The sequence below is a fragment of the Nonlabens sp. genome (assembly GCF_965660805.1).
GTDB lineage: Bacteria > Bacteroidota > Bacteroidia > Flavobacteriales > Flavobacteriaceae > Nonlabens.
In genome coordinates this window covers 57,672-173,014 of record NZ_CBFIBE010000001.1, presented here as the reverse complement: position 1 = coordinate 173,014, position 115,343 = coordinate 57,672, and the positions used below count along the sequence as shown (strand labels likewise).

The window sequence follows — 115,343 nt, the reverse complement described above, 5'->3', positions numbered from 1 at the left end:
TTCTTCTACGTATTCATTACGCTTAACGGTTTTAAGTGAATAAAACTGGTAATATGAATCAAAGGTAGATTTAAGGTATGGCTGGTTCTCCTGGATGAGCATTCTATCAGTCTCACAGAAATAATCTTGAAAAGCTACTGGATAACTTTTACTGTTGAGTTTATAATCATAAATATTATGAGTAAAAAACAACGATGCCCTATTTATGGTTTCTATATCTTGTTCAAATCGTTCATCATTATAAGTTGTGTCTATATATATTTTAAGTCCTGCTTGATAAGAATAATAAAAACTAATAGAGGCAAAAATTATAATAAGATAAGCCCCAAATTGCTTCATTAAACCTAAAACTGTAGTAGGGTAAAAACTCTTAAATGCATTATTCTTAAACATCATAATAAGCCAAAAAACGATCAGTAAAATGGATAAAATGAAAGAAATAAGAATCCCACCATTCTCAAAAAATATTTCTGAAACGTTATAGTCCTGTAGGGATTGTGGATTAGATAATGTCAAGTAGCCCATAACAAAAAACAAAAAATGTATAACAGCTGCGATTAAGAGCAGCCACACAATTTTTGTATTCCATATAATAGGATAACGCTCGAGTAAATATTGATTAGTTTTATTTATAAAATTATTCATGAGAACCTTATTATGAGATGAAGAAACGTCTTGTAGAGTTAGAGATATTACGCAGGTAAGTAACAGGAACTTGATGACTACCTAGTGCAGTCATCACACTGTAAAAAGCTACAGTAGGTTTAAAATAAACCATAAACACACCACCATTATAAATCAGTTTTTCTAAATCCATAGGTTTAAAAACAGCCAGTAATTCTTCTCTAGTTGCTGTAGTGTCTATTTCTATAATTAATTGATGATTCACAGCAACCTCACTATCACTATTATCAGTGTACTGACCGTTCTTTAAGAAAATTACCTTATCAGACACTTTTTCAACTTCATAAAGTTGTTGTGAACTTAATATTAACGCAATAGGGTTATTAATAGAATTACATATAGACTTTAAATCCTCAAGAATAACTTGTTGAGCGTTTACATCTAGGTTTGCTAGAGGTTCATCCAGTAATAGCAACTCTGGCTGTCTCAATAGGGTTCTTGCGAGTTCAAATCTCATTTTATAACCAGAAGAGAGCTCACTCCACTTTAAGTGCTTGTAATTCCATAATCCCAGTCGAGCTATCATCATTAAAACACGCGTCTCATTTTCATCTGCTGGAACACCATAACTGGAAAGGACAAATTTTAAATTGTCTTTTAAACTGCCATACCAGGTCGCTGTGCGTTGCGGTATATACACCAGTTGCGTGCGTAGTTTAAAATCACCTTTCACTTGATTATCCAGTCTATAAGTCATGCTACCGCTAGATGGTTCTAATTCTTTAGCGAGTATTCTTAATAACGTAGTTTTTCCATTTCCATTCTCACCTACGAGTCCATATACATTTCCTTTTTTAATAGAAAGAGAAACTGGCCCTAGTTTAAAACCGTTATTATTATAGGTTTTTGTGATTTCAGTTGCCTCAATAACCGCATCTTGCGAGCTATTTTCTTGAACACTTATACGTTTAAGGTTTTCAATAATGGATTGTGCTTTTTCCACGAGTCCATCCACATCTTCAGGATGGTTTTCTTTCCAGTCCGTCAGGTGAATCATTTGATTATAAATAGCCATGTCCTGAGTATCCATAGCACAATCCATGAGTTTCCTGTAACCTAAAACGATATCCTTATTGCTCAAAAAACTTTGAACCTCTTTTATTCTAGCTTGAAATAATGACATATAATGGTGGTAAGTGTAGTTTTAGTATTGATTCAATACGCTTTTGCAAAAGCGTATTACTACACCTTCACTGTTCTAACTCAAGCCCATTTGAGTTTAACGTTAAATCAATTTATAATAGTTCCTGAGACCGGTATGAAACAATAATGGTTCAAACACAACCTAACAGGCAGGCACTACCTAACGATAAAGATTAGAAAATATTACTGTGATAATACCCAAAAAAATTACTTAAAACTTTATGTAGATAGATGTTTAGTTATTCAAATCGTGCCTGTACTATTTGCATGAAGCGCTCCTCATAAGCCTCTTTCCCTGCCCAGTTATTATAGTCTGGTTTTACCATAGAAATGATAAAATTTTGAGCAGCGTTTTTATCTTCCATAGTATTAAGTTGAGATAGCACGCGATTGTAATCCTGATCACTACCATTAAAAAGATGCTTGATAAAACCTATACGATCATTCATACCTATTTTTAATCCAGCCTTCATACGGTCGTTTAAGGATTTTGGTTTTTCAGCCTGGTTATTTACTTTACGCTCAAATTCAGGAAGGTTGCCATATCCAGCAGTAAGATCTTCCATGTCATTTTTCTCATAAGTAGGTTTAGGAAAATCTATTTCTATTTCCTCTTCTGGAAACTCATCTACCATTTTATGAATAGTAGAGATTCCAGGCAGGTCCATTTCCTCGCGCATATCCTCATCTACTGGGACAAATAAATCACTAAGATCTGGATTAGAAAAGGCTTCTTGGGCATTTGATTTTGCGTGTTCCATAGCTTGCTCCACCTCTTGAGTTATATGTTCTACATCTTCATGTGCCGCGCTATATGCTTCTTCTATTTTTTCCTGTACTTCTGCAACTCCTGCAGTAGGCTGTATATCGCTAAAATGTTTCTCTGTAAAGGAGAGAATGGTTAATTTTTCATAGACTTCCTTTGCCACAGACTGTAATTCATGGATATCTTCTTTATTCTTCATTTGTAGAATACGGTGTGCTAGACTAGTAAGATCTGCTGCTATTTTCTTTTTCATAATGATTTAATATGCCGCTTGTTTTATTGTATTTTTGATACCGATTTTAAAAAATCAGTAACTGAACTTTAAACGCTGTAAATTACAAAATGTTTCTAGAAAACACGGTAAATCATGAAGAGCAATTCGGCTGGATCGAAGTGATCTGTGGCTCCATGTTCTCAGGGAAGACAGAAGAGTTAATCAGGCGCTTAAAAAGAGCACAGTTTGCACAGCAAAAAGTAGAGATATTTAAACCTGCTATAGACGTGCGTTATGATGAAGAAATGGTGGTTTCTCATGATTCAAATGAGATTCAAAGCACGCCAGTTCCCGCTGCTGCAAACATTCCATTACTCGCTGCAGACTGTCAGGTAGTAGGAATAGATGAGGCACAATTCTTTGATGATGAGATCGTAACCGTGTGTAACGACCTTGCAAATCGCGGCATAAGAGTTATCGTCGCAGGACTAGACATGGATTTTAAAGGAAACCCCTTTGGACCCATGCCAGCACTTATGGCAACCGCTGAGTATGTGACTAAAGTACATGCCGTGTGCACTAGAACAGGAAATCTAGCACAGTTCAGTTATCGCAAGAATAAAAATGATAATGTGGTCATGCTAGGCGAGCAACAAGAGTACGAACCACTAAGCCGCGGTGCATACTTTAAAGCCATGCAGCTTCATAAAATGAAGACGGAAAATGTTGAAAAAACAGAACAGCCGTCTCCTAAAAAAGAATCCTAATGTCTTTACAAGGAACACGACTAGAAGTAAACCTTGATGCGCTAGAACATAATTTTCATTACCTGAAAAGCAAACTCGAGCCGGAGGTAAAGTTCATGGCTGTAGTTAAAGCAAATGCTTATGGACATGGTGCTGTTCCCGTAGCGCAAAAATTACAAGAATTAAACGTGGACTATTTTGCCGTAGCTTATGTGGCCGAGGCTGTAGAACTACGGGACCATGGCATCCTTAAACCCATTTTAGTACTTCATGCTCAGTCGTTTATGCTAGAAACTTGTATAGATCGCTGTATAGAGCCTGTGATTTATAGTATGGAGATGCTGGATACATTTATCGCTTTCGCGAAAGCGAAACAACAACAATCCTACCCTATTCATTTAGAATTTAATACCGGTTTAAACCGTATAGGTATAGATATAACAGATCTTGAAGAAGTTATTGAAAAAGTACTATCAAATCCATGTATCCAAGTGCGTGGTTTACAATCGCATCTAGCCGCTAGTGAAGATCTAACCGAAAAGGACTTTACAGCGTCACAAATACAATCTTTTAAGAAAGTAAACCAGCGGTTAGAAGAAGTGCTGCCGTATCCTTTTTTAAAACATGAATCTAATACCAGCGGTATTCTTAATTATAAAAACGCACATTTCTCTATGGTGCGCTCTGGAATAGGTCTATATGGCTATGGTAATGATGTAGCGTTTGATAAGGAATTAAAACCTATCGCCACTTTAAAATCAGTTATTTCACAAACCCGATGGATCGATGCTGGAGAAAGCGTGAGTTACAACCGTAAATTTGTGGCCCAACATAAGACCAGGTATGCTGTTATAGCCTTAGGTCACGGTGACGGTATTAACCGTATTTATGGTTATGGAAAAGCAAGTGTATTAATCCATGGTGAGCACGCTCCTACTTTAGGTATTATATGTATGGATATGTTTATGGTAGATATCACTCACATAGATTGTAAAGCTGGCGATGAAGTCATTATTTTTAATCCACAACATACTGCCGGACACATGGCCGAAAAAGCCGGGACCATTTCCTATGAAATCCTTACTGGTATTCAAAAACGAGTACCGCGTATGTATGTTTAATACCTGTTTGAGTTTATAATGTCTTATGAATACCAAAAGGGATAATAGATTCTTTCTCACTTATTTTCCAGTTAAAATCATTTGGGATAGTTTAATAAACTTCAATTACTATTATTAACTTGCAATTAATTAACCATAAATATTTTTATAATGTTAAAAGAATTTAGAAACTTTATAATGACGGGAAACGTCATAGATCTAGCAGTAGCAGTAATACTCGCAGGAGCTGTAGGAGCCGTAGTAAAAGGGTTTGTAACCTTAGTGATGATGCCTATTATAGGTGAGTTTACAGGTGGTGTAAACTTTGCAGATTTAAAATACGTGCTTTCTGAAGCCGTAGTTGGAGCAGATGGTGTCGTTACTAAACCAGAAAATGCTATCATGTATGGAGCATGGATAAATACTATTATTTCTTTAGTAATGATAGGTTTTGTTCTTTTCATAATTGTAAAAGCTTACAATAAAACTAAAAAACCGGTTGAAGAAGCTCCAGCGGCACCAGCAGGTCCTACTCAAGAAGAACTTCTTGCAGAGATACGTGATGCTATTAAAGCTCAAAAGTAAATAGAACCCTTTTTAATAATTAATGAAACCGCTCTGTAAAAAGAGCGGTTTTTTTGTGCCTCACTTTTTGAAATATTTAATACTCAAATCATTTTTAGAGCCTACTTTTGAGACTTAATAGTTTATGATCATGAAAATAGCAGTAGTAGGCGTTACCGGTATGGTAGGTCAGGTTATGTTACAAGTTCTAGAAGAACGCAACCTTAATGTTTCCACTCTTATTCCAGTAGCTTCAGAGAAATCTGTGGGAACTGAAATCACTTTTAAAGGTAAACCATATAAGGTGGTAAGCATAAAACAGGCTATAGAAATGAAACCAGACATCGCATTATTCTCTGCTGGTGGTTCTGTGAGTCTAGAATTTGCACCACAATTTGCTGCTGTAGGAACTACAGTCATAGATAATTCAAGCGCCTTCCGTATGGATCCCCATAAGAAACTGGTGGTTCCAGAAATTAATGCTAGCTCCTTAACTAAAGAAGATAAAATCATCGCAAACCCTAACTGTTCTACCATTCAAATGGTATTAGCCCTAGCACCGCTGCATGATAAATATCGCATTAAAAGATTAATAGTTTCTACTTACCAGTCTATTACAGGTACTGGTGTAAAAGCAGTAGAACAATTAGAAAATGAATTTGAAGGTAAAAAAGGCCCTATGGCTTATCCTTATCAAATCCATAAAAATGCTATTCCACACTGTGACGTTTTTGAAGAAAATGGATATACTAAAGAAGAGCTCAAACTTATAAGAGAAACTCAAAAGATTCTAGACGATCGCACCATTGCCGTAACGGCAACAGCAGTGCGTATTCCTGTAGTAGGTGGCCACTCAGAGTCTGTTAACCTAGAGTTTGAAAAAGAGTTTGATGAAACTGAGGTGCGCCAGTTACTCGCAAACACAGATGGTGTTACCGTTCAAGATAATATAGACGTAAATTTATATCCCATGCCGCTTATGGCTCACGGAAAAGATGACGTTTTTGTAGGTCGCATAAGACGTGATCACTCTAGGGAAAATGCTTTAAATATGTGGATTGTGTCTGATAATTTAAGAAAAGGTGCTGCGACAAATGCGGTACAAATCGCAGATTATTTGATCAAAAACAACCTCATAAACTCTTAAAAAGAATTGAAGCAAACACTACTGATCCTAAAACACTTATAACTATTATTTTAAAAGGTAATTCCCATTTAAGTACCTTTACGATTAGATATATATCATTTTGTGTTTGATAATACTAATTTGTGTTTCTAATGTCGTTAAAATAAATTGAATTGGGTATTAGATTACCCTAAATAATTAAAAAGTATCATTATGAAAAAAATCATTCTTGCAGCCGCTGCCCTTGCGGCACTGGCCTCTTGCCAAGATAAAAAACAGGCAACCCAACAAATGACTATAACATATCCTACCACAGCAACTGTAGATCATATAGATACCTATCACGGCACAGATGTTCCAGATCCATACCGCTGGCTGGAAGACGATCGTAGTGAAGAAACTGGAGAATGGGTAAAAGCTCAAAATAAAGTTACTAACGGGTATTTGGGTCAAATACGCTTTCGCGAAAGCGTAAAAAACCGCCTTACCGAATTATGGAATTATGAGAAGGTAGGAGCACCATTCATAGAAGGTGATTACACTTATTTCTATAAAAATGATGGACTGCAAAATCAATATGTGATCTATCGTTTTCCTAATGATGGTAACATGGAAGATGCTACTGTCTTTCTAGACCCTAATTCCTTTTCTAAAGATGGAACGACCTCTCTAGGTGGAACTTCTTTTACTAAAGATGGTTCTTTATTTGCTTATGCCATATCAGAAGGTGGAAGCGACTGGAGAAAAATAATAGTCTTAGATACCAAAGATCTATCTCAAGTAGGTGACACCATTAAAGATGTAAAATTCTCTGGAATGTCCTGGAAAGGAAATGATGGTTTTTACTATTCCAGTTATGATAAGCCTGATGGTAGTGAGCTCAGTGCTATGACTGATCGACACAAGTTGTACTACCACAAATTAGGAACGCCGCAAAGTGAGGATCGCGTCATATTTGGTGAAACGCCAGAACAAAAATACCGTTACGTAGGTGGTGGCGTGACAGATGATCAAAAATACTTAGTCATAAGCGCCAGTACTTCTACAAATGGTGGTAAGATGTTTATGAAAGAACTTGACAATCCTAATGCGCAGCTGGTAACGGTTCTAGATAACTTTGACACTAATAGTTACTTATTGCATAATGAAGGTTCTAAATTATGGATCGTTACAGACTATAACGCACCTAATCAACGTATAGTGGTTACTGATTTTTCTAATCCTACACAGGAAAATTGGGTGGATGTGATTCCAGAAACAGAAAATGTACTCTCGCCATCTACTGGTGGTGGATATATCTTTGCAGAATATATGGTAGATGCTGTTTCTCAAGTAAAGCAATACCATTATGACGGTACACTAGTGCGTGAGGTGGAGCTGCCAGGAATAGGAAACGTAGGCGGTTTTGGAGCTAAAAAAGAAGATAAAACGCTCTACTACAGTTTCACAAATTACACAACTCCAGGAAGTACCTACTTATATGATATTGAAAAAGGTACTTCTCAATTATACCGCAAACCAGAGATTAAATTCAATAGCGATGAGTATGAGTCTACACAAGTGTTTTACACTTCTAAAGATGGTACCAAAATACCTATGATTATCTCGCATAAAAAGGGATTGCCACTAGATGGTAAAAACCCGACGATACTTTATGGTTATGGTGGTTTTAATATCTCTTTAAATCCTAGTTTTTCTGTTTCTCGCGCAGCGTGGATGGAAATGGGTGGTATTTATGCCGTCGCAAACCTGCGTGGTGGTGGTGAGTATGGTAAAAAATGGCACGACGCTGGTACTAAACTAGATAAACAAAATGTATTTGACGATTTTATCGCTGCTGGTGAGTGGTTAAAAGATAATAACTATACCTCAACACAATATCTAGCTATTCAAGGTGGTTCTAATGGTGGATTATTAGTAGGTGCCACCATGACTCAGCGTCCAGATCTTGCTAGTGTAGCTTTCCCTGCCGTAGGAGTTCTAGATATGCTGCGTTATAATAAGTTTACTGCTGGTGCTGGATGGGCTTATGATTATGGAACAGCAGAGGACAGTCCAGAAATGTTTAAATACTTAAAAGGCTATTCCCCATTACATAATATTAAAGAAGGTGTTTCTTATCCAGCGACTATGGTAACTACTGGTGATCATGATGATCGTGTGGTGCCAGCACACTCGTTCAAGTTTGCAGCAGAGTTGCAGTCTAAACAAGCTGGTGACGCTCCTACCCTAATACGCATCGAGACAGATGCTGGTCACGGCGCAGGAAAATCTACAGCACAAGTGATTCAAGAACAAACTGATATTTACAGTTTTGCCTTGTTCAACATAGGTTTTGAAGAACTTCCTGAAGTTAGTGAGCGTGTGAAGATGTAGTTTTTTGCTTCCGCGAAAAGTTGATACTTAAAACCTATGCCACTCGCATGGGTTTTTTAAGTTCTAGGCTATTACCTTTGTGACATGCTCCAGTTAAAAGACATCCAGTTTTCTTATGATCAAGGTAAAGCCTTGCATGACATCAACCTCAATATTCCTCAAGGTACTCCTGTAGCACTTATAGGAGAAAGTGGTTGTGGTAAAAGCACCTTACTCAATTTGATTTACGGTCTTTTACAAGAAGATAGCGGTACGATTTCTTTTAATAACCTCATCTTAGATGGCGCAGATCATCATCTCGTTCCAGGTCATCCTATGATGAAATATGTTCCACAGGAATTTGACTTAATGCCATTTACTACTGTTTTTGAAAACGTAGGAGAACATCTCTCTATTCAAATGGATAACCGTGCGGATCGCATTATAGAATTACTCGCTGTAGTAGATATGAGCGACTTTAAAGATCGTAAGGTAAAAACACTCAGTGGCGGACAAAAACAACGCGTTGCCATCGCAAAATCACTGGCACAGCAACCTAATGTATTATTACTCGATGAGCCCTTTTCTAATATTGATAATTTTAGAAAAAATGACTTGAGACGCAGTTTATTCTCCTACCTTAAAAAGAAAAACATCACCTGTCTCATTGCCACTCACGATAAAGATGACGTACTGCCTTTCACTGAGGAGACCATTATCATGCGTGGTGGCAAGATTATAGACCACAGAAAAACGGTAGACTGTTATAAAAAGCCGCTAGAAGTGTATAGCGCCTCTCTTTTTAATGAAGTAAATGTAATTCGTGCTGGATGGTTTGATAATAAAGAAGAACTCTTATGCTATCCTGAACAACTTCAAATCTCTAAAAAAGGTATAGAGGTAACCATTACCAACTGCTATTTTAAAGGAACTGACTACTTAATAGAAGTTACTTTTCAAGAGCAAACCTTATTTTTTAGTTCTCTTCAATCTCTTGAAATAGGAAAGAACGTACTACTAGGATTGATAAAAAAGTAAACGGCACCAACCACTTTATACCAAAAGAAATAACTAAATAGGCAGCCCTAAAAAAGACTGCCTACTGTAAACTTAATGGCTGAAGACTAAAAAATTATTCTTCCAGTTGCCACTTATTATTTTCTTTATCCACATCGGCCATTTGATTATTAGGATCTATTTCTACAGATCTTATGGAGCGCATGTTAATTCCTTCTAACTCTAACTCATAAGTAGGATATGCCCAAGCCCAATCTTTTAATGTGGTCCAGTTATTAGGTACTGCTTTTTCTCCACGCATTTCTTCTAGCGGAATGTAAAACCATTTCTCAGACCCATCATTCATAGTGACTTTTATGTCTAGAGGCATAGGCATGAGGCCTTTTCGCGAAAGCGATATCATCGTTCTACCGTCTAAACTACTCATATCCTCAACTGCATAGTCGATCACATTTGTAGTCATGGTCCAGTCACGTAAATACCACTCTAAGTCAAAACCGCTTACGCGTTCAGCAACTCGTTTAAAATCGTTAGGTTCAGGATGCTTAAATTTCCAAGTGTTATAGTACTCTTTAATGACTTCATCACGTTTCTCTTCTCCTATCACATAACCTAATTGTGCGATAAAAGTGGCTCCTTTATTATAAGCACTTGCGCCATAAGCACCGTTATATTCATAACGATCTGCATGTGTGGATTGTGGTTGTTCTTTTCCAGATGCGGCTAGTCCTAAATAACCTCTATAAGAATTATTATTTGCCGTGGACTCGTCTTTCCCTGCGATGTAAGCCATAAATTTATTAGAGATAAAAGTGGTAAAACCTTCATCCATCCACTCATGTTTAGCCTCATTTGTAGCGAGAACATGGTTGAACCATGAATGGGCAAATTCATGTGCTGTCACGCCCATTAAACTACCGAAGTTGCGCTCTCCAGTAATTAACGTACACATCGCATATTCCATACCGCCGTCACCACCTTGAATCACACTGTACTGCTTATATGGATACTCGCCTATGTGCTTGTTAAAATACTTCAACATCTCATTAGTCTTAGGCTGTAAATTTTTCCAATTTTCTTTTATAGCAGCGTTATCCTTATAGAGAAAGTGTAAGTCTACTCCATTTTCACCTTTATAGATATCATGGATAAAATCTGGATCTGCGCCCCATGCAAAATCGTGAACCATAGGTGCGTTAAAGTGCCAGGTTAGTTTTCCATCTTTTCCTTTTGCAGGACCAGAGTTAGGCTTATCATAGCCGTGACCTATTTCTTTAGGGTTTTGTAAATATCCCGTTCCGCCTACGGTGTAATCTTTATCTAAGGTCAACTTTACATCAAAGTTACCCCATACACCATGAAACTCACGACCTATGTATGGACTGGTATTCCATCCTGTAATGTCAAATTCAGCCATTTTAGGAAACCATTGTGTCATAGAAAGTGCCACACCTTCTTTATTATTGCGACCACTTCTACGTACTTGAACCGGAACCTGACCGTTAAAATCTAATTTTAAAGTGGTGGACTGTCCTGGAGCAAGAGCCTGAGCTAGTTTTACAACTAGCACGGTTCCTTCTTCTTGTGGTTGAAGAGCTGTTCCATCTTGTGTCATGTTAGACACGTGTAAATATCCTATTTCATTAGGCTCTAGTGCTGCGATGCGAGAACCTACACGAGGATCAGGATCTGCAATGGTGCGGGAACGTACATCCATTTCACTACCTGGCTGAAAAGCATTAAAGAATAAATGGTAGTACACTCGATCTAGAGTTTCTGGAGAATTATTTGTGTAAACTAAGGTCTGTTTTCCCGTGTACTGGTAGCGGTCCACATCCATATCTACATCCATTTTATAATCTACGGCTTGTTGCCAGTATCCAGTTGCACTGGTGTTTTGAGTTGCAACAGCATCTTTAGTAGATCCACAACTTGCTATAATGACTGCTGTGGTAAGTAATAAGATGATTTTTTTCATTTTTAATAGGTATTGAGTAATTAGGTGTTAAATATACCGCTTTCGCGAAAGCGAATTATTAAATCCACCCTAAAAAGAAAAGCCTGCTCTAGAAAGAACAGGCTTTAAAAATACTATTTAAATAAGGCTTACATCTTTGAAGCCATGATTAATGCATTGTACAAATTAGCCATTTTTCCAGAAGTAGTAATTTCTTGAAATGGTTTAGTAACTGCATTTTCTCCACGACCTAAATTTACTCTTGCTTGCGTAGTTAAACCGCTATCCATAATGATTTGTTTCACCTGTCCAGCTTTTAATTTAGGGAATTGTGAACGTATCACAGCTGCTACACCAGCTACTGCTGGAGACGCCATAGAAGTTCCACTTGCATTGCGGTATTCATTTAATGGTGCTGTGGAGTAAATCTGTGCTCCTGGACCGAAAACGTCTACCGTTGCTTTACCATAGTTAGAGAAACTTGCTGGCAGGTCTGCTCCATAAGAAGAAGTTAATGCACCTACCGTAAGGAAGTTATCAGAGATCTCTGCACCAGCAAGAACTTGATCTTGTGGATATACTTGAATAAAATCTGTATCGATTCCTTCATTACCTGCTGCGTTTACAAAAAGTACATCTTTACTTGCTGCATATTTAAGAGCGTCCCATACAAATTCTGGGTTTGAAGAATGGTATTTCCCGAAGCTACCGTTGATCACTTTTGCTCCATTATCTGCAGCATAACGTATCGCAGCAGCGATGTCTTTATCATACTCGTCACCCATACTTACGGCTCTTAGAACCATGATTTTTGCATTATTTGCAACACCATTTACACCTAAACCATTATCACGCTCTGCAGCGATGATTCCTGCTACGTGAGTTCCGTGAAAAGCATCGGCTTTTTCTGGATCTGGACCGCTGTATTGATTATCTCCCCAAACATCTCCTACCGTATAGCTGTAAGGACTGTTTCCAGGCATAGCGTCTTCACGGTAGTTAGTTTTTAATTTATCTCCATTTAAAAGGTTTGCAGCATTTGTAATCAAGCCTGTAATAGTTTCTTTTGCCTCTTTAGTGCTCGGTAAACCTCTTACAAAGAAAAAGTTTAAATCAGATTGTGCTTTTAAAACAGCCTCATCTTCAGATTTTATAGCGGCTACTTCCTCAGCAGTGTAGTCTGATTTTCCTAAATGAGCAGTTATAACCTTATCTGCACTTACGATTTGTTGCAACAGTTCTTCATAGCGTTGCTTAGCTTGAGTAGCTTGAGCAAGTTCACCATCATATTCTTTTTGAGCCTTTGCAACGATATCTGCTGGTAACATAGCTTTATCACGCAGGATGCGCTCATACTCTAGGTTCTCATCTACGATGTTACCCATAAAGTTCCATCCGTGGATGTCATCTATGTATCCATTTTTATCATCATCAATTCCATTTCCTGGGATTTCATCTTCATTAGTCCAGATCACACCATCTAGATCTTCATGTTCTATATCTATTCCAGAATCTATAACGGCTACCACAACAGTTTCTCCCATGCGACCTTTAAGAATCTCATTATAAGCCTTATTCACACTCATTCCTGGGATAGTGTCTGTTAGCATGTCCAGATCTTTCCAGTTCTTTGCTTCTTCTTCAGAGAGCTCAGTGGTTTTAATAGGTGTGGAGTCTATATTTTCAATAGGTGGAGACACAATGGTGAAACCACTACCACAGCTAGCAAGCATACCTGCCGCAGCTACTGTTAAAAATGTGTTTTTAATAAAAGTGTACTTCATGATTTTTAATTAAATAAGTCGTTAAATTTAAGGGATTTATCGAGACGCACACCTTTTTCTGTGTGTTTCACGGTGATTATTTCATTATTTGGGTCGTGTTCTAGGATGAGGTAATAACCTTTAGTGGCTGCTAGATCTAAAAATTTTGCTTTTTCATCCAGTGTTAAAAGTGGTCTGGTATCATATCCCATAACATAAGGAATAGGAATATGTCCAGCGGTAGGTAACAGATCTGCCATGTAAACAAATGTTTTGTCTCCTATGGTGATATGTGGAATCATCATTTTTTCTGTGTGCCCATCTACAAAAAGAATGTCAAAATCCATCTCGTTTTTAGTTTCAAAAGAGCTGGACTGATTTATAAAGTTCAACTGGCCACTTTCTTCTATAGGCTTTATATTTTCAGTAAGGAAAGAAGCTTTTTCTCTGGCATTAGGTTCTACGGCCCATTTCCAGTGATTAGAATTAGTCCAGAATTTTGCTTTTGCAAAAGCAGGTTCATAAATATCCTTCTTACTTTTTTCAATCACGCCACCGCAATGATCAAAGTGTAAGTGCGTTAAAAACACATCAGTAATATCATCACGTGAGAAGCCAGCTTTTTTAAGTGAGCTGTCTAGATTGTGTACATGATCCATAAAATAATAGCCAAAGAACTTCTCTGACTGCTTATTCCCCATTCCTGTATCTATTAAGGTCAATCGATCACCGTTTTCAACCAGTAAACAACGAGCCGCCATATCGATCATGTTATTAGAGTCGGCTGGATTAGTGCGTTGCCAGAGTGACTTAGGAACGACACCAAACATGGCGCCACCATCTAACTTAAAATTTCCAGCTTCTATAGGATGTATTTTCATAAATCAAATCTGTTCAATAAGTAGTGCAATTTAAAATAATGTTATTTGTTTTTTCTAGAAATTGAGTTAAACCGTTTAAGGCATTTACTTGAAATGTTGATAATGAGTGGTTTTAAAAGGTTTTTTTAAATTTTACTACTTAAATTCTTGCTTAAATACGCTTTCGCGAAAGCGTAAACTAGGACATCATTTAATAAAAGGTTGTAATTTTCATCCAAAATTGAAAAAATGCTAGAACTAGCCGGAATTATAATTTTAGGAATACTTGCACAATGGGTAGCGTGGAAATTTAAAATACCTGCAATTTTACCGTTAATTTTAATCGGACTTTTAGTAGGACCGATTGCCGCAGAGTTTCTAAGTGAAGATGGAACAAAATGGATAGAACCTATATGGAATGGTGAGAAAGGTCTGTTTCCTGGAGAAGGGCTGTATTACTTTGTCTCACTAGCGATTAGTATCATACTTTTTGAAGGTGGATTAACCTTGAAACGTGCCGAAATTAAAAATGTAGGGCCTGTTATCACTAAATTAATAACAATAGGGTCTGCGGTTACGTTTTTCGGTGCTGGAATCGTAGCTCATTTTACGTTTGAGTTGAGCTGGGAACTTTCTTTTCTTTTTGCTGGATTAATCATAGTTACTGGACCTACCGTGATTACTCCTATTTTAAGAAATATACCGTTGAAGAAAGACGTCTCTGCGGTTTTAAAATGGGAAGGGATCTTAATAGATCCTATTGGGGCACTGGTAGCTGTATTAGTTTTTGAATTTATAAGTGTAGGTGGAGAAGGTGGTTTTACTAAAACTGCTTTAATGGAGTTTGGTAAAATTATACTTTTTGGGACTACGTTTGGGTTCACATTTGCTCATGCGCTGGCTTTTGCTATTAATCGCAAATTAATTCCTCACTATTTGTTAAACGTGGTCTCTCTTTCCACAGTGTTACTTGTTTTTGTGGAGTCTGAACTATTTGCACACGAGTCTGGATTACTGGCTGTGGTTGTGATGGGAATGGTCCTAGGTAATGGGAAACTTAAAAACTTAAAAGAGTTGCTTTATTTTAAAGAATCGCTGAGCGTACTTTTAATTTCTATTCTTTTTATTCTTCTTGCTGCAAATATAAATATGGATGATTTATTACTGCTTTATAACTGGCAAACGGCGATTCTTTTTGCGATTGTAGTTTTTGTAATAAGACCACTTGCGGTATTTATCAGTACTAGTGGATCAAAATTAAAACTCAATGAAAAACTATTCATTTCTTGGGTAGGGCCACGTGGTATAGTAGCGGCTGGTATTGCTTCTCTTTTTGGTTCTAAACTGGTGTATTTATATGAGCAAAAAATTGAAGAGCATCAATTACTAGAGGTTTCTACCAGTGAATTACAGAACTATCTATTAACCCTTGAGCATTATCAAAACATGCTAGAAGGATCAAAACTTATAACGCCTTTAGTATTTATGATTGTACTAGGAACGGTTCTTTTTAATGCTACTACAGCACGTTTATTTGCAAAAATAGTAGGAGTGTTCTTGAAACAGTCAGACGGTATTATGATCGTAGGAGCTTCTAAGTTCTCAAGACTTATAGCTGGTTATCTCAAAAAGCATGGCCGCAGTGTTGTACTTGTAGACACGAATTCAAACAATATTAAAATAGCTAAAGAAAAAGGACTTGATGCCGTAAGTGCCGATATTTATAGTGATGAAATAACTGACGACATAGAGTTTAATAATATAGGTTTTTTAATGGCTCTTACAGGTAATTCACAAATAAACGATTATGCTTTGGAACGTTTTGGAGATCGTTTTGGTGAACATGGAGCTTATCGATTAGTCCATTCGAGAGAAATAAAAAATCCTAACCAGAATCCACCTAAAGGTCTTTTCTCTTCTACAGACGATTATGTAAACATGATGGAAGTAGCAAGATATTATGGAGAGATACACGAGATAGGTATTAAGTCTCAAGAACATTATGAAGAGCTGATTGAAATTACTAAGACTGATGAAAATATTATTCCTCTATTTATAAGGAAAAAAGGTGAAATAGATATTATTCCATCTACTTCTCTAGAAGTGAATGTAGAAGAACACAGCCAGCTGGCTTACCTAGGTAAAAAGATCACAGAGCGCTTAAGTGGCGAGGTGGTGATGGACTAGGTGAGTGAAAGGGTTAGAGTTTAAATATGTAAAAGTGGTTTATGTATGGATGGAAGTTTTTAAATAGATCATACCAATTCATCATTTAAATACCGTATTTATAACCAAAAATAACAATTAAACAGTCCAATATTTCTGTTTAAACTCCAGATTGCTTCGTTAAAAATAATTCAATTTATGAACCTTAGCAGCGACTCAAACGACATGCGAATAAACTTAAGAAGTTATTCCAAAAAAAAAGAGGTCTTTAGTAAAGACCTCTTTTTTATTTAATCATTTAGCTTTAAAACTGCCATAAATGCCTGTTGAGGAATCTCTACGTTTCCTACCTGGCGCATGCGCTTTTTACCTTTCTTTTGTTTTTCAAGAAGTTTACGTTTACGAGAGATATCACCACCATAACATTTTGCTGTCACGTCTTTACGTAAGGCTTTAATAGTTTCTCGAGCGATTATTTTTGCACCTATCGCCGCTTGTACTGGGATATCAAACTGCTGTCTAGGGATCAACTCACGTAATTTTTCCACCATCTTTTTACCTATGGTGTAAGCGTTATCAAAGTGAATTAAAGCACTTAACGCATCTACCGTTTGAGCATTAAGAAGTACATCTAAACGTACTAATTTTGAAACTCGCATTCCTATAGGTGCGTAGTCAAATGATGCATAACCTTTAGAAACGGTTTTTAATCTATCGTAGAAATCAAAAACGATCTCTGCCAGTGGCATATCAAAGGTTAACTCTACGCGCTCAGTAGTTAAATAGGTTTGATTAGTAACGATACCTCGTTTCTCTATACATAGCGACATTACATTACCTACAAATTCAGATTTTGTGATAATAGTTGCTTTAATATAAGGTTCTTCAACACGATTAAGCGTGGAAGGTTCTGGTAAATCACTAGGGTTATTTACAATAATGCGCTCGTCTGGCTCCTTATTTGTATAAGCATAATATGAAACGTTAGGAACGGTAGTAATCACAGTCATGTCAAACTCGCGCTCGAGACGTTCCTGAATAATTTCTAAGTGCAACATTCCTAAGAATCCACAACGGAATCCAAAACCAAGTGCCGCACTACTTTCTGCCTGAAAAACTAGAGATGCGTCGTTCAACTGGAGCTTTTCCATACTAGCACGTAGATCTTCATAGTCTTCAGTATCTACTGGATAAATACCAGCAAATACCATAGGTTTTACGTCCTCAAATCCACCTATTGGGTTGGTCGTAGGGTTTGCGTAATCTGTTATGGTATCACCTACTTTAACCTCTTTAGCCTCCTTAATACCTGTGATAAGGTAACCTACATCACCTGCTTTTATTTCTTTTTTAGGAACCTGGTTCAGTTTAAGAGTTCCTATCTCATCTGCATAATAACTTTCACCAGTAGCGACAAATTTGATATGCTGCCCTTTTTTAATGGAACCATTAATGACTCTAAATATAGTCTCCACACCCCGGAACTGGTTATAATGTGAGTCAAAAACAAGTGCTTGTAATGGCTCATCTACATTACCTTTAGGAGCAGGAACGCGTTCTACAATAGCATCTAGTATTTCTTGAATTCCTAGACCCGTTTTTGCACTAGCAGGAATTACTTCACTAGGGTCACAACCTAGAAGATCCACGATATCATCTGTTACTTCTTCTGGGTTTGCGCTAGGTAAATCTACTTTATTCAAAACAGGAATGATTTCTAAATCATTTTCTAAGGCTAGGTATAAATTAGAAATAGTCTGTGCTTGTATACTTTGTGCTGCATCTACGATGAGAAGTGCTCCTTCACAAGCAGCAATAGAACGAGAAACCTCATAAGAGAAATCTACGTGACCAGGAGTATCTATTAAGTTTAAAATATATTGCTCACCATCTGGAGCAGTGTAATCCATTTGAATCGCATGAGACTTTATAGTGATTCCACGCTCGCGCTCCAGATCCATATTATCTAGTAACTGAGCTTGAGATTCACGTTTAGTAACCGTGTGTGTAGCGTCTAACAGCCTGTCTGCCAGCGTGCTTTTTCCATGGTCTATGTGTGCGATGATACAAAAATTACGTATGTTCTTCATAGTTTTTTAATACTGCTGCAAATATAATCTAATTCCTTTCCCAATTTTTGAGAGAGCTTTCCTAAATTGATAAGACACTTACTATCATTAAGTAGGCCAGCACCCGTTATTCTTACAGCATACTTGTATATTAGGGTATTCCCAGTTTTCTTTACTATGGGGTTATTTTTTTGCTGTAAGAGTCACTATCAAACCTTCTGATATAGCAACATTGTTTTATATAAGAGATTGCATAATCAAAAAGCCATAATAACAAGGTAATATTATGGTATCCATTTGAATGTATACCTTAATAAATCGTTTGTTTTTTACATAAACTTATTAATGAAGTTACTATGGTAATACAATAAACTTTAACCTCAACTCAGTAAAAAATAATTCAATTTGTTATGGCGACATTACAAACATAAAATAGCATAAATAAGGAAAAGACTTTTAATATTTTGCGGTTCTACATTTTGAAAATATAATATACCTTATTTTTGTCCCATGCCTAAAATAGGAGATATACAATTACCTGATTTCCCACTACTACTCGCACCCATGGAAGATGTGAGTGATCCACCATTCCGAGCACTGTGCAAAGAAAATGGTGCCGATGTAGTTTATACTGAATTCATTTCTAGTGAAGGGCTCATACGTGATGCAGCAAAAAGCACCATGAAACTTGATATTTATGAGGCTGAGCGCCCTGTGGGAATACAAATATTTGGGGCAAACTTAGATTCCATGCTACAATCTGTAGAAATCGTGGAACGCACTAAACCTGATATTATAGATATCAACTTTGGTTGTCCCGTAAAAAAAGTTGTTTCTCGTGGTGCTGGTGCTGGAATATTGAAAGATATAGACCTCATGGTGTCCCTTACCGAAGCAATGGTTAAACACACAAACTTGCCTATTACAGTAAAAACCAGACTGGGCTGGGATGATGATTCTATAAAAATAGTAGAAGTAGCAGAGCGCTTACAAGATGTAGGAATTAAAGCGATTTCTATACACGGCCGTACACGTGCTCAAATGTATAAAGGTAACGCAGACTGGAAACCTATTGCAGCGGTTAAAAATAATCCACGCATGCACATTCCTGTTTTCGGTAATGGAGATGTAAACACACCAGAACGCGCTCTAGAAATGCGTGATGAATATGGACTAGATGGTGCGATGATAGGTCGTGCCAGTATAGGATACCCATGGTTTTTTAGAGAAGTGAAACACTTTTTTGAAACAGGTAAACACATGGCAAAACCCACCATGCAAGAACGTGTAGAAGTAGCGAGACGCCATTTAGAAATGTCTATCGCCTGGAAAGGAGAAACACTAGGTGTTTTTGAAACCAGACGCCATTATACTAACTATTTCAAAGGTATTCCTAACTTTAAAGAATACCGCATGAAAATGGTAACTAGTGATGAAGCGCAAGGAGTTTTTGACGCCTTTGATGAAGTGCTCGATAAATTTGGTGATTATAACTTTGCCTGAGAAAGCAAATCCTCATTAATACGTCTAGAGGCAACGTAACTCGCCAGTGTCCCTAAAGCTCCTATAGTTCCTACAGCTAGAAATACATTCTTAATATCCATAGCAAAAGGATAAGCTAGTCCTTCTTGTATATAAATAAGTTTAAATTCTATTTGAGCATATACAAATACAACTCCTATAAACAGACCTATAAATCCACCAGCTGTAGTCATTAAACTTCCTTGAATAAAGAAAATTTTACGTAGCGATGGTAAACTAGCGCCTAAATCTTTTAAAGTTTTAAGGTTTTGCTTCTTATCTAATATCATCATCATAATAGAACCTACAACATTAAATAGAGCAATGATGAGCACTAATGTAAAAATCAGGTAGACCGCTAGATTCTCTGAATTCAGCATTTTATAAAGGCCATCATTCATTTGAAGTCTATTTTTAATAACCACAGGAACATCAAAAAGGGATTGTATTTCTTCTCGTAACCGATCCTCATCAGCACCTGCGTTAAGTTTAATCTCTACACTGCTGGCCATATCTACACTATAATCAAGTAGCTTGCGTGCAGCGGTAATAGTGGTAAAAATATATTTACTATCTAGGTTTTCATTAACACTAAAAATACCTGTGGCCACGACATCTAGCTGGCTAAAGGAATCGTGATAATTCATAGTGTTTATGGCATTTTTCCCAGGTTTAGGAACCATAATCTGTAAAAACCTTCCATAATTATCTACTTGTAAGGACATTTCATCAGATATGGCTGCACCTGCAACTACCTGCATGTCACTATTTCCTAACCAGCTTCCATATAATAATATAGTATCTGTTTTTATGACCTGTTCATAGCTAGGTTCCACACCTTTGATATAAGCGATATCGTTTTTACCATCGTAATGTAAAAAGGCTTTTTCTTCTATAGTAGCGCTTATGACCTCTATGCCTGAGAGGTTTTCTAGATCACGCTTTCGCGAAAGCGGAATCTCTAATACTTTACCGTTTAAAGGAGTTACTTTAAGATCAGGATCAAAATAACTGCTAAACTCTGTACTGAAGTCCTTTAATCCTGAAAAACCAGATAATACTATAAATAGGGCTGCTGTTCCTACTACGGTAATAATAAAACTAAGAATATTAATGATGTTAATGGCGTTTTTACCATTTTTAGAAACTAGATACCGCTTTGCGATGTAAAACGAAAAATTCACTACGATTTTTTTCTACGTGGTAGGATATCTGGATTTTCAATAGGGTTATTAAACCCTTTTAATTCTCGATCAATTTGATCCATATATTCCAAAGAATCATCATTAAAGAATTGCAACTCTGGCATGCGGCGCAATTGATGGCGCACTTTTGCAGCAACTTGATGTCTTAATTGAGGACCTACCTCTACTATTTCTTTTACCACAGCCACAGCTTTATCTGCTGGAAAAACAGATAGGTAAGCTTTAGCATAACCTAAATCTGGTGTAACCGTAACCTTAGTGACTGATATCAATAAATTTTTAACGGTATTCTTTCTTAAATAATCCTGTATAACAGATGAGATATCCTCTTGAAGGATACCGCTTATTTTTTTCTGTCTATTACTTTCTTCCATAGTACAAAGGTAAGCAAATGGATTTGTGATATTTTTGAAAATTAAATTAAAGAATTATGTTAGGTAAGATTGAGCATCTAGGAATCGCAGTAAAAGATTTAGAAAAGGCAAATGAGACTTATGAAAAACTATTAGGTAGAAAACCTTATAAAAATGAAGAAGTAGCAAGCGAGCACGTTATAACCTCTTTTTTTAAAAGTGGAGAAAATAAAATAGAACTACTAGCGGCCACTCATAAGGATAGTGCTATCGCAAAATATATAGAAAAGCGAGGTGAAGGAATCCATCATGTAGCTTTTCAAGTAGATAATATTAAAGAAGAACTCAATAGATTAGAAAAAGAAGGTTTTTCTATTCTGAATAAAGAACCTAAAAAAGGTGCTGATAATAAGCTGGTTGCCTTTATTCATCCTAAAACTACTAATGGTGTTCTGGTAGAGTTATGTCAGGAAATTGAAGAATAGTTTGTACAAGCGGAATTATAGTTTAAATTTGCACACTTTTTAAGACTTCTTTTTCTTAGAAATAGACGTCGGGCCTATAACTCAGTTGGTTAGAGTATCTGACTCATAATCAGAAAGTCCCTGGTTCGAGCCCAGGTGGGCCCACAAAAGCTTCAGTTAACGCTGGAGCTTTTTTTATTTAGTGTTTTTTAAAACTATTTAGCTTTACCAGATTTCCGAGAAGTATTTGCTGTTTTTGACACGGTAAGCTTCATTTATGAATGTCACTTTTTTATGGGGTTCTTGTAAAAGTTATGAATCGGCTTTTAAAGCCAGTATAAGAAATACGTTTTTGCGAGTTGCATTTATTAGTTGTTAACCAGGCATCAACAACAAAACAGTTGAAAAAGCTGTTTTTATCGATGTAAAGCAATGTGATGAGAATTCACTACAACTTTACTTTACTTTTTTGTAACAATTCATTTAAAGTTCTACCTTTGCAGCCGCTATTTTAAACTATGATTAACATTCTTTCACTTTCCCTAACAGTGTTAGTAGCTCAAACTCCGCCTCCGCCTCCGCCGCCTCCAGTAGGTGATGTCGTGCCGTTAGATAGTGATTTATGGATATTACTAGCTACTGCCTTGATTATAGGAGCGATAGTAGTTTACAAGAGGTTTAAAACATCTTTATAGCCTCATTAATCTTTTTACATATTTACCTATAACATCAAATTCTAGGTTTATTTGATCTCCCTTTTGCATGGTTTTAAACCCAGTATGCTCATAAGTATATGGTATAATCGCTACTGAAAACCTATTTTCTTTTGAGTTTACAACCGTAAGACTCACGCCATTAACACAAATACTTCCTTTTTCAATAGTCACGTTTTGTAAAGTGGTATCATATTCAAAAGTGAATACCCATGAACCATCCTTATTAATGACATCTATACAGGTGGCTGTTTGATCTACATGTCCTTGTACAATATGCCCATCTAGACGAGCATTCATCATCATAGCACGTTCTATGTTTACGATATCATTAATTTTAAGTTGACCTATATTTGTTTTTTGCAAGGTCTCCTCTATTGCTGTAACCACATATTCACTTCCCTCAATAGCAACCACGGTTAAGCACACTCCATTATGTGCTACACTTTGATCTATTTTAAGCTCATTAGTAATACTACTCTCCAGAGTTATGTGAAGATTTGTATTCTCTTTTTTGAGTTCAATAACTCTTGCGGCAGACTCTATAATTCCTGTAAACATAAGTGACGAAAAACCTTTACTTTTATATTTTCAAAAATACGGCTAAAAACATAGCACCGCATGAACAAAAAGCAAAACATTAAAGTAGGAATATCATTAGGTGACCCTAACGGTATAGGAGGAGAGATTATATTAAAAGCGTTTGAAGATAACCAGATGCTGGAGCTTTACACACCTGTCATTTTTGCAAGCACTAAACTCTTATCTTATTATATAAAAACCTTTAATCTCAATATTAAAATACATGGAATCAATTCTTTAGATGATATTGTTGACGGTAAAATAAATGTAGTTAGATTAATTAAAGAACCTTTTATAGTAAACTGGGGAACTGTAGATGCTGAGGCTGGAGAACTTGCTATAAAAAGTTTGAAGGCCGCAACCGCTGCGTTAAAAGAAAACCAAATAGACGTTCTAGTTACAGCACCTATTCATAAGGAATCCATACAGTCAGAAGATTTTAAATTCCCAGGACATACAGATTACTTGAATCAAGAACTAGAAGGCGAGAGCCTAATGTTTATGGTTTCTGAAGATATTAGGGTAGGTTTACTTACTGACCATGTTCCTATTAAAGAAGTTGCAAATCAAATTACTGAAAAATTAATTAAAACTAAAATAGGTACGATTAAAGAATCTTTGAAAAAAGACTTTGGTATTATAAAGCCTAAAATAGCTGTTTTAGGAATCAATCCCCATGTGGGAGATAATGGCGTTATAGGTACAGAAGATCAAGAAAAACTTATTCCAGCACTAGAAGAATTAAGAAAAGATGGCACTTTAATTTTTGGTCCTTATCCAGCAGACAGCTTTTTTGGAAATAAAAAACACTTACAATTTGACGCCATACTTGCCTCATATCATGATCAAGGTCTTGTACCATTTAAAACCATAGCTTTTGGGGCTGGCGTTAATTATACCGCAGGATTAAGTCATGTACGCACTAGTCCAGATCACGGTACAGGCTTTGACATAGCTGGTAAAGGAGAGGCAAGTCCATCTTCATTTATAGCAGCTATACATACGGCTTGTGCAGTTTTTAAACATAGAAACATGTTTGAAGAGTTAACCGTAAACCCATTAAAAAATCTTTCTAAAAAACGTAGATAATATTAACAATGTATTTTTAATAACTTTTATTATCTTTGCCCGCTCGTTTAACGAGGAAGATTATGGAACTCAAAGCTTATAACATATCCTTTGTAGGATTAAAGCAAGGGAAACACAAGTTTCAATATGAGGTCGATAATGCGTTTTTTGAAAATTATGGTTTTGAGGATTTCAATAGTTCTCAATTAAAAGTAGAAGCCACGCTAGATAAAAAGTCCACAATCATGGAATTGCAACTAGAAGCTTCAGGTTCTGTAAACGTTAACTGTGACCTTACTAATGAACCTTTTGATTTACCTATTGAAACTAAAATGGATATCATTATTAAATTTGGTCAAGAATTTAATAATGATAACGAAGAATTGCTCATACTACCGCATGGATCTTATGAATTTAACATAGGTCAGTTCATGTATGAGATGATCGTTTTAAGTATTCCATTAAAAAGGGTTCACCCAGGTGTAGAAGACGGATCATTAGATTCTGAAATACTTGAAAAACTAGAAGAACTCAGTCCTAAGAACCTAGATATAATAAAAGATAATAAAGAAAGTACCGATCCCAGATGGGACGCATTAAAAAAATTAAAAACGGATAATAATAAATAGCCATGGCGCATCCTAAGAGAAAAATCTCCAAAACAAGAAGAGATAAAAGAAGAACTCACTACAAAGCTAGTGTCCCACAAATTGCTACAGATAGCACAACTGGTGAAGCACACCTTTACCACAGAGCTCACTGGCATGAAGGTAAATTATATTACCGTGGTAATGTATTAATAGATAAAACCGAAGAAGTAGAAGCTTAATTCACTGAATTATCAAATCAGTAGAAAACAAAGTTTTTCTTCGCAGAAATAAATAAAAATGACACGTTTTAATTAAAAGCGTGTCATTTTTATTTATTTCTGCGAGTTTTTCAGTAGCTTTCACAACTCTAATAATTACAAGAATCACCTGTATGAGTAACATCAAAGCGGCGATTACTGCAGTAGGCGGCTACGTGCCAGACTATAAGCTTACTAACGCTATCCTAGCAACCATGGTTGACACTAACGATGAGTGGATTTCCACTCGTACTGGTATCAAAGAACGTAGGTTATTAAAGGATAAAGATAAAGGAACCTCTTACCTAGCTATTGAGGCAGCAAAAGACCTAATCGCAAAAAAGGACTTAGACCCACAAACTATAGATTTAGTCATAGTAGGAACTGTTACACCAGATATGCCTGTAGCATCTACCGCAGCATATGTAGCCAGTGAAATAGGAGCTATTAACGCCTTTTCTTATGACTTACAGGCAGCATGCTCTAGCTTTTTATATGGAATGAGCACCGCGAGTAGCTATATAGAATCTGGAAGATATAAAAAAGTACTTCTCATAGGTGCTGATAAGATGTCTAGTATCATAGATTATAAAGACCGCACTACCTGTATCATCTTTGGAGATGGTGCCGGCGCAGCTCTATTTGAACCTACTACAGATCCTGAAGTAGGCTATGAAGATGAAATACTACGATCAGACGGTATAGGTAGAAACTTCTTAAAAGTAGAAGCTGGTGGCTCATTATTACCACCATCACGTGAAACGGTAGATAATAACCAGCACTACGTTTTTCAAGACGGTAAAAACGTTTTCAAATATGCTGTTTCTAATATGGCAGATGTGGCTGAAAAAATTGTTAAACGTAACAACTTAACAAATGAAGATGTGGACTGGCTAGTACCACATCAAGCAAATAAACGCATTATAGATGCAACAGCGCGCAGGGTAGATTTACCAGAAGAAAAAGTAATGATGAATATAGATCGTTATGGAAACACTACCAGCGCAACATTACCACTATTATTAAATGAATACGAATCTCAATTAAAAAAGGGTGACAAGTTAGTCTTTGCAGCATTTGGCGGCGGATTTACTTGGGGCTCCATATTATTAACATGGGCTTATAATAGCTAATCATAACCACCTAAATTATGGATATAAAAGAAATTCAAAACTTAATTAAGTTTGTAGCAAAATCTGGAGCTAGCGAGGTAAAGCTAGAAATGGATGACGTAAAAATCACTATTAGAACTGGATCAGATTCTAATGAAGTAACTTATGTACAACAGGCTATGCCTATGCAAGCAGCACCAGCACCGCAAGTTGCAGCTGCTCCTGCACCAGCCGCAGTCGCACCAGCACCAGCAGAGGCTGCTGCACCAGCACCAGCTGTAGAAGATAACAGTAAATACGTAACTGTAAAATCACCTATAATAGGTACATTCTATAGAAAACCAGCTCCAGATAAACCATTATTCTGTGAGGTAGGAGACAGCATTAAAGAAGGTGACACACTTTGTATTATTGAAGCTATGAAATTGTTCAACGAGATTGAAAGTGAAGTTTCTGGTACTATTGTAAAAGTATTAGTGGACGACTCTTCTCCAGTTGAATTTGATCAACCATTATTTTTAGTAGATCCTTCTTAATAATTAATAAGAGGGATTTTTTGTGGACACGCTTTCGCGAAAGCGGAATTACCACAACCATAACTAACTAAAAAAACATATCATGTTTAAAAAAATATTGATAGCAAATCGCGGTGAAATCGCTCTGAGAGTGATTAGAACCTGTAAAGAAATGGGAATCAAGACTGTAGCCGTTTACTCTACAGCTGATGCTGATAGCCTACACGTAAAATTTGCTGATGAGGCAGTTTGTATAGGGCCAGCACCTAGTAACCTGTCTTACTTAAAAGTCTCAAACATCATTAGCGCCGCAGAAATAACAAATGCTGATGCTATTCATCCAGGATATGGATTCCTTTCTGAAAATGCAGATTTTTCTCGTATTTGTGGTGAGCACGACATTAAATTTATAGGGGCAAGTCCAGAAATGATTGCTAAAATGGGAGATAAGGCTACAGCCAAAGAAACCATGAAAGCTGCTGGTGTACCTTGTGTTCCAGGATCTGACGGAATTATAGCAGATTTTGATCAGTGTAAAAATATCGCAAAGGAAACTGGATATCCTGTAATGCTTAAAGCTACTGCCGGTGGTGGTGGTAAAGGTATGCGCGCCGTTTGGAAAGAAGAAGATTTACTAGCGGCATGGGAAAGTGCCCGTCAAGAAAGTAAAGCAGCCTTTGGAAATGATGACATGTACATGGAAAAACTCATCGAAGAGCCACGTCACATAGAAATCCAGATTGTAGGTGATTCATATGGAAAAGCATGTCACTTAAGTGAACGTGATTGCTCTGTACAGCGCCGTCACCAAAAGCTTACTGAAGAGGTTCCTTCTCCTTTCATGACTAAGAAATTACGTAAGGACATGGGTGAGGCTGCCGTAAAAGCCGCTGAATATATCAAGTATGAAGGCGCAGGAACGGTAGAGTTTTTAGTAGATAAACACCGTAATTTCTACTTTATGGAAATGAATACTCGTATCCAGGTAGAGCACCCTATTACTGAACAAGTAATTGATTTTGACCTTATTAGAGAGCAAATTCTTGTAGCTGCTGGTGTGAAAATATCAGGTAAAAACTATGAGCCTACACTACATTCTATTGAATGTCGTATTAATGCAGAGGATCCTTATCACGATTTCCGCCCGTCACCAGGTAAAATCACGGTACTACATGCGCCAGGTGGTCATGGAGTGCGCTTAGATACTCATGTATATGCAGGATACTCGATACCGCCTAACTATGACTCTATGATTGCTAAATTAATTACTACTGCGCGCACAAGGCAGGAAGCCATTGATAAAATGAAACGCGCTCTAGATGAATTTGTGATTGAAGGAATTAAAACTACCATACCTTTCCATAGAGAATTAATGGATGATCCAGATTATGTTGCTGGTAATTACACTACAGCCTTCATGAATGATTTTGAAATGAAGCCTTTAAAATAAAAAGGACCATAAACCACTTAAAAATCCCTTATTACTCATTGTAATAAGGGATTTTTTAACAGATACCTATTTGTGTCTAGTTGAAGCTAAAAACTCATTGCATAGCCGTAGCTACGGAAATAATTTTAAGACTTTATAAATTCCATTTGGTATGAAGATAGCTAAACATTAGTAATTAAAACTACCAACTTAATAATTTAAGTACTCGCATACTAATCCTATCTTTGCTACATGCGGTTTACGTTAGGAAAGGATACAAAGCTTAAAAGCAAAAAAGCTATAGAGCAATTATTTACCGATGGGAAATCCATCCGTAAAGGGCCTGTGCGTTGTGTTTTTAACCTAGTAGAAGGCGACACAGCTCATAAAATAGGTGTCAGTGTTTCTAAACGTTTTTTTAAAAAAGCTCCAGACCGCAATCGTATAAAAAGACTTTTACGGGAAGCTTATAGACTCAACCAGCACCATTTAATAATAGATAAAGAAGGGAAACATCTAGAAATAATGTTTCTTTTTCAATCTCCTAAAATGCCTGAATACGCATTTGTAGAAAACCAGGTAAAAAAGCTCATTTCAGACCTTAATAAACACTATCAAAAATCTTTAGATTAAAGGCTTTTGAATGGTAATTCACCATGAATAGGTACTGATTTAATAAGAAATAGTCCTATTTATCGTTTTTATCATATATTTAATCATAACTTGTAGTAACAGAAATCACAAATGAAAGGAGCTATCCATATTAAAAGGCAAATTTTACTTCCTATTCTAGGCGCCACTATTTTCTTCACTACCGCCAGCTTTCAAAACGACTTTTTTGAAATCGCTAAGCAAATTGAGATTTTTACAGAGATGTATAAACAGCTCAATATGAATTATGTAGATGAGACTAACCCGGCAGACTTGATGGACAAGGCTATAGACGGTATGCTATCTGAATTAGATCCTTACACTAAATACTGGACCGAGCAAGAAGTAGAAAAGTCTAGGATTAATAGACGTGGAGCATACACAGGAATAGGCGCAGTGGTAAGTAGCCGTGGAGATAAAGTTATCATTATAGAACCATGGAAAGATTACCCAGCAGATAAGGCTGGCCTTAAGGCTGGTGATGAAATCATAGAAATAGACGGTATTAATATAGCCGATTATGAAGAAAACGCTGGCGAGTTATTGAGCGGTAGTGCCGGTTCAAACCTAAACGTAGTTTATAAGAGACAAGGGAAAGAAAATACCGCAACCATTACTCGTATGGCTGTTAAAGTAAATGCAGTGCCATTCTATGCAATGGCAACTCCAGAAATAGGATACATAGTGCTTTCTAAATTTAATGAAAAAGCATCAAGAGAAACTAAAGCAGCGATTGTGGCACTTAAAGAAAAAGGTGCTCAAAAAATTATCTTAGACCTAAGAGGAAACCCTGGTGGGCTTTTAAGAGAAGCCGTTGCTGTGTCCAATCTTTTTATAGAAAAAGGGAAGCTAATTACCAGCACAAAATCAGTAGTTGAGCAGTATAATAAAACCTACTTAACTAAAAGACCTGCCTACGATCCTGATATACCTGTGGCGGTCCTAATTAACGGTCGCAGTGCGAGTGCAAGCGAAATTGTAAGTGGTAGTATTCAAGACTATGATCGTGGAGTGGTTATAGGAGCACGTAGTTTTGGTAAAGGACTTGTACAAAGACCTAAACCACTATCTTATGGAACTCAAGTAAAGATTACCATTTCTAGATATTACACACCTAGCGGTCGTTGCATACAGGCCCTTGATTACTGGAATAGGGATGAAGCTGGAAATGCTGTAAGAACTAAAAAAGAAGATTATAAGGCTTTTAAAACCGTTAATAGCGGTCGTACCGTTTATGATGGCGGCGGCGTGCAGCCAGATATAGAACTAGCAAGCGCAGCGTTTTCTCCTATCACCACGGCGCTACTTAAAGAAAATGCAATTTTTGATTATGCTACAGAGTATTACTATAATCATCAAGTAACAGATATGGATGGTTTTAGATTTACAGATAGTGATTTTAACGACTTTGTAAGTTGGATTGAAAAAAAAGGATTTGATTTTAATACTAAAACTGAAGTTGCCTTTAAAGAAGCTTTTAAAACAGCCGAAAAAGAAGATCTTGACGATGATATAAAAGCTAGTTTTAAAGCCATGCAAGAGGATATTAATAAAGCTAAGAAGAAGGATGTTCTTGATAAAAAAGTAGAAATTACTAGCTTATTAACAGACGAAATCGTGAAGAGGTATTTCTATCGTGATGGTTTATATCATTACCAGCTTAAATATAATCCAGAAATTCTAGAAGCAATTCATATTTTAGAAGACACTAAGAAATACAATAGAATCCTTAAATAAATCATGAAACAACTGCTATACATAAGTGCTTTTTTACTCACTATTTGCTCAAGCGCGCAAATTACCGTCACACACTCTGTATACTTTGATTTAGATCAAGATAAATTCTCTTTTAGTGAAGGAAAACAATTGAATTCATTCTTTGATGACCTTATTTATAAACCTATTTTAACAGTAAAAATTTTAGGTTACTGCGATGATAGAGGTAGCATAGATTACAACCTCGATTTATCAAACAGACGTGTAGAAACAGTTGCAGAGTGGTTAGGAAAACACGATATAGAATTAGAAAATATTTCAAAAAAAATAGAAGGATTAGGTGAAGTAGCGCTAGAGCAAGAATTAGACGAAAAAGAAACCGAAGAAATAAGGGCCCAAAACAGACGAGTTGATATAGAATTTACTCTAAGTTCAGAAAAAGTAAATCGCATAGCAATTAAAAAACTACGCAAAAAAGATCTTACTGAAAAAGAAGCAGTAGAAATATCCCATTACGAAAAGAAAGTAATCGCAGCCATTCAAGGAAAACCAAAGAGCAAAGAAATCATCGCTACCACTACAACCATTGAAGAAAAAAAAGAAACTCTTGAAGAAGAAGATGAATTCTTAGACATTCCTACTCAACTGGATCCACCTATAGATAATACTCAAGAACCTTTTAAATCTTTACTCAGTAAAAAACTAAAAAAAGGACAAGTAATTAGGTTAGAAAATATACTTTTCTATAAAGGTAGATCAACCGTTTTAGAAGAATCACAATCACTACTTGACCGTGTAGCAGAAATTCTAGTAGCCCGCAAGGATATTCATTTTGAAATACATGGTCACGTTTGTTGTATCAATCCAGCATATCCTGATGCTTATAATCGAGATACTAAAAAATCAAACCTCTCACACGATAGAGCTAAGTCAATTTATAAAATCCTACGTAGTCGCGGTGTGAAATATACACGCATGAGATTTAAAGGATACGGTAGAACAAGACCTCTAGGTGGTCACGATAAACTAGACCGTAGAGTAGAGCTATATATTACTAAAATAGATCCTCCTAAGAATTAATACTCCGTTGAATGTATAAGACCTTGATAAGCCGTTTCTTTTTTACTTAAAATAAGTCCCGTAGTATAAGGCTATGTATAGATTTTTTAACTTGAACTAAGTAAAAAAATAATTCCATTTATTTGATTGAGACTACAAGTACAAAAATGAAATAACATCCAAAGTTCTTTTTTTAAAAAACAATTCATCGTAATATTGCGATGAACATGGGAACTACTAAAACAGATATCTATACCGACCAGCAAAACCTTATGGCTCAAATGGCCAAAGCGCTAGGTCATCCAGCACGCATAGCAATTATTCAGTATCTACTGGAACAAGACTCCTGTTTTTGTGGAGACCTAGTACTAGAAATAGGACTGGCACAACCTACCATCTCACAGCACTTAAAAGCACTTAAAACCGCCGGCTTAATTAAAGGTAATGTAGAAGGTACAAGTGTTTGTTATTGTATAGATTTTGAAAAATGGGACCTTATGAAAAACCTGCTTTCTCCTTTATTAAATCGCACAACAACCCAATTAAAAAATTGCTGTTAATTATGAAACTATCAGAATTTAAAAGTCAGTTAGCGCAGCTAGAAACTATAGCTTTTCAATTACCAGATGGCACTTTAGTTCCGTCACATTTTCACGTTACAGAGGTAGGAAAAGTGGTTAAGCACTTTATAGATTGTGGTGGTACAGAGCGTTTAGAAACCGTAGTGAATTTTCAACTTTGGGAAGCAACCGACTATGATCACCGCTTGCATCCAGAAAAATTACTAAAAATCATTGAGCTTTCTCAACATAAATTAGGGCTACCTGATGTTGAAATTGAGGTAGAATATCAATCGGCTACCATAGGAAAATATGGTATCGATTTTAACGGCACACATTTCTTATTAACCTCAAAGATGACCGACTGTCTTGCCAAGGATAATTGTGGTATTCCACAAGAAAAACCACAAGTGAAATTATCTCAAATTAAAAATTCATGCGTTCCAGGTTCTGGTTGCTGTTAGAATAATACTTATGTTTTCAATTATTAAAAACCTTATAGATCATCTAGATGTTGAAGGTATTCCGCTTTCGCGAAAGCGAGATCTCAACAACCTCACAGATTATATCAATCACAGTCTTGCAACCTATAAAAAAGCGCAACTCAATTTTATTTGTACGCACAATTCCAGGCGTAGTCATTTATGCCAAATCTGGGCGCAAACCATGGCAAATTATTATAAACTCCCAAATGTGACGAGTTTTTCTGGAGGAACTGAGACTACTGCCTTATTCCCTAAAATAGCCCAAACCATAGAAAAACAAGGGTTTCAAGTCGCAATTATAGACCAGAGTGAAAACCCATTATATGCGATCCAGTTTGATGAAGAAAGTGATCCTATTTTATGTTTTTCAAAGGTTTATGACCATTATGAAAACCCAAAAGAAAATTTTGCGGCCATAATGACTTGTGATCACGCCTCTGAGAATTGCCCTGTAGTTCTAGGTGCAGACCAGCGTATCGCGATTACATATAAAGATCCTAAATCTAGTGATGGAACACCTGAGCAAGAACAGGTTTATCTAGAACGCAGCATTCAAATTGCTACAGAAATGAAATACGTGTTTTCACAGATAACAACCGCATGAAAAAATTAAGCTTCTTAAACCAGTATTTAACGTTGTGGATATTCCTAGCCATGGCTATAGGTGTAGGATTAGGGTATTTCATTCCAGAAATCGCTGTACAAATCAATGAATTAAATAGTGGAACCACTAATATTCCCATAGCCATAGGACTGATTTTAATGATGTATCCACCACTGGCCAAAGCTGATTATAAACTACTACCTGTAGTTTTTAAAAACACAAAAATCTTAAGTATATCGCTATTGCTTAACTGGATTATAGGGCCGGTTCTCATGTTTGTACTAGCGTTATTGTTTCTACAAGATCATCCAGAATATATGGTTGGTTTAATTCTAATAGGCCTAGCACGTTGTATTGCTATGGTACTGGTCTGGAATGACCTGGCCGATGGTTCTCCAGAATATGGCGCAGGATTAGTAGCGCTGAACAGCATTTTTCAAGTATTTGCTTATTCGTTTTACGCTTGGTTATTTATTACGGTGCTTCCGCCCTATTTTGGTTTTGAAGGCGCAATTGTAGATATATCCATTACTATCATTGCGCAAAGTGTTGCTATTTATTTAGGAATTCCATTTTTACTAGGAATTTTAAGTCGCTATATTCTCGTAAAAACCAAAGGCAAAGAATGGTATGAACAGGTTTTTATTCCTGCCATTTCTCCCATGACCTTGATCGCTTTGTTACTGACGATCGTGCTGATGTTTTCGCTAAAAGGAGAACTGATTGTAGCCATTCCCTTTGATGTACTATTAATCGCTGTTCCATTGTTGATCTACTTTATCGTCATGTTTCTAATAGGATTTTTTATCAGTAAATATCGCGGTGCAACCTACAGCGAGAATGCGGCAATCGCTTTTACGGCCGCTGGTAATAATTTTGAACTTGCTATCGCCGTTGCGATAGCGGTTTTTGGACTGAATTCTGGACAAGCGTTTACTGGAGTTATTGGTCCTTTAGTGGAAGTTCCAGTATTAATTTTATTGGTACGCGTGAGTTTTTGGTTGAAGAAGAAGTATTATTAGCTCTATTCATAGGTGCGAACTTAAGTCCGCACCTATGAATAAATTGCGTGTTTAAAAATTAATGATTAATTAAATGCAGAGAATAAGTCTTCTATTCACCGCAAATTTGCGGTGAATAGTTCATATCTATTGCTTTTTAATTGAGTAAGGCGATATTTGCACCACAAAACAGATGCAATGATCCAATGACCCAAATCTCAAAAAACATCTCAAAAGCAGTCGCGCTTCTTAATGAAGAGCAGAATGTTGCTATTCCTACAGAGACTGTTTATGGGCTGGCAGGAAATATCTATAGTGAAAAAGCGATTCATGGGATTTTTGAAATGAAAAAACGCCCGTTAGTGAATCCGCTGATTGTGCATATTCATGATATAGCACACGTAGCTGATTTAACAACAACCTTTCCAGAAAAGGCACAACAACTAGCAGCGGCGTTTTGGCCAGGTTCATTAACCTTAGTGTTACCTAAAAGTGATCAAGTTCCTAACCTAATCACCGCAGGAAAAGATACGGTAGGAATACGCATTCCTAATCATTCGTTGACAATAGAATTGTTACGCCAACTAGATTTTCCTATTGCGGCGCCTAGTGCAAATCCATTCACTAAAATCAGTCCTACCACTGCACAACACGTAGCTGATTATTTTAAAAACGAACTCCATTTAGTACTAGATGGTGGCGCCTGTAAAAACGGTATAGAATCCACGATTGTAGGTTTTGAAGATGAAAAACCTGTGGTATATCGCTTAGGCTCAATTTCTATGGAGGCGATCGAAAAAGTGATAGGTACGGTTACCTTAAAAAACAAAAAAGAAACCGCACCACAAGCACCTGGAATGATGGCACGTCATTATGCACCACGTACTCAACTTATTCTTGTGGATGATATTCACAATGCTATTGCACAGCATCCTGATAAGAATATTGGCTTGTTACTTCATGAAGAATTGGAAACTATTCCTGAGGTAAAACACATTACATATTTATCTAAAAACACCAACTTTAAAGAAGCTGCATCACGACTCTATGATGCCATGCATTCCCTAGATCAACTAGACTTAAACCTCATCATTGCACAACGTTTCCCAGACCATGATTTGGGCACATCGATCAATGACCGTTTGACTAGAGCAACACAATAATATGAAACACTTAGACTTACTTTTAATCGTATTTGTGGTTGTGAATTCCGCTTTCGCGAAAGCGCAATCAACCTCAACCTCTCAAGACATTACCATCACCATCGTTTCTGAAAAAAATCAGGAATTATTACTAGGTGCAACCGCATATATCAAAGCGCTCGAACTAGGCGCCATGGCAGATGTGAACGGAAAAGCGGTCTTAAAAAATGTACCTACTGGAACGCACCAAGTGTCGATTAGCTTTTTAGGATATGCTAGTGAGACGCTAGAAATCACCGTTCCTGGTGCATCAACATATACCATAGCCTTAAAACAAGATAGCAGTAAACTCAAAGAAATCGTGATCCAGTCCACACGATCCACACGTAGTTTTAAACGCATGCCTACACGCATCGAATTTATAGGTGGCGAGGAACTCGTAGAGAAAAACGCAATGAACAGTACTAATATTTCTATGGTATTGCGAGAAAGTACGGGAATTCAAATGCAACAAACCTCACAAAGTAGTGCTAACCAAAGCATACGTATTCAAGGTCTGGATGGTCGTTATACACAGCTGTTGAAAGATGGTTTTCCGCTTTATGGTGGTTTTTCTGGTGGACTAAGTATCATGCAAATTCCGCCACTGGATATCAAGCAATTTGAGATCATAAAAGGAAGCTCGTCCACGCTTTATGGTGGTGGCGCTATTGCTGGACTGGTGAATATGCAAACTAAAACACCTGAAGAAGAAAAAGAACTGGACCTCATGCTGGTAGGAACACAAGCGCTAGGAACTACTTTTAATACGTTTTACAGCGGTCGTGGTGAAAAATGGGGAACGACACTATTTGCTAATGCAAATTTCCAGCAAGCCTATGATCCAGATGGTGATGAGTTTTCTAACCTACCAGAAACCACATCAGTAACCGTTAATCCTAGAGTATTTTATTATCCTAGTGAAAAAGCGACGCTTTGGCTAGGTCTTAATGCAACTTATGATGATCGTACTGGTGGTTTTCTAGATGTTATAGATGGCAGCCGCACTGGTTATACAGAAACAAATGAGTCTAGTAGGTTGAACTCGCAATTCAGCTATGACCAGCAACTCACGAGTAATTCTAGCTTACAGGTAAAGAATAGTTTATCCTATTTTAATAGAGATTTAATCTTACCTAATAGCATCTTTTCTGGAGAACAAACCAACTCTTTTACTGAGGTGAATTATAAAACTCAACGAGAGAAAACAGACTGGATTCTAGGAGCTAATTTATATACATCTAGCTTTAATGAAACCTCTGAATTCAATAGAAATCAGGATGATACTACGGTAGGTGTTTTTGCAAATAATATTTATGATATCTCAGATCGCTGGATTCTAGAAACCGGATTGCGTACAGATGTTACCGCAGATTGGGGAACTTTTGTGCTACCTAGAGTATCCTTATTATTCAATGGTTCTGGTGGATTTACCAGCCGTTTAGGTGGTGGATTAGGTTATAAAATCCCAGATCTTTTTACTGAAGAAGCAGAGTTTGTCCGTTTTCAAAACGTTCTAGCTATCGATAAAGATCGCTTAAGTGCCGAAACTTCTTACGGTATGAATCTAGATTTTAATTACGTGACTAGATTAAGTGATGACGTAAAGTTCTCTATCAACCAGCTGTTTTATTTAACGGCGATTGAGAACGGATTGCTGTTGCAAGAAAGTCCACTAGGAAATAGTTCATTAGAATATTTTAATGCTCCAGATATTACTTTGAGTCGTGGAGCTGAGACGAATATGAAATTCTCTTATAAGGATTTTAAATTATTTCTCAACTATGCCTTTATTGATACTCGATTGAACTTTCTAGAGGGAAATCCGCAGAAACCTTTAACAGCACGTCACAATGCTGGTGCGGTATTGATGTATGAGACAGAAGACTGGCGCATAGGTTATGAATCATATTACACTGGTGAGCAACTGCTTTTTAACGGTACAGAAACGACAGATTTTATTACCATGGGATTACTAGTGATGAAAAACTTTGAATGGGGACATTTGTATGCTAATTTTGAGAACTTTACAGACCGCAGACAGAGCCGCTTCTCTCCTACTCTAGCCGTTTATAACGGCGTTCCCACTTTTAATGAAATCTATGCACCTACTGATGGGTTTATCTTGAGTTTAGGAGTGATATGGAAACCTTTTGGTAATCACGAGGAACATCATGATGATGATTAATCCTGCTGCTTAGGATAATAGATCGCTGTGCTGATGGAGTATGGAATTTATACCAACTAGGGTTACAAAAAATCTTTTAAAAGACACCAACCTCACAGGTTTTGCTCAAAGAATGACAGTTGTGATAACATCTAAGAAGGTTATAACAACTAAAACCTTTGAGGTTTGGTTGCCAGTATTTTAAAACTCCAGCACCATCGCCTGATGTGGTATTCCATCTTCTAGATATTTCTCGCCTGTAGAAATAAAACCTAAATCGGTATAAAATTTATCGAGATAACATTGTGCTGATATTTTAATAGTAGTAAAGCCTTGTTCTTTACAATATTTAACGCTGGCTTTCATAATCTCTTGGCCGTAGGCCTCGCCGCGATTTTTAAGACTCACCACTACTCTACCTATGCTCGCCTGATCAAAATAATCTCCTGGTTGAAATATTCTTGTATATGCAACTAAATGATCATTTACATAACCTAAAATATGAATTGCTTTTTGATCTTTTCCATCTAGATCTTGATACACACAATCTTGCTCTACTACAAAAACTTCAGACCGTAACTGCAGCACCTCATAAAGCTCATGGATATCAAACTGATCAAAGGTTTTAATAGAAACTTCCATGATTTAAAAACGTTTAGGAACCACTTTAGGCTGTGGTGGCTTCACGCCTATTCTTATATCAGTAATAATTTTCTCGAGCATATTGCCAAATTCCTCATCACCAGCAGCCATTAATTCCTGACGTCGCGCATCTAGATCATCTAGTGTTTCCTCTTTATCGTGATCACTAAATTCTTCTAGATCACGCCATATTTCTAGCAACTTTTTTTGCGGATGAACTGCGGTGCGTAATTGATGAATAATAATGGATGCTTCTTTTCTCATAGAGTGCCCGGCTTGACTGGGTATCTTTTTGTGGTTACTCTTAAACCTTGTTCTACGCAGGCAGGAATCCCTAAGAATCCATCACCTACATTTAATTAATTACTAAGTTTAAACGATTAGTCAAAAATAACACTAAATCTTACCACGATAGATTAATGAAATACGATTATGCTCCAGTAACAGTTGTTCATCTTTCTGATAACTTTTCAATAAATGAATGGTATAATCCAGCTGGTCCTCACTAATATTTCTATAAGCTGGAGCTGGCACGACATCACTCCATTTTGCAAATAAAGTATTATCAAGTGCGATGCGCCAGTAACAATGGTTATCAAATTTTAGATGATAATACTGATTAGGTAAAGCGTTTCCTAAATCGAGATATTGCTGGCGTTTATTGAGGTTCATTTTTTTCTTTAGAAACTAGATGTTAGAATATAGATTATAGACTTTATGAGAACTGACTATAGATTTATTGTTAACTTGAAAATCTGAATTAATCAGTGCTATTCATTTTATTTCGCTTTCGCGAAAGCGTTAATGAGTAAATCAAAAATCCTTTAATGGTATTTTTATACTTGCATTATGAATTTCTCCATCTATTTCAAACCTAAAGAAAACGGATAATGAATCTGTTTTTATATATTGTTTTTGTGGAGTGAAAGTAGTAATCATAGTTTCATCTTTTGAACCAACAAGTTTAATACCAGATCCAGTGACAGCTGATTTAGACCTATCAATATTTTTCCATTCAATTAAAACAGGAACTGTTTCATCATAGATCAGATAGTTCCTATAATCTGGTAGTTGAAGATTAATTTCCTGAGCTCCATTTTTAAATACTTTATAAGTAAAATCAGTCTGCTTAGAGCAAGAAAGTAAAAGGATAAGAAATAAAAAAAAGGCTAATGATTTAACTAATAACTGCATTATGAACAAGCTATCTTATCCACACGACGTTCATGACGACCACCGGCAAAATCTGTATCTAGAAATGTTTCTACCATTCCTATTGCTTGTTGTAAAGAAGTAAAACGTGCTGGAATACAGATGATATTTGCATTATTATGTTCTCTGGCAAGTCCAGCGATTTCTTTAGACCAGCATACTGCGCCACGCACATTTTGATACTTATTAACCGTCATAGAAACTCCTTGTGCACTACCACAAATAACTACTCCTAGATCTACAGTACTATTTTGAACATCTTGCCCTACCTTGTGAGCAAAATCTGGGTAATCTACACTATCAAAAGTATCTGTACCATGATTAGTAACCTGATGTCCTCTTTTTTCCAGCATTTCAACAATCGCTTGTTTATAGTCTGGTGCAGCGTGATCGTTTCCTATGGAAATCTTCATAATAGTGGGGTTTTATAATACAAATTTAGGGTTAGTTATTCATTATTTAGGGTTATTAACATAGCAGCTTTTACACTATTCATAAACATTAAATAACATGTTAATAGAAAAGGAAACTTTACATTAGGAATTAAAGCTTAAATAGTTCATCTATATTTTTAATTTACATAACCAAAATATAACTAAGCTTTTTAAAAGTGAGTTTTAAGCACTAAAAACCGTTTCATAAACAGTAATTCACCTTTCTATTTATGTACAATTTTATGTAAATAAGGGTTATAAACAAGTGTGGATAACTACGATTCTTATAGACTACCTTTTTACTTTACAATATGTTAGAAATAATATAACATGTGTATAACTGAGTATAAGTTCATAAGTTATTATTATCCTAATTATTCATAGAAAAGATATACCGCTATTCACATTACATCATCACCATCATTTTTATTTAAAATTTTTAAAAAGAAAAAATCATATTGTTTATAATGTGAATAACATTGAAAAAATAAAAATGAGCTTAAAATTTTTAGAAATAGAATGAAGATAGATAGCTTAATTAAAAAAGGTAAGAAGCACTTACTCGATTCTCTATTTTACTATCGGGAATATGTTGATTAAACTGAGTTTCCATAGGATCTATTTCTAGTGCTTTATGAATTAAGAAGGTAACTAGAAGTATACCTGCAATAAAAATTGCTATAAATAGAAAAATAGATTTAAGTGGCCTTTTAGTTTGCATTTGTTCAAGTATAGTTAACCTATAGACGACTAACTTCATACAAAGTTACTGTATTTTCTTAATTTTATGTTAACAAGATGTGATTAAATCATTAATAACCAAACTATAAAGTAGTTATCATCTATCAGAGTTTTAAAAGACTAACTTTGTAGAAGTATAAAACGAATATGAAGAAGAAGAAAAAAAGAAACTCAAAAACTAAGTTTCAGAACCTTACCCAATCCATTCTTAATGTCCTTAAACAGGAACCCAATAAGAATTTTAATTATAAACAAGTTTGTGCAAAACTCTCTATAACTGATGCGAGTACACGCAACCAGGTCATTAAAAAATTACACCAGTTAAAGTCTAAAGGTCAAATAGAAGAACTAGACCGTGGCAAGTTCAAGATTATTAAAGCGATCGATTATTACACAGGAAGAATAGATATCAGTACTCGAGGAACTGGTTATGTGATTACTGAAGAGCTGCAAGAAGATATTATGATTCCACGTCGTTCACTAGGTCAGGCCTTAAACGGTGATCAAGTAGAAGTATATGTCTACCATAGACGCCGTGGACAACAACCTGAAGGTGAAATTACTAAAGTTATAGAACGCAAGAAAACAGAGTTTGTAGGAACTATAGAAGTACTAGAAAAATTTGCTTTTGTAAATGTTACCGATCCTAAAATTCAGACCGATTTCTTTATTCCTGGTCGCGAGATCAATGGTGCAAAAGATGGTCAGGTAGTTCTAGTAGAATTTGTGGAATGGAATGATAAACAAGATTCACCTAATGGTCGTGTAAAAGCGATTCTAGGAGAACCTGGTGAACATGATACAGAGATCCATGCCATACTCGCCCAGTACGGTTTACCTTATGAATTCCCAGCACAGGTAGAAGAGTTTACAGCACAACTAGATAAAACTATATCTACACAAGAGATTAGTAAACGTCGCGATATGCGAGAAACACTTACCTATACCATAGATCCGGCAGATGCTAAGGATTTTGATGATGCACTTTCTTTTGAAAAGCTAGAAAATGGTCATTATGAGATAGGAATTCACATTGCAGATGTTTCACACTATGTAAAAGAAGGAACACCGCTAGATGATGAGGCTTATGAACGTGCCACATCAGTTTATCTTGTGGATCGAGTGGTTCCTATGTTACCAGAGGTCCTTTCAAATGGTGTCTGTTCACTGAACCCGCATGAGGATAAATTATGTTTCTCTGCTGTTTTTGAAATGGATGATAGCGGTAAAGTTTATAAACAATGGTTCGGTCGTACCGTGATTCACTCAGACCAGCGATTTGCTTATGAAGAGGCGCAACATATCATAGAGACAGGAAAAGGAGAAATACCTGAGGAAATATCGCTTTTGCGAAAGCGTACTACCATAAATCCTGCTATAGTAGAAGCTACCTTAACACTGGACAGCATCGCAAAAAAGATGCGTAATGAACGTATGGTTCAAGGTGCGTTAAGTTTTGATAAAACTGAGGTAAAATTTAACTTAAATGAAAAGGCAGAACCTGTAGGTGTTTATTTTAAAACTTCTAAAGATGCTAATAAACTCATAGAAGAATTCATGTTACTAGCTAATAGGAAAGTAGCTGCATTTATAGGAAAACGTGATCCTAAACAGACCTTTGTCTATCGTACTCATGATGAACCTAATGATGAGAAACTAGGTGCACTAGCAAAGATTGTTACCCGTTTTGGTCACAAACTAGATTTAAGAGATCGCAAACATGTCACGCAATCCTTAAATAAATTATTGAGTGATGTAAAAGGTAATAAAGAACAAAACATGGTAGACACACTAGCGATCAGAACCATGTCTAAGGCTGAGTATTCTACCCATAACATAGGTCATTATGGATTAGCCTTTGATTATTATTCACATTTTACATCACCTATACGTCGTTATCCAGACGTGATGGTACACAGATTATTACAGCACTATCTAGATAAAGGTAAAAGTGTAAGTGAAGAGCTTTATGAAGAAAAGTGCCATCATTCTACAAACATGGAGATTCTAGCGACCAAAGCTGAGCGCGATTCTATCAAGTACATGCAAGTGAAATTCATGAAAGATCATGAAGATGAGCAGTTCCTTGGAGTCATTTCAGGAGTTACAGATTGGGGAATTTATGTAGAAATTATCGCCAATAAATGTGAAGGAATGATACGACTGGGCGATCTAGATGATGATAGTTATGAGTTTGTAGAAGAAGAATTTGCGGTGATAGGTCGCAAGACTAAAAATGCTTATCGTCTAGGTGATGAAGTCTATGTAAAAGTAAAAAATGCAGACCTTGTCAAGAAGCACCTCGATTTCTGGATGGTAGGAAGTAAAGAAGCAGTTGAAAACTAAAATTTGTCATACTTGTAAAAAGGAAGATACGATCATGTATCGAGTACAAATAAAGACTGGTAAGGAATGGATTTTTTGCTGTAAGACTTGTACAGAAAAGCATCAATCTTTACCAGCTTATAAATATGGTGGAACCTGGAAAGGAAAAAGGCATTAAATCTACCATAAATAACTACTTTGAATGTTTTTAGAATTTTAAGTTTATAAATAAACTATGTATTTCACCGATTAATTATATTATTTAGTAGATAAATAGTTAATTATCAAAACCCTTTTAATCAATTTCTTTTCGGTATAAGACTTTTGTTGTTGATTTAGAATTAGCGCAATAAATTTTTGTGTTTACGTTTTTCTCTAGAAAGATGTATTTCATATAGATGTCTCTAATATTTTAAAAAAATATTTTCACATCATGCTAAAAAGTAAGTTTGTTTTGTTTATTTAAAAGGTAGTTAATCGCAAGATGGGCTACCTTTTTTTTATGAACTGTAACATTTTGTAAAAAAAAACATCTTTATAAAAACACATGACATGAAAAATATTTTACTTCTAGTAACTCTTCTATTAACAGGTATAGTAGTTGCTCAAAATCCTCGAGAAATAGAACTAGGACAGTTTAATACTATTAAAGTGTATGATTTAATTACCGTAAATCTGGTAAAATCACATGAGAATAAAGTTATTATTTCTGGAGAAGATGCTAGTGAGGTGGAATATGTTAATAAAAACGGAACTCTTAAATTACGTATGGCTTTTAACAGGCAGTTTGACGGCACAGAAACCTTTATACATGTTCATTATACAGACTTAAAAACTATAGATGGGAATGAAGGTGCTTTTATTACTTCAAACGAGCTTATAGAACAACCACAATTAGAAATTAAAGTACAAGAAGGAGCACGAGTAAAAGCAGGAGTTATAGTGGAATTACTAGAAATTAAAGCCGTTTCTGGTGGAATTACTGAAGTAAGCGGCACTGTAGATCAACAAATTATTTCTGTAAACACCGGCGGAATTGTAGAAAATAGTCAACTTAAAACCAAACGTACTAAAGTAAAAGTAAGAGCAGGCGGCGAGGTAGAAGTACATGCTATGAATGCGGTAGATGTTAATATTCAAGCTGGTGGTGACGTGATCGTTTATGGAAACCCTAAAAAAGTAAATAAAAAAACTTTTGCAGGCGGTCGTGTTAAGATTATGGATTAATAATTTAGAAGATTTTCTGTTTATAACGCTTTCGCGAAAGCGTTTTAATAATCCCATTATATAAATAAAAAAAAGCCGACATTAATTTTTACCTTTGAGCAATAACCATAAATGATTATGCTCGAAGATGTTCTTAGTGCGATTCCGCTAGGATTTTTTATGGCCTTTCTTATAGGGCCAGTGTTTTTTGCATTATTAGAAACCAGTGCTATAAAGGGTTTTAGAGCTGCTCTAGCTTTAGACCTAGGAGTTATTCTGGCTGATATTATTTTTCTTCTTGCCGCTTATTTCATGACCTCATCCATACTTAATAAATTAAAGGATGATCCTGGTTTATACATTTTTGGTGGTTCTATTTTAGCTATTTATGGGATTGTATCATTTGTACAAACTAGGAAAACTTACTTAAAAGAGATAGATCCTAAAGTAATGATCGTTCAAAAAAATAATTATCCAGCACTGTTTATTAAAGGGTTTTTACTAAACTTTATAAATATAGGAGTATTGGGATTTTGGTTAGGTTTAATCGTGGTTTTCAGTCCACAATTAGAAAATGATACTAATAGAATTATAACTTTTTTCAGTACTGTTTTAATCACTTATTTCATTATTGATCTGTGTAAAATAGTTCTCGCAAAAAGCTTGAATCGTTACCTTACACCACATCGCATCTTTCTTTTAAAAAGATGGATTGCCGTTATAATGATTATTTGTGGAGCCGTACTTATTTTTAAAGGTGCTTTTCCAGAAGTTACACATCAGGTAGAAGAACAACTACACATCATGCCAGAACTTAAAGATGTAGATGCTATACCTATTATAGAAGATAGTTTATAAAAAAATCCCCAATCAATTAAGATTGAGGATTCCAGAGGCGTCTAGCGGATTCGAACCGCTGTACTAGATTTTGCAGACCCATGCCTAGCCGCTCGGCCAAGACGCCTTTTGAGCACGCAAAAATAACAAAAAAGTTGACTTCTTTATCTTTTATCTCATAAAAGTCTAAACTCCATTCTCTATATTACATAGTCCATCATCTAGCGGCTTTGCTGCATACAGATTACCACACTAGCCACATCACCACCTATAGGTGGATTAATCTTAGCAACCTTAACCTCAGCAGTTTCTACAAGTGATTCTTCTTTAAAAATTCGGTTGAGAATACGTTGTGCGACTTGTTCCAGTAATTTAGAACGTATAGCCATTTCTTCAACAATGATGCGATTTAAAGAAACGTAATCTACGGTATCATTGAGATTATCAGTTTGAGCACTTTTTGAGAGATCAGCTGTTACTTCTAGGTCTACTCGGTAAGCACTTCCTATAGCAGCTTCTTCATCGAGGCAACCATGGTTAGTATAAACTTTTACGTTTTCAAGTATTATTTTATGCATGAAACAAAGATATGAGTTTTACGTCGTTAGGTCGAGCGTTTTTATAAAGCGTACTGTTCTTATCAAGTAGTCGTAATACTTAAGTAAAATTATATCTGTTAAGTATTACAAATACGCTACTCACTAAAATGCATCTCATATGCGCTCGACATAATAAATATTCGTCATTTATCAGCAAGTAAAAGAGCGCAACGATTTACGAGCCAGTCTAGGGTTAATAAGCAGATTCTTTTATGTTTTCTATTCTCTATAAGCAGTAAAATAAACCCTAAATTTGTGGTTGCTAAAGAGTAAACCATGAGTGAAGAAAAAAGACCCAATAATTTTATAGAAGATATCATTGAAGAAGATCTTAATAATGGACTATCACAAGACTACTTAAGATTTCGTTTTCCACCAGAACCTAATGGTTTTTTACACATAGGACATGCCAGTGCGATATGCTTGAACTTTGGGCTAGGAGAGAAGTACAACAAGCCTGTAAACCTGCGTTTTGATGATACTAATCCTGCTAAGGAAGAAGCAAAATATGTTGCTGCTATACAGAAAGATGTAGAATGGTTAGGTTACAAATGGGATAATCTTTGTTATGCATCTGACTATTTTCAAGAGCTGTACGACTGGGCAGTTCAAATGATTAAAGATGGAAAAGCCTACGTAGATTCTCAATCTAGCGAAGAAATGGCTACTCAAAAAGGAACACCTACACAACCTGGAGTAGATGGACCTTACCGCAATAGAAGTGTAGAAGAAAATCTAGCACTGTTTGAAGGAATGAAAAATGGCGAGTATGGTGAAGGCGAGCATATCCTACGTGCCAAAATAGACATGCAGTCTAATAATATGCTCATGCGTGATCCTATCATGTATCGAGTAGTGAATAAAGCACATCATAGAACAGGTACCGATTGGAAAATCTATCCTATGTATGACTGGACCCATGGTGAAAGTGATTATTTAGAACAGGTTTCTCACTCATTCTGTACACTTGAATTTAAGCCTCATAGAGAACTTTATGACTGGTTCTTAGATCAAGTAGTAGATCCTGCAAAAATACGTCCTAAACAACGTGAGTTTGCCCGTAGAAATGTATCACATACTGTTACAAGTAAACGTAAATTACAAAAACTCGTAGAAGCAGGAATCGTAAATGGGTGGGATGATCCACGCATGACTACTATTTCTGGTTTGAGACGCCGTGGTTATACACCAGAATCGTTAAAGAACTTTGCGGCATCTATAGGAATTGCAAAACGTGACAACCTGGTAGATATGAACCATCTAGAGTTTCACTTAAGAGATCATTTAAATAAAGCTGCAGATCGTGTAATGTGTGTGCTCGATCCTATAAAACTGGTGATTACTAATTATCCAGAAGATCAAGTAGAAATGTTACAGGCAGAAAATAGTCAGGAAGATGAATCTCGTGGATATCGAGAAGTTCCTTTTTCTAGAGAATTATACATAGAACGAGAAGATTACCGAGAAGAGGCAAACAAGAAATTTTTCCGTTTAAAGAACGGTAAAGAAGTACGTCTTAAAAACGGCTACATCATTAAAGGTGAAGGCTGCCTTAAAGACGCCGATGGTAATATTACAGAAATTCACGCCACCTACGATCCAGATTCTAGAAGTGGAAGTGGTACAGAAGCAAGTATGCGTAAAGTAAAAGGAACACTGCACTGGGTAAGTGCTGCACATGCTGTTCCTGTAGAAGTACGTTTGTACGATCGCTTATTTATCGTACCATCACCAGATACTGATAAGGAGAAGGATTTTATGGAATTTGTAAATCCTAATTCGCTAGAAGTGATAACTGCTATGGCTGAGCCAGCTATGAAGAACCTTCAAATAGGTGAGGTAGTGCAGTTCCAGCGCATGGGTTATTTCTGTGTAGATCCAGATACTACAGATGAGAAAATGGTATTTAACCGCACCGTAACTTTACGTGACACATGGGCAAAAGTAGAAGAGTAATCTAATACCAATTTATTATAAATACTTATGATTTTTTAAGGTGATTATTATTGGAGATAATTACGCTTTCGCGAAAGCTACAACCTCATAGTTATACCAATTTATGTTTCTAATGACGTATTCTTAATTTGAAATATAGGCGAAAAAGAAACGAATTATATGCGAGATTAGGAATGTAAATTGGTTTGGTACAAATAACTTCAAAAAGAAAAGCACCGCTCATAAGGCGGTGCTTTTTTGTGATAAGATTTAAAGTGATTAATCTTCATCTTGTAGACCGTCGGCATCATTATTCTTTTTAGCCTCGATTTCTTTATTAGTCTTTTTCATTTGTTCTCCTATCTGAGCACTTGCAGTAAAACTAGCAATCATGTTATTTAACATATCACTACCAGCTTGTGGTGAGTTAGGTAAAAGAATCAAGTTAGATTGCGTAGCTTCTCCTATAGATTGTAAAGTATCATAATGTTGAGTAACTACGATTAAAGCACTTGCCTCTTGAGAATTAATCCCTACGTTATTTAATACATCTACACTTTCTTCTAGACCACGTGCAATTTCACGTCGCTGGTCTGCAATACCTTGACCTTGTAAACGCTTAGATTCAGCTTCAGCACGTGCCTTAGCAACTATTTTAATACGTTCAGCTTCAGCTTCATACTCAGCAGCGGTTTTTTCACGCTCTGATGCGTTGATACGATTCATGGCTGCTTTTACCTGTACATCTGGATCGATGTCTGTTACGAGTGTTTTAATGATATCATAACCATAATCCATCATGGCATCGTTTAATTCACCTTTTACAGCGATGGCGATATTATCTTTTTTCTCAAATACATAATCCAGTTTCATTTTAGGAACTTCGGCACGTACTACGTCAAATACGTAAGCGGTAATCTGATCATGCGGATTTTGTAAACGGTAAAAAGCATCATATACTTTTTCTCTACGTACTTGGAATTGTACTGATATTTTAAGTCTTACAAATACGTCATCTTTAGTCTTCGTCTCAACAATTACATCTAGTTGCTGTATTTTTAGGTTGATACGTCCAGCGATACGGTCTATAACTGGTATTTTTAATTGTAATCCAGAGTGGCGCATGCTGGTGAATTTTCCAAATCGCTCAATGATTGCAGCGGTTTGTTGTTTTACAGTAAAGAAAGTTCCAGTCAGTACAAAGAAGGCTATTATAACCAGTACGACTATAAAAATAATTTGTCCCATAGTTAGTGTTTTTTAGGTTTGTTTAAAGATACACTAGAATTAGTCTATCAAATATCTGGTTTGTTACAATAAGGTTATTTGCAATGTTGTTCATAGAGCTCAGGTAGCATAAAAACTTATTTTTACTTTTAAAGATTTATATAACCATTAATAATACTACCGTCAGTTTTCACAGCTTTTCCTGGATAATACTTTTCAGCTATAGAAATAAACGGGATGAGAAGAAGTAGAATAAGGAGTATATTTTTCACGGTACTTATTTGAAAGAATTTACAGCTAAGTTAAACAATTGTTTAATTTTTATAGAGTCTAGGAGTACTTTTATTATTATGTTTAGGTTTTAATTTATTTATTTATGAGGAATCTATTTTTTATAACTTTCATTTTTATTTTCACTATTACTGTTCATGCTCAAAGATCTCATTCCTATAACAATAGACTAGGAGCAGGAATAGACGCTACTTTTTTTAATCTACAAACAGATGACGTTGCTGTAGAAAGTAGGGTAGGATGGAGTGCAGGTTTAGAAACTAGAGGAGACTGGAGACCTTTTTGGGATATGGTTTTTGGAATTCATTTATTTAATAATAAATTCTCAGTTCAAGAAGCTGTAACACTTGATGATATAGAAATGAATGTTATAGGAGCAGAGGTTAAAGTGCTATGGGCTTACAAGATTAATAATAAGGATTATTTATCATTAGAAATAGGACCAGCTGTTGCTTTAAATGGTGAATTTAAAGTGGCTGACAGGCGTTATGAAGATAGTATTATTACAGGTTCTAGTGCTGTAGCGGTTTCTTCTTTTCAAAAAACCAGCCCTATTAACGTAAATGGAATCATAGGTTTAAGTGGTGGATTAGAGAAAATACGTTTTACAGCTCATTTCCACTATGCTTTTTTAGACGTATTAAACGGTAAAAATGCTAATAGCGAAGAACTCAACGGTAATATGAGTTATATCACCGCTGGAGTACGTTTCTATTTTTAAGATAATTTATTAATCGCGTTTTCAATACGCGCTATCGTTTCATTTTTACCTATCAAACTTGCTATTTCAAAAACATCTGGACCCATAAGACTACCTACTAGGGCTAGTCTTAACGGCATCATTACTTTACCAAAACCCATTTCCTGACTGGTAATCCATCCTTTTATAGCCGTACTTAGTCCAGTAGCGCTATCATCGTCACCGTCTTTGATAACTGTTATTACATCACTCATGATTTCGTTGGTTCCATCTTTCCAGGCTTTTTTAGCGGCCTTTTCATCATAGGAATCTGGTGCGATAAAGAAAAATCCAGCTAGTTCAAATAAATCTTTGGTAAAAACAGCGCGTTCTTTTACGAGACCACAAACTATGTTTACATAATCCTGTGATCCGTACTCGATATCTTTTTCTTGTAACGCTTTTGCGAAAGCGGCACCTATAACAGCATCATCTTGCTCAACGTACCATTGTTGCTGGAACCATTTTGCTTTTTCTGGGTCAAACTTTGCTCCTGAACTGTTCACTTTTTCCAGACTAAATGCCTGAATCAACTCCTTTAAGTTGAATAATTCTTGCTCTGTTCCTGGATTCCAACCTAGAAAAGCGAGCATATTTACCACAGCTTCTGGTAGATAACCATCTTCTTTATAACCAGCAAAAGTTTCATTTTCTTTAGTATCAAACCATTCCATAGGGAAGACTGGAAAACCAAATTTTGCTCCATCGCGCTTGCTTAATTTTCCTTTACCGGTAGGTTTAAGAATTAAGGGTAAGTGAGCAAACTTAGGCCTTTCCCAACCGAAGCTTTCATATAATAATACGTGCAACGCCATGCTAGGTAACCATTCTTCACCACGAATCACATGGGTTATTTTCATTTCGTGATCGTCCACTACGTTAGCAAGGTGATAAGTAGGCATACCATCACTTTTAAATAAAACCTTATCATCTATAAGAGCCGTGTCTATTTCAATCCCTTTACGGATCTCATCAAACATGGAAAGCGTTTTTAATTCTGGTTTGAAACGTATCACATAATCATCGCCACGATTGATTCGTTCCTGTACTTGATTTTCTGGTAAGGTGAGCGAGTTGGTAAACTGGTCACGATTTTTATGGTTATATATAAAAGTTTCTTTTTGAGACTCGGCCTTAGTGCGAGCATCGGCAAGTTCTTGTGAGGTGTCAAAAGCATAATATGCAGCACCTTTTTCTATGAGTTCAAGGGCAAATTGTTTATACATTTTTTTGCGCTCGCTCTGGCGGTAAGGTCCACATTTACCTTCTTTTCCTGGTCCTTCATCATATGGAATGTTGCACCAGTTCAGTGCATTAATAATATAATCTTCGGCACCTTCTACGTATCTATTCTGATCTGTATCTTCTATACGTAATATAAAATCGCCTCCATGTTTTTTAGCAAATAGATAGTTAAATAAAGCGGTTCTCACGCCACCTATATGTAATGGTCCGGTAGGACTAGGTGCAAATCTTACTCTTACTGCAGTACTCATTATAGCCTTTTTTTAAGGCTGCAAAGATAATATTTCTAGCCTGTAGAAGTAGAATTGAAAAACTAAACCTCACAGGTTTCAAAAATCTGTGAGGTTTTCATAATCATTTAAGAAGCTGCTAGCTCTACCATTTCCCGTGGAACATGTTTATTAACTAAAGAAAACCATAATGGTGGGATCGTAGCAATTACCATCATCGTGGGATATCCGTAAGGTAATTGTGGGCTGTTCTCGTGATAGTCTAGTACTTGATATTTTTTACTAGCTCTGTAATGGTGATCGCTATGTCTTGTGAGTTCATAGAGTAGTATTCTACCTAGTATATGATTAGAATTTCAGCTGTGTATTTCTCGTACTGTTTCATAACGACCCGATTTTTTTTGAGCACGTCTTAAACCATAGTGTTCTAAATAGTTTATAATTTCTAGTAAACTAAACCCTACCATGGCTATAGCTACAGCAACTGCAGCAGTGATCCAGGAAAAAAATAATCCTATAGTAATTAAATAAGTAAGCTGAATAAGGGAATACCATAACATATCATTTTTTACAGAAAAAAAAGAGTGATCGTTTACCTTTAATAGGTGTCTTTGAATTTTCCAGGCACTTGAATATTGGGTACGCACAGATCGCCACCAGAATGCATATAAATTTTCATTATATCGAGCGCTTGCGGGATCTTCAGGAGTAGCGGCTTTTAAGTGATGCCCGTAATTATGTTCTATATAGAAGTGCATGTACATACTCGGTAACAATAATGATTTACCTAAAAATCGTTCCCAACTGTCTTGTCTATGACCTAGCTCGTGTGCCACATTAATTCCATTACTACCAGCCACTATACCTAATGAAAATATCATGCCTATAACCTCATAAGTTTCAAATGAACTTACAGAATAGCGGTATAACCCGTAAAAAAGAACACTAAAAATTATAGGTACATTTAACCATAGTAATATATCAAAAAAGCGATTTTTCAGTTTACTTTCCTTAATTTTTTCATCAAGATTTGTGGTTATAGATGGCATCGCTAGTTCCATTAACGGTACAACTATAAAAATCATAAATGGTGTTAACCACATCCATTCATTTCTATAAGTTATTCCTATAACACATAACACAGGAACGATATATGCGGTAAGGTATTTTAAGTCTTTCATAAAAATGATTTATCATGAATAAGGAATTAAATATACAGCTTAGTTTATAAATACATAAAATCTCTTTAACACCTTGATATCATAAACATCTTAACCATTACATTATATTTACCCATCATAGATTATAGTAAGGAATGGATAACTTTAAAATCATAGAGCACAAGCTCAAGCGTTTTATAAAGAAATATTATATAAATGAGATCATACGTGGTGTGATTTTGTTTCTGGCTATAGGTTTGTTATATTTTTTATTCACAGCCATCGTAGAGTATTTTTTATGGTTAAGTACTACCGGGAGAACTATTTTATTCGGTTTATTTATGCTAGTGCAGGCCGGTTTATTATTTAAATTTATAGGTATTCCTGTAGCACGATTGTTTAAGTTATTTTCAGGAATAGATTTTAGAGATGCCAGTACTATGATCGGTACACATTTCCCTGAGGTTTCAGATAAATTGATTAATGTGCTACAGCTTCATAAAAATGGAGGTGATGATGAGCTTACTTGGGCTAGTATCAACCAGAAGAGTGAAGAGTTAAAACCTATTCCTTTTTCGCTCGCTATTGATTTTAAGAAGAACACCTCTTATCTAAAATATTTAGCGATTCCTGTAATCATTATGGCAGTATTGTTTTTTACAGGAAACAATGAAATAATTACAGAAAGTACTAAACGAGTAGCAGATTTTAATAATGAGTACATACCGCCGGCTCCATTTACTTTTAAGATTCTAAATAAAGATTTAAACACCTTACAAAATCGTGATTTTAAACTCAATGTAGAAGTAAGTGGTAGAACTATTCCAGAGAGTGCAAGTATTCATTTAGGCGATCAGGTCTATTATCTCACTCAAGAATCAGCAGGTAGATTTAGTTTTGTATTTGTGAAACCATCTGTAGATCTCACGTTCTACCTTCAAGCAAATGAGGTGCGCAGCGATAATTTTCTGTTAGATGTAGATGAGGTACCTACTATAGACCAGTTTGAACTAGCCATGGACTATCCTTCTTATACAGGTAAAAAGGATGAGATTTTAAGGAGTACAGGTAATGCGTTAGTACCACAAGGAACTAAGATTTCATGGAAGTTAAAAACTTCTGCTACAGATCAGGTATCATTTAATACAGCTGGTGCTATGGAGCAGTTTAAGAAAGATGGTAATGAGTTCGCTTTCGCGAAAGCGATCTTAAAACCACTTAAATATTCCATAACAACATCTAATACTTATGCGCAGAATTATGAAGAGCTCAACTTTAAAATAGAAGTAACTAAAGATGAATTTCCAGAGTTATCTATGGAGATGAAAAAGGATAGTCTAGATGATGCAGTCATGCATTTTCAAGGACAAGTAGCTGATGATTATGGGATCAGAAAAATACAAGTGGTTTATTATGAAAGTGACGCTGCTGGTTCTCAGAATATTTATGAAATAGGCTCTAATAGAGGAACTTATGATCAGTTTTTATTCACTTTCCCTGGAAATTTACCACTTGAAGGTGGGAAGAATTATCAATTCTTTTTTAAAGTAGTGGATAATGATGTTGTTAACAATTACAAGAGTGTAAAGAGTGAAGTGTACGGTTTCAGAAAACCTACTAAAGAGGAAGAAAATCAGGAGCAATTACTGGATCAAAAAAAATCTGTAGAGGATCTTGAAAAGTCCCTACAGGAGCAGGAAAAGAGACAGGAAGCACTTAAAGAAATTACACAAGAGCAGTTAGAAAAGAATCAGCGTGGTTTTAATGATAAGAAAAAGTTAGAGCAAGCTTTAAGGAATCAACAAGATCAAGAACAAAAGATGCGCCAGCAGATGCAGAAAATGAAAGCTAATCTCGAAAAGTCTAGTAAGGATCAAGACCCTATGAAAAAGGCACTGGAAGAGCGCATGGAACAAAGCCAGGAAGAAATGCTCAAGAATGAAAAACTTCTTAAAGAATTACAAGAGTACCAAGATAAATTAAGTAAAGAAGAACTTCAAGAGCAGCTTGATAAGGCACAAAAAAATTCTAAGCAACAAAAAAGAAACTTAGAGCAGTTACTTGAACTTACAAAAAGGTACTACGTGACTCAGAAGTATGAGCAAATGGTCGATAAGCTTAAAGATATTGCTAAAAAACAAGAGGAACAATCTAAAAAGAAAGGTGATCTTAATACTAAAGAACAACAGGATCAATTAAACGAGGAATACAAAGAATGGGAAAAAGAACTTCAGGAACTTGAAAAAGAGAATAATGGTTTAAAAAAGCCTATGGATTTAGATTTTGATCCTTTAAACGCACCTGAAATTAAACAAGAGCAAGAAGAATCTAGTGAAGATCTTGAAAAATCAGATACGCCTAGTGCTAGTAAAAAGCAAAAAAGCGCAGCCGATAAAATGAAGCAGCAAGCTCATGCTATGGCTTCCCAATTAAGTTCTCGACAACAAGACACCATGAAAGAAGACGCAGAAATGCTGCGTCAAATTCTGGACAACTTAGTAGTCTTTTCTAAAGAACAGGAGTCCCTACTGGACGGAGTTAAGAATTTAAATAGGAATAGCCCTAATTTAGGTAAGAAATTAAAGGTTCAAAAGGATTTAGAAAGAGCTTTTAAACATGTTGATGATAGTTTATTTGCACTTGCATCTCGTAATCCTAAGGTGAGTATGGATATCAATCGTGAGGTAACAGATGTATATTATTACATAGAAAACGCTTTATCTCAGTTGGCCGATTTTAAAATGAATAAAGCTCAGATTTCCCAACAATTCACTCTAAAAAGTGCCAACACATTAGCTTTAATGCTTAGTCAAACTATGGATGCTATGAATAATACTATGTCTATGCCTGGCTCGGGTTCAGGGAAACCTGGAGAAGGTGGACAAAGTGGAGGCTTTCAATTACCGGATATAATTAAAAAACAGAAGTCCTTAATGAAGGAAGCTGGTAAAGGTGAATCTGGTGAAAATGGTTCTGGAGAAGGTGAAAAGCCTGGAGAAGGTGAAGGTGGAGAATCTGGCGATTCAGGTCAAAGTGGTGAACAAGGACAATCTGGAAATAATGGACAGAAGGGATCATCTGGTGAAGGTGGTGCTGATGGTGAAGGTCAAGGTAATGAGGGATCAGGTGAAGGTGATAGCGGACAAGGCTCGGGCCAGGGAAGTGGTGGAACTGGTTCAGGTTCCGGTAATAAGGATGGTGATCAACAAGGTTATAAAGAATCTGAAGAAGAAAGTAAACGTATTTATCAAATCTATAAACAACAGCAAGAATTACGTAATCAGCTGGAAGATATGATGCAGCGAGAAGGTTTGGAAGGTGTTTTAGAGGATATTACAGATAAAATGAAGGCTGTAGAACGTAAGTTATTAGACCAAGGTTTTAATAGAGAAGTTCAAGATCGTATGATGGATATACAGCATGAATTATTAAAATTAATGGATGCTGGGTTACAACAAGGCAAAGAGGAACAGCGAGAAGCTACGACAAATGGTAAGGATTATAAAAACAACACAAATAATAAAATTCCCGATGCAGCTAGATACTTTAATAACAAGGAAATCTTAAATAGACAAGTATTACCTTTGCAGCCTCAGTATAAAATTAAGGTTAAGGAGTATTTTAAAAGAGATGGTGGAATTTAATTACCAAACCGATTTTGATTTAGGAGAAGAGCAACGGTATGCTGTCTGGTTAGATTCTATAGCCTCTTCTGAATTTAGAACTTTAGGAGATCTTTCCTACGTATTTTGTAGTGATGAGTTTTTATTGGATTTAAATTTAAAGTATCTTAATCACGACACCTTAACTGATATTATCACCTTTGATTATTGTGATGAGGATTTGATACATGGCGAAATTTATATCAGTATCGATCGTGTTAAGGATAATGCTGTAGATTATGGTGTTGATATGTTAACTGAGTTGCATAGGGTCATGAGTCATGGATTGTTGCATTTATGTGGTTATGGGGACAAAAGCACTGAGCAAAAGGCAGTGATGCGATTGAAAGAAGAAGAAAAAATGAAAATGTTTCACGTGAAACAATAGCTATGTTTGATAAGGAATATGACATAATAGTGGTAGGTGCAGGGCATGCTGGAAGCGAAGCTGCTGCTGCTGCTGCAAATATGAAAGCAAAGACATTGCTGGTTACTATGAATTTGCAAACTATAGGACAAATGTCCTGTAATCCAGCGATGGGTGGAATTGCAAAAGGTCAAATAGTGAGAGAGATCGATGCGCTAGGTGGTTTAAGTGGAATAGTTAGTGATAAAAGTGCTATTCAATTTAAAATGTTGAATTTATCTAAGGGTCCTGCTATGTGGTCGCCACGAACCCAAAACGATCGAATGCGTTTTGCTGAGGAATGGCGATTACAATTGGAAAATTTACCTTATCTAGATTTTTATCAGGAAATGGTTTCTGGTTTAATCATTGAAAAGGAACAAGTAGTAGGTGTGAAAACCAGTTTAGGAATAGAGGTTAGAGCTAAGGCTGTAGTCTTAACTAATGGAACCTTTTTAAATGGCTTAATTCATATAGGAGAAAAGCAATTTGGTGGTGGTCGAGCTGGCGAAAGGGCTGCTACTGGTATTACAGGGCAACTTGTAGATTTAGGTTTTGAAGCTGGAAGAATGAAAACCGGAACTCCTCCACGTGTAGATGGTCGTTCTTTGGATTATGCTAAGATGACACCGCAACCTGGTGATGATATTGTTTCTAAATTTAGCTATACGAACCTTACTAAAAAGCTAACAAACCAGCGTGATTGTCATATGACGTATACGAGTCAGTTGGTTCATGATTTGTTACGAGAAGGTTTTGATAGAAGCCCGATGTTTAATGGTAGAATACAAAGTATAGGACCTAGATACTGCCCTTCTATAGAAGATAAGATAGATCGTTTTGCAGATAAGGATAGGCACCAACTTTTTGTGGAACCTGAAGGTTGGGACACCTGCGAGGTTTATGTAAATGGTTTTAGTACTTCACTACCAGAAGATGTTCAGTTTAAAGCTTTGAGATCTGTCGTTGGGTTTGAAAATGTAAAATTCTTTAGACCAGGATATGCGATTGAGTACGATTATTTCCCGCCTACGCAGTTGATGCATACGCTGGAAACAAAGCTGGTAAAAAACTTATTTTTTGCTGGTCAAATTAATGGAACTACAGGATATGAAGAAGCAGCTTCACAAGGCCTTATGGCAGGAATAAATGCAGTTAGGAAAATACGAGAAGAAGAAGCATTTATCTTAAAAAGAGATGAGGCTTATATAGGTGTTCTTATTGATGATTTAATCACAAAAGGAACAGAGGAACCGTATAGAATGTTTACTTCGCGTGCTGAATATCGCACCTTGTTAAGACAGGATAATGCTGATTTAAGATTAACACCTAGAGCTTATGAGTTAGGTCTTGTTACTGATGAAGCAATTAAAAGAGTAGTACGTAAGGCAGAGGAAACTGAAAAGATGGTTCAGTTTTTAAAGAATACTAGTTATGATTTTAACGAAATGAACGTGTTACTGGAAAGTAAAAACTCTGCTGCGGTTAAACAACACGATAAGTATTTTAAAGTTTTTTCAAGACCTCAAATTGATTTAGAAGATATTAGACAGTTTCCTGAGATTAAATCTTATATTGAAGAGAATGATCTAAACGAGGATATACTAGAACAGGTTGAAGTGCAAGTGAAGTACAGCGGCTATATAGAAAAAGAAAAGGGAAATGCAGATAAATTACATCGTTTAGAAAATGTAAAGATTCCTGCAAACTATGATTTTAAATCTATCAAGTCACTTTCTTATGAGGCGCGTGAAAAATTAACGGCTATTCAGCCAGCTACGGTTTCTCAAGCCTCGCGTATTTCAGGAGTATCACCTAGTGATATATCTGTTTTATTAGTCCATATGGGAAGATAGTTTCACGTGAAACAATGAAAGATCACAATCCTTTTTCCATACTATTTTTATCATTGAAAGATTACTTTCTCTCTCAAGAGGAGTTTGATCTTATTCAAGATGAAACTACACAAGTTTTAAAAACAGTTCCTCAACCTAAGGATTTGAACCCTTATTATGAGAGTGAAGATTACTTGTCTCATGATGATTCTCAAACTTCATTTTTTGCACGATGTTATCAGTTTGCAAAGAGCTGGAATCTTAAAAGTAAAAAAGCACTCATTGGGAAATATGCTGTAGATGGTAAAATCTTAGATATAGGAGCTGGAGTAGGAGACGTAGTAGGTGTTTTGAAAAAAGCTGGATATGATGCGATAGGATATGAACCTAGTAATAAAGCTCGATCTTTTGCAGCCCGTAAAGGAATTGATTTATTAGATCAGACAGATACTATTCAACCACATTCTATAAAGGTGATAAGTATGTACCATGTGCTGGAACATGTACCAGATTATCAAAAACAAATAGACCAAATTGAAAACTGGCTAGAAGATGAAGGTTATTTAATTCTGGCTTTACCTAACTATAATTCCTTTGATGCAAAATGGTTTAAAAAGTACTGGGCAGGCTATGATGTTCCCAGACACTTATTCCACTTTAATAAAAACGCGGTACTAAATATCTTCCAAGATAAATTTTACTTAAAAACTACTAAACCTATGTGGTTTGATAGCTTCTATGTATCCATACTTTCTGCTCGATACCAAAAAAGAAAACTAGCTTTTATTTATGGTATAACCATTGGATTATTCTCAAATATAGCGGCCTTATTCACTAAAGAGCCATCTTCACTCGTTTATGTGCTACAAAAACGTAAATAATGCGTTTTAGGAGCTTTTTATCGGTGTTTATACAGTAATGTATTCTAAAGTTCTGAACCCCTTTTAAACCTAAGGATTCAAACCTATTTTTAATAAGTAAAACTGATTTTATTACTTGTTATAAATAGATTATATCGATTGTAACCAGAAAAGCCCAAAAACAGTCAAAAGAAAATAAATTGCCATTTTTCCAGCACCGTTATAATCTTGTAGAATTCTTAATCCTATGAGAAGAATGATAAATAAAATACCAGTGAGGATTAAAACAACCTGGCTTAAGTAAATATCTTGTTCCATCACTAAGGTGTAAATTCCTAAGGTGAATAGAATGGTGATTATAATTTCAAACGCTATGATAAAAAGCAGTGTAAACTTTACGAGAACGGCAGGAAGATGTTTTTCATACATCAGTGTATAATCTTGTAGTGTTTTGTTCCACATAAAAAGCTTTTCAATGGTTGATATGAGGATCGTAACTAAAAGAAATACGAGAATTAATATAGGTCCGGAATATGTAAGCACTATTATTTTTTAACTTATTGTAAAAAGATGTCGTTTTATGAAGACATTTGAGATTTAAATATTCATCAAACTATAGATAAGTCCAGACCCATCATTTAAGCTTTTTTATGAATTAATCGGGTTAGCCCTATAGCTAGATCAGTAAGGATGACTTTACCATTACCGTTACGTTCTATGTGGTAAATAGCTTCTTCAATGGCGTCACTAATAGGTTTAATACGGTGTCCATCTATAAAAGGAGCAAATTTTTCGAGTTTAAAATCTGCGAGATGTGGTGATAAATAAACAGCACTATCTGCTTTGTAATTCAGTAACATAGCTTGTCTAAAGTATTCCTGACAGTAGGATAAAAAACGTTTTTGTGTTTCTCTATTTTTTCCCGCAATCATGTCTGCCCATGCGATTAAATCATTAATAGCGCTTTTGCGGCCGCGAGCAGCAAATGCGGTGCGCACCCAAGTAACAAACCATTTTTCAAAATCGATATCTTCTGTAGCATTGTTAATGGACTGAATAGCTTTATTATAATCACCATTTGCCTGTCTAGCAATTTGTTGCGCTCGGTTAACCTCTACACTATGTTTACTTACTAAAGCCTGAGAAATAGATGCACTATTTAATTTAGGAACTTGTAATAACTGGCATCTTGACCTGATCGTATTTATGATTTGGTCTGCATCTTCAGCAATAAGTAGAAATACGGTTTTTACTGGTGGCTCTTCTATGAGTTTAAGTAACTTATTAGAGGCTTCGGTATTTAACTTATCTGCGCCCCATATAATCAGTACTTTATAACCACCTTCATAAGCTTTGAGACTCAGTTTAGAAACTATTTTTTTTGCCTCATAAACACCTATTTTACTTTGCTTTTTTTCTATTTCTATAGATTTATACCAGTCAGCAAGGCTTCCATAAGGTTGTGTGGTCAGGAAATCGCGCCACTCTGCAATAAAATCATCAGAGACTGCTTTATCTTTTATACGGGCATTATTTGCCACTGGATAAGCAAAATGCAAATCAGGATGAGCAATTTGATCCATTTGAGAATCACAGCGGTCACCAGCATCTTTACATAAAATAGAACGTGCATAAGCTAGTGCTAGTGGTAAAACACCACTTCCTGTAGGCCCTACAAGTAGCTGTGCATGTGCTATGCGCCCATTTGCAACCGTAGTTTGAAGGTGTTTTTTAAGATGTTCTAGACCTATGATATCTGGATATCGCATAGTGCAAATATAAAAGTATACGCACAAGGTTCTAGGATAACTGCTATATTTGTCACTATTCACAATAAATAGCTATGAAAACAATTAACGATATTAATTTTAAAGATAAGAAAGCCTTAATAAGAGTAGATTTTAATGTACCTCTTAACGATGATTTTGAAGTTACTGATGCTACGCGCATTCACGCTGCAAAAGACACCATTATTAAGATACTAGAAGATGAAGGCTCAGTGATTTTAATGTCACATTTAGGACGTCCTAAAGGAAAGCAAGAAGACTTTTCCTTAAAACATATCGTCGCTGCAGCTACTGAAATCCTGGGCGTTCAAGTTAAATTTGTGAACGATTGTATCGGTGAGACTGTGGAGCAAGCAGCCGCAAACCTGCAACCTTGTGAAGTCCTGTTGTTAGAAAACTTGAGATTTTATGGTGAGGAGACTGCTGGTGATCCCGCTTTCGCCAAAGCGTTATCTCAACTAGCAGACGTGTATGTAAACGATGCCTTTGGGACAGCACACAGAGCACATGCTTCTACAGCGATTATTGCGCAGTATTTTGATGAGAAATGTTTCGGTCATTTAATGACTCGTGAGATAGAAAGCTTACATAAAGTTCTAGAAACTCCTGAACATCCTGTAGTAGCTATATTAGGTGGAGCAAAAGTATCTTCAAAAATTACCGTGATTGAAAATATACTTTCTAAAGTAGATGACCTCATACTTGCTGGTGGAATGGCTTATACGTTTATAAAAGCCCAAGGCGGTAATATAGGTGACTCACTTTGTGAAGATGATAAAATGGAACTGGCGCTAGAAATTCTAGAAAAGGCAAAACAACATGATACAAATATTCACTTACCAGTAGATTCCATTACTGCCGATGCGTTTTCAGAACACGCTACAAGAGATATGGCGGCTATAAACGCTATTCCTAATGGATGGATGGGACTGGATATAGGAGAAAAATCAAGAGCACAATTTCATGACGTTTTAATGCAGGCTAAAACTATTCTATGGAACGGTCCAGCAGGAGTTTTTGAGATGGAAGCTTTTTCACATGGAACCATTTCTTTAGGGAAATCAGTAGCACAATCTACAGCTGCTGGAGCATTCTCATTAGTAGGTGGTGGAGACTCTGTTGCTGCGGTTAAACAATTCGGTTTTGAAGATCAAGTAAGCTACGTATCTACTGGTGGTGGCGCCATGCTAGAAATGCTAGAAGGTAAAACACTTCCCGGTATTGCAGCTATACTAGATTCATAATGAAACCGTTTCATGAATAAATTCCTGATATCCTTCATTGTATTTTTTTCTTTTTTACAACTTGTCGCTCAAGTAGAAAAAGATAGTACCATTACTAAAGGAAAAATCCTGACTAGTGAGGAATTTATAAAGCAACAATCCAGTAAGGTCATTGTTAAAAAAGCAGTAGACACTGTAAGAGGAGAAGTTACACCTATTGTAAAGTCTCAACCTACAGTTGTAGAGAAAAACATGGATTCTCTCTCAGCTATCATTCCAGTACAAGTTCTAGATTCCATAGGCCTCAAAGAGTTTCCAGAGGTAGATGAATTTGATGAGAAACTGTTACAGGAATTGTATAATAATGATATGTATGACTATATGTATGATGAAGTTATACAAATGGATTATAGTGACGCTGTCATGAAATCACTGCCTACAGACACTCTTAAAGCGCGTTTAAAACGCATTAACGAGAGCACTCCATTTCAAATAGATTATAATCCAGTACTGGAGCGATTGATCAATAAGAAATTGAGCTATCAGCGCATTTATATGGAGCGGTTAATGACTTTGAGTGATTATTATTTTCCGCTGTTTGAATCCATACTGGATAAATATGATATTCCGCTAGAGATGAAGTATCTAGCTGTTGTTGAGAGCGCACTAGATCCACGAGCAAAAAGTCCAGTAGGCGCTACAGGTTTATGGCAATTTATGTTTGCAACCGGTCGAGATTTTAATCTTGAGGTAAACTCTTATGTAGATGAACGTATGGACCCTATAAAATCTACAGAGGCAGCTTGTAAATTTTTAAGGAGTTTATATCATATTTATGGAGATTGGGACCTAGCTCTTGCAGCTTATAACTCAGGACCAGGAAATGTAAATAAAGCCATAAGACGTAGTGGTGGTTATAAAAACTACTGGAACTTAAGACCGTATTTACCACGTGAAACAGCTGGGTATGTTCCTGCTTTTCAAGCTATGATCTATTTATATACTTATGCGGCAGAGCACGGTTTTCAACCGCAACAAACGGTTTATAAAACTATAGCCACAGACACGATTCAGGTTCAGAAAATGATTTCGCTAGAACACGTCGCCCAGTTTACTGATGAGGATATCGAGACCGTGCAGTTTCATAATCCTAGTTATAAACTAGATATTATACCGGTGGTTTCTGGTAGGAACTATTATCTCAGGTTACCGTTAAGAGCAGCGAGTAAGTTTGTGAGTAATGAAGACTCTATATACGCTTTCGCGAAAGCGGAATTTAACAAAAAAGAAAAGCCATTACCAGAACTCGTTAAAGCAGAATCTCGAGTGGTTTATCGTGTAAAAAATGGTGATTACTTAGGTAAAATAGCCAATAAGTATGGCGTAAAGGTAAGTCAACTTAAACGCTGGAATAGCCTGCGTAGTAATAATTTAAAAATAGGACAGCGACTTTACATTCACTCTAGAACACCTATCACCAGCAGTTCTTATAGTACTAAAAGCATACCGTCGAGATATAAAGTAAAAAGTGGTGATAGTCTATGGAAAATAGCAAACACCTATGGCATAACTATTGCTGAAATAAGAAAATTAAATCCTGGTAAAACAGAAGACCTTCAACCAGGAGACTCTTTAAAACTCAAATAAACCCTTATGAGATCTTTATTATACATTTTTATAGCTGCTATTACATTAACTAGTTGTAAGGACACGCCTATAATTATTAAAGATAGCGCTGGTAGAATGAATGATATCTTACTGGTTATAGATAATGATTTATGGGAAGGTGAAGTGGGCGACACCTTGCGTAATGTGCTCGCTGCACCCGTAGACGGCCTGGTGAGAGAAGAACCTCAATTCACTCTTAATCAGATCAAACCAGAATCTTTTAAAGGTTTAATCAAGAAGAACCGTAATTACCTGAAAGTAGAGTTATCTAATAAAAAAGCTGGAGTTAATATGACTAATTCCCTTTATGCAAACCCACAAACTGGTGTGGTCATTAGAGGAGCGACTAGCGCGGGAATAGTTGAGCAAATTATGGGTAACGCAGCACGTATTAAAGAGCTTTATAACCAGACTGAAGTCGCAGAGAAGCAGCGTTTAATGAGGAATTCTAGACTTAATACTAGTGTGATTAAAGAACGTTTTAATATAGAGATTACCGTACCACGTACTTATAGATATGCAGCACCAGATGATAATGATTTTTTCTGGTTGCGACGTGGGATTAAAGAAGGTACTATGGATATAATGATCTATGAAGTACCTAGAAACGCAATACCACAAGATTCAAATGTCGTGGCAAGTATTACTAAAGTAAGAGACTCTGTAGGGTCTAGAAAGGTAACCGTAGATAAAGGAGCATTTGTTACGGAGCGCGCATATTCACCTTATGTAAATGAGAGTAATGTGAATGGTAAATTTGCTTATGAGACTAAAGGCTTATGGGAAGTGACAGAGCAATTTATGTCTGGACCTTTTTTAAATTATGCTATTTATAATGAGAAAAAAGATAACTGGCTTATCATAGAAGGTTACATTTTTGCCCCTAGTGCTAAGCAACGCAATTACCTTTTTGAATTAGAAGCAATTCTTAAGAGTGTGAATTTTGTGGAAGAAAAGTAAAGTTTAATAGACGCTATACTGAGTGCACCATGTGGAATAGACCATCACAGAGACTCTTCAAATAAAACACAAAAAGCCGTTTCAATTCAATTGAAACGGCTTTTTTAATACGTTATAATCAACTCTATTCTTTAGAGTCTATCTGATCATTATTTTCTTTTACTTCTTTAGTAGCGTCTTTAAATTCTTTAATTCCACCACCTAGACCGCGCATTAATTCTGGGATTTTTTTACCACCAAAAATTAGTAATACAACTATAGCTACAAGAGCTAGCTGCCATGGGCCGAACATTCCTAAAAAAAAGTTTGCTAACATAATATGTATTTAAAACATTGCAAAGATACAAGGAACTCTATGAATCTATGATAATAGAAGTTAAAATTCATGTTTTATACCAAATTGAATTAATTAGAGCGACATTACAAATACAAAATGGTATATATGAGCAGAAGATAAACTTAAATAATTACGAGGCTTGATACTTATTTAACGATGGTAGTGTTATATTATTTTATATTTGGATTCCATTAGCATAGTACATGGCAAAAGAGAGACAAAAAGGTAAATTAAAACAAAAGTGGCTTCACCGATATCGTATGATCGTACTTAACGATGATACTTTTGAGGAGCGTTTTTCATTAAAGTTAACGCGCCTTAATGTGTTTATGGTTACAGCTATATCTGCCATTATTTTAATAGCTCTAACTACTGTTTTAATTGCATTCACACCATTAAGAGAATTTATTCCTGGTTATGCGAGTACAAAACTTACTAAAGACGTCATTCATCTAGAAGCTAAAACTGATTCTTTACTTACATCTATTGCTTTACAACAACAAAAGTATGACCGCATACAAATGGTTTTGAGCGGTAATATTACAGCAGCAGAATATGCTAAAATAGACAGTGTCGCTAGAATAGAAACAGCCATGAATCAAGAGGTTCCAGAGCAAATTAAAGAAGATAGTATATTAAGAGAAGAGGTCGCTAGAGAAGATAAGTACAATGTGATAGAAGGAGCTACTGCAAGGACTAATTTTGTTTTCTTTGTACCTGTAAAAGGAATTATATCTGACCCTTTTAACGCACAGAAAAAACACTATGCGGTAGATATTACCGCTACTATAAATTCACCAGTAAAGGCAGCCGCAGATGGAACAGTGATTTTTGCCGGCTGGAGTTCAGATACTGGGAATACCATTCTTATGGAACATTCTTATGGTGTTCTTACGGTTTATAAACATATGGCGACACTTAATAAATCACAAAATGATCAAGTGCAGGCTGGTGAGGTAATAGGAATAATAGGTAACACGGGAGAATTTACCACGGGACCACATTTACACTTTGAGTTATGGATGGATGGATATCCACAGGACCCTACTAATTTTATCAACTTCGAGTAATGTCTTTAAAATCCATTGCAGCAAAGATTTTTGCATCTATCGTTGACAAACAAACAAGTAAGTGGTCTAGCAAACCAGTTGCTATACAAGAAAAAGTATTTAGGAACCTTATAGAAAAAGCACAGGATACTGTTTTTGGTAAGGATCATGATTTTAGTACGATCACTTCCTATAAAGATTTTCAAGGAAAAGTTCCTGTAAGAGATTATGAAGCCTTGAGACCTTATGTAGATCAGGTAGTTGCAGGAGAATCAAATATTCTGTGGCCTGGAAAACCGTTGTATTATGCTAAAACTTCAGGGACTACTAGTGGCGCAAAATTCATTCCCATTACTAAGGAGTCCATGCCTGAGCACGTGAAAGCTGCTCGTAACGCGATTTTGAGTTACATTCATGAAACAGGTAAAAGCGCCTTTGTAGATTCAAAAATGATATTCCTGCAAGGAAGTCCCGTGATGACTGATAAAAATGGCGTTCAATTAGGTCGATTAAGCGGTATCGTCGCTCATTATGTGCCTAGTTATTTACAAAAAAACCGCATGCCTTCCTGGGAAACTAATTGTATAGAAGACTGGGAAACTAAAGTAGAGGCTATAATTGATGAAACCTTACCAGAGAACATGGGTGTGATTTCAGGAATTCCTAGTTGGGTACAAATGTATTTTGAACGCATTGTACAGCGCACCGGTAAGAAAGTAGGAGACGTGTTTTCTAACTTTAATTTGTTCATTTATGGTGGTGTTAACTTTGAACCTTATCGACCGCGATTTGAACAATTAATAGGTAGAAAGGTAGATAGCATCGAGTTATTTCCTGCTAGTGAAGGCTTTTTTGCCTATCAGGATAAACAGAACGAGAAAGGCATGTTACTGCTTCTAGATGCCGGTATTTTTTATGAGTTCATTCCAGCAGATCGCTTTTATGAAGAAAACCCACCACGATTAACCATAGGTGAGGTAGAAATAGGCGTTAATTATGTGTTGATTATTTCTACCACCGCGGGATTATGGGCTTATAACATAGGTGATACGATTGCCTTTACATCTACAAGTCCATATAAGGTAATTGTGACCGGCCGCATAAAACATTACATCAGTGCTAGTGGTGAACATGTGATAGGAAAAGAAGTGGAGCAAGCCATAAAAGAAGCCGCCCAAGAACACCAGGTTATTATAAATGAATTTACAGTGGCGCCACAATTAGCGCCACCAGATGGTGAGTTACCCTATCATGAATGGTTTATAGAATATGGTGAATCACCAGCAAACATAGAAGCCTTTAAAGCAACACTAGATCTTAAAATGAGAGCACAAAACTCTTATTATGATGATCTAATTACTGGTAAAATATTACAACCGCTAGTCATTACCACAGTTCCAGAAAATGGTTTTAAAGATTACATGAAAACCATAGGAAAACTAGGTGGCCAGAATAAATTACCACGGTTATCTAATGATCGTAAGATAGCTGAGGTTTTAGAGCGTCAAGTTAAAGATTAAATTATTAAATGCATAACCTGCTATCTATGATAAGGGTTATAAAACTAGAATTTTAATGGAGATTTTGCAATTACTTACTCTTTTGATAGTATCTACTATGATAACATCTATGTTTAAAAATAAGCGTGTTAGGTTACTTGTAATTATCTTTTTCACCTTTTTAACTCTAATACAAATTGCAGCTGTCAAATTAACTGGACAAGTAGCTGACTATAAATATTATGAACACCTCACTTTTGAGAATTTGTTTTCAGTGGGTTCCTTCTTTCTATATGATATTTTGATAGGTGTGGTAGTGTTTATATTACTTTTTTTAATCATTTCCTTTGGGTCAAACTTTATCCATAAAAAACTCAGAGTTATTCACATCGGGTTAATAGCTCTTATGGGAATTATTTTTCTAAGTCTTGATGGTATGATTATTAACAATTATGTTTCCACATTATCGTTGAGGTATAGTAGTACCAGCAGTGGTTTTAAAGAGGCTTTAGGAGAACTTCCCTTTGATATAGAAGAGTACACTTTTAAGGAAAGTCTAGAATCAGTAGCTGGAAAAAACCTTGTTTTTATATCACTTGAATCTTTTGAGTTGGGTTTTGTGAAAGATTACCCAGAATTAACACCTCATCTGAATAAGCTCATGGAAAAATACTCTTTCCAAGAAATGAAGCAATCTCCAGGTGGTGAATGGACTAGTGCATCTGTATATATGTCTTTAACGGGAATGCCGGCATATTTTGGGAGAAACGGGAATGAAATATTTCATGGATCACAAGAAATGCAACTAGTTACTATGGGAGATGTTTTATCCCAAGCCAATTACAATATGTCTTATTTATTGGGAAATAAGGAGTTTTCTGGTATGGATGATATGCTTCAGACTATGGGCTTCACTGTGAAATCTGAATTAGATTTTGATGCCGAATACCCTAAAAATAAATGGGGAATACATGACATGGATCTTTTTAAGGAAATTAAAAAAGAAATTTCTTTTTTAGAAAAAAAGAAGGAACCTTATGCTTTATTTGCTTCTACAATTTCTACACATTTTCCTAATGGAGTCTATGATGAAAGAATCAAGGGTGTTGTCCCAGAAAGAGAGTCTAATTTAGAATTTATGATTAGTGCAGTGGATTATTTAATTGGAGACTTAATGGATTTCATGGAGTCTAAAGGTCTTCTTGAAAACACCACTTTTGTTTTAGTGCCAGATCATACATTTATGGGGCCTCATGAAACAGTAAATAGATTTGAAGAAAGAAGTTTGTTTGTGATCTCAAATGGTTCAACTCAGCCTCTTTTATCCCAAGAGCTTTATCAGGTTTCGTTACCTAGATTGATAATTGATTTATTAAATATAGAAACTAATGCAACTTTTATTACTGACTTTGTAGAAGGGAATAAGAACACTTTTATTCATAAACATAAAAATCAATTTAAGAACATAAATGTTTCTTCATTGGACGTTCTTCATCTCGCAAACGGCGGTAGCATTATTTATGAAGAACCTTTCTTAATTATCAAAAACGAAGAAAATAAAGTAATAGAACAAACAGAGGTAAATATATTAAAATCTCCAACTATAGCTTTTAAATTAGATAGTCTCAAACGATTAAGGCAAAAAGAGGTTGTATTAAGAGGTAACTTTTTAGAGAAAGTAAAAAAAACTAATAATCTTGTGATTTATATTGATTCAAGTCAATTTATTACTACTTATTTTACAGATAATGATGGTATAACAACACGTTTGAAAAATAAAAATAAGGTCAAAATAAATCCTAGTTTTTTTGAGACAAAAATCCCTAATTTTCAACAAGGACCATCACCATTGACTGTTGATCAATCTAGTTCTAAGGTATATATAACTAGCTCTAGTTGGGATGCAAAAAAAATAAGTGTTATTTACTGTTTAGACAACTCGGAGCAGTTTGTAAGAGGAATGAACTTGGTAACAATAGAAAAGAATGGAAAGATAAACACTACTAATTTTGACACTCATGGTAACCCTGATATTATTCCTGAAATGCTTCTTAAGTTAGATGATGACCTTAGGAAGTATCAACAAGTTTTTATAGTAGCACATGACTCTCCAGGAGATAGTTTTGGTGATTATAAATCAGAACTTCAAAGCCGTAAGCTTAACAAAATGATTTCCCTAAAAGAAAGAGAAGCATATATAGCAGAGGTAAAGCTCCATACGGTAAAAGAAATTGTACATCCATTAACTGTACAACAGAGCTATGCTATTCCAGAAATTGTGCAGCCTCAAACACAAGCTAAAAACGATTCTTTAAGCATCACGGCATACAGTAAAGATTCAAACAGGTTTATTGCTCACGCAGGAGGGAAAATAGAAGGGAAAATTTATACTAATAGTTTAGAGGCACTGAATAAAAATTACAAAAAAGGATTTAGAATTTTTGAGCTTGATATTATTAAAACTACTGACAATCAATACATAGCAGCCCATGACTGGGAAACATGGAAAAAGCAAGCTAGTTATAATGGAGCTATTCCAGTGGATTTAAAAGCCTTTAAATCTCAAAAGATTTATGATACATTAACTCCTTTAGGGATGAAAGAAATTAACGCATGGTTTGCAGAGCATAAAGACGCTATTCTTGTTACAGATAAAATCAATGAACCGTTAGATTTTGCTAGTAAATTTATCGATACATCAAGGTTAAGAATGGAATTGTTTTCGAAAGGTAGTATTAAACAAGCCATAGAAAACAATATTATACCCATAGTGTCAGAAAATGTTATTGATGAATTAGGAAATCAATTTATCTCCTTTGCAACCAGTCATGATATTAAATTTATAGCAATTTCTAGGAAATCTATTTCCAAAAAAGAAAGTTTACTGAAAGAACTTCAGGAATTAAAAATAAAATGTTTTGTATACCATGTGAATTTTGAAAAAGGTAGAGATGAAAAGTACGTGGTAGAAAATGAGTTAGGCAAGGTATACGGTATGTATGCTGATAGTTGGGATTTTCAAAAAGAATAAACTTGAAAAAAGTAGCTTTTTTAATAAATCCCATATCTGGGAAAAATGGAAATCAGTTAGATATATCAACTGTCTATCAATTCTTATCCCGAGAAGAATATGAGGTCAGTTCATATGTTTCTAAATCAAAAAGCGACTTGCAACAACTCGTAAAGGCATGTATTGATAAGGGTTATCATTATATTATTGCATCAGGTGGTGATGGTACTATTAATACGATTGCATCCTATCTTGTTAACACTTCCTTGATCTTAGGTATAATCCCAAGAGGTTCAGGAAATGGATTAGCAAAGCACTTAGGTATTACAGACTCTTTAGAAGAGTTATGTTCCTCTTTGAAAGCAAAAAAAATTAAACTCATCGATGTAGGAGAAATAAACGGGCTTTATTTTTTTTCAAACTTTGCCTTAGGTTTTCCTGCAGAGGTTATTAAAAAATATGATCAAGATCCTAAAAGAGGTTTTCAAACTTATTTGAAACATAGTATTAAAACTTTTATTAATTATAAATCGAATCAATACTACTTAGATAACTCGGAGCACCCTAATACCAGTGTTTTAATATCAAACACAAAATATCTAGGTTATAATCTATCATTAACTCCTGAAGCCCAAATAGATAATGGTAAGCTGGAACTGATAACTACTAATTCAAAATTTGATTTAATTAAAAAGATGTTATTGGCCTTTCTATTAAAAAAGAGTTATTCTAAATCTATTAAAAAAGCAATTATCAACTATAATGGCAAAGTTACTGGTCAGATTGATGGTGAGCCATGCCCTTTAAATGAACCTATTAAAATCAGTATACATAAAAGATGCCTTAAGGTCTTAATTACATAATACATAGTTATGCTGATCACCGAATACCTACCTTTGTAAAGAAATATATTACTATGCCCATACTTAACGTAGAACCACGCACCAGAGCACAGGAAAGTACAAACGCCATTGAACGCATGTATATTACCATGCGACATTTATTCAATAGAGGTTTTTATAAACCCATGGGTGTGAGTGGAGAATCCCTTAGAGAATCTTTATTAACCTTGCGTCCAGAGATTTATGGTTCCATTGCTGAGGAGAAAATAGAACTCAACGGCTTACTTTATGTAATGGACCGTTTACCAGTAGGGATAGAAGAATGTTCTTATATCAACCTTACTAGTGATGAAGGTTATCAAGGGTCACACTTTAAGGTTATTATACCTAAAAAGAGAAGACGTAATTGCTACCGTATCGATGAGCACCAAATGAATATAGAAGTCACACGTGGTCGCTCAGAGATCTATGATATTCTTACACACCTTACATTTTTGATGATTGAGTCTCATAAAATTATGAAACAAGTTCTTGTAGGAGAAGATGGCGGTACCACTAGAGACTGGAAATGTTTAGAAGCTGTTATAGGTAAAACTAAACTAACTCAGCAAGAGAAAGAAGTAGCCGTTACTCATGTGGCAAATATTCTAGGGCGCACTTTTGATGAGGTCATGACCGTTTATCCAGACTTTGCAACAGATAAGAATCCGCATCAATTTTTAAGCACGATTTATCATTTAGGAAACCTTGCTAAGAAAGAAATTTTAGAAAAAGAGAAACGATTAGTAACCTTCTCACCAGTTCTAAGAGAACGATTAGGTCATCATATTCATGGAGATAAATGGGCTTTACGTATTAAGCAGCATTTAATAGATCATAACTTATTTAACAGGCCATTACATATCATAAGTGCAAACCTGCACAGTGTCATGAATTCACTTTACGGGCCTAAAGCACTGGCGAGTCAATTAAAAAAAATGGACCGCATGAAACTATTTGCTTCACTCAGTAATGATGCCGCAAAAAAGGATCGTGACGCTATTAAAAAACACGCACTTTCTAACGGTATGTCTTATCTTAAAGATGAGAGTGGAACTAATATAGATGTCCAAATATTTGACATGGCTGAGTGCCAGTATATGGATGTAGATTTCTGTTCATTACGCTTTCGCGAAAGCGAGGACAGTACAAAACCAGTGCTTATAGTTATGGATTATGCTTTTGGAGAGCAGGCTTATGAGACTATGGATGAGTTGCTCAAACCATATAAAGATGAGAACGGGAAACAACACCTCATGAATGTAAAGTCCATTAATATTATGGGTAAAGCGGGAATACTAGAAGGTGATAAAGGAGATATTATGGTTCCTGATGCTCACGTTTTTGAAGGAACTGCAGATAACTATCCCTTTAAAAATGACCTATCTAAAAACGATTTGAAAACAGATGGAATAAACGTAGTTACTGGATCTATGGTAACGGTATTAGGAACATCACTCCAGAACAAAGATCTACTAGACTTCTTTTATAAATCTAGCTGGAGAGTGATAGGATTAGAGATGGAAGGAGCTCATTATCAAAAAGCAATACAATCTGCCTCAAAAGTGAGACGTAGTATTCATAAAAAAGTAAAAGTAAGATATGCTTACTATGCTAGTGATAATCCACTTAAAACAGGTCACACACTAGCCAGTGGTGGATTAGGGCTTACAGGAGTAAAACCAGTATATGTGATTACTGAGAAAATTCTAGAACAAATTATGGAAAACAGTACTCAAATAGATTCCACTGTACAAGCATAATTTATTATTCCCAGTGGCGTTAATACTAAGACGTAAACTTCAATTATATTTGAACAAATAAATGTATAGATTTTCATGGAGAACCAACCGCAGAATAATCAAGAACAAGAAGTAGATTTAGTACCTGTTTTTGTATGGATCAGTAATGGATTTAAAAACTTCTTTAATGGAATAGGTAAGTTATTTAAAGGAATAGGGCACTTCTTAGTGTTATTATTAATCTTTATCCAGAAAAACCTGATTATAGTAGGTCTAGCATCTATACTGGGAATTGCTGGAGGATGGTATTTAAGATCACAGTCTAAGAACCAGTTCACAGCTCAGGTTTTAGTAAAACCTAATTTTAAAAGCGCTGGACAGCTTATTTCAAATATCACTTACTATCAATCTTTATTAGAGCAGCAAGATTTTAAGAAGCTTTCAAAAGAATTAGAGATAAATCCAGAGCAGGCTTCAAAAATCTCAGGACTGGATATAAAACCAGAGTTTAATGACACAGAACTCCTGAAGGAGTATGATGAGCTCGCAAGAGAAACAGATACTATGGCTCTAGAGAACTTTACTTTTGAAGGTTTTAAAGAAGCAAAGCGTGTCGCAGACTATCAGCACTATTTAATAGAAGTCTCATCTCAAGATAGGGCTGTGCTAGAAAGTGTAATAGATGACGTTATTAAGGTAGAAGAAAACTCTATTATAAAGGCTCAAAGACTTGCTTTAAAAGAAACAGCGGTATTTGATTTAAAATCGATCAACTATCAGTTAACTGAAATAGACTCTTTAATAGCTGCTTATCAAACAGCTATTAAGTCTAGCGATGTAAAAGGAGGTAATGGTACAAACCTTTATCTAGGTGATCAAAAACCATCTGAGACATTACGCAGTCTGTTTTATCATAAAGGCGCTTTATTAGAGGAGATGTCAGACATAAGAAAGGACAAGTATAGCTATGATAATACGATCAATCTAGTCTCTCAGTTTATCAAAAAAGGAACCGTAGAGAAAAAACATTATACCTTAAAAGGAGCCTTTATAGGCCTTGGTTTTGGTCTTCTTATAGCACTATTTCCTGTGCTATGGAGATTCTTGAAAAACTACGAAAAAGAACATGCATAAAACTCTAGTTACCGGTGGTGCAGGTTTTATAGGCAGTAATCTTATAGAGTATTTATTGCAACATACCAGTGATCACATTTATAATCTTGATAAACTTACTTATGCAGCAGACTTAGATTTTGCTCATGGTTTTAAGCATGACAGGCTCACTTTTATAAAAGGAGATATCTGTGATGCGGCTTTTATCAAAGAGTTATTTGAAAAACATCAGTTTGATAAAGTATATCATCTCGCTGCAGAGTCTCATGTAGATAACAGTATTGAGAATCCGCAGGTGTTTGTGGAGACTAATGTTAATGGAACTTTTAATCTATTGCATGCCGCCTACCAGTTATGGATGGATCAACCACATATTTTAAAACCAAAATATCATACTACCTCACCTAGGTTTCTTCACATTTCTACTGATGAGGTTTATGGAAGTCTTCAAGATGATGGTTTCTTTACAGAAACCACACCTTATGCACCTAGCAGTCCTTACAGCGCCAGTAAAGCGGCTAGTGACCACTTAGTAATGAGTTATGTGCATACTTATGGTTTCCCGGCCGTAATTACTAACTGTAGTAATAATTATGGACCTAGACAGCATGATGAGAAGTTAATTCCAGTGGTGATCAGAAAAGCGCTAAGCGGCGCGTCTATCCCTATTTATGGAGATGGAAAGAATGTGCGAGATTGGTTATACGTTACAGATCATTGTCAAGCCTTATATACCGTTTTAGAAAACGCTGCTATAGGAGAAAACTATAACGTAGGTGGAAAAAACGAAATTAAAAATATAGACATTGCACATCAAATTTGTACCATGCTGGATCAGCTACAACCTCGAGATGATGGGCAACCGTATGCATCGCAAATTACCTATGTAAAAGATCGACCAGGACACGATTACCGGTATGCAATCGACCCTAGTAAAATAGAAGAAGAACTAAACTGGCAACCACAAGAAACCTTTGCCTCTGGAATAAAAAAAACAGTAGCTTGGTATCTTAAAAAATATAATTCATGAAAGGAATAGTACTTGCTGGTGGTAGCGGCACGAGACTGCATCCGCTCACGTTAAGTGTGAGCAAGCAGTTAATGCCCATTTATGATAAACCCATGATTTATTATCCAGTATCTACTCTTATGAGTGCTGGAATACAAGAAATTTTAATCATCTCTACACCACAGGATCAACCACTGTTTAAAAATCTATTAGGTGATGGTTCTCAACTAGGCTGCAGGTTTGAATATGCTGTGCAAGAAAACCCTAATGGTCTTGCTGAGGCTTTTATTATAGGAGCTGATTTTATAGGTAATGATAGTGTAGCCTTAATTTTAGGAGATAATATATTTTATGGTACTGGACTTGAAAAAGCATTACAAGAAAGTATCAACCCAGAAGGCGGAACCATTTTTGCTTATCACGTGAACGATCCAGAACGCTATGGTGTGGTGGATTTTGATGAACACATGCGTGTCACAAGTATAGAAGAAAAACCTCAACAACCACGTTCTAATTATGCCGTACCTGGTATCTATTTTTATGATAATGAAGTGGTTGAGATTGCAAAGTATATACAGCCATCACATCGTGGAGAGCTAGAAATTACTGATGTGAATAATGTCTACCTCAATCGTGGAAGACTCAAGGTAAATGTGCTCGATCATGGAACAGCATGGTTAGACACAGGAACTTTTGAATCCTTAATGCAGGCCAGTCAGTTTGTGCAAGTGATTGAGCAGCGTCAAGGGCTTAAAATAGGCTCTATAGAAGAAGTAGCTTATCGTAAAAAATATATTGAGAAACAACAGCTCAAAAACCTCGCAGAACCGCTTATAAAAAGTGGTTATGGAGATTACCTCATGAGACTCGCAGAAAAATGATTGTAACTCAAACTCCTTTAAAAGACTGTTTTGTGATCGATCCACCTGTTTTTAGTGATGATCGTGGTTATTTTAGTATAGTTCATGATAAGCACGCTTTTGCGAAAGCGTTTCCACAACAGACACCATTTATTTTACAAAATGAATCGTTTTCTACCTATGGAGTGCTACGCGGTTTACATTTACAAAAAGGAGATGCTGCACAAGCAAAATTAGTGCGATGTGTGCAAGGAAGAATACTAGATGTAGCCGTAGATTACAGGCCAGATTCTCCTACTTATTTAAAGCATTTTACCATAGAACTGAGCGGTGATAATCACAAACAACTTTTAGTGCCTAGAGGCTTTTTACACGGTTTCTCTGTGTTATCAAAAACAGCAATAGTGAATTATCAGGTAGATAACACCTACCAGCCAGAAAATGAGTTTGGGATAAGACATGATGATCCTACATTAAACATAGACTGGCAAATTCCTCATTTAGACATTCAATTATCTGAGAAGGATGAGCAACTAGGTTTTATAAAATTTTAAATTTACTATCAAGCGATAGTAGAGTTACGGTATTAAATCGGCCAGAGTACTTTAAATTTTAAACTTTAAACTTTGAAAAAAATCATCATAACAGGAGCAAACGGTATGTTAGGTACAGCGATTAAAAACGCCTTATCTCATCACGAGTTATATCCTTTTTCTAGTAAAGATTTAGACATTACCTGTACGCAGCAATTACACAACAAAATTTCTTCTATAAAACCAGACTACATTATCAACTGCGCGGCATATACCGCCGTAGATCTAGCCGAAACAGAACCAGAAAAAGCTTTTAAAATAAATGCACTGGCAGTAGAAAAAATGGCGCAAATCGCAGCACATCACCAGGCAACATTAATTCATTTCTCTACAGATTATGTTTTTAATGGTACAGCAACTACTCCTTATGTGCCAGGTGACATAACCCATCCTATAAATGTTTATGGAGCTAGTAAACTTAAAGGAGAAAAAGCGATTACTCAAGTAAATGGTAAACATTACATCTTTAGAATATCCTGGTTGTATGCGCCGCACGGGAAGAATTTCTTTAAATGGGTAGCCGCTACTGATCTAGAAGAATTAAGTATAGTAAATACACAAACAGGTTCTCCTACGAGTGCGATAGATGTTGCTGGTTTTATAGAACACCTAGTTATAAATGATCCTAAGCAATATGGGATGTATCACTTTACAAACCAAGGAGCGATGACTTGGTTTGATTTTGCATCTTTAATTAATCATCAACTAGGACTAGGAAAAAAAATAACCCCAGTTGCTGATTTTAAAACCGCTGCCGCACGACCAGCTTACAGTGTGATGGATGGTGAGAAAACGGAGCGCGTTTTTGACTATAAAATTCCTAGTGTTAAAGATGGGCTGGATGAGGTGGTATCTCGCTTTCGCGAAAGCGGAATACACAACAATTTCTAAGGCAACTTAAAGTAGTACAAACCACTTAAAGATACAACACTACAAACCATCTTAGTAGTTATCCAATGTATCCTAGATACAAGGCTTTTTTAATTAATCCTGCCATATTATTTACTTGCAGTTTAAGAAATATATTTTTCTTATGTGTTTCTACGGTATGCCTGCTTAAAAAGAGTTGATCTGCGATTTGATCTACAGTAAACTCTTGTGCGATGAGTTGTATAATTTGCTTTTCGCGATTAGTAACGAAGGATTTCTTAAATTCAATAGATGTTTTATCACTACTTTCATAACCATTATAAAAATACTTTTTACCTTCTATAATAATAGTATGAATAGCATGGACAAGCTCTTTATAAGAGGTCTCTTTTAACACATAACCATCTATATGTTGAATTTCATTAATTGAGGGAAACATACTGACCATAAGAATTTTAGTCGCTGGCTTTTCTTTTTTAATTTGTTTTACCAGTTCTACACCATTCATATCAGGCATAGAAATATCTGAAATTACTAAATCTACATCCTGTTTTTTTATACCATTTAGTGCTTCTGCAGCATGATGGTAGGTGCTTACAATGTTAAAAGATTCATGAGATGATAATACCTTTTGTAATGCATCTAGGAATAGTGCATGATCGTCTACTAGTATGATGTTAATGGGTTTCATAGTATAGGAACTTCTATGGTGATGTGTGTGCCACGTTGTGGATGACTGTATATGTTAAACGTAGTATTTATAGCGGTAGTACGTTCTTTTATATTTTTAAAACCTATGCCTTTTCTAGCAGTGTTTTTAGAATAACTAATGCCGTTGTCCTCAAACGTGTAGTTTAAATGATGGCCGTGTAGGTTTATGCATAAGCTTATTACTATAGGCTGTGCATGTTTTATAGTATTGTTTAAAAGCATGGTTTTTTTCTACTGAATAGATTTTAGTACATGACAAAAATATCGTTCATTGAAAACCAATGCAGTCATTAAATATAGTGAATTAACTATAGTTCTGAACACTCATTTACGAGATATTCAAAGAATAGAAAAATGGATTTTATAGGTAATGATTGCTTTTGTTAGGTGCTATAAAGTTAGTATTCATCTGCATTTAATAAAACCGATTACTATAAAAAAACATGGCAGAAAAGCCAAGAGCATCATTAAATATGGGCTTTCCTTCTTAGTCAATGTATTGTTAAATTCTGAAAATCAAAAAGACATAGATATATTCCATTTTTTGTCATGTACTTAGTCTGATTACCCATTATAAAATCTATAACCTATCAGGTGCTTTTATAAAAAGTGAGCAAGAGTTGTATTAAAACTACCAACAGTTAAATCTTAACGTATCTAAAAAACAGATTTTTATTACACAACTAACCTATGAATATGGCACGGTAACCACCCTTAAAATCAACCAACAGTAAAATCTACCATAAATATGGTATTACACAGATCCTAATAATAACACAACTTTGAATAAACATAAACACTTAAATGATACAATTATGAAAAAAATACTTTTTACAATAGCAATAACTTTAATAGCAACCTTTGAAATGAGTGGGCAGAACCCTTGGATTGGAAATCCAACTTCTACAACTAGTGTGATTGAACGAGGTGGCGATGTAAGAATAGCAAAAGCTAATTTATCAATATTGGGTAATCAGATTATAGGTTATAACACTTGGGATACATTCAATCTTAACGGTTTTGTCGTAGGACAATATGGTTTAACAAGGATGAAGAACGTAGTTGGATTAAGTGGATGGAATGGGTTGACTTTTTTTACAAATGGTAAATTACGTATCAGTGTTGATGATGATGGTAATGTAGGTATAGGGTCTTCTAGCCCAGATGAAAGATTAACCGTGAAAGGTAAAATCCACGCAGAGGAAGTGCGAGTTGATTTAAACATCCCAGCAGATTATGTATTTGAAAAATACTATACGGGCAGCTCTACTTTAAAAGAAGACTATACCATGCCTACACTAGAAGAGGTAGAGATGTTTACTAAAGAGCACAACCACTTGCCAGAAATGCCTAGCGCAGCACAAATACAGGAAGATGGTTTACAACTAGGGAATATGACTAATCTCTTACTTCAAAAAATAGAGGAATTAACCCTTTATACCATAGAGCAAGAAAAGCGCATTAAAGCTCTAGAAGCAAAACTGAATAAGTAGTCTTTACTCTTTCTTATTGAAAAGGCTGGTTACTCGTTGTAAGTTGGCCAGCCTTTTTTAATTCACTAATTTTTTATTAAAGTACTGTCTATAAGTTTATTATAAACTTGTATAGGGATTCTATGGCCTTTAATGAAATTAAAAAATATAATTATGAAAAAATTTAAATACATACTCTTGCTCATAGTAGTAATCCATAGCTCCATAGGTTATTCACAAAAAAGAGAAATAAGCATACCGGTACAAGAAGCCCATTGTGGTATTCTTCATTTTGATCAACACCCTTATTTATCTTGTAGTAATGTTGATCACCATAGTGATGGTAGTACTCATGATGAATTTCTATTGTTTGAAGACCGTTTTGGTAATATTTATTGTGATGATTCTTTTAAATTTAGCGATAGCGATGACTTTGAAGTAAGACCTAAAATTGATGATTTTGATAATTTTACTTTTACATTTCGTGGAATAAATGCCGATTATCAAAATATTATTAAGCAAGTTTTTCGTGACCTGTCAGAATTAATTTTATCTGCAGATGATGCGATAAATACTAATTGTTATGAAAGAAGACCACGTGTGCTTGTGATGCGTGATGATCACTCTAGTTGGAATAATGGACTTTTAGATCCAGGAACCTTAGCTGCGGCAAGTACATTCTATAGAACTTATGGAGATATACAAAATGGTCATTTATGGGAAGTAATAAATACAGGAAGTGAAATAGGCTACAGCAATGGGGTAATTCCACAACCATATCAAGTCTTAATAGTATTAAATAGTGCAAGGATAGATAATAATGAATTTTTCACTGGGTTTGCACAAGATGTTGTTGATGCTAATGGATTTCCTGGGTCAGATGGCATTATGGATGATGGTGTTTCTAATATTAATAATCAATTTGACCTTTATGGATTGATCTTACATGAGGCATTGCATGCTTTTGGTATTGCAAGTAGACTTAACGAAGATGGTGAAGCAATTAATGGAAAGTTAACAGAGTTTGCACTCTTATTAAATGACGGCAACGGCAACGACTTTATCAACCAGCCTACACCCTATACTTGGCAAGGGAATTGGGCTAGTCCAGCAGATTACGATACAAACTATATAGTGCATTGCGGTAATACTATAGCGACAAACTCTCCATTTGATTTACCTCTATATAGTTCAGATCCAAATGGTAATTGGAATGATGGCTCTAGTTTATCTCATATTAATGATAATTGTGTTTCAAATAATCCTAATCAATCACACATCATGGCTAGAGGAATGGCTATGGGTGACTATTTACGATTATCGCAAGATGAAGTAGATATTTTACATGCGTTAGATTATACCACAACAGGGCAATACGGTACCGCAACATTAGCTAATGGTACTCCTAACCCAAATAGGAATACTTTTATAAGTAACATACATAACGCGCCACCATACGCTATGCAGGACCCTTCTAATTGTACTTATTATTATACTACCTGTAACAATAATGGTGTGCCAACTTTTGATTTAAATGCTCACTTGCAGAACTTTATTGCAAACGATATTAATGCTGTAGGGTTTCTACCTGATCATTTTGAACTAGTCATTCCAGAAAACGGAACCATCGTTAATGGTATGCTTACTATAGACCTAGCTAATTATGTAAACTCAATAGTACAGGTAAAGTATAAGTTAGTAAGTCAAACAGATCCCACAGTATGGAGCAATACTAATTACATTAACATCGCCGTAGAGTCTTGTGTAGATGATTATTTTAATACGTGCAATGACACTTTAAGTGATTGTGATTTAATATGTAATTCTGAATTAGTTGCCAGCTCTAATAGAGGTGATATGAACGGTTTTGCAAATGTCAATACCCTTCCTGCTACAGCAATTAATGGTTGGTATGCGTTTTCAATGATTGATGTTATGCCAAGTAATTTACCTTCATTGTCTAATGATAATTATGTGAGGATACAAAACTCGAATTCGCAAAGTAGATTGATTGACATTACTGATAATCCGTATTTGATGACTCCATTGTCAGAAAATTTGAACTCGGGTCAAAAATATATTTTGTCTTATTTTAATACTTCAAGGTTAGGGGATACTAGTAATGTTGGCTTTTTCCATGATTATAATATTGATACGGCATACCCAGATCCATTAGCACCTTATTCTAATAGTCCCAACGGGCCTTTTTTAAATGAAAATAGTTTTAATGAATCTCCTATTTTTATTGATAATAACTTAAATAATGTTTGGAAACAAAATATTCTTAGCTTCAGCTTGCCAATAGGTTCAAATGAGTATAACGCACTTTATCTAAACACAAATCTCAGTCCAACTCTTATAAATTATGAAGCATTGGTAGACTTTGATCAAGTAGAGTTAATTGTAGACAATTTTGATAACGTTCCTACAGTCGTAGACTGTGATTTAGGGTCTGTTAGCTTGGGAATGGATTTATGTACTATTACAGGAATGACTTATTCATGGTTTGAGGTAACTAATAGCCCTACACAACTCACTAATGGTACAACAATAACTAATGCAGGTGCAGCAATGGGAATAACCAGTGCAAATTTAAATTCAAATGGTTCTCAATTAATATTAGATAACCTTTCTGGTAATCCTGTTTTTGAATTAAGACGTGTTTTAAACCCTTTACAAGGTACGGTACAACAAATACAAGCAGCTATATCACCTCAATTTGTAAATGAAACTATGACAACTATGGATAGTATATCGGTTCAGGTTATAGGCGACTGTGCTACTGTTCCAGATCCTTGCGATCCGGTTACTAATGTAAGGGTTGAGAATAGGAGTGTGTTGGTCTGGGATGGCACGGCAACAAGCTATGATATAGAATATTATCAAGCGCCTAATAGCAGCTGTAATGACAACACTGTACACTCCACCACCATTAGTACGACCTCTTTTTCTCTTGGTATTATTGCAAACACCTTAAGATGTAGAGCTTTTTGTTTTAGAATTAAGCCTAGCTGTAGTGAGGAATGGAGTGTAAGCTGCTGTTATTTTAATGGGGAATTGAATTGTTTTCAGCCAGCTCCTTGTGATGGTTTTCAAGACTTATTGTCTATTCCTCAACCATTAAGCAATGTGACTGATGTTTTTGATCAAGTAAAAAATATAGAAGCAACAAATATTATTATTGATTCTAATATTGAATATGTCGCTACAGAAACCATTACATTATTACCTGGTTTTCATGCCGTTCAAGGTACTAACTTTGTGGCTAGAATAGACCCATGTATTCAAGATGTAGTGGTACAAAGAGAGAACCTAGAAAAATCTCTTATGGTAGAGGAGTCAGCAGTTAAACTCTTCCCTAACCCAGCCACTAATGAGATTAACCTACAGTCTGTAAATGCAGGCATGAGTAATTATATCATTTATGACATGTCTGGTAAGAATGTAGGAAGAAACAGCTCCTTGCAGGATAATAAAATGACCATACCTATACATCAATTAAGTAATGGCGTGTACTTTATAAAAGTAGAATTACAAAACGGTAATGCAGAGGTATTACGTTTCATTAAAAAATAGGGTTTATACCAAATTGAAATGAGAAAGAAGAAAAAGCAGTTCCCATACAGGAGCTGCTTTTTTATTTCGCTTTCGCAAAAGCGAATCCTCAACTATTACTTAGGAAACCTTATTTTTGCTTCCTTATAGTTGAAATATGTCTGAACAGCATCATAAAGTAGCACTCATCACCGGAGTAACCGGTCAGGATGGTGCTTATCTAAGTGAGTTTTTATTAAAAAAAGGATATGAAGTTCACGGTATTAAACGCCGTGCTTCATTATTTAATACAGATCGTATCGATCACTTGTATCAAGATCCACATGAAACTAATGTAAAGTTTAAACTCCATTACGGTGATCTTACTGACACGACCAATCTGACCAGAATCATCAAAGAAACACAGCCAGACGAGATTTATAACCTTGCTGCGATGTCCCACGTACAGGTTTCTTTTGAAATGCCAGAGTACACTGCAAATGCTGACGGAATAGGTGCATTGCGTATTCTAGAATCTGTACGCCTGTTAGGAATGGAGAAGAAAACTAAGGTTTATCAAGCATCTACCTCAGAACTATATGGTAAGGTGCAAGAGATACCACAATCAGAAACGACTCCATTCTATCCACGCAGCCCTTATGCAGTGGCAAAAATGTATGCCTACTGGGCAACGGTAAACTATCGTGAAGCTTACGGAATGTTTGCTTGTAATGGAATCCTATTTAATCACGAATCTCCCGTGCGCGGTGAGACATTTGTGACTCGTAAAATTACTCGTGCCACTTCTAAGATCGTTAAAGGACTTCAAGAAAAAGTATATCTAGGTAACTTAGACGCAAAAAGAGATTGGGGACATGCTAAGGATTATGTGCGCATGATGTGGATGATCCTACAACATGATGAACCAGAAGATTGGGTCATCGCTACGGGAACAACAACCAGTGTGCGTGATTTTGTACGCATGGCATTTCAATTTGTAGGCATAGAACTAGAATTTACCGGTGAAGGAGTGGACGAAAAAGGAACCATAAAATCCTGTTCAAATCCAGATTATCAGTTAGAAATAGGCAAAGAAGTCGTAGCTGTAGATCCACGATATTTCCGTCCTACAGAGGTGGATTTACTCATAGGTGATCCTACAAAAGCTAAAGAAAAACTAGGCTGGGTTCCAGAAATCGCATTACAAGAATTAGTAAACGATATGATGGAAAGTGATTTACACCTCATGTCTAGAGAAGAATACTTAAAAAATGGTGGTTATAGAATCAATAACTACTTTGAATAAGCCTATCCCTAGCCCTTTCCAGCGTAAAGGGAATTAGAAAACAAATAGAAAGATTTAAAAAAAGGGTATGTATTCAATCGAGATAAAGTCCGCTGCGCTGGAGATGATTTATGAGAGGCAAAATAACTTGAATTTGAATAAAAAAGTAGAACTAAATATAACTGAGATAAAAGTCCTTCCCTTGAGGAAAGGCTGTGATGGGTGTTTCAATTATTAAATGACCATCTAACCATAAAAACGAATTTAAAAAAAGTCCTTTCCGCCGGAGAGGATTTAGGAGAGGCATGAATAAAGATTCAAAAATATACGTCGCTGGACATCGTGGTCTTGTGGGAAGTGCTATTGTAAGTGAATTAAAGGAACTAGGTTACACTAATTTTGTTCTTAGAACTCATAAAGAGCTAGATCTCACTAATCAACAAGCTACGGCAGGCTTTTTTGAGGTTGAAAAGCCTGAATATGTTTTTCTTGCCGCTGCAAGTGTAGGTGGCATTGTGGCAAATAATACTTATAGAGCAGATTTTATTTATAAGAATCTCATGATTCAAAATAACGTGATCCATCACAGTTATTTGAATGGAGTGAAGAAATTATTGTTTCTAGGAAGCACCTGTATTTATCCTAAAATGGCGCCACAACCCATGCCAGAGGACAGTTTACTCACAGGACCATTAGAATACACTAATGAGCCTTATGCGGTGGCAAAAATCGCTGGTATCAAAATGTGTGAAAGCTACAACTTGCAATACGGCACTAATTTCATATCAGTCATGCCTACAAATTTGTATGGTCCTAACGATAATTTTGATTTGGAGAAATCTCATGTACTGCCAGCCTTGATTCGTAAAATGCACTTAGGTAAATTATTGATGGAAGGAGATGAACAAGCGTTAATGGAGGATTTAGGTGTTGATAATTACGCTTTCGCAAAAGCGGAATTACACAAACATGGCATTACAGAAAATGGCATCTCTTTATGGGGAACAGGTTCTCCAAAACGAGAGTTTTTATGGTCGCACGATATGGCAAAAGCCTGTGTGTTCTTGATGGAAAACAAAGACTTTACCGATGTAAAAGGGAACGACAAAGAAGTAAGAAATACACATCTCAATATAGGAACCGGAGAAGATATAGCTATAAAAGACCTCGCAGAGCTTATTAAAAAAACGGTAGGTTATGAAGGAAATCTTAATTGGGACAGCTCAAAACCAGACGGCACACCACGCAAACTTACTGATGTTTCAAAGCTCCATGAACTAGGCTGGAAACATGAGGTAGATCTTGAAAAAGGTGTGGTGATGATGTATGAGGCTTATTTGAAATCTTAAGCGCACTAAAAACGTTATTTTATCGTTAGTTCAAGTAACCCAACCACTTAATGAGTAAGCTTTCTAAAAAACTTTCTGGAGAACAAAAAACCGTGGTTAAAAACTATGGGGCATTAACAGTTTTACAAGGGCTAAACTACATCCTTCCTTTTATCATTATCCCTTTATTAGAAAATCAATTAGGTCTTTCGAGATTTGGTTTGGTTATGAAAGCTCAATATTTAATGGCGTTTTGTGTTGCTGCGGCTGATTTTGGTTTTACTACAACAGCAACAAGAGAAATATCTATCCTAAGGTCACAAAAAGCTGACTATTCAGATACTTACTTTAAAGTATTCTGGGCACGTATTTCTTTATTAATTATAACGTTTATTTTGCTTTTGGTTGTGGTATTTGCGGTCCCCAGTTTTAGGTTAGAGTGGCAAGTTTATTTACTAAGTTATGGTTATGTAATAGGTCATATTATTCTAGGAGATTGGTTTTTTCAAGGAATTGAAAGAATGCGGTTATTGACTATTGTAAATGTTTGTTCAAAAATCTTATTTACAGCTCTGTTATTTTTGTTTATTAAAAAACCAGAAGACTATTTACTAGTTCCTGTTTTTAATTCTATTGGTTTTTTGTTAGCTGGGTTCATTATGCTTCTTATCAGTTTTAGGTTTGTAAAATTTAGAAAACCTAATTTTAAAGGGTCAAAGCAATTTTTTAAGGATAGCTTTCAAATATTTATTTCAGATATTTCTGGTCAATTAATTTTTGCGGCTAATGGACTCGTTCTAGGATTATTTGCGGGAGATGCACTTGTAGGGATCTTTAGTGCATTTGATAAATTAATGCTCGCCGCAAAGAAAATGTATCTTCCATTTTATCAAGCGATGTACCCTTTTATGTCTAGAAAATCCCAAACAGAAAAAGGTAGAATGATGAGAAAATTAATTCCAGGAATTGCCGCGGTAGGAATTATAGGAATGTTAGGAATTATTTTTCTAGGTAAATGGACTGTTGGGTTTTTATTTAAAGATAATGCTATCTATGAAAATGCATACTTGCTTCAATGGATGAGTGTAATTGCTTTATTTACAGGCTTAAGTTTACTTTTCACTAATTTATATGCGCCATCTAAAAAATTGTTTAAAGATCGAATGAAAGTTATGGTAATTGCAACGTTATTCAATTTATCTTTAGGTTTTATTATTGTTCCTTTTTTAGGTTTAAAAGGAACAGTTATTACTGCGATTCTAACAGAAGGAGTTCTACTAATAATTTCTGGCTACTATTATTATAAAGATATTTCCAAACCTCAATTAATAATAAAAAATGATAGTTGATAAAATTATTTATCATGAAATCGATAAGCAAAACTTAGTAACATTATGGAACTAGCCTTCTATACACTGGCGTTATTATTTATTTTACCTATCATCAATAAGTTTTTGAAATTTCAATTGCTTAGTGGTGTTTATTTATTTATCACATTTTACTTAACTACGATAGTTCTTTCCATATTGTACTTCTATTTCTATGATGATAAATTTGCACTATACAATTTTGACTTTATTCATTCTTCTTTATTTCTTAAAACCATAAAATATCATTTGCTCGCAGTACTTGCATTTTGCGTAGGAGTGCTTTTTTATTACGATTTTTCTAAACCTAATACCCGTTTAACTTTAAATAGTTCTGTTAGTAATGTTTTGAAATTTAGTTTTTCCGGAAATACTGATCTCCTTAATACAATGACGCACATCATTTTTATGGTTATAATATTATGTTGTGCTCTTTCTTATGGTTTAGAAATATTTTATCGTGATGATTATATTCCCACAGGTAACTTGATATTTGTCACTGTAATGAAACTAGCTAGTATGGTTCTTACCATTCTTTTAGGGTTAATTTATAACCAAAATAGATGGCTGTCATTTTCTTATTTTCTCATAATCTTTATGATTGCCTTAGGTACAGGTTCTCGACTTGCAGCCGTTTACATTGTATTATATTCTTTACTCATATTCTTAACAGGAAAATCAACTTTAAAAAACAAATTAATTTTTGGGTTAAACATTGTACTGACGTTTTTGTTTGTTTGCTTTTTAATTAGTTTGCGGCCTTTAGAATATCATGGGCTTATTCCTTACGTAACAAGCTTAATTGTTACTCCAGAGGCTTTTCTAGACACTATTGCTTTTAATTTTTATTACTCTTTTATTTTTGGAATTTTTGTTACTGCTGAAACTATTACTGAAAATGCAGTAGATTGGAATAACATCTATGTAAGCGTGAATCCATTGCCTGGTAAATGGATTGGCTGGTATGATGTAGCACCAAAGCTTAGGTCTAATATTCACGCTCCTTTTTCTTTCAATGGTGAAATCTTTACATTCGGTAAAGCGTTTACAATTTTCTTTTTTATTATTTTAGGAATAGTATTTAGTGATTTAGAGTACCGCATGAGATGGTTTTTTAAACATAAAAAAAAGCTATTAGGTTTTTTAATAGCTTTTTTAATGGCGCTTTTTATTTTGTTTTCTTTTGAATACAACATGAGATCCACCATAAGATATATATATTATGCTTATATAACTATTTTGATCCATAAAATGATGAATAATTATAAATTTAAATTAAGCTCTCTAGTCGATGTTACTAAATAAATAGTATGAGCATAATTCAATTCTATTTAAGAAAGTACAGAACCGCTGAAATATTAGTAGCGATCTCTTTTTTTTGCTTTGGACTTTTTCCAGTTTTACCGAATCAGCTAAAAGGATTACCAGTAGTTTTACTTCTTATTTTTTCTATTATCCTTGCTGTTAAGGATAAAAGCTTTACTAAAATAAAAAAAAGTGAATTACTTTTAATTACGATTTTTTCTGGTTTGTATATCATGTATGCAGTTAGCTTGTTATATTCTGAGGACATAAAAACTGGATTGAGAAGAATGGAAACCTGTGCCAGTTTAATTGTGATTCCTTTCAGTTTTTTATTGCTCAAAACGTCTGTGAATTATAAACCATATTTTATACTTTTCAGTAAAGTGTTTTTCTGGTCTACCACTGTATTTTCTCTTTTAATTAATCTTTATTTTTTCCAGTTGGGATATTATAGCGGTGAGATGTCTTTATACGAAAGTTTGTCATGGATGGACCATGAAATGTGGCTTTTTAAACAGCACGCCATTTATGCGAGTATGTTTATTTCTATTGGCTTAATACTATCTAAATTTATTATAAATATTCAATCTGTTTTTAATAAAGTAGTAATTATTCTAGCTATAATTATAAATACATATGTGCTGTTTTTGTTACTTAGAAAAGGGGTTATTATAGCGCTATTAGTTTCTTTGTTAATTTTTGTTTTTTGGAAATTTAAAACCTCTAAGCTTAAAGTAATACTACCTTTGTTATCTGTACTCTTAATTGCTGGAATGGTATTTAAAGAACCTGTGTTTAAAAGGCTAGAAGAAGTTTGGAACCCTGAAACATATAAAAATTTAGATATAGATAATTCTACGAGTATGCGATTTGCTATTTATAAATGTGTTTTTGAAGATATTAAGCAAAGCCCAGTAATAGGTCACGGTGTAGGTGATGGTTATGATTTAATTGCATCCTGTTTGAAAGATAACTACGAAGTGGTGTTTACAGATACCAAGGAGAAAAAGAATTCTCATAATCAATTTTTTGGGATTTTACTATATACGGGTATTTTAGGTTTATCTATTTTTTTAGTTCAATTATTTATTTATTTCAGTAGAAGTATTAAAATAAAAGATTCGATAATGTTAGAGTTTTTGGCGTTTTTCACAGTATTGTTTTTTGTTGAAAACCTTCTGGACAGGCAGTCAGGTGTAATAATGTTTACCTTTCTTGTAAATGCATATTACTTCTCAAGAGATTCTAGCAAAAAGATGACAGGAAATGGTTAGAGTTTCTCAACATAATTTCTTTGATAAAATGTTTGTGCTCTCGCTAGCTTTGATGTTTTGCACACCTATTCTTCCTCAGTTACTAACTATAGTTTCAGTCGCCTTTTTTACTGTGGTTTGCATTACAGAGGCAATAAAAAATAAATCAACTTTTAGATGGGAATTCTTTCTTTTTAATGCTGGTTTATATTTGATGTATATTTTTAGTCTATTGTATAGTCAGGATCAGGAGTACGGCATGCGCAAATTAGAGACAGCGGCGGCACTTATCATTTTTCCGTTAGGATTTACTATAGTCTCTAAAGAATTGATACAAACGGCGATATTAAGGCTCAAGTTATTTTTTTACATTTTTAGTACATCTGTTCTAATTCTTAATATATATCTGTTCTCAACTTTTGTAAACGCTGGGTTTGAAATCACAGCATTTAGTGAATATTCTGACTATGTAAATAAAATGCAAGGGTTTCTAGCGGTTCACTCCATATATCTTAGCATGTTTAATGCTATAGCCGTTTTATTTATCTTTTATTTACTTAGAACAGAACGACTCTTAAAATCAGGAATTCCTTTGATTATAGCAGGTTCTATCTTGTGTTTAGGACTTATTCTATTACTTAAAAAGGGGCCGATATTTGGATTAATAATAGTCGCAACTCTACTTGTTTTAAAATATAAATTATGGCGTGTTTGGGCATTTTATACCGTATTCATAGTTTCGCTAGTGGGCACATTATTTTTGTTTCCAGATGCCTCACAACGCATCCACGATTTATTTCAAGTAGAACGTATTAATCAGGTAATGCATTCAGAAGAAATACGTGAAACTATCTACACCTGTGGTAATATTAAATTTCAAGAAGCTTCTCTTACTGGTTTTGGAATCGGTGATGGTACAAATGAATTGTTAGATTGTTATAAAGAATATAATCCAGTGCTAGCAGCAAATTCATATAATTCCCATAATCAGTATATAAGCCTTATTTTAAACGTAGGGTTTTTAGGCTTGCTTATATTTTTTGCATTTTTACTATACAACATTACACGGTCACTTAAATCAGGGGTTTACATTACAGTAGCCATCATTGTATTCTATTGTATTGTCATGTTTTCTGAGAATATTTTAGAACGACAGGATGGAGTAATGTATTTCTCACTTTTTATAAATTTGCTATACTTTTTAGGAAATAAAAATCAGCAAAAACCTAGAGTAAAAAGGAGTCAAAAAGAAATATTAGAGATTCTTAAATAGTTTGATTTAGTAATATGGAGACCTATTACTCCATCATCTATTTTTAATGGATTATTAATTTATTTAAAAAGTAAAATTGAAAAAATTATTAGTAGTTGGGCCATTCCCCTTACCTATAACAGGTGTTAGTTTAGGTACTCAAATTGTAAATGATGAATTTGTTAAAAATTCGTCATACAGAGTTCAGAAAGTAAATACTAGTTATTCAAAATTTGATGAAAAAATAGGAGAGTTAAGTCTTCATAAAGCGCTTTTTTATTTAAGGCTTCAAGTTTATTTTTTAAAAGTATTTAATAATGATATTATTTATATTACCATAGGTCAAACTTTTTATGGGGTTCTTAAATATGCCTTGTATATTCTTGCGGCAAAGATTTCAAGAAAACAATTAGTAATCCATATCCATGGAAATTTCTTAGGCAAAAATTATCGAGAGCATTTACGTGGCATAAAAAAGAAAATCTTTTATTATTTAATGTCTAGAACAGATAAAGGAATCGTTTCTTCAGACTCATTAAAAGATAATTTTACATCCTTCATACCTAATCATAATATTTATAGTTTAAAAAATTTCATACTTGATGAGGTATTTATAAGTGACGGGAAGGTTGAAGGAAAAAATTATCAAGATATTAAGATAGTATATCTCAGTAATTTAATGAAAGAAAAAGGCATTTTTGAACTTTTAACCGCTCTGATTGAATTAGAAAAAGAAAATATTCCATATAAGGCTAGAATAGCAGGTAATATAGCGCCAGAAAATAAAGAGCAAGTTCTGTCCCTTTTAAATCAATTAAATCACACAAAGTATTTAGGAACGGTAGATGTAGTGGGGAAAACAGATCTTTTGACGTGGTCTAACGTTTTCATATTACCTACTTTTTATACCATGGAAGCACAACCCTTTGCTATATTAGAATCCATGGCAGCTGGTAATTTAATCTTAACCACTGCACACGCAGGAATTCCAGACATATTTACAGATAAGATAAATGGTTTTTATGTGGAAAAGAATAGTTCATCTAGCATTGTAGAAAAAATCAAATATCTATTGGAACATAAGGATGCAATAAAAAAAATAGGACTACATAACGTTCAAGAAGCAAGAAAAAAATATAAGATTCCAGTTTTTGCCTCGAGATTAGAGAATATTTTTAATAAATAAAAACTAACATTATTTATAAAACATATATCCTAACATCTGGGTTGAAACTTAACTTCTACCACAATCGTAATATAAACATAGGTGAGCTAAGTAGCTTTTTTCTAAAGTAGAATGCTACATATTAAAGGCAAAACCTATTTCAGAGCCTTACATATTGTAAAAAGAGATAGAATCATATCACTAGATTACTTTTGATTATAATCTTAAGGGTTTTATCAACTCTTATAAAGTCTAGAAATAATTACCTTGCACACTTAATTATAGAATCTTGAAAACCTACCAGCAACTAGACCAATTTAAACTACCTTCCAATTTCCGTGGTCGTGGCGCAGTAAAGGTGCAGTTATGGTGGCTGGTTCAAAGCACCCTTTTTGCCTGGTCGCCTCAATTTATGTACGGATGGCGTAGGTTTCTATTACGTTCCTTTGGAGCGCAAATAGGGAAGAAAGTAATCATAAGGCCAACGGTAATAACCCAATTCCCATGGAAAGTATCCATAGGTGATCACAGCTGGTTAGGAGATAATGTGGTTTTGTACAGTCTAGGTCCCATAGAAATAGGTAACCACGTAGTGATTTCTCAAAAATCATACATCTGTACTGGAACACACGATCCACAAGCAATAAAATTTGATATTTATGGTCATAAAATCACTATTGAAGATCAATGCTGGATCGCTACAGATGTTTATGTTGCACCAGGTATTACAATAGGTCGTGGCACTTTAGTAGGAGCACGCAGTAGTGTTTTTAAAGACCTTCCCGCAGGAAAAATATGTTTAGGTAGTCCTGCCCAAGTGATAAAAGATAGATGAGTTTAAAAGGCAAACAAATCACATTCATAGGCCTCAACTATGCTCCAGAAGATACAGCTATAGGACTGTATTCTACCCAAATGGTAGAAGCACTCATTAATGCTGGTGCTCATGTGAACGTCGTGACTGCATTTCCCTACTATCCACAATGGAAAATTGACGATGCCTATAAAAACAAACCTAATTATCTTCAAGAAGATCATAAAGATGCAAAATTGTATCGCTACAAACAGTACGTTCCAGAAATACCTACGTTTTTAAAACGCATCATTCACATATTGAGTTTTACAAAAGGAAGTTTTTTCAATTTGCGCAAAATTAAGCACACTGATCTAGTGATCTCGATCATTCCGTTTACGTCCAGTGCATGGCTGGCAGGATATCATGCTAAAAGTCACAAAGCAAAAAACTGGATTCACATTCAGGATTTTGAATTTGACGCAGCATTACAATCTGGAGTATCCAGCGGTGGTAAAAAGTTCATTTTTAAATTCCTTTTTAGTCTGGAACAGCGCATTTTGAACAAGGCAAATGTCATAAGCACCATTAGCCATAACATGATCGCAAAGCTGGAATCAAAAACCAGTCAACCTAATTATTATTTACCTAACTGGATTGATGAGAACCAAGTGAATCCAGCTACCGCACAATCACATTCCTATTTACAAAGTGATAAATTCAAGTTACTTTACAGTGGTAATGTAGGTGATAAGCAGGATTGGGATTATTTCCTCGCTTTTGCGAAAGCGTTGCCACCACAACATTACGACATCATCATCGTAGGTGCTGGTGCTAGATATCAACAGTTAAAAGCTGAGGCACAACAAGAAAATATTTACTTCTACGATCCAGTACCTTTTGAAGAGCTTTCAGATTTATTATGCAGTGCAGATGCACATTTCCTATTTCAAAAAACAGAAGTACTAGACACCGTAATGCCTTCTAAATTATTAGGAATGATGGCAAGTAAAAAACCTTCATTAGTTCTAGGAAACGAAGCTAGCGAGGTAAAAACGGTGATGCAAAAAGCAAACGCAGGTCTATACTTTTCAAAACCTGATGTACAAACTGCCATCGGCCAATTAGAAAAATGGCGTACTGACAGCGGTTTAAGAGATAAGATAGGAATAGACGCGCGCAATTATGTAGTAAAACATTTTTCAAGACAGGAGATTTTAAATAAATGGCTTAACTCATTAAGTGAATTACTAGAAACTTAGAAATTCTCCTACCACCCATTTTCCCTATATTTACCACTTAAATAAGTAGTTTTCAAATGAGCAAAAGAATACTAATCACTGGAGCAGCAGGCTTTTTAGGATCTCATCTATGCGATCGTTTTATAAAAGAAGGTTATAGCGTTGTGGCTATGGATAACCTGATTACAGGAGATCTTAAAAATATAGAACACCTTTTCCCGCTAGAGCAATTTGAATTCTATCATCACGACGTGAGTAATTATGTGCACGTTGCTGGTGATTTAGATTACATCCTACATTTTGCCAGCCCAGCTAGTCCTATAGATTATTTAAAAATTCCTATTCAAACCTTAAAAGTAGGTTCACTAGGAACTCATAATTTATTAGGCCTTGCCAAAACTAAAAATGCACGTATTCTTATCGCTTCTACCAGTGAGATTTATGGAGATCCATTAGTACATCCGCAAAGTGAAGATTACTACGGTAATGTAAATACCATAGGACCACGTGGAGTTTATGATGAGGCAAAACGATTTCAAGAGTCCATGACCATGGCATACCATCGTTTTCATGGTTTAGAAACACGTATCGTACGTATTTTTAATACCTATGGTCCTAGAATGCGATTGAATGACGGTCGTGTCATCCCAGCGTTTATGGGACAGGCACTGCGTGGAGAAGATATTACGGTGTTTGGAGATGGAACACAAACACGTTCTTTCTGTTATGTAGATGATCAGGTAGAAGGAATTTATAGATTGCTGTTAAGTGATTATAGCGATCCAGTAAACATAGGGAATCCTCATGAGATTACTATTGGTGATTTTGCACAAGAGATTATAGAGCTCACAGGCACAGAACAAAAGGTTATTTATAAGGACCTACCTCAAGATGATCCATTAAAACGCAAGCCAGATATCTCGCTAGCTAAGAAAATCCTAAACTGGGAACCACAAGTTTCTCGTGAAGAAGGAATGCGTATCACCTTTGAATATTTTAAAACACTTTCTAAAGAAGACTTAGAAAAACGTGAGCACAAAGACTTTGCAAAACATATCAGAAGATAGTATTTCCTATCGGGATGGTCGCTACTCAGGACTATTAAGGCCATTTCTGTACCTTACAGATTTGTCGCTTATCATTGCTGGTGCTTCTTACTTTTTTGATGATAGTTTTGACTTGTTAACCTATGGAATTTTTATAGGAGTTTGCTGGATTATCGTTTCCATGCAGTTTGGTTTTTACCAGATCCATCGCAATACTAATTTTACTACCCTACTATTACGTCTTTTAAAACAATCCATTTTTTTTGCTTTTATCGTTTTTGCCTTTTTTGGATATTACTATGAGCTCAATAAAGACTCTTTATATACATTTAAATATATAGGTGCCGTAATGGGACTTATCGCTACCGTTAAAGTCTCTATCTTCTTTCTACTTAAAAACTACCGCAAGGTACTCGGTGGAAACTTAAGACACGTAGCTATTCTAGGAGCAAATAAAGACACAGAGCAACTTAAAAACTTTTTTGAAAAAAGACCGGACTACGGTTATAGAACTCAAGAGTTATTTGACGTAAAAAAATCCTTCAACCTTAACCAGTTTACAGATTGGGTCCTAGAAAATAATATAGATGAGATTTTCTGTTCTGTACAGGAATTATCTAATGAGCAACTACTAGAACTCACAGATTTTGCAGATAATAACCTGCGTACATTAAAATTTCTTCCAGACACCACCACCGTACTGTCTAAACAATTACACTACGAGTATTACGGTACCACACCTATTATCGCACTACGTGAAATACCACTAGATGATCCTATAAATAAAGTCGCAAAACGAGCCTTTGATATCGTGTTTTCTATGTTTGTTATTATAGGTGTTTTATCCTGGTTAACACCTTTAATTGCGATTATTATCAAGCTAGAATCTAAAGGTTCTGTTTTTTTTAAACAAGCTCGTAATGGATTAGATTATAAAGAATTTACCTGTTATAAATTCCGCTCTATGGTGCCTAATAAGACCGCACATTTACATCAAGTTACACGTGGAGATCATCGCATTACTAAAATAGGTAAGTTCCTGCGCAAAACCAGTATCGATGAATTGCCGCAGTTTTTTAACGTGTTACTAGGAGATATGAGTGTGGTAGGTCCGCGACCACATATGGTAAGTCACACACACATGTATGCAGAGCGTATCGATAAATTTATGGTGCGTCATTTTGTGAAACCAGGTATAACAGGTCTTGCACAAGTAAGTGGTTATCGTGGTGAGGTTGAGACTGAAGAAGATATCATAGGTCGCGTGCGCAATGATATTTTTTACATAGAAAACTGGAGTACGGTAATGGATTTAAAAATTATTTTTAAGACCATTGCAAACGTATTTATGGGTGAAGAAAAAGCTTATTAGATGAGCCTTGTTTCTGTTATCGTTCCATTTTATAACAGCATTCACACCTTAGGTGATGCTTTAAATAGCGTCGTGGCACAATCGCACAGACCTCTAGAAATTATATTAATAGATGATTGCAGTGATGATGGTGGTCTCGCTTTTGCGAAAGCGTACTCAAATCAATATTCCACACCACAAGTATCATTTAAACTCCTGAAAAACGCACAGAATGCTGGTGCAGGAATAAGCCGAAACAAAGGAGTAGAACAAGCTACAGGAACCTACATCGCATTCCTAGATGCAGATGATCTGTGGAAACCCTATAAGCTTACTAAGCAAATAGAAGCTATGAAAGTACAAAACGCAAGTGTTTGTTATGCAGCTTATGAGTTGTTTAATCAAGATCCAGACCAGCCAGTTGCTATTCATAAAGTCTTTGAAAAACTAACCTATGGAAAATTGCTTAAGGCAAATTATCTAGGAAATCTTACAGGTGTTTATGACGCCTCTGTATTAGGTAAAATAACCATTCCAGCTTTACGTAAAAGACAGGATTGGGCCATGTGGCTGGACGTTCTCAAAAAGTCAAAATATGCCATAGGAATTCAAGAACCACTGGCCAGTTACCGCTTAGGCGATGGAATATCCTCTAATAAGCTGGATTTAATTAAGTATAATTATGCCGTGTATAGAAAACACTTAGGTTACTCTACATTAAAAAGTTGCTGGAGCATGCTCTTGTTTTTTTATGAGCAGTTTGTGGTGAAGCGCAAAATGGTTTGCAAGTAATAATCACTATTAAATCAATTTGGTATTAACTATTTAAGTACATCATCATATAACACAAGTAACCATTACCTACGTTCACCATACACGAGTAAAAAACCATAAAATTTACCCGCGTAAAAAGTTTTAATAAAATACGTTGAAGATGGTCGCTTAATATATCTAAAACTAAAACCTTAGCTCAAAGCTCACAAACTGCTTCAACTTACCACGATTGCTGCGATCTAGTGATTCCAGCCTTGTAAAAATAATGGTTAATCCAGGTTCTAAATATTCATCCATCGCTTGTTGTACTTTGGTTTTTTGCACCTCATTCATATCGTTAGTACTTACATACTGAATCTCAAATAAGGCAGCTTCTCGCTGTATCACCACAAATTCTAGAATGTCTAGATCTTCACTAATGATGGATTTAGTCACGTAGTAAAAAGTCAGTCCAGGAACAACTTTACCACTAGGCAATCGAGCGATATCACTGGTGCGCCCTTGTAGGTTTTCCAGAACTCTAGTTCCATCTTCTAGTGTCTTCAAGCTGCCTAAGTCGCCTATCTCATAACGTATCATAGGATGCGCTAGATTGTAAAGATCAGTTACTAGAATACGTCCTATAGTTCCGTCAGAAACTGGTTGATTGTGACTATCTACTACTTCTACAAATAGATTTTCTTGATTAATGATGAATTCACCTTGTGGATTTTCCATAGCAATCAGTCCTACTTCGCTAGCGCCATATTCATTTACCACAGGAACGCCTATCCATTTTTCAAGCAACTCACGATCATCTGGAAAAAGCATTTCACTAGTAACAATGCATAATTTCAAACTGGGACAAATACTTTGCAGCGGTTGCTGGAGCTCACGACAGTATTTTGCTAGTAGCACGATGCTACTGGTATATCCGTTGAGGTAATGAAACGCGCTTTTACCAAAGCGAGATACATAACGCTCCAGCACCTCATCATTCAAATTAAAGATGGGAAATCGCTTGCGGTTGCTCACATAATCCTTCAATAACTCTATATATTTTCCTTTACCGCTTAAGGGAATTCCATAAAAACGGGCTTGTAAAGAGCTGTTGAGGTCTATATCATGTTCCTTATAAGCGTGATGAAACGCTGCCCAAGCTAGAGCATGAGCCATTTTATCTTTGGCAAATGTAAATGGATGACCACTGGAGCCACTGGTTTTTCCTTTAAAAACTGATTTTAAGGTATAACCATTGCTTAACCGTTGCGCGAGTGGTTGCTGTAAATCACGCTTAGTAAGTACTGGTAATTGTTCCCATGCTGCGTTATGATCACTTATAAGACCTTGATAAAAAGCATTGTGCTGTAAGTGATGAGCAACGATTTCTTGCTTGCGTTGTTCTATAGACTTTTCAGTAGCTATTAAAAGTTGTTTAAATTGCTTTTTAGCATTATCTATGGCATAGCCTTGTAATTTTAATATGTTGTCAAAAAGTTGTAGCGGCATTTTAAGATTTAAAGCAATATTGAGCAAGGTAAAACTTATTTTTGCATCTATAAACACATCCCATGAACGTTCTTATTCTAGGAAGCGGCGGCCGTGAGCACGCCTTTGCACATTCCATATCTCAAAGCTCTTTATTATCACATCTGTACGTTGCTCCAGGTAATGCTGGAACAGCACAAATAGCTACTAATTTAGATCTAGGCGTTACAGATTTTGAGGCGATAAAAAACTTTGTCCTAGAAAATAACATTACTATGGTAGTTGTAGGTCCAGAAGCACCGCTGGTGGCTGGAATCTATGATTATTTTAAAAATGATGATCAACTTAATCATATTAACGTGATAGGACCATCTAAAAATGCCGCCATGCTGGAAGGTTCTAAAGAATTTGCCAAAGAATTCATGCTACGCAATCAGGTTCCTACGGCAGCTTATCAAAGCTTTACTGCCGCAACGCTTAGTGATGGAAAACAATTCATAGATTCTTTAAAAGCACCTTATGTTTTAAAAGCTGATGGACTCGCTGGCGGGAAAGGTGTGCTAATTATTCAAAATGCTGATGAGGCCAAAGCAGCTCTAGTAGAAATGTTGCTAGGCGGGAAATTTGGTGCCGCATCTAATAAAGTGGTTATTGAGGAATTCCTAGATGGAATAGAGATGAGTGTCTTTGTGATGACAGATGGAGATTCCTATAAAATCATGCCTACTGCCAAAGACTACAAACGTATAGGTGAAGGCGATACAGGTCTCAACACAGGCGGAATGGGAGCAGTCTCTCCAGTACCATTTGCAGATGCCTCCTTGATGGAAAAAATTGAACAACAGGTAGTTATTCCTACCATAAACGGTTTACAATCAGAGCAATTAGAGTATAAAGGTTTTGTCTTTATAGGATTGATGATCGTGAATAATGAGCCTTTGGTTATAGAGTACAACGTGCGTATGGGCGATCCAGAAACTGAGGTGGTACTACCGCGTATTTCTAGTGATTTGTTGTCTCATTTGCACGCTTTCGCGAAAGCAGAATTACACAAAGAGCAATTCAAAATCGATCCTAGAAGTGCGACAACAGTCATGTGTGTTGCTGGTGGATATCCAGAAGCTTATGATAAAGGAATGGAAATTCACGGCTTAGATCAGGTGGATGACAGCATTGTTTTTCATGCTGGAACTAAAGAAACAGCCGGAAAAGTAGTTACTAATGGTGGTCGTGTGATGGCTATTACTAGTTATGGCGATGATTTTAAACAGGCACTAAAAAAATCCTATGAAAACATCAGTAAACTGAGTTTTGATAGGATATATTATAGAACTGATATAGGATTTGACCTATAAGTTAGTCGAAATCTATTGTTGATTTTTACCTAGGAAAGAATGTGCGGTTTGTGATTTATCTTCCTCACCGTTAGCTTCAAAGATGCGCAACTGCTTGATCCAGTATCCTAGAGCTACTATGAGTATAAGGATGCACAACCACGATACGGTATTTGCAAGCCACCAGCTCTCACGCTCTAATTCTGCTAGTGCAGAGAATGGCATCATTAATATCTCTTCAAAAAAGTAACCTATTCCTTCAAAAAATTCTTTCATTGCTGTAAATTGCTTATTACTGATGCAAAAATAGTCAAAAAATTATATGCTTTCTACTTTTTTTAGTACTTCTAAACCTATTCACTATCTCACGGTGTTGATCACCGTTGTTTTAAGTATTATTATTTCTTTGGTTTTGAGTTCTCATTTGATATGGCAAGACTTTATTCCCTTACTGGTGCTACCTGCAGCCTTAGCTATTTTTCAATTTATTGTTACTAAAAATGACCTTACACCATCGTCCACTTATGCCTTATTTACGGCTAGCCTTATATCCTTACTCTACATAGTTTTTAAAGTTCCTGTAGAACTATTAGTGGCTTTAAGTTTTTCACTACTAGCCATGCGTAGATTATTAAGCCTTAAATCAGGATTAGTTCCTGTTAAAAAGATTTTTGATGCTTCATTTTGGATTGCAATTGCTTCTATCTTTTATGCCTGGAGTACTGTTTTTTATGTGATGGTATTTATAGCCATATTTCTTTATGCGCGCAATGATTTTAGAAACTGGATCACTCCATTTATAGCCATGAGTTGTGTGTGGATTTTACTATTTACTTATGATTATGTTTGGGAACATGAACAACTCCATAGAATATCAAGCTCTTTTTTTACATCTTATTTATGGGAACATCATGTGTTTGAAATAAAAACTTTTATTCCGCTTATGCTTTTAGGAATAGCCATCATTGGGCTATTCGTTTATATTTCAAAGGTTGTTAACATACCGCAAAGCACACGACCACGTTTTACCATCATCATGTTTAGCGGTCTTTGTAGCCTTGTTATAGCACTATTAAATTTTGAATCCTTTATTCATGGCGGTTTTTTATTTCTTATTCCTGCACTTAGTATATTATGGGCTCAATTTGCTCACGCAGTAAAGCATAAAATAGTAGTAGAATTACTTCTTTGGTTTCCCGTTCTATTGTTTGTTTGGGGACTACTCTTAAACTAATACTACTCCGGCGTTTGATTTAAGAAACTTATATTTGTAATCATAAATAACAAACTATGTTTTCAGATAAAGCCAATGCTATTTTTCAAAAGGTAATCGATGTTTATCATGTGATAAATACCGTAGAACAGCCTTTTGAAAACCCTTATGATCGTAATACAAACCTTATTGAGCACCTTTTATACCGCAAGTGCTGGATTGATACTGTGCAGTGGCATTATGAAGATATTATACGTGACCCTAACATTGATCCAGTAGCAGCACTTACTCTAAAAAGACAGATAGACGCTAGTAATCAAGACCGTACAGATATGGTGGAATATGTGGACAGCTATTTTTTAGAAAAATATAAAGACGTTACTGTTAAGGATAACGCTACTATTAATACAGAAAGTCCAGCATGGGCCATTGATCGATTATCTATTCTAGCATTAAAAATATACCACATGAATGAAGAAGCTACTCGTACCGATGCTTCTCAGGATCACATTAATGCTTGTCAAAAGAAACTAGACATACTTTTAGAGCAGCGCATCGACTTATCTACTGCGCTAGATCAGTTACTCGATGATGTTGCCAGTGGTAGTAAGTACATGAAAGTGTACAAGCAAATGAAAATGTATAATGATGATGAGCTCAATCCAGTATTGAGAGCCCGTAAATAATCATGAATTTACCACAACGCATACTCGTTATCAGGCTCAGTGCCATGGGTGACGTGGCCATGTGTGTGCCTGTGTTACTCGCACTTTATAAAAAGTATCCAGAGGTTGAGGTGATTACGCTTTCGCGAAAGCGGTTTAAACCCATCTTATCACAACTACCTAACATCCAGTTTGTAGAAGCGCAAGTAAACGACACTCACAAAGGGTTTTCAGGATTATGGAGACTTGCAAAAGAGCTTAGAAACTTAAAACCCGATGCGATTGCCGATTTCCATAACGTGCTGCGCAGTAAAACTCTACGCGCTTTAATGGTGGGAATCCCACAGGCGTCTATAGATAAAGGACGCAGTGAGAAAAAACAATTAGTAAAAAACCCATCTTTTTTTAAACCATTAAAACACACCACAGAGCGCTATGCAGATGTACTGCGCGATCTAGGGTTTGAAATTAATTTACAAAAGAGCGATTATTTTAAAAAGCGCCCTATTTCAACAGAAATTTATGAAATAGTAGGTAAAAACACTTCAAAATGGATCGGTTTTGCGCCTTTTGCTGCACATCGTACTAAGGCGTTAGGCCTATTAAAAGCGACAGAAGTAGCTCAAGAAATTGCTGCCTTATCTGGAGTTCAAGTATTACTATTCGGTGGTGGAAAAAAGGAAACCAGTGATTTAGAACACATCGCCTCTGGATCAGAAAATATCATTTCGCTAGCTGGCAAACTCGATTTTGAACAAGAATTAAATATCATTTCAAATCTAGACACTATGATTGCGATGGATAGTGGTAATGGTCATCTTGCAGCCATGTATGGTATTCCCGTAATCACCCTATGGGGAAATACACATCCTTATGCAGGTTTTGCACCTTTTGCACAATCTGTAGAACGCCACCTCACCGTTAACCGCGATGAATATCCATTAGTTCCTACATCTATTTTTGGGAATGAACTAGTAGATGGTTATGAGAACATTATTGATACGATTGATACAGCCGTGATTATGGAGCGGTTGAAGGAGTTGATATAAACTGTCATCGCGAGGAGGAAACGACGCGGCAATCTTTAAGAGTGGAAGCAATGTTATAATGAGGAAATGATTTGCGGTATTTTAAGGGTTCATTCATCTACTATCGCTACTTTGTGTTTGTTACCGTTCCTTATATCAACAACTCAACATTTCCCATCATAAAACACTATTACCTCTTACATTTAAAATATCGTTTCTAGAATCCAAACCTCACAGGGTTTTGATTTTCAAAGCCTACTCTTTGTTAAAGCACTACGACCTCTTTTAAACACTAATTTTTGATTTTGTTTAATCAATACCAATTTATGTTTCTAATGCCGTATTCTTAATTTGAATTATTTTTTGACTAGATGATAAAGAAAATTAAAGCATAGCCTAAGCTACGGTTTCATTTTATTTTGAAATATAGGCGAAAAAGAAACGAATTATATGCGACACTATAAACACTAATTGGTATAATTCCTTCTTGTTAATAAGAAGAGTGAAATAATTATGCATTTTTTAACAAGATAGAACCTACTTTTGTATATTTGTGAAATAAACCTTACATTTAAAAACTATGTTTAAACGCACAAACGCACAAACGCACAATGGGCTAAAAGCCTCATTGCGATAGCAGCTATTGCTATGCTCACATTTACGAGCTGCCAGAAAGATGATGCTCCACAAGAAACCGTTCAAGAAGGACCCGAATTTCAAGTGGAAAAACTCACCCGTTCTCAGTTAGAAAATAACCGTTCATTACGCAAAGCTTTAAAAGATGCCAAAGAAAATCTAGGGATCTCAGTAGCACAAAAATCATTTTATGATTCTATCAATGGATTTTATATTGAAGACAGCGAGGTAAATCATGTGAGTAGTGGTGATTATGAAAGTTATACTTTTAAAATTACTGATTCCAGTGATACTACCCATTTAAAAAATATGGTGTTTTCAAAGCAAATAGACTCTACTTATCAAGCTTTTATAGTAGCTTATGATTTGAATTACATCAGTTTAGATGACATAAGACAAGGTAACATCCCACAAGACCTCTTTCAATATGTTACCTACACCCCAGTTAATTCAGGATTCCAATATAAAATGAATGTAAATTATATTGGTTCAGGCGATTGTGTGGGGTCAACAGAAATTATTCCTGGGAGGAATTGTACAGTAGGTAATCATGAATTTGGAGAGCCATGTGATTTAGAATCAAACGATTGGAGAAGAGCACAGGAGGCAACATTACTAGTGATTATGGAGCTATGTGTTGGATCCAGTAGTGGCGGAGGTAACTCTGATGGTGGAAATAATCCTCCACCAGACAACACTTATCCCGGTGGCCTAAGTGGTTTCCCAGATGGCGGTAATGATACACCGCCTAGTAATGGTGATAATTCTGGTGACCCAACTGAGCCAAATAATAACGATACACAAACTGAGCCATGCCTTTCATTATCTAATGGAGATTGTGCTGGAGTTATCTCATCGCCTATTTTTACAGTTGATTTTGAGGAAAAGTCTAAATTATATAATTCCCTTAATTTAGAAGATAGAATCTATTTATCAAACAATAGTCTTCTTGAAGATATACTTTTAGAAACTTTGGACTTTGAGGATGATTCTGAGCTTGATAAGGAAATTTCAAAAGTTGTTATCGATTTAGCAAAGGTTTACGACGGTGAAGGTTCAACTTCGGAAATTGATCCAACTGAAATTATTCAAAAATTACAACAAGCAGTTTCGGAAGGTATAACTTCAACAGCAGAAGCTGCACATAAACTATATGTTGTATTGACAAAACTGCAAAATTTATATCCAAGTGCAACAAGTGACATTAATACTTTTGTAATAAACCCTATCAGAATTAGCATGCTTCAATTAACAAACACTAATGTTGATCAAATGCAGTGGATGGATTTATTATTAGTTTGGACTTTTGAGCTTGGAGGTAATTATGACGGCATGGTTAACAATTCAGATTTAAATCCCAATAACGATGCTGTATTAATAAATATTCATGGAATAGATAAGCCGCTCATAAGCGGAGATGGAACTAATGACCCTAATAAAAACGTAAAGGATTTAAGCGAGCCATTTGATGTAAGCCAAATACCTGATAGTCAACAAGGTTCAGTAAATGCTGTCAGGCAACTTGCATTACAATCTATTCAAAACAACCAGATTCCTGCCCCACCACTACAAAGTAGTTTTTCTAGTACTTTTAGTTATGGTCAAAATGAATTCTACGATGGCATTAGTAACTTAAATATAGCAACAGCCTTTTTAGGTAGCTATAGTGTTAGTGCAGTTGTTACTAATAATATGGACGGTACTTATGATATTACTTTTGAACTTTCAAATACTACAGGTTGGGAAAGTGGTACTAGGTTAAGAAAAGATGGACCAGATAGTAATTCACAACATGATGCTGTTATACCTAATAAACCTAGAGGTAGTGGAATAAATATGGGCGGCAATATTAAACAAAATTTCAAATGGACAGAAACATACCCTTAAAATCTCTATTATTATTTATTTGTTGCATGATTTATTCATGTAATATAGATTTGAGAGAACCCGATGCTAGTTATGAAGAATATTCTTTAAATGATGAAATTCAATGGAATGGGCTTTATCAATTCCAATCAAAGCCAAATGACAATAAACCTGTAACTTATGGTGATTTAAATTTGAATCATAAATATTACATAAAGTTACAGGATGGTGCATTAATTGATTATTTAATGCCTGAAATAAACATTAAAAATGAATTAACAGGAAAGACTTCTAAAAACCAATTACTTGGGATTAATAAGATTTACGACAATGGAATTAGCTTTAAATTGAAAACAGGTAATCTAATTTCGGATTTAAATGGAGTATTAAAAAAGCGAAATGACACAATTTTTTTACGATTTCAGTATTTCAATAACGAATCATTGAATTATTGGTATATGTATAAAGAAAAATAATTATTTAAAAGATAATATTCAAAAACCTCAAGAATTCCACTTAAGGTTTTTTTGAATTCAAAAATTCGTTTCTAGAATCCAAACCTCACAGGTTTCGATTAAAAGAGCTCGATTCTTAGTAAAACCTATTCATTTATTAGTGTCAAGTAGAAATTATGAGCCAAACCTGTGAGGTTTGAAGTTCAAAGAAATCACCAATCTTCACATTTCCCATCATAAAACACTATTACCTCTTACATTTAAAATATTTTTGAAGAGAATCTGTTTTACACTTAATGAAACACGTACTTGCATTTTTATTCACACTGGTCCTGGCAGCTGCTAGTGCGCAGGAATATACTAATGTGAAAAAAGTACGTCTTGCGGCGACCGATAGTATTCAACTGGATAGCATCAGTATCAATCCGTCGTATTTTAAGATGGTGGACAGCCGTGGTATGCCGGTGGACTCTACCGCTTATAAAGTAGACTTTGAAAATGCCATAATATATATTGAAAAATTTACTGCAATAAAAACAGACTCTATAGATATTCAATTCTTACCATTACCCGATTTTTTAAAGAAAACCTACCAGCAGTACGATCCTAAAATAATACTTGATAACAACAGCGCTCAAGAACGTGTAGTGGCTATGCGACAGTCTACTATAAAACGCAATTATGTGCCATTTGATGGATTAAACACGACAGGTTCTATTACCCGTGGTTTGCGAGTAGGAAATAATCAGAATTCTGTGGTAGATTCAGAACTGGATTTGAGAATCTCTGGAGCACTGTCAGATAAGGTTTCTTTGCGGGCATCTATTCAAGATGCAAATGTGCCACAAACTCAAAATGGTTACTCGCAACGCCTGGATGAATTTGATCAGATTTTTATCGAGCTCTACAGCGACGATTGGAACATAAGAGCTGGTGACGTAGATCTCATTCAAACAGACTCTTATTTCAATAATTTTACGAAACGTGTTCAAGGAATCTCAGGGCAAGTAAACTTTAATGGTGATGATTCTAAAGGTTATGTTCAAGCGGCTGGAGCATTGGTACGCGGTATTTTTAATATTTCTAGGTTCACAGGTCAGGAAGGAAATCAAGGACCTTATAAACTCACTGGGCGTAATGGCGAGTTGTTTATACTTGTAGTATCTGGTAGCGAGCGTGTTTTTGTAAACGGTGTACCACTCACGCGTGGAGAAAACGCAGACTATGTGATTGATTATAACGCTGGAGAAGTACGATTTAACGCCACGTTCCCTATTACTAGTGAAATGCGTATTTCCATAGAATATCAGTACAGTGAGCGCAACTTCACTCGTTTTGTAGGCTATGGAAAAGGTGGTTATGAAACCGATAAACTGGCCGTAGAAACTTATATTTATACAGAAAGTGATGCCAAAAATCAACCATTACAGCAAAACCTTAATGAAGATCAAGTAGCTATTCTCGCCGCCGCTGGAGATAATGAAGATCTAGCCATCGCACCCAGCGCTGTTGCCGATGCTTTTTCTGAAAATAAAATTCTATATCGTAAGGAAACGATCGCTGGAGTGGAACGCTTTGTCTTCTCGCAAGACCCTAATTATGATTTATTCAATGTGCGATTCTCTTTTGTAGGTGAGAATCAAGGTGATTATATCTTAGTAAACGACCAGGCTATTACTAATATTTATGAGTATGTGGCACCTATTGCAGGTGTGTCACAAGGAAATTTTGCACCAGTTATTAGACTTTTTGCTCCAGAGATTATTACCATCGCTGGTGCCAAAGCCCGCTATGCACCTTCTAAAACTACGATTCTTGACACAGAAATTGCCGCTAGCAGCAACGATCTTAACCGTTTCTCAAGTATAGATGATGATGATAACCGTGGAGTAGCGGTAAAACTTGCTATACAACAGCAGCTTTGGAAAAAGGACTCTTTAACGACATTGAGAGCCCGTGTGAAGTCAGATTATATAGACCAGAATTTTCGCAATGTGGAACGTGTTTATAATATTGAATTTAATCGTGATTGGAATATAGACGTCACGAGTGGTAATCAGTTATTTTCTACCATAGGATTGGATTATGTGCAAGACTCTACACTGCGCGCCACTTATGAGTTAGAGCACTTAGAGTTTTCAGATAGTTATAATGGTAATAGACACAATGTGAGTGGTATGTATCGTGATGCTGGATGGCAAGCACGCTTTCGCGGAAGCGTACTTAACAGCAACGCCACCACACTAGAATCGCAATTCTATAGAGCCAATGTGGATGTGGTGAAACATTTTCAAAACAAGTGGATAGGTGCAAGATTTGATACAGAGGATAACCAGCAAAATGTCATTGAGACTGGTGAATTTACTCCATTATCACAACGTTTTGCGGGTTATGAAGTCTATGGTGGTATAGGTGATAGTACGGCGGTTTTTGTAGAAATAGGTTATAGAAATCGTGTAAATGATAGTTTGAGATTAGGTAATCTAGAACGTGTGAATAGATCTAATAATTATTATGTAAGATCTCAACCTATTAAAGATGAATGGAGTAACTTAAGAGTGTATGCAAATTATCGTGTTTTAAAAAGTGAAATTGAAGGCACACAAGATGAGGTTTCTTTTAATAGTAGATTGCAGTACCAACGCAAATTCTTTGATAAAAAAGTACTGTGGAATACCACTTATGAGACTAATAGCTCTACCATTCCACGACAGGATTTTACTTATGTAGAAGTGAATCCTGGACAGGGAACGTTTACCTGGATAGATTATAACGGTGATGGTATTCAAGATTTATATGAGTTTGAAGTAGCACAATTTCAGGATCAAGGTCGTTATGTGCGTATCTTATTGCCTAATCAAATTTTTATCCCAACACACCAAAATAAATTTGCTCAAACACTCACATTAAACCCTATCTCGTGGGCACAAAAAGAAGGATACAGGAAAGTACTGTCTCATTTTTACAACCAGACGAGTTATTTAATAGATCGCATGGTGGCTCGAGAAGGAGCGACCTTTAACCTGAACCCTTTTAATAGTAGTGATAATCAATTAGGATTGAATCTCAACTTTAGAAATAGCTTATTTTATAATCGAGGAAAACAGCGGTACACTACTAACTATACTTACATAAGTAGTGCTACTGAAAATTTACAAAGTATAGGCAGTTTGAGCAGTAAAATAGAAAGCCACCAGCTAGGTTTTATTCATAAAATTAAAGAAAACTGGCTCATTACTATGGATGCCCAAACGGGTTTTAACGCCAGTGAAAGTGAGAACTTTGCAAACCGTAATTTTAAGATTAATGAGAGCTTGTTCAAGCCTCAAATCTCCTATTTATTTGGTAAGAGTAGTAGAGTAGATCTGTTCTATGAATTACAAACCAAAGAAAATGTAGTGAATGAAGCCGCGTTACTGGATCAGCAAAATCTAGGAATTAGTTTCTCGTTCAATAAAGAACAGAAATATGCGGTTAATGGTGAGATGCGTTATGTTAAAAACGATTTTGAAGGACAAGCTTTTTCTCCAGTAGGTTTTCAAATGCTGGAAGGATTGCAACCAGGAACTAATTTTACATGGAATGTGTTGTTTCAAAAAAACATATCCAGTTTCCTAGACTTAAATATCTCATATAATGGTCGCAATAGTGAAACGGCCAGAACCATTCACACGGGAAGTGTGCAGTTGAAGGCTTATTTTTAAGAGAAGACTTCATACTGCTTTAAAACTATGAATGGAACACTTCATAGACTCAAAGTCTTTGTTCATCAATTGTACTTAGTATAGAGAATCAACGGTGCTTAATTTTCAACCTACAATAATAAATTATAAAACTACTACTATGAAGTATCTCGTTAAAGTATCATTAGTATTAATCATGTCTATCGCTTTTTTAAGCTGCGATAATGATGACGGCACGGCCGACAATCAGGATCAATGCAATTATGAAGGGTTGACCTTCTTTGATGGAACTACAAACACCTTATTGCCAGAGGCTCAATTACAAACAGAACTTTTTCCTAATAATGGTGGTCCTGGTGTAGCAGCGGTTGAGGTATATGAAACCACTAATCCTGGGAACATCTTCTTAACCACTAGCGCTGTGACTTTAAATGCTGTCGGGCCTGGAACATTAGGAATTAATGGCACAAACTATACAGTAACAGTGACTTGCCAGCGTGCTGGAACAGCTGTAGGAGATGAATTCCGTTTTGATGTAGTAACTACTGGTGGATTAGAAGGAGAGTTATGTGTGGTGATTGATGAAGTGAACCCATAATACGATCAGTTTAATAAACACTTTTGAAAAGGGTAATAAAGAAACACCGTAGCTTCATAGTTACGGTGTTTTGGTTTACTGTTGTTTTTGGTATTATATCTTCTTTAACCACTCACTCATGCTCACGCGCTTTTCTAAATAAGATTTTAAATCTTTAATAGCGATACGTTCTTGAGTCATCGTGTCGCGATCCCGTACGGTAACTGCATGATCTTCCTTAGTCTCGTGATCTATGGTTACACAGTAAGGTGTTCCATTTAAATCGTGTCTTGCGTAGCGCTTACCTATAGAATCTTTTTCTTCATAAGCTACTTTCATAGACCACTTTAAGTCGTCTATAATTTCGTTTGCAATTTCTGGCAACCCATCTTTTTTTAATAAAGGTAAAATCGCCGCTTTTACAGGTGCAAGAACTGCTGGAAGTTTTAATACGGTACGCTCGCCGCCGCCATCTAGTTTTTCTTCTACAAGAGAATTTGAGAATACGGCTAGGAACATACGGTCCAGTCCTATAGATGTTTCCAGTACATAAGGAACATAGTTTTTATTCTCCTCATGGTCAAAGAACTGTAGTTTTTTACCACTGTGTTCTTCATGTGCTTTCAAGTCAAAATCTGTACGAGAATGAATACCTTCTAGTTCTTTAAAACCAAAAGGGAAATCAAACTCAATATCAGTCGCAGCGTTTGCATAATGCGCTAGTTTTTCATGGTCGTGGAAACGATAATTTTCATCTCCCATTCCTAGAGATCTGTGCCATGCCATACGGCGTTCTTTCCATATTTCAAACCATTCAAGTTCTGTTCCTGGTTTTACAAAATATTGCATCTCCATTTGTTCAAACTCACGCTGGCGGAAGATGAACTGACGCGCTACAATCTCGTTTCTAAAAGCTTTTCCCGTTTGTGCAATCCCAAAAGGAATTTTCATCCTTCCTGTTTTCTGAACGTTTAAGAAATTAACAAAAATACCTTGAGCCGTTTCTGGTCTTAAGTATAAATCTGTTGCCGTGACAGCGCTGGCACCTATTTTAGTGCCAAACATTAAATTAAACTGGCGCACTTCTGTCCAGTTTTTAGAACCAGTATCAGGATCTGCTATTTCTAGTTCTTCTATTAAGGCTTTTACACCAGCAAGATCTTCTTTTTCTAGTAATTCAGCTAGTCGAGCGGTAGGTTCTGTAGCTTTCTTCATGTAACTCATCACTCGTGGATTAGTCTCACGGTACAGGTTTGCATCAAAATCTTCACCAAATCTTTTGGCCGCTTTTGCGATCTCTTTATTTGCTTTTTGCAATTGTTTCTCGCAGTAATCTTCCACGAGAACATCGGCACGGTAGCGTTTTTTAGAATCTTTATTATCTATTAATGGGTCGTTAAACGCATCTACGTGACCACTGGCTTTCCAAGTGGTAGGATGCATGAAAATGGCAGCATCTATTCCCACGATATCTTGGTTGAGCTGCGTCATTGCTTGCCACCAGTATTCTCTTATGTTTTTCTTTAATTCTGCACCATTCTGTCCATAGTCATAGACTGCGCTTAATCCATCATAGATTTCGCTAGATTGGAATACATATCCATACTCTTTTGCATGCGAGAGTACTTTTTTAAACTGATCTTGATCGTTGTTCTTTGCCATAGCTGCAAATGTAAAAAAATGTCGCTTTGAAACGTTGTGATTTTGTTTATTTCGCTTTCGCGAAAGCGTATATCAAAGCACTTCATAAAAAAACACGCCCAAAAGCGTGTTTAATATCAAATAGAAGTAATGTGACTTATCTTAAACTAAGCTCAGAACTACTTACTCTTATACCATTATTATATAGATTCACACGGTACTTTCCCTTAATGATATTATCCTCATTTGCACCTACCAGCTCACAAATATCCAGTTCTTGTCCTTTATAGTTAAAAGATATTACCTTAGAATAGGTAAGCTCTTGGTCTTCAAACTGCTGTTTTTTCTTTAAGCCCATCACATTATTATCTGGGTTGATGACCTGTAGATAGAATTGCTGCACTCCAGTAGCCGCAAGTGTATTTTGAGGTAAGGTAAAGCACACCTGTAAATCATCCACACGACGAGCACGGTCATTTTCAATTTGTTTACCGCTGTTTCTTATAATCAAGCCTTTTGCCTTAAAATTAGTAGGTAGTAAAGCGGCAGCTCTGGCCATATTTTCATTTAAGTGATCTATTTGAGTAGATTTATAAGTGCTGGCTATGATTTCTTCATTAAGGACTTGTAAAGTGCTGTCTTTAACTCTTGCCAGCTCTTGATTCTCTTGTTCTAGGGCATAAACACGTGCAGTGAGCACGTCACGTTCATCTTTTATTTTAACGAGTTCTTTGCGTAGTCTCGCTAGAATAGCCACGTTAGGTTCTAGAAGATTCACAGAATCTTTAAGTCTAGTAATGCGTTTGCGGGCAGTTTCTAGATCTTCAGTAAGTATGGTTCCTTTTTCAATTTCTATTTTATAGTCTGCCTCGAGATTATTGAGTGCTTTTTCAATTTCAGTCTTTTCTAAGTTGAGCTGGTCTTTTATTGCTTCATTGTTGTGATGTGATTTATAAGCATAAGTACCTACTGCTATGAGCAGTAAAACAGCTAGACCTAGTAAAATCTTTAATATGCGATTGTCTTTTTGAGTTCCCATATAGTTATATTTAAAGAATGAATTTTAAAAGCGATGCCAAATCGCTATTTATGAATAACGCAGTAAAATTACTATTAATATATGAGGCGCTGGGTTTATGATTTCTTTAATTTACTCTATCCAGAGTTATGTATAGGTTGTGAAACACCATTATCAACGGGTGAGCACTTGCTTTGTACCTCATGCAGCGCTAGTGTGCCACTCACAAATTTTCATAAAACCAGTGATGAAAAAATGCGCGAACTCTTTTTTGCACGCATAAATGTAGAACATCTTGCATGCTTGTTTTATTATGAAAAAATAGGTGCAGTCCAGCACATTATGCATGAATTAAAGTATCGAGGTAAAGAGGAAATAAGTACATACCTGGGAAAATGGCTCGCTGCTGAGTTAAAAAACCAAGAAAATTTTAAAGAAATAGATATGGTGATTCCAGTACCGGTTCACCCTAAACGACGGGCAAAACGTGGTTATAATCAGGTCAGTAAATTTGGTAAAGAGCTGGCGATGATATGTGAAGCACGCTTTTGCGAAAGCGCATTAATAAAAACTAAAAACACCATAAACCAGGCCAAATTGAATCAAACTAAACGTAGTGATGAAACACAAACACCGTATCATCTTGCAGAAACAATTCCTGAAGGATCGCACGTGTTACTCGTAGATGACGTGGTTACCACTGGAACTACACTAGTGCTTTGCGCTAGAGAATTACAAAAAATTCCAGAAGTAAAGATTTCTATTGCGACCATGGCGATATCTATTTAGGATTATTAATACCAAATTGAATTTATAAAGTCTTAATAAATAGTTTCTTTTTCACTTAAAATTATTTTCGTAGCTAGGGCTATGCAAAGTATTTTCAGCTTCAACTAAGCAAAAAATAATTCAATTTATTTTAACGACATTATAAACACAAATTGGTTTAAGTTTAATATTCTTAGATGGTAGGTGGAAGTTAATGGCACTGGAGCTTGTGTCCTTCTTTTAAGGAGCAGTATCACGTCAGCTACTGAGGAGCATAGCGTTAATTAAATGACTGGAAACTATGGGTTAAAAGACTGCCTGCTTTTTTTCCATCTTTTACATAATGATAGTAACTTGCGCACGTTATATGAACCTGTGAAAAAGACTTTTTTAAATATATTCAGCCTTATTGTAATCGCTGTTGTACTGGTGCAATGTGCTAAGCGTGGAACACCTACTGGTGGACCTATAGACGAAGATCCACCTGAGATTTTACGTGCCTATCCAGATAATTATAGTGTTAATTTTAAAGCACAGGAAATAGAAATTACCTTTAATGAATATATAAAACTGAACGATTTACAGAAGCAGCTGGTCGTTTCGCCTCCATTGAAAAATGCACCTATTATCACTCCACAAGGCGGCGCAGCTAAGAAAATGACCATAACCATTACAGATACCTTAGAGACTAATACTACTTACACGTTTAATTTTGGTCAGAGTATTATAGATAATAATGAGTCTAATCCATATCCTTATTATCGGTATGTTTTTAGTACGGGTTCTTATATAGATTCTTTACAGCTTAAAGGTAAAATCACTGATGCTCTTAATTATAAAGCAGATGATTTTGTGAATGTGTTGCTCTATAAAATGGATTCTACTTATACAGATTCGCTGGTTTTTAAAGGGCCGCCGTTGTATGTGTTGAACACGCTGGATAGTTTAAAAACCTTCACTATGGAAAACCTAGCGGCAGGATCATACCGCATGGTAGGAATTAAGGAAGAAAACAATGATTTAAAGTTCAATCCCAAAACAGATAAAATAGGTTTTATCTCAGAGCCAGTTACCATTCCTAGTGATGAGGTGCATGAATTAAAGATGTATGAACCAGAACTAGATCCAAGTATTAAAAGAGTTTCTCACGAAGGGAAAAGTAGGT

At 35.6% G+C, this 115,343-nt stretch carries 102 protein-coding genes and 2 tRNA genes (2 of these 104 cut by a window edge); 73 read left to right on the top strand and 31 right to left on the bottom strand.

Features of this window, described 5'->3' with window-relative positions; all coding sequences use genetic code 11:
- The 3 genes from ACTF48_RS00795 to ACTF48_RS00785 all read right to left on the bottom strand — a co-directional run.
- Positions 1 to 645, bottom strand: partial view of a hypothetical protein gene (locus tag ACTF48_RS00795; protein WP_438961231.1) — the start only. The gene continues 1,104 nt to the left of window position 1, outside the view; 645 of the gene's 1,749 nt are visible here — the first part of the coding sequence; its start codon is at positions 643 to 645; its stop codon lies beyond the left edge, outside the window.
- Positions 646 to 655: 10 nt separating this feature from the next.
- Positions 656 to 1,807: an ABC transporter ATP-binding protein gene (locus ACTF48_RS00790; protein ID WP_438961230.1), complete on the bottom strand. Its 1,152-nt coding sequence runs from the start codon at positions 1,805 to 1,807 to the stop codon at positions 656 to 658.
- A 259-nt stretch (positions 1,808 to 2,066) separates the two neighbouring features.
- A complete protein-coding gene (locus tag ACTF48_RS00785; protein WP_438961229.1) occupies positions 2,067 to 2,846 on the bottom strand; it encodes a hypothetical protein in 780 nt (259 codons plus the stop codon).
- Positions 2,847 to 2,935: 89 nt separating this feature from the next.
- Between ACTF48_RS00785 and ACTF48_RS00780 the strand changes: the two genes are divergently transcribed.
- The 6 genes from ACTF48_RS00780 to ACTF48_RS00755 all read left to right on the top strand — a co-directional run bounded on the left by ACTF48_RS00780 (position 2,936) and on the right by ACTF48_RS00755 (position 9,736).
- On the top strand, positions 2,936 to 3,574 hold the full coding sequence (locus tag ACTF48_RS00780; RefSeq protein ID WP_438961228.1) for a thymidine kinase: 639 nt from the start codon (positions 2,936 to 2,938) through the stop codon (positions 3,572 to 3,574).
- Positions 3,574 to 4,674 (top strand): alanine racemase, encoded by a 1,101-nt coding sequence (gene alr / locus ACTF48_RS00775; protein ID WP_438961227.1) that lies wholly within the window; start codon positions 3,574 to 3,576, stop codon positions 4,672 to 4,674. The genes ACTF48_RS00780 and alr overlap by 1 nt, the downstream gene beginning before the upstream one ends.
- 150 nt (positions 4,675 to 4,824) lie before the next feature.
- On the top strand, positions 4,825 to 5,238 hold the full coding sequence (mscL, locus tag ACTF48_RS00770; protein WP_438961226.1) for a large conductance mechanosensitive channel protein MscL: 414 nt from the start codon (positions 4,825 to 4,827) through the stop codon (positions 5,236 to 5,238).
- A 130-nt stretch (positions 5,239 to 5,368) separates the two neighbouring features.
- Positions 5,369 to 6,364 (top strand): aspartate-semialdehyde dehydrogenase, encoded by a 996-nt coding sequence (locus ACTF48_RS00765; RefSeq protein ID WP_438961225.1) that lies wholly within the window; start codon positions 5,369 to 5,371, stop codon positions 6,362 to 6,364.
- Between the two features lie 192 nt (positions 6,365 to 6,556).
- On the top strand, positions 6,557 to 8,719 hold the full coding sequence (locus ACTF48_RS00760) for a prolyl oligopeptidase family serine peptidase (RefSeq protein WP_438961224.1): 2,163 nt from the start codon (positions 6,557 to 6,559) through the stop codon (positions 8,717 to 8,719).
- Positions 8,720 to 8,803: 84 nt separating this feature from the next.
- A complete protein-coding gene (locus ACTF48_RS00755; RefSeq protein ID WP_438961223.1) occupies positions 8,804 to 9,736 on the top strand; it encodes an ABC transporter ATP-binding protein in 933 nt (310 codons plus the stop codon).
- A gap of 94 nt (positions 9,737 to 9,830) precedes the next feature.
- Here ACTF48_RS00755 and ACTF48_RS00750 read toward each other — a convergent pair whose 3' ends face one another.
- The 3 genes from ACTF48_RS00750 to ACTF48_RS00740 all read right to left on the bottom strand — a co-directional run bounded on the left by ACTF48_RS00750 (position 9,831) and on the right by ACTF48_RS00740 (position 14,316).
- Positions 9,831 to 11,693, bottom strand: a complete 1,863-nt coding sequence (locus ACTF48_RS00750; protein WP_438961222.1) for a M1 family metallopeptidase — start codon at positions 11,691 to 11,693, stop codon at positions 9,831 to 9,833.
- Between the two features lie 128 nt (positions 11,694 to 11,821).
- The gene (locus ACTF48_RS00745; RefSeq protein ID WP_438961221.1) at positions 11,822 to 13,456 is read right to left on the bottom strand and encodes a S8 family serine peptidase; all 1,635 of its coding nucleotides are present in this window, start codon (positions 13,454 to 13,456) and stop codon (positions 11,822 to 11,824) included.
- A gap of 5 nt (positions 13,457 to 13,461) precedes the next feature.
- On the bottom strand, positions 13,462 to 14,316 hold the full coding sequence (locus ACTF48_RS00740; protein ID WP_438961220.1) for an MBL fold metallo-hydrolase: 855 nt from the start codon (positions 14,314 to 14,316) through the stop codon (positions 13,462 to 13,464).
- Positions 14,317 to 14,544: 228 nt separating this feature from the next.
- On the opposite strand from ACTF48_RS00740, the gene ACTF48_RS00735 reads away from it, so the two are divergent.
- Entirely contained in the window at positions 14,545 to 16,482 is a 1,938-nt protein-coding gene (locus tag ACTF48_RS00735; RefSeq protein ID WP_438961219.1) for a cation:proton antiporter, read from the top strand.
- Positions 16,483 to 16,751: 269 nt separating this feature from the next.
- Here the strand turns inward: ACTF48_RS00735 and lepA are convergent, their stop codons facing one another.
- Positions 16,752 to 18,551 (bottom strand): translation elongation factor 4, encoded by a 1,800-nt coding sequence (gene lepA / locus ACTF48_RS00730; protein ID WP_438961218.1) that lies wholly within the window; start codon positions 18,549 to 18,551, stop codon positions 16,752 to 16,754.
- A 489-nt stretch (positions 18,552 to 19,040) separates the two neighbouring features.
- Here lepA and dusB point away from each other — a divergent pair, with 489 nt between their 5' ends.
- Positions 19,041 to 20,033 (top strand): tRNA dihydrouridine synthase DusB, encoded by a 993-nt coding sequence (gene dusB, locus ACTF48_RS00725; RefSeq protein WP_438961217.1) that lies wholly within the window; start codon positions 19,041 to 19,043, stop codon positions 20,031 to 20,033.
- On the opposite strand, the gene ACTF48_RS00720 is transcribed toward dusB, so the two are convergent.
- Both ACTF48_RS00720 and rbfA read right to left on the bottom strand, forming a co-directional pair.
- Positions 20,018 to 21,235: an ABC transporter permease gene (locus ACTF48_RS00720; RefSeq protein WP_438961216.1), complete on the bottom strand. Its 1,218-nt coding sequence runs from the start codon at positions 21,233 to 21,235 to the stop codon at positions 20,018 to 20,020. The genes dusB and ACTF48_RS00720 overlap by 16 nt on opposite strands.
- The gene (rbfA, locus tag ACTF48_RS00715; RefSeq protein ID WP_438961215.1) at positions 21,235 to 21,630 is read right to left on the bottom strand and encodes a 30S ribosome-binding factor RbfA; all 396 of its coding nucleotides are present in this window, start codon (positions 21,628 to 21,630) and stop codon (positions 21,235 to 21,237) included. Before rbfA ends, ACTF48_RS00720 begins: the two co-directional genes overlap by 1 nt.
- 56 nt (positions 21,631 to 21,686) lie before the next feature.
- Here rbfA and mce point away from each other — a divergent pair, with 56 nt between their 5' ends.
- The 3 genes from mce (at position 21,687) to ACTF48_RS00700 (ending at position 22,768) form a co-directional block, all read left to right on the top strand.
- Positions 21,687 to 22,094, top strand: coding sequence for a methylmalonyl-CoA epimerase (mce, locus tag ACTF48_RS00710; protein WP_438961214.1), 408 nt, complete (start codon positions 21,687 to 21,689; stop codon positions 22,092 to 22,094).
- Positions 22,095 to 22,164: 70 nt separating this feature from the next.
- Positions 22,165 to 22,238: transfer RNA gene (locus ACTF48_RS00705), tRNA-Ile, on the top strand.
- A gap of 353 nt (positions 22,239 to 22,591) precedes the next feature.
- On the top strand, positions 22,592 to 22,768 hold the full coding sequence (locus ACTF48_RS00700) for a hypothetical protein (RefSeq protein ID WP_438961213.1): 177 nt from the start codon (positions 22,592 to 22,594) through the stop codon (positions 22,766 to 22,768).
- Here ACTF48_RS00700 and ACTF48_RS00695 read toward each other — a convergent pair.
- On the bottom strand, positions 22,763 to 23,347 hold the full coding sequence (locus ACTF48_RS00695; protein ID WP_438961212.1) for a riboflavin synthase: 585 nt from the start codon (positions 23,345 to 23,347) through the stop codon (positions 22,763 to 22,765). The genes ACTF48_RS00700 and ACTF48_RS00695 overlap by 6 nt on opposite strands.
- Before the next feature lie 60 nt (positions 23,348 to 23,407).
- On the opposite strand from ACTF48_RS00695, the gene pdxA reads away from it, so the two are divergent.
- The 15 genes from pdxA (at position 23,408) to ACTF48_RS00620 (ending at position 37,784) form a co-directional block, all read left to right on the top strand.
- Positions 23,408 to 24,457, top strand: a complete 1,050-nt coding sequence (pdxA, locus tag ACTF48_RS00690) for a 4-hydroxythreonine-4-phosphate dehydrogenase PdxA (RefSeq protein WP_438961211.1) — start codon at positions 23,408 to 23,410, stop codon at positions 24,455 to 24,457.
- 62 nt (positions 24,458 to 24,519) lie between these two features.
- On the top strand, positions 24,520 to 25,065 hold the full coding sequence (locus ACTF48_RS00685) for a YceD family protein (RefSeq protein ID WP_438961210.1): 546 nt from the start codon (positions 24,520 to 24,522) through the stop codon (positions 25,063 to 25,065).
- 2 nt (positions 25,066 to 25,067) lie between these two features.
- A complete protein-coding gene (rpmF, locus tag ACTF48_RS00680) occupies positions 25,068 to 25,265 on the top strand; it encodes a 50S ribosomal protein L32 (RefSeq protein WP_036583364.1) in 198 nt (65 codons plus the stop codon).
- A gap of 152 nt (positions 25,266 to 25,417) precedes the next feature.
- The gene (locus tag ACTF48_RS00675; protein ID WP_438961209.1) at positions 25,418 to 26,416 is read left to right on the top strand and encodes a beta-ketoacyl-ACP synthase III; all 999 of its coding nucleotides are present in this window, start codon (positions 25,418 to 25,420) and stop codon (positions 26,414 to 26,416) included.
- A gap of 17 nt (positions 26,417 to 26,433) precedes the next feature.
- Positions 26,434 to 26,931: an acetyl-CoA carboxylase biotin carboxyl carrier protein gene (gene accB, locus ACTF48_RS00670; protein ID WP_438961208.1), complete on the top strand. Its 498-nt coding sequence runs from the start codon at positions 26,434 to 26,436 to the stop codon at positions 26,929 to 26,931.
- A gap of 82 nt (positions 26,932 to 27,013) precedes the next feature.
- On the top strand, positions 27,014 to 28,360 hold the full coding sequence (gene accC / locus ACTF48_RS00665; RefSeq protein ID WP_438961207.1) for an acetyl-CoA carboxylase biotin carboxylase subunit: 1,347 nt from the start codon (positions 27,014 to 27,016) through the stop codon (positions 28,358 to 28,360).
- Positions 28,361 to 28,591: 231 nt separating this feature from the next.
- Complete coding sequence (gene rnpA / locus ACTF48_RS00660) at positions 28,592 to 28,972, top strand: ribonuclease P protein component (RefSeq protein ID WP_438961206.1); 381 nt, start codon at positions 28,592 to 28,594, stop codon at positions 28,970 to 28,972.
- 111 nt (positions 28,973 to 29,083) lie between these two features.
- Positions 29,084 to 30,727, top strand: coding sequence for a S41 family peptidase (locus tag ACTF48_RS00655; RefSeq protein WP_438961205.1), 1,644 nt, complete (start codon positions 29,084 to 29,086; stop codon positions 30,725 to 30,727).
- Positions 30,728 to 30,730: 3 nt separating this feature from the next.
- The gene (locus tag ACTF48_RS00650) at positions 30,731 to 31,786 is read left to right on the top strand and encodes an OmpA family protein (RefSeq protein WP_438961204.1); all 1,056 of its coding nucleotides are present in this window, start codon (positions 30,731 to 30,733) and stop codon (positions 31,784 to 31,786) included.
- A 206-nt stretch (positions 31,787 to 31,992) separates the two neighbouring features.
- Positions 31,993 to 32,325, top strand: a complete 333-nt coding sequence (locus ACTF48_RS00645) for an ArsR/SmtB family transcription factor (RefSeq protein ID WP_438961203.1) — start codon at positions 31,993 to 31,995, stop codon at positions 32,323 to 32,325.
- Positions 32,326 to 32,327: 2 nt separating this feature from the next.
- Positions 32,328 to 32,789, top strand: a complete 462-nt coding sequence (locus ACTF48_RS00640) for a DUF6428 family protein (RefSeq protein WP_438961202.1) — start codon at positions 32,328 to 32,330, stop codon at positions 32,787 to 32,789.
- 10 nt (positions 32,790 to 32,799) lie between these two features.
- On the top strand, positions 32,800 to 33,414 hold the full coding sequence (locus ACTF48_RS00635) for a protein-tyrosine-phosphatase (RefSeq protein WP_438961201.1): 615 nt from the start codon (positions 32,800 to 32,802) through the stop codon (positions 33,412 to 33,414).
- Entirely contained in the window at positions 33,411 to 34,436 is a 1,026-nt protein-coding gene (gene arsB, locus ACTF48_RS00630) for an ACR3 family arsenite efflux transporter (protein ID WP_438961200.1), read from the top strand. The genes ACTF48_RS00635 and arsB overlap by 4 nt, the downstream gene beginning before the upstream one ends.
- Before the next feature lie 185 nt (positions 34,437 to 34,621).
- Positions 34,622 to 35,578 (top strand): L-threonylcarbamoyladenylate synthase, encoded by a 957-nt coding sequence (locus ACTF48_RS00625; RefSeq protein WP_438961199.1) that lies wholly within the window; start codon positions 34,622 to 34,624, stop codon positions 35,576 to 35,578.
- A 1-nt stretch (position 35,579) separates the two neighbouring features.
- Positions 35,580 to 37,784, top strand: a complete 2,205-nt coding sequence (locus ACTF48_RS00620) for a TonB-dependent receptor (protein WP_438961198.1) — start codon at positions 35,580 to 35,582, stop codon at positions 37,782 to 37,784.
- 180 nt (positions 37,785 to 37,964) lie between these two features.
- Here ACTF48_RS00620 and ACTF48_RS00615 read toward each other — a convergent pair whose 3' ends face one another.
- The 6 genes from ACTF48_RS00615 to ACTF48_RS00590 form a co-directional block, all read right to left on the bottom strand.
- Positions 37,965 to 38,405 carry a GNAT family N-acetyltransferase gene (locus ACTF48_RS00615; protein ID WP_438961197.1) on the bottom strand — a complete coding sequence of 147 codons (441 nt, stop codon included), beginning with the start codon at positions 38,403 to 38,405 and terminating at the stop codon, positions 37,965 to 37,967.
- 3 nt (positions 38,406 to 38,408) lie between these two features.
- Entirely contained in the window at positions 38,409 to 38,669 is a 261-nt protein-coding gene (locus tag ACTF48_RS00610; protein ID WP_438961196.1) for a hypothetical protein, read from the bottom strand.
- A 132-nt stretch (positions 38,670 to 38,801) separates the two neighbouring features.
- Positions 38,802 to 39,077: an acetyltransferase gene (locus ACTF48_RS00605; RefSeq protein WP_438961195.1), complete on the bottom strand. Its 276-nt coding sequence runs from the start codon at positions 39,075 to 39,077 to the stop codon at positions 38,802 to 38,804.
- 141 nt (positions 39,078 to 39,218) lie between these two features.
- On the bottom strand, positions 39,219 to 39,599 hold the full coding sequence (locus ACTF48_RS00600; protein ID WP_438961194.1) for a hypothetical protein: 381 nt from the start codon (positions 39,597 to 39,599) through the stop codon (positions 39,219 to 39,221).
- Positions 39,599 to 40,030 carry an RpiB/LacA/LacB family sugar-phosphate isomerase gene (locus tag ACTF48_RS00595; protein WP_438961193.1) on the bottom strand — a complete coding sequence of 144 codons (432 nt, stop codon included), beginning with the start codon at positions 40,028 to 40,030 and terminating at the stop codon, positions 39,599 to 39,601. Before ACTF48_RS00595 ends, ACTF48_RS00600 begins: the two co-directional genes overlap by 1 nt.
- A gap of 559 nt (positions 40,031 to 40,589) precedes the next feature.
- Entirely contained in the window at positions 40,590 to 40,772 is a 183-nt protein-coding gene (locus tag ACTF48_RS00590; protein ID WP_438961192.1) for a hypothetical protein, read from the bottom strand.
- A 167-nt stretch (positions 40,773 to 40,939) separates the two neighbouring features.
- Here ACTF48_RS00590 and rnr point away from each other — a divergent pair, with 167 nt between their 5' ends.
- The 4 genes from rnr to ACTF48_RS00570 all read left to right on the top strand — a co-directional run bounded on the left by rnr (position 40,940) and on the right by ACTF48_RS00570 (position 45,181).
- A complete protein-coding gene (gene rnr, locus ACTF48_RS00585) occupies positions 40,940 to 43,138 on the top strand; it encodes a ribonuclease R (RefSeq protein WP_438961191.1) in 2,199 nt (732 codons plus the stop codon).
- Entirely contained in the window at positions 43,128 to 43,295 is a 168-nt protein-coding gene (locus ACTF48_RS00580) for a hypothetical protein (protein ID WP_438961190.1), read from the top strand. The genes rnr and ACTF48_RS00580 overlap by 11 nt, the downstream gene beginning before the upstream one ends.
- A 374-nt stretch (positions 43,296 to 43,669) precedes the next feature.
- The gene (locus tag ACTF48_RS00575) at positions 43,670 to 44,344 is read left to right on the top strand and encodes a head GIN domain-containing protein (protein ID WP_438961189.1); all 675 of its coding nucleotides are present in this window, start codon (positions 43,670 to 43,672) and stop codon (positions 44,342 to 44,344) included.
- A gap of 117 nt (positions 44,345 to 44,461) precedes the next feature.
- Entirely contained in the window at positions 44,462 to 45,181 is a 720-nt protein-coding gene (locus tag ACTF48_RS00570) for a LysE family translocator (protein ID WP_438961188.1), read from the top strand.
- 35 nt (positions 45,182 to 45,216) lie between these two features.
- Here ACTF48_RS00570 and ACTF48_RS00565 read toward each other — a convergent pair.
- Positions 45,217 to 45,287 (bottom strand) — tRNA-Cys (locus tag ACTF48_RS00565).
- 94 nt (positions 45,288 to 45,381) lie between these two features.
- Positions 45,382 to 45,738 (bottom strand): dihydroneopterin aldolase, encoded by a 357-nt coding sequence (gene folB, locus ACTF48_RS00560; protein ID WP_438961187.1) that lies wholly within the window; start codon positions 45,736 to 45,738, stop codon positions 45,382 to 45,384.
- 297 nt (positions 45,739 to 46,035) lie between these two features.
- On the opposite strand from folB, the gene ACTF48_RS00555 reads away from it, so the two are divergent.
- On the top strand, positions 46,036 to 47,715 hold the full coding sequence (locus ACTF48_RS00555) for a glutamine--tRNA ligase/YqeY domain fusion protein (protein ID WP_438961186.1): 1,680 nt from the start codon (positions 46,036 to 46,038) through the stop codon (positions 47,713 to 47,715).
- Positions 47,716 to 47,973: 258 nt separating this feature from the next.
- On the opposite strand, the gene ACTF48_RS00550 is transcribed toward ACTF48_RS00555, so the two are convergent.
- Positions 47,974 to 48,942, bottom strand: coding sequence for an SPFH domain-containing protein (locus ACTF48_RS00550; protein WP_438961185.1), 969 nt, complete (start codon positions 48,940 to 48,942; stop codon positions 47,974 to 47,976).
- A gap of 128 nt (positions 48,943 to 49,070) precedes the next feature.
- Entirely contained in the window at positions 49,071 to 49,193 is a 123-nt protein-coding gene (locus tag ACTF48_RS00545; RefSeq protein ID WP_438961184.1) for a hypothetical protein, read from the bottom strand.
- A gap of 104 nt (positions 49,194 to 49,297) precedes the next feature.
- Here ACTF48_RS00545 and ACTF48_RS00540 point away from each other — a divergent pair, with 104 nt between their 5' ends.
- Positions 49,298 to 49,933 carry a hypothetical protein gene (locus tag ACTF48_RS00540; RefSeq protein ID WP_438961183.1) on the top strand — a complete coding sequence of 212 codons (636 nt, stop codon included), beginning with the start codon at positions 49,298 to 49,300 and terminating at the stop codon, positions 49,931 to 49,933.
- On the opposite strand, the gene gltX is transcribed toward ACTF48_RS00540, so the two are convergent.
- Positions 49,930 to 51,447, bottom strand: a complete 1,518-nt coding sequence (gene gltX / locus ACTF48_RS00535; RefSeq protein ID WP_438961182.1) for a glutamate--tRNA ligase — start codon at positions 51,445 to 51,447, stop codon at positions 49,930 to 49,932. The two genes, ACTF48_RS00540 and gltX, sit on opposite strands and share 4 nt — an antisense overlap.
- Positions 51,448 to 51,782: 335 nt before the next feature.
- A complete protein-coding gene (locus ACTF48_RS00530; RefSeq protein ID WP_438961181.1) occupies positions 51,783 to 52,607 on the bottom strand; it encodes an alkane 1-monooxygenase in 825 nt (274 codons plus the stop codon).
- A 134-nt stretch (positions 52,608 to 52,741) separates the two neighbouring features.
- Between ACTF48_RS00530 and ACTF48_RS00525 the strand changes: the two genes are divergently transcribed.
- The 4 genes from ACTF48_RS00525 to ACTF48_RS00510 are packed head-to-tail and all read left to right on the top strand — an operon-like array spanning position 52,742 to position 59,370.
- Entirely contained in the window at positions 52,742 to 56,230 is a 3,489-nt protein-coding gene (locus ACTF48_RS00525; protein ID WP_438961180.1) for a DUF4175 family protein, read from the top strand.
- On the top strand, positions 56,217 to 56,636 hold the full coding sequence (gene ybeY / locus ACTF48_RS00520) for an rRNA maturation RNase YbeY (RefSeq protein WP_438961179.1): 420 nt from the start codon (positions 56,217 to 56,219) through the stop codon (positions 56,634 to 56,636). The genes ACTF48_RS00525 and ybeY overlap by 14 nt, the downstream gene beginning before the upstream one ends.
- 2 nt (positions 56,637 to 56,638) lie before the next feature.
- Complete coding sequence (gene mnmG / locus ACTF48_RS00515) at positions 56,639 to 58,510, top strand: tRNA uridine-5-carboxymethylaminomethyl(34) synthesis enzyme MnmG (RefSeq protein WP_438961178.1); 1,872 nt, start codon at positions 56,639 to 56,641, stop codon at positions 58,508 to 58,510.
- A 53-nt stretch (positions 58,511 to 58,563) separates the two neighbouring features.
- The gene (locus ACTF48_RS00510; protein ID WP_438961177.1) at positions 58,564 to 59,370 is read left to right on the top strand and encodes a class I SAM-dependent methyltransferase; all 807 of its coding nucleotides are present in this window, start codon (positions 58,564 to 58,566) and stop codon (positions 59,368 to 59,370) included.
- Positions 59,371 to 59,499: 129 nt separating this feature from the next.
- Here the strand turns inward: ACTF48_RS00510 and ACTF48_RS00505 are convergent, their stop codons facing one another.
- Both ACTF48_RS00505 and ACTF48_RS00500 read right to left on the bottom strand, forming a co-directional pair.
- Complete coding sequence (locus ACTF48_RS00505; RefSeq protein ID WP_438961176.1) at positions 59,500 to 59,811, bottom strand: hypothetical protein; 312 nt, start codon at positions 59,809 to 59,811, stop codon at positions 59,500 to 59,502.
- A gap of 176 nt (positions 59,812 to 59,987) precedes the next feature.
- On the bottom strand, positions 59,988 to 61,118 hold the full coding sequence (locus tag ACTF48_RS00500) for an ATP-binding protein (protein WP_438961175.1): 1,131 nt from the start codon (positions 61,116 to 61,118) through the stop codon (positions 59,988 to 59,990).
- 74 nt (positions 61,119 to 61,192) lie between these two features.
- On the opposite strand from ACTF48_RS00500, the gene ACTF48_RS00495 reads away from it, so the two are divergent.
- The 3 genes from ACTF48_RS00495 to ACTF48_RS00485 are packed head-to-tail and all read left to right on the top strand — an operon-like array spanning position 61,193 to position 64,987.
- On the top strand, positions 61,193 to 62,380 hold the full coding sequence (locus ACTF48_RS00495; protein ID WP_438961174.1) for a phosphoglycerate kinase: 1,188 nt from the start codon (positions 61,193 to 61,195) through the stop codon (positions 62,378 to 62,380).
- Between the two features lie 12 nt (positions 62,381 to 62,392).
- Positions 62,393 to 64,006 (top strand): LysM peptidoglycan-binding domain-containing protein, encoded by a 1,614-nt coding sequence (locus ACTF48_RS00490; RefSeq protein WP_438961173.1) that lies wholly within the window; start codon positions 62,393 to 62,395, stop codon positions 64,004 to 64,006.
- A gap of 6 nt (positions 64,007 to 64,012) precedes the next feature.
- Positions 64,013 to 64,987, top strand: coding sequence for a DUF4837 family protein (locus tag ACTF48_RS00485; protein WP_438961172.1), 975 nt, complete (start codon positions 64,013 to 64,015; stop codon positions 64,985 to 64,987).
- Positions 64,988 to 65,111: 124 nt separating this feature from the next.
- Here the strand turns inward: ACTF48_RS00485 and ACTF48_RS00480 are convergent, their stop codons facing one another.
- Positions 65,112 to 65,303: a Sec-independent protein translocase subunit TatA/TatB gene (locus tag ACTF48_RS00480; protein ID WP_438961171.1), complete on the bottom strand. Its 192-nt coding sequence runs from the start codon at positions 65,301 to 65,303 to the stop codon at positions 65,112 to 65,114.
- Between the two features lie 224 nt (positions 65,304 to 65,527).
- On the opposite strand from ACTF48_RS00480, the gene ACTF48_RS00475 reads away from it, so the two are divergent.
- From ACTF48_RS00475 to rfbD, 10 genes are all read left to right on the top strand, one after another.
- A complete protein-coding gene (locus ACTF48_RS00475) occupies positions 65,528 to 66,394 on the top strand; it encodes a M23 family metallopeptidase (protein WP_438961170.1) in 867 nt (288 codons plus the stop codon).
- The gene (locus tag ACTF48_RS00470) at positions 66,394 to 67,893 is read left to right on the top strand and encodes a GH3 auxin-responsive promoter family protein (protein WP_438961169.1); all 1,500 of its coding nucleotides are present in this window, start codon (positions 66,394 to 66,396) and stop codon (positions 67,891 to 67,893) included. Before ACTF48_RS00475 ends, ACTF48_RS00470 begins: the two co-directional genes overlap by 1 nt.
- Before the next feature lie 55 nt (positions 67,894 to 67,948).
- Positions 67,949 to 70,903, top strand: coding sequence for a sulfatase-like hydrolase/transferase (locus tag ACTF48_RS00465; RefSeq protein WP_438961168.1), 2,955 nt, complete (start codon positions 67,949 to 67,951; stop codon positions 70,901 to 70,903).
- A 2-nt stretch (positions 70,904 to 70,905) separates the two neighbouring features.
- Positions 70,906 to 71,745, top strand: a complete 840-nt coding sequence (locus ACTF48_RS00460; RefSeq protein WP_438961167.1) for a diacylglycerol/lipid kinase family protein — start codon at positions 70,906 to 70,908, stop codon at positions 71,743 to 71,745.
- A 53-nt stretch (positions 71,746 to 71,798) separates the two neighbouring features.
- Positions 71,799 to 73,526 carry a DUF6909 family protein gene (locus tag ACTF48_RS00455; protein WP_438961166.1) on the top strand — a complete coding sequence of 576 codons (1,728 nt, stop codon included), beginning with the start codon at positions 71,799 to 71,801 and terminating at the stop codon, positions 73,524 to 73,526.
- 75 nt (positions 73,527 to 73,601) lie between these two features.
- A complete protein-coding gene (locus ACTF48_RS00450; RefSeq protein ID WP_438961165.1) occupies positions 73,602 to 74,639 on the top strand; it encodes a hypothetical protein in 1,038 nt (345 codons plus the stop codon).
- On the top strand, positions 74,632 to 75,648 hold the full coding sequence (gene rfbB, locus ACTF48_RS00445; RefSeq protein WP_438961164.1) for a dTDP-glucose 4,6-dehydratase: 1,017 nt from the start codon (positions 74,632 to 74,634) through the stop codon (positions 75,646 to 75,648). Before ACTF48_RS00450 ends, rfbB begins: the two co-directional genes overlap by 8 nt.
- A complete protein-coding gene (gene rfbA / locus ACTF48_RS00440) occupies positions 75,645 to 76,508 on the top strand; it encodes a glucose-1-phosphate thymidylyltransferase RfbA (protein WP_438961163.1) in 864 nt (287 codons plus the stop codon). Before rfbB ends, rfbA begins: the two co-directional genes overlap by 4 nt.
- Entirely contained in the window at positions 76,505 to 77,041 is a 537-nt protein-coding gene (rfbC, locus tag ACTF48_RS00435) for a dTDP-4-dehydrorhamnose 3,5-epimerase (RefSeq protein ID WP_438961162.1), read from the top strand. Before rfbA ends, rfbC begins: the two co-directional genes overlap by 4 nt.
- A gap of 72 nt (positions 77,042 to 77,113) precedes the next feature.
- Positions 77,114 to 77,971: a dTDP-4-dehydrorhamnose reductase gene (gene rfbD / locus ACTF48_RS00430; protein WP_438961161.1), complete on the top strand. Its 858-nt coding sequence runs from the start codon at positions 77,114 to 77,116 to the stop codon at positions 77,969 to 77,971.
- 58 nt (positions 77,972 to 78,029) lie between these two features.
- Here rfbD and ACTF48_RS00425 read toward each other — a convergent pair whose 3' ends face one another.
- A complete protein-coding gene (locus tag ACTF48_RS00425; protein ID WP_438961160.1) occupies positions 78,030 to 78,641 on the bottom strand; it encodes a response regulator in 612 nt (203 codons plus the stop codon).
- Positions 78,638 to 78,883 carry an ATP-binding protein gene (locus ACTF48_RS00420; RefSeq protein ID WP_438961159.1) on the bottom strand — a complete coding sequence of 82 codons (246 nt, stop codon included), beginning with the start codon at positions 78,881 to 78,883 and terminating at the stop codon, positions 78,638 to 78,640. The genes ACTF48_RS00425 and ACTF48_RS00420 overlap by 4 nt, the downstream gene beginning before the upstream one ends.
- A 593-nt stretch (positions 78,884 to 79,476) precedes the next feature.
- Here ACTF48_RS00420 and ACTF48_RS00415 point away from each other — a divergent pair.
- From ACTF48_RS00415 to ACTF48_RS00350, 14 genes are all read left to right on the top strand, one after another.
- Positions 79,477 to 80,154, top strand: a complete 678-nt coding sequence (locus ACTF48_RS00415) for a hypothetical protein (protein ID WP_438961158.1) — start codon at positions 79,477 to 79,479, stop codon at positions 80,152 to 80,154.
- A gap of 153 nt (positions 80,155 to 80,307) precedes the next feature.
- Entirely contained in the window at positions 80,308 to 83,709 is a 3,402-nt protein-coding gene (locus ACTF48_RS00410; RefSeq protein WP_438961157.1) for a T9SS type A sorting domain-containing protein, read from the top strand.
- Positions 83,710 to 83,845: 136 nt separating this feature from the next.
- Positions 83,846 to 84,973, top strand: a complete 1,128-nt coding sequence (gmd, locus tag ACTF48_RS00405; RefSeq protein WP_438961156.1) for a GDP-mannose 4,6-dehydratase — start codon at positions 83,846 to 83,848, stop codon at positions 84,971 to 84,973.
- A gap of 284 nt (positions 84,974 to 85,257) precedes the next feature.
- Positions 85,258 to 86,301, top strand: coding sequence for a GDP-L-fucose synthase family protein (locus tag ACTF48_RS00400; RefSeq protein ID WP_438961155.1), 1,044 nt, complete (start codon positions 85,258 to 85,260; stop codon positions 86,299 to 86,301).
- Between the two features lie 50 nt (positions 86,302 to 86,351).
- Positions 86,352 to 87,629 carry an oligosaccharide flippase family protein gene (locus tag ACTF48_RS00395; protein ID WP_438961154.1) on the top strand — a complete coding sequence of 426 codons (1,278 nt, stop codon included), beginning with the start codon at positions 86,352 to 86,354 and terminating at the stop codon, positions 87,627 to 87,629.
- A 267-nt stretch (positions 87,630 to 87,896) separates the two neighbouring features.
- Positions 87,897 to 88,952: a hypothetical protein gene (locus ACTF48_RS00390; RefSeq protein ID WP_438961153.1), complete on the top strand. Its 1,056-nt coding sequence runs from the start codon at positions 87,897 to 87,899 to the stop codon at positions 88,950 to 88,952.
- Positions 88,953 to 88,957: 5 nt separating this feature from the next.
- Positions 88,958 to 90,226, top strand: coding sequence for an O-antigen ligase family protein (locus tag ACTF48_RS00385; protein ID WP_438961152.1), 1,269 nt, complete (start codon positions 88,958 to 88,960; stop codon positions 90,224 to 90,226).
- Complete coding sequence (locus ACTF48_RS00380) at positions 90,219 to 91,478, top strand: O-antigen ligase family protein (protein WP_438961151.1); 1,260 nt, start codon at positions 90,219 to 90,221, stop codon at positions 91,476 to 91,478. Before ACTF48_RS00385 ends, ACTF48_RS00380 begins: the two co-directional genes overlap by 8 nt.
- A gap of 76 nt (positions 91,479 to 91,554) precedes the next feature.
- A complete protein-coding gene (locus ACTF48_RS00375; RefSeq protein WP_438961150.1) occupies positions 91,555 to 92,643 on the top strand; it encodes a glycosyltransferase family 4 protein in 1,089 nt (362 codons plus the stop codon).
- A gap of 268 nt (positions 92,644 to 92,911) precedes the next feature.
- Complete coding sequence (locus tag ACTF48_RS00370) at positions 92,912 to 93,457, top strand: putative colanic acid biosynthesis acetyltransferase (RefSeq protein ID WP_438961149.1); 546 nt, start codon at positions 92,912 to 92,914, stop codon at positions 93,455 to 93,457.
- Positions 93,454 to 94,677 carry a WcaI family glycosyltransferase gene (locus ACTF48_RS00365; RefSeq protein WP_438961148.1) on the top strand — a complete coding sequence of 408 codons (1,224 nt, stop codon included), beginning with the start codon at positions 93,454 to 93,456 and terminating at the stop codon, positions 94,675 to 94,677. The genes ACTF48_RS00370 and ACTF48_RS00365 overlap by 4 nt, the downstream gene beginning before the upstream one ends.
- 56 nt (positions 94,678 to 94,733) lie before the next feature.
- Positions 94,734 to 95,723: a UDP-glucuronic acid decarboxylase family protein gene (locus ACTF48_RS00360; protein WP_438961147.1), complete on the top strand. Its 990-nt coding sequence runs from the start codon at positions 94,734 to 94,736 to the stop codon at positions 95,721 to 95,723.
- Complete coding sequence (locus tag ACTF48_RS00355; RefSeq protein ID WP_438961146.1) at positions 95,701 to 97,074, top strand: undecaprenyl-phosphate glucose phosphotransferase; 1,374 nt, start codon at positions 95,701 to 95,703, stop codon at positions 97,072 to 97,074. The genes ACTF48_RS00360 and ACTF48_RS00355 overlap by 23 nt, the downstream gene beginning before the upstream one ends.
- Positions 97,075 to 97,845 (top strand): glycosyltransferase family 2 protein, encoded by a 771-nt coding sequence (locus ACTF48_RS00350; RefSeq protein ID WP_438961145.1) that lies wholly within the window; start codon positions 97,075 to 97,077, stop codon positions 97,843 to 97,845.
- A gap of 165 nt (positions 97,846 to 98,010) precedes the next feature.
- On the opposite strand, the gene ACTF48_RS00345 is transcribed toward ACTF48_RS00350, so the two are convergent.
- Positions 98,011 to 99,315: a phenylacetate--CoA ligase family protein gene (locus ACTF48_RS00345; protein ID WP_438961144.1), complete on the bottom strand. Its 1,305-nt coding sequence runs from the start codon at positions 99,313 to 99,315 to the stop codon at positions 98,011 to 98,013.
- Between the two features lie 62 nt (positions 99,316 to 99,377).
- Between ACTF48_RS00345 and purD the strand changes: the two genes are divergently transcribed.
- Positions 99,378 to 100,649 carry a phosphoribosylamine--glycine ligase gene (purD, locus tag ACTF48_RS00340; RefSeq protein WP_438961143.1) on the top strand — a complete coding sequence of 424 codons (1,272 nt, stop codon included), beginning with the start codon at positions 99,378 to 99,380 and terminating at the stop codon, positions 100,647 to 100,649.
- Between the two features lie 12 nt (positions 100,650 to 100,661).
- Here purD and ACTF48_RS00335 read toward each other — a convergent pair whose 3' ends face one another.
- A complete protein-coding gene (locus ACTF48_RS00335) occupies positions 100,662 to 100,904 on the bottom strand; it encodes a DUF6341 family protein (protein WP_438961142.1) in 243 nt (80 codons plus the stop codon).
- 46 nt (positions 100,905 to 100,950) lie between these two features.
- On the opposite strand from ACTF48_RS00335, the gene ACTF48_RS00330 reads away from it, so the two are divergent.
- From ACTF48_RS00330 to ACTF48_RS00300, 7 genes are all read left to right on the top strand, one after another.
- Positions 100,951 to 101,862 carry a hypothetical protein gene (locus ACTF48_RS00330; RefSeq protein WP_438961141.1) on the top strand — a complete coding sequence of 304 codons (912 nt, stop codon included), beginning with the start codon at positions 100,951 to 100,953 and terminating at the stop codon, positions 101,860 to 101,862.
- 56 nt (positions 101,863 to 101,918) lie between these two features.
- Positions 101,919 to 102,527 (top strand): DUF4254 domain-containing protein, encoded by a 609-nt coding sequence (locus tag ACTF48_RS00325; protein WP_438961140.1) that lies wholly within the window; start codon positions 101,919 to 101,921, stop codon positions 102,525 to 102,527.
- 2 nt (positions 102,528 to 102,529) lie between these two features.
- Positions 102,530 to 103,555 carry a glycosyltransferase family 9 protein gene (locus ACTF48_RS00320; protein ID WP_438961139.1) on the top strand — a complete coding sequence of 342 codons (1,026 nt, stop codon included), beginning with the start codon at positions 102,530 to 102,532 and terminating at the stop codon, positions 103,553 to 103,555.
- Positions 103,556 to 104,182: 627 nt separating this feature from the next.
- Positions 104,183 to 106,057 (top strand): hypothetical protein, encoded by a 1,875-nt coding sequence (locus tag ACTF48_RS00315; protein WP_438961138.1) that lies wholly within the window; start codon positions 104,183 to 104,185, stop codon positions 106,055 to 106,057.
- Positions 106,036 to 106,512: a hypothetical protein gene (locus ACTF48_RS00310; protein WP_438961137.1), complete on the top strand. Its 477-nt coding sequence runs from the start codon at positions 106,036 to 106,038 to the stop codon at positions 106,510 to 106,512. Before ACTF48_RS00315 ends, ACTF48_RS00310 begins: the two co-directional genes overlap by 22 nt.
- A gap of 275 nt (positions 106,513 to 106,787) precedes the next feature.
- Positions 106,788 to 110,195, top strand: coding sequence for a hypothetical protein (locus ACTF48_RS00305; RefSeq protein WP_438961136.1), 3,408 nt, complete (start codon positions 106,788 to 106,790; stop codon positions 110,193 to 110,195).
- Positions 110,196 to 110,334: 139 nt separating this feature from the next.
- Positions 110,335 to 110,772, top strand: coding sequence for a hypothetical protein (locus tag ACTF48_RS00300; RefSeq protein WP_438961135.1), 438 nt, complete (start codon positions 110,335 to 110,337; stop codon positions 110,770 to 110,772).
- A gap of 93 nt (positions 110,773 to 110,865) precedes the next feature.
- Here ACTF48_RS00300 and ACTF48_RS00295 read toward each other — a convergent pair whose 3' ends face one another.
- Positions 110,866 to 112,413: a glycine--tRNA ligase gene (locus ACTF48_RS00295; protein ID WP_438961134.1), complete on the bottom strand. Its 1,548-nt coding sequence runs from the start codon at positions 112,411 to 112,413 to the stop codon at positions 110,866 to 110,868.
- 136 nt (positions 112,414 to 112,549) lie between these two features.
- Complete coding sequence (locus tag ACTF48_RS00290; protein WP_438961133.1) at positions 112,550 to 113,431, bottom strand: hypothetical protein; 882 nt, start codon at positions 113,429 to 113,431, stop codon at positions 112,550 to 112,552.
- A gap of 81 nt (positions 113,432 to 113,512) precedes the next feature.
- Between ACTF48_RS00290 and ACTF48_RS00285 the strand changes: the two genes are divergently transcribed.
- Positions 113,513 to 114,199: a ComF family protein gene (locus tag ACTF48_RS00285; protein WP_438961132.1), complete on the top strand. Its 687-nt coding sequence runs from the start codon at positions 113,513 to 113,515 to the stop codon at positions 114,197 to 114,199.
- A 267-nt stretch (positions 114,200 to 114,466) separates the two neighbouring features.
- Positions 114,467 to 115,343, top strand: the 5' portion of a protein-coding gene (locus ACTF48_RS00280; RefSeq protein WP_438961131.1) for an Ig-like domain-containing protein. 809 nt of this gene lie beyond the right edge of the window; only the first 877 of its 1,686 coding nucleotides appear in the window; it begins with the start codon at positions 114,467 to 114,469; its stop codon lies off the right edge, out of view.

Excerpts from the sequence above, each read along its gene's own strand:
- ybeY (WP_438961179.1), top strand. The coding sequence starts at position 56,217 with ATGGTGGAATTTAATTACCAAACCGATTTTGATTTAGGAGAAGAGCAA.
- ACTF48_RS00625 (WP_438961199.1), top strand. The coding sequence starts at position 34,622 with ATGACCCAAATCTCAAAAAACATCTCAAAAGCAGTCGCGCTTCTTAAT.
- rfbC (WP_438961162.1), top strand. The coding sequence starts at position 76,505 with ATGATTGTAACTCAAACTCCTTTAAAAGACTGTTTTGTGATCGATCCA.
- ACTF48_RS00595 (WP_438961193.1), bottom strand. The coding sequence starts at position 40,030 with ATGAAGATTTCCATAGGAAACGATCACGCTGCACCAGACTATAAACAA.
- rbfA (WP_438961215.1), bottom strand. The coding sequence starts at position 21,630 with ATGGAAGAAAGTAATAGACAGAAAAAAATAAGCGGTATCCTTCAAGAG.
- ACTF48_RS00365 (WP_438961148.1), top strand. The coding sequence starts at position 93,454 with ATGAGTTTAAAAGGCAAACAAATCACATTCATAGGCCTCAACTATGCT.
- arsB (WP_438961200.1), top strand. The coding sequence starts at position 33,411 with ATGAAAAAATTAAGCTTCTTAAACCAGTATTTAACGTTGTGGATATTC.
- ACTF48_RS00620 (WP_438961198.1), top strand. The coding sequence starts at position 35,580 with ATGAAACACTTAGACTTACTTTTAATCGTATTTGTGGTTGTGAATTCC.
- rpmF (WP_036583364.1), top strand. The coding sequence starts at position 25,068 with ATGGCGCATCCTAAGAGAAAAATCTCCAAAACAAGAAGAGATAAAAGA.
- accC (WP_438961207.1), top strand. The coding sequence starts at position 27,014 with ATGTTTAAAAAAATATTGATAGCAAATCGCGGTGAAATCGCTCTGAGA.
- ACTF48_RS00790 (WP_438961230.1), bottom strand. The coding sequence starts at position 1,807 with ATGTCATTATTTCAAGCTAGAATAAAAGAGGTTCAAAGTTTTTTGAGC.
- ACTF48_RS00455 (WP_438961166.1), top strand. The coding sequence starts at position 71,799 with ATGCCCATACTTAACGTAGAACCACGCACCAGAGCACAGGAAAGTACA.
- ACTF48_RS00645 (WP_438961203.1), top strand. The coding sequence starts at position 31,993 with ATGGGAACTACTAAAACAGATATCTATACCGACCAGCAAAACCTTATG.
- ACTF48_RS00615 (WP_438961197.1), bottom strand. The coding sequence starts at position 38,405 with ATGGAAGTTTCTATTAAAACCTTTGATCAGTTTGATATCCATGAGCTT.
- dusB (WP_438961217.1), top strand. The coding sequence starts at position 19,041 with ATGCCTAAAATAGGAGATATACAATTACCTGATTTCCCACTACTACTC.
- ACTF48_RS00315 (WP_438961138.1), top strand. The coding sequence starts at position 104,183 with ATGCTCACATTTACGAGCTGCCAGAAAGATGATGCTCCACAAGAAACC.
- ACTF48_RS00410 (WP_438961157.1), top strand. The coding sequence starts at position 80,308 with ATGAAAAAATTTAAATACATACTCTTGCTCATAGTAGTAATCCATAGC.
- lepA (WP_438961218.1), bottom strand. The coding sequence starts at position 18,551 with ATGAAGAACATACGTAATTTTTGTATCATCGCACACATAGACCATGGA.
- ACTF48_RS00500 (WP_438961175.1), bottom strand. The coding sequence starts at position 61,118 with ATGCGATATCCAGATATCATAGGTCTAGAACATCTTAAAAAACACCTT.
- ACTF48_RS00540 (WP_438961183.1), top strand. The coding sequence starts at position 49,298 with ATGAGGAATCTATTTTTTATAACTTTCATTTTTATTTTCACTATTACT.
- ACTF48_RS00570 (WP_438961188.1), top strand. The coding sequence starts at position 44,462 with ATGCTCGAAGATGTTCTTAGTGCGATTCCGCTAGGATTTTTTATGGCC.
- rfbA (WP_438961163.1), top strand. The coding sequence starts at position 75,645 with ATGAAAGGAATAGTACTTGCTGGTGGTAGCGGCACGAGACTGCATCCG.
- ACTF48_RS00450 (WP_438961165.1), top strand. The coding sequence starts at position 73,602 with ATGGAGAACCAACCGCAGAATAATCAAGAACAAGAAGTAGATTTAGTA.
- ACTF48_RS00400 (WP_438961155.1), top strand. The coding sequence starts at position 85,258 with ATGAATAAAGATTCAAAAATATACGTCGCTGGACATCGTGGTCTTGTG.
- ACTF48_RS00525 (WP_438961180.1), top strand. The coding sequence starts at position 52,742 with ATGGATAACTTTAAAATCATAGAGCACAAGCTCAAGCGTTTTATAAAG.
- ACTF48_RS00765 (WP_438961225.1), top strand. The coding sequence starts at position 5,369 with ATGAAAATAGCAGTAGTAGGCGTTACCGGTATGGTAGGTCAGGTTATG.
- ACTF48_RS00780 (WP_438961228.1), top strand. The coding sequence starts at position 2,936 with ATGTTTCTAGAAAACACGGTAAATCATGAAGAGCAATTCGGCTGGATC.
- ACTF48_RS00490 (WP_438961173.1), top strand. The coding sequence starts at position 62,393 with ATGAATAAATTCCTGATATCCTTCATTGTATTTTTTTCTTTTTTACAA.
- gltX (WP_438961182.1), bottom strand. The coding sequence starts at position 51,447 with ATGAGTACTGCAGTAAGAGTAAGATTTGCACCTAGTCCTACCGGACCA.
- ACTF48_RS00465 (WP_438961168.1), top strand. The coding sequence starts at position 67,949 with ATGGAGATTTTGCAATTACTTACTCTTTTGATAGTATCTACTATGATA.
- ACTF48_RS00700 (WP_438961213.1), top strand. The coding sequence starts at position 22,592 with ATGATTAACATTCTTTCACTTTCCCTAACAGTGTTAGTAGCTCAAACT.
- mnmG (WP_438961178.1), top strand. The coding sequence starts at position 56,639 with ATGTTTGATAAGGAATATGACATAATAGTGGTAGGTGCAGGGCATGCT.
- ACTF48_RS00495 (WP_438961174.1), top strand. The coding sequence starts at position 61,193 with ATGAAAACAATTAACGATATTAATTTTAAAGATAAGAAAGCCTTAATA.
- ACTF48_RS00310 (WP_438961137.1), top strand. The coding sequence starts at position 106,036 with ATGGACAGAAACATACCCTTAAAATCTCTATTATTATTTATTTGTTGC.
- ACTF48_RS00395 (WP_438961154.1), top strand. The coding sequence starts at position 86,352 with ATGAGTAAGCTTTCTAAAAAACTTTCTGGAGAACAAAAAACCGTGGTT.
- ACTF48_RS00475 (WP_438961170.1), top strand. The coding sequence starts at position 65,528 with ATGGCAAAAGAGAGACAAAAAGGTAAATTAAAACAAAAGTGGCTTCAC.
- ACTF48_RS00575 (WP_438961189.1), top strand. The coding sequence starts at position 43,670 with ATGAAAAATATTTTACTTCTAGTAACTCTTCTATTAACAGGTATAGTA.
- ACTF48_RS00345 (WP_438961144.1), bottom strand. The coding sequence starts at position 99,315 with ATGCCGCTACAACTTTTTGACAACATATTAAAATTACAAGGCTATGCC.
- ACTF48_RS00385 (WP_438961152.1), top strand. The coding sequence starts at position 88,958 with ATGAGCATAATTCAATTCTATTTAAGAAAGTACAGAACCGCTGAAATA.
- ACTF48_RS00655 (WP_438961205.1), top strand. The coding sequence starts at position 29,084 with ATGAAAGGAGCTATCCATATTAAAAGGCAAATTTTACTTCCTATTCTA.
- gmd (WP_438961156.1), top strand. The coding sequence starts at position 83,846 with ATGTCTGAACAGCATCATAAAGTAGCACTCATCACCGGAGTAACCGGT.
- rnr (WP_438961191.1), top strand. The coding sequence starts at position 40,940 with ATGAAGAAGAAGAAAAAAAGAAACTCAAAAACTAAGTTTCAGAACCTT.
- mce (WP_438961214.1), top strand. The coding sequence starts at position 21,687 with ATGTTAGGTAAGATTGAGCATCTAGGAATCGCAGTAAAAGATTTAGAA.
- ACTF48_RS00415 (WP_438961158.1), top strand. The coding sequence starts at position 79,477 with ATGAAAAAAATACTTTTTACAATAGCAATAACTTTAATAGCAACCTTT.
- ACTF48_RS00675 (WP_438961209.1), top strand. The coding sequence starts at position 25,418 with ATGAGTAACATCAAAGCGGCGATTACTGCAGTAGGCGGCTACGTGCCA.
- ACTF48_RS00640 (WP_438961202.1), top strand. The coding sequence starts at position 32,328 with ATGAAACTATCAGAATTTAAAAGTCAGTTAGCGCAGCTAGAAACTATA.
- ACTF48_RS00635 (WP_438961201.1), top strand. The coding sequence starts at position 32,800 with ATGTTTTCAATTATTAAAAACCTTATAGATCATCTAGATGTTGAAGGT.
- ACTF48_RS00350 (WP_438961145.1), top strand. The coding sequence starts at position 97,075 with ATGAGCCTTGTTTCTGTTATCGTTCCATTTTATAACAGCATTCACACC.
- ACTF48_RS00695 (WP_438961212.1), bottom strand. The coding sequence starts at position 23,347 with ATGTTTACAGGAATTATAGAGTCTGCCGCAAGAGTTATTGAACTCAAA.
- ACTF48_RS00300 (WP_438961135.1), top strand. The coding sequence starts at position 110,335 with ATGAAGTATCTCGTTAAAGTATCATTAGTATTAATCATGTCTATCGCT.
- ACTF48_RS00760 (WP_438961224.1), top strand. The coding sequence starts at position 6,557 with ATGAAAAAAATCATTCTTGCAGCCGCTGCCCTTGCGGCACTGGCCTCT.
- ACTF48_RS00755 (WP_438961223.1), top strand. The coding sequence starts at position 8,804 with ATGCTCCAGTTAAAAGACATCCAGTTTTCTTATGATCAAGGTAAAGCC.
- ACTF48_RS00745 (WP_438961221.1), bottom strand. The coding sequence starts at position 13,456 with ATGAAGTACACTTTTATTAAAAACACATTTTTAACAGTAGCTGCGGCA.
- ACTF48_RS00380 (WP_438961151.1), top strand. The coding sequence starts at position 90,219 with ATGGTTAGAGTTTCTCAACATAATTTCTTTGATAAAATGTTTGTGCTC.
- ACTF48_RS00285 (WP_438961132.1), top strand. The coding sequence starts at position 113,513 with ATGAGGCGCTGGGTTTATGATTTCTTTAATTTACTCTATCCAGAGTTA.
- ACTF48_RS00605 (WP_438961195.1), bottom strand. The coding sequence starts at position 39,077 with ATGAACCTCAATAAACGCCAGCAATATCTCGATTTAGGAAACGCTTTA.
- ACTF48_RS00735 (WP_438961219.1), top strand. The coding sequence starts at position 14,545 with ATGCTAGAACTAGCCGGAATTATAATTTTAGGAATACTTGCACAATGG.
- alr (WP_438961227.1), top strand. The coding sequence starts at position 3,574 with ATGTCTTTACAAGGAACACGACTAGAAGTAAACCTTGATGCGCTAGAA.
- ACTF48_RS00555 (WP_438961186.1), top strand. The coding sequence starts at position 46,036 with ATGAGTGAAGAAAAAAGACCCAATAATTTTATAGAAGATATCATTGAA.
- accB (WP_438961208.1), top strand. The coding sequence starts at position 26,434 with ATGGATATAAAAGAAATTCAAAACTTAATTAAGTTTGTAGCAAAATCT.
- ACTF48_RS00305 (WP_438961136.1), top strand. The coding sequence starts at position 106,788 with ATGAAACACGTACTTGCATTTTTATTCACACTGGTCCTGGCAGCTGCT.
- mscL (WP_438961226.1), top strand. The coding sequence starts at position 4,825 with ATGTTAAAAGAATTTAGAAACTTTATAATGACGGGAAACGTCATAGAT.
- ACTF48_RS00590 (WP_438961192.1), bottom strand. The coding sequence starts at position 40,772 with ATGCAAACTAAAAGGCCACTTAAATCTATTTTTCTATTTATAGCAATT.
- folB (WP_438961187.1), bottom strand. The coding sequence starts at position 45,738 with ATGCATAAAATAATACTTGAAAACGTAAAAGTTTATACTAACCATGGT.
- ACTF48_RS00485 (WP_438961172.1), top strand. The coding sequence starts at position 64,013 with ATGAGATCTTTATTATACATTTTTATAGCTGCTATTACATTAACTAGT.
- ACTF48_RS00550 (WP_438961185.1), bottom strand. The coding sequence starts at position 48,942 with ATGGGACAAATTATTTTTATAGTCGTACTGGTTATAATAGCCTTCTTT.
- ACTF48_RS00750 (WP_438961222.1), bottom strand. The coding sequence starts at position 11,693 with ATGAAAAAAATCATCTTATTACTTACCACAGCAGTCATTATAGCAAGT.
- ACTF48_RS00785 (WP_438961229.1), bottom strand. The coding sequence starts at position 2,846 with ATGAAAAAGAAAATAGCAGCAGATCTTACTAGTCTAGCACACCGTATT.
- ACTF48_RS00425 (WP_438961160.1), bottom strand. The coding sequence starts at position 78,641 with ATGAAACCCATTAACATCATACTAGTAGACGATCATGCACTATTCCTA.
- ACTF48_RS00290 (WP_438961133.1), bottom strand. The coding sequence starts at position 113,431 with ATGGGAACTCAAAAAGACAATCGCATATTAAAGATTTTACTAGGTCTA.
- ACTF48_RS00740 (WP_438961220.1), bottom strand. The coding sequence starts at position 14,316 with ATGAAAATACATCCTATAGAAGCTGGAAATTTTAAGTTAGATGGTGGC.
- ACTF48_RS00685 (WP_438961210.1), top strand. The coding sequence starts at position 24,520 with ATGGAACTCAAAGCTTATAACATATCCTTTGTAGGATTAAAGCAAGGG.
- ACTF48_RS00325 (WP_438961140.1), top strand. The coding sequence starts at position 101,919 with ATGTTTTCAGATAAAGCCAATGCTATTTTTCAAAAGGTAATCGATGTT.
- rnpA (WP_438961206.1), top strand. The coding sequence starts at position 28,592 with ATGCGGTTTACGTTAGGAAAGGATACAAAGCTTAAAAGCAAAAAAGCT.
- ACTF48_RS00610 (WP_438961196.1), bottom strand. The coding sequence starts at position 38,669 with ATGAGAAAAGAAGCATCCATTATTATTCATCAATTACGCACCGCAGTT.
- rfbB (WP_438961164.1), top strand. The coding sequence starts at position 74,632 with ATGCATAAAACTCTAGTTACCGGTGGTGCAGGTTTTATAGGCAGTAAT.
- ACTF48_RS00505 (WP_438961176.1), bottom strand. The coding sequence starts at position 59,811 with ATGTGGAACAAAACACTACAAGATTATACACTGATGTATGAAAAACAT.
- ACTF48_RS00420 (WP_438961159.1), bottom strand. The coding sequence starts at position 78,883 with ATGCTTTTAAACAATACTATAAAACATGCACAGCCTATAGTAATAAGC.
- ACTF48_RS00320 (WP_438961139.1), top strand. The coding sequence starts at position 102,530 with ATGAATTTACCACAACGCATACTCGTTATCAGGCTCAGTGCCATGGGT.
- ACTF48_RS00335 (WP_438961142.1), bottom strand. The coding sequence starts at position 100,904 with ATGAAAGAATTTTTTGAAGGAATAGGTTACTTTTTTGAAGAGATATTA.
- ACTF48_RS00295 (WP_438961134.1), bottom strand. The coding sequence starts at position 112,413 with ATGGCAAAGAACAACGATCAAGATCAGTTTAAAAAAGTACTCTCGCAT.
- ACTF48_RS00360 (WP_438961147.1), top strand. The coding sequence starts at position 94,734 with ATGAGCAAAAGAATACTAATCACTGGAGCAGCAGGCTTTTTAGGATCT.
- ACTF48_RS00330 (WP_438961141.1), top strand. The coding sequence starts at position 100,951 with ATGCTTTCTACTTTTTTTAGTACTTCTAAACCTATTCACTATCTCACG.
- ACTF48_RS00530 (WP_438961181.1), bottom strand. The coding sequence starts at position 52,607 with ATGAAAGACTTAAAATACCTTACCGCATATATCGTTCCTGTGTTATGT.
- pdxA (WP_438961211.1), top strand. The coding sequence starts at position 23,408 with ATGAACAAAAAGCAAAACATTAAAGTAGGAATATCATTAGGTGACCCT.
- ACTF48_RS00470 (WP_438961169.1), top strand. The coding sequence starts at position 66,394 with ATGTCTTTAAAATCCATTGCAGCAAAGATTTTTGCATCTATCGTTGAC.
- ACTF48_RS00480 (WP_438961171.1), bottom strand. The coding sequence starts at position 65,303 with ATGTTAGCAAACTTTTTTTTAGGAATGTTCGGCCCATGGCAGCTAGCT.
- ACTF48_RS00650 (WP_438961204.1), top strand. The coding sequence starts at position 30,731 with ATGAAACAACTGCTATACATAAGTGCTTTTTTACTCACTATTTGCTCA.
- purD (WP_438961143.1), top strand. The coding sequence starts at position 99,378 with ATGAACGTTCTTATTCTAGGAAGCGGCGGCCGTGAGCACGCCTTTGCA.
- ACTF48_RS00600 (WP_438961194.1), bottom strand. The coding sequence starts at position 39,599 with ATGCAGTTATTAGTTAAATCATTAGCCTTTTTTTTATTTCTTATCCTT.